The organism is Vibrio parahaemolyticus, assembly GCF_900460535.1.
In the GTDB taxonomy this organism is placed as follows: domain Bacteria; phylum Pseudomonadota; class Gammaproteobacteria; order Enterobacterales; family Vibrionaceae; genus Vibrio; species Vibrio parahaemolyticus.
In genome coordinates, this window is sequence record NZ_UHIL01000002.1 from 1,554,721 (window position 1) to 1,670,063 (window position 115,343).

The 115,343-nt window shown below is 43.5% G+C and carries 85 protein-coding genes and 3 pseudogenes (2 of these 88 only partly in view); 41 read left to right on the forward strand and 47 right to left on the reverse strand.

Going from position 1 to position 115,343, the window contains the following annotated elements; all coding sequences use genetic code 11:
• The 5 genes from DYB02_RS24160 to DYB02_RS24180 all read right to left on the reverse strand — a co-directional run.
• On the reverse strand, window positions 1-60 hold the beginning of the coding sequence (locus tag DYB02_RS24160) for a hypothetical protein (RefSeq protein WP_005498716.1). 333 nt of this gene lie to the left of the window's left edge; 60 of the gene's 393 nt are visible here — the first part of the coding sequence; it begins with the start codon at window positions 58-60; its stop codon lies off the left edge, out of view.
• Window positions 61-361: 301 nt separating this feature from the next.
• Window positions 362-2,122, reverse strand: coding sequence for an ABC transporter ATP-binding protein/permease (locus DYB02_RS24165; RefSeq protein ID WP_029805024.1), 1,761 nt, complete (start codon window positions 2,120-2,122; stop codon window positions 362-364).
• A gap of 117 nt (window positions 2,123-2,239) precedes the next feature.
• Window positions 2,240-2,767, reverse strand: a complete 528-nt coding sequence (locus tag DYB02_RS24170) for a DUF6795 domain-containing protein (RefSeq protein ID WP_017447611.1) — start codon at window positions 2,765-2,767, stop codon at window positions 2,240-2,242.
• Between the two features lie 249 nt (window positions 2,768-3,016).
• On the reverse strand, window positions 3,017-3,631 hold the full coding sequence (locus tag DYB02_RS24175; RefSeq protein WP_021821603.1) for a 3'-5' exonuclease: 615 nt from the start codon (window positions 3,629-3,631) through the stop codon (window positions 3,017-3,019).
• Between the two features lie 155 nt (window positions 3,632-3,786).
• Window positions 3,787-4,692, reverse strand: coding sequence for a LysR family transcriptional regulator (locus DYB02_RS24180; RefSeq protein ID WP_029805026.1), 906 nt, complete (start codon window positions 4,690-4,692; stop codon window positions 3,787-3,789).
• A gap of 109 nt (window positions 4,693-4,801) precedes the next feature.
• Between DYB02_RS24180 and accD the strand changes: the two genes are divergently transcribed.
• The 4 genes and pseudogenes from accD (at window position 4,802) to DYB02_RS24200 (ending at window position 7,954) form a co-directional block, all read left to right on the forward strand.
• Window positions 4,802-5,671, forward strand: coding sequence for an acetyl-CoA carboxylase, carboxyltransferase subunit beta (accD, locus tag DYB02_RS24185; protein ID WP_029805028.1), 870 nt, complete (start codon window positions 4,802-4,804; stop codon window positions 5,669-5,671).
• A 144-nt stretch (window positions 5,672-5,815) separates the two neighbouring features.
• A pseudogene (locus tag DYB02_RS24190) lies at window positions 5,816-6,893 on the forward strand (threonine aldolase family protein).
• Window positions 6,894-6,975: 82 nt separating this feature from the next.
• Window positions 6,976-7,236: a DUF5062 family protein gene (locus DYB02_RS24195; RefSeq protein WP_005376453.1), complete on the forward strand. Its 261-nt coding sequence runs from the start codon at window positions 6,976-6,978 to the stop codon at window positions 7,234-7,236.
• A 223-nt stretch (window positions 7,237-7,459) separates the two neighbouring features.
• Entirely contained in the window at window positions 7,460-7,954 is a 495-nt protein-coding gene (locus DYB02_RS24200) for a YcxB family protein (protein WP_029805030.1), read from the forward strand.
• Between the two features lie 1,235 nt (window positions 7,955-9,189).
• On the opposite strand, the gene DYB02_RS24210 is transcribed toward DYB02_RS24200, so the two are convergent.
• Window positions 9,190-10,386 carry a lipase family protein gene (locus DYB02_RS24210; RefSeq protein WP_021821610.1) on the reverse strand — a complete coding sequence of 399 codons (1,197 nt, stop codon included), beginning with the start codon at window positions 10,384-10,386 and terminating at the stop codon, window positions 9,190-9,192.
• Window positions 10,386-10,955: a DUF6795 domain-containing protein gene (locus DYB02_RS24215; RefSeq protein ID WP_029802381.1), complete on the reverse strand. Its 570-nt coding sequence runs from the start codon at window positions 10,953-10,955 to the stop codon at window positions 10,386-10,388. Before DYB02_RS24215 ends, DYB02_RS24210 begins: the two co-directional genes overlap by 1 nt.
• 835 nt (window positions 10,956-11,790) lie before the next feature.
• On the opposite strand from DYB02_RS24215, the gene DYB02_RS24220 reads away from it, so the two are divergent.
• The 6 genes and pseudogenes from DYB02_RS24220 to DYB02_RS24245 all read left to right on the forward strand — a co-directional run bounded on the left by DYB02_RS24220 (window position 11,791) and on the right by DYB02_RS24245 (window position 16,755).
• Window positions 11,791-12,138 (forward strand): transposase, encoded by a 348-nt coding sequence (locus DYB02_RS24220; protein ID WP_049874815.1) that lies wholly within the window; start codon window positions 11,791-11,793, stop codon window positions 12,136-12,138.
• 89 nt (window positions 12,139-12,227) lie between these two features.
• Complete coding sequence (locus DYB02_RS24225) at window positions 12,228-12,512, forward strand: ISL3 family transposase (protein ID WP_021821614.1); 285 nt, start codon at window positions 12,228-12,230, stop codon at window positions 12,510-12,512.
• Window positions 12,513-12,564: 52 nt separating this feature from the next.
• Window positions 12,565-12,717, forward strand: a pseudogene (locus DYB02_RS26170) (YcxB family protein); the annotation flags it as partial.
• 567 nt (window positions 12,718-13,284) lie between these two features.
• Entirely contained in the window at window positions 13,285-14,121 is an 837-nt protein-coding gene (locus DYB02_RS24235) for a YaaW family protein (protein ID WP_025639077.1), read from the forward strand.
• Complete coding sequence (locus DYB02_RS24240; RefSeq protein WP_029853225.1) at window positions 14,112-15,032, forward strand: hypothetical protein; 921 nt, start codon at window positions 14,112-14,114, stop codon at window positions 15,030-15,032. Before DYB02_RS24235 ends, DYB02_RS24240 begins: the two co-directional genes overlap by 10 nt.
• A 535-nt stretch (window positions 15,033-15,567) precedes the next feature.
• A complete protein-coding gene (locus tag DYB02_RS24245; protein ID WP_029807096.1) occupies window positions 15,568-16,755 on the forward strand; it encodes a phospholipase D-like domain-containing protein in 1,188 nt (395 codons plus the stop codon).
• A 114-nt stretch (window positions 16,756-16,869) separates the two neighbouring features.
• On the opposite strand, the pseudogene DYB02_RS24250 reads toward DYB02_RS24245, so the two are convergent.
• Together DYB02_RS24250 and DYB02_RS24255 are read right to left on the reverse strand one after the other, a co-directional pair.
• Window positions 16,870-17,988 (reverse strand): annotated as a pseudogene (locus DYB02_RS24250) (IS3 family transposase).
• A complete protein-coding gene (locus tag DYB02_RS24255; RefSeq protein WP_029847389.1) occupies window positions 17,985-19,169 on the reverse strand; it encodes an ISL3 family transposase in 1,185 nt (394 codons plus the stop codon). The pseudogene DYB02_RS24250 and the gene DYB02_RS24255 overlap by 4 nt, the downstream one beginning before the upstream one ends.
• A gap of 156 nt (window positions 19,170-19,325) precedes the next feature.
• Here DYB02_RS24255 and DYB02_RS24260 point away from each other — a divergent pair, with 156 nt between their 5' ends.
• The 6 genes from DYB02_RS24260 to DYB02_RS24280 all read left to right on the forward strand — a co-directional run bounded on the left by DYB02_RS24260 (window position 19,326) and on the right by DYB02_RS24280 (window position 31,048).
• The gene (locus DYB02_RS24260; RefSeq protein ID WP_225868830.1) at window positions 19,326-22,313 is read left to right on the forward strand and encodes a type I restriction endonuclease subunit R; all 2,988 of its coding nucleotides are present in this window, start codon (window positions 19,326-19,328) and stop codon (window positions 22,311-22,313) included.
• A 69-nt stretch (window positions 22,314-22,382) separates the two neighbouring features.
• The gene (locus DYB02_RS24265; protein WP_029803926.1) at window positions 22,383-26,252 is read left to right on the forward strand and encodes an RNA-directed DNA polymerase; all 3,870 of its coding nucleotides are present in this window, start codon (window positions 22,383-22,385) and stop codon (window positions 26,250-26,252) included.
• Window positions 26,253-26,506: 254 nt separating this feature from the next.
• Entirely contained in the window at window positions 26,507-26,656 is a 150-nt protein-coding gene (locus DYB02_RS25800; RefSeq protein ID WP_164493533.1) for a hypothetical protein, read from the forward strand.
• A 49-nt stretch (window positions 26,657-26,705) separates the two neighbouring features.
• Window positions 26,706-28,613 carry a hypothetical protein gene (locus DYB02_RS24270; protein ID WP_029803929.1) on the forward strand — a complete coding sequence of 636 codons (1,908 nt, stop codon included), beginning with the start codon at window positions 26,706-26,708 and terminating at the stop codon, window positions 28,611-28,613.
• A gap of 277 nt (window positions 28,614-28,890) precedes the next feature.
• Window positions 28,891-29,130 (forward strand): MbcA/ParS/Xre antitoxin family protein, encoded by a 240-nt coding sequence (locus DYB02_RS24275; RefSeq protein ID WP_021821624.1) that lies wholly within the window; start codon window positions 28,891-28,893, stop codon window positions 29,128-29,130.
• Between the two features lie 850 nt (window positions 29,131-29,980).
• A complete protein-coding gene (locus tag DYB02_RS24280; RefSeq protein WP_021821625.1) occupies window positions 29,981-31,048 on the forward strand; it encodes a DUF3800 domain-containing protein in 1,068 nt (355 codons plus the stop codon).
• A gap of 56 nt (window positions 31,049-31,104) precedes the next feature.
• On the opposite strand, the gene DYB02_RS24285 is transcribed toward DYB02_RS24280, so the two are convergent.
• The 11 genes from DYB02_RS24285 to DYB02_RS24335 all read right to left on the reverse strand — a co-directional run bounded on the left by DYB02_RS24285 (window position 31,105) and on the right by DYB02_RS24335 (window position 46,165).
• Complete coding sequence (locus DYB02_RS24285; protein WP_049874808.1) at window positions 31,105-32,814, reverse strand: hypothetical protein; 1,710 nt, start codon at window positions 32,812-32,814, stop codon at window positions 31,105-31,107.
• Between the two features lie 55 nt (window positions 32,815-32,869).
• Window positions 32,870-33,919, reverse strand: a complete 1,050-nt coding sequence (locus DYB02_RS24290; protein ID WP_029803933.1) for a reverse transcriptase family protein — start codon at window positions 33,917-33,919, stop codon at window positions 32,870-32,872.
• A gap of 186 nt (window positions 33,920-34,105) precedes the next feature.
• Window positions 34,106-36,214: a retron Eco8 family effector endonuclease gene (locus DYB02_RS24295; protein ID WP_049874807.1), complete on the reverse strand. Its 2,109-nt coding sequence runs from the start codon at window positions 36,212-36,214 to the stop codon at window positions 34,106-34,108.
• Between the two features lie 112 nt (window positions 36,215-36,326).
• Window positions 36,327-37,910, reverse strand: a complete 1,584-nt coding sequence (locus DYB02_RS24300) for a competence protein CoiA family protein (protein ID WP_029803937.1) — start codon at window positions 37,908-37,910, stop codon at window positions 36,327-36,329.
• A 207-nt stretch (window positions 37,911-38,117) separates the two neighbouring features.
• Entirely contained in the window at window positions 38,118-38,609 is a 492-nt protein-coding gene (locus tag DYB02_RS26015; RefSeq protein WP_225868829.1) for a hypothetical protein, read from the reverse strand.
• Window positions 38,606-39,244, reverse strand: a complete 639-nt coding sequence (locus DYB02_RS24310; protein WP_021821630.1) for a hypothetical protein — start codon at window positions 39,242-39,244, stop codon at window positions 38,606-38,608. The genes DYB02_RS26015 and DYB02_RS24310 overlap by 4 nt, the downstream gene beginning before the upstream one ends.
• Before the next feature lie 11 nt (window positions 39,245-39,255).
• Entirely contained in the window at window positions 39,256-40,839 is a 1,584-nt protein-coding gene (locus DYB02_RS24315) for a TnsD family Tn7-like transposition protein (protein WP_029803941.1), read from the reverse strand.
• A 4-nt stretch (window positions 40,840-40,843) separates the two neighbouring features.
• Window positions 40,844-41,758, reverse strand: a complete 915-nt coding sequence (locus tag DYB02_RS24320; RefSeq protein WP_029803942.1) for a TniQ family protein — start codon at window positions 41,756-41,758, stop codon at window positions 40,844-40,846.
• A complete protein-coding gene (locus DYB02_RS24325) occupies window positions 41,751-43,145 on the reverse strand; it encodes an ATP-binding protein (RefSeq protein ID WP_029803944.1) in 1,395 nt (464 codons plus the stop codon). Before DYB02_RS24325 ends, DYB02_RS24320 begins: the two co-directional genes overlap by 8 nt.
• The gene (locus tag DYB02_RS24330; RefSeq protein ID WP_029803946.1) at window positions 43,135-45,312 is read right to left on the reverse strand and encodes a TnsB C-terminal domain-containing protein; all 2,178 of its coding nucleotides are present in this window, start codon (window positions 45,310-45,312) and stop codon (window positions 43,135-43,137) included. The genes DYB02_RS24325 and DYB02_RS24330 overlap by 11 nt, the downstream gene beginning before the upstream one ends.
• Window positions 45,302-46,165, reverse strand: a complete 864-nt coding sequence (locus DYB02_RS24335) for a TnsA endonuclease N-terminal domain-containing protein (protein WP_029803948.1) — start codon at window positions 46,163-46,165, stop codon at window positions 45,302-45,304. The genes DYB02_RS24330 and DYB02_RS24335 overlap by 11 nt, the downstream gene beginning before the upstream one ends.
• A 1,027-nt stretch (window positions 46,166-47,192) precedes the next feature.
• Here DYB02_RS24335 and DYB02_RS24345 point away from each other — a divergent pair.
• Together DYB02_RS24345 and DYB02_RS24350 are read left to right on the forward strand one after the other, a co-directional pair.
• Window positions 47,193-49,211, forward strand: coding sequence for an ATP-binding protein (locus DYB02_RS24345; protein ID WP_029803950.1), 2,019 nt, complete (start codon window positions 47,193-47,195; stop codon window positions 49,209-49,211).
• 92 nt (window positions 49,212-49,303) lie between these two features.
• Window positions 49,304-50,815, forward strand: coding sequence for an SEC-C metal-binding domain-containing protein (locus tag DYB02_RS24350; RefSeq protein WP_021821637.1), 1,512 nt, complete (start codon window positions 49,304-49,306; stop codon window positions 50,813-50,815).
• Between the two features lie 319 nt (window positions 50,816-51,134).
• Here DYB02_RS24350 and gcvP read toward each other — a convergent pair whose 3' ends face one another.
• The 3 genes from gcvP to DYB02_RS24365 all read right to left on the reverse strand — a co-directional run bounded on the left by gcvP (window position 51,135) and on the right by DYB02_RS24365 (window position 55,855).
• A complete protein-coding gene (gene gcvP, locus DYB02_RS24355) occupies window positions 51,135-53,999 on the reverse strand; it encodes an aminomethyl-transferring glycine dehydrogenase (RefSeq protein ID WP_029806121.1) in 2,865 nt (954 codons plus the stop codon).
• Window positions 54,000-54,127: 128 nt separating this feature from the next.
• The gene (gene gcvH, locus DYB02_RS24360) at window positions 54,128-54,508 is read right to left on the reverse strand and encodes a glycine cleavage system protein GcvH (protein WP_005454126.1); all 381 of its coding nucleotides are present in this window, start codon (window positions 54,506-54,508) and stop codon (window positions 54,128-54,130) included.
• A 51-nt stretch (window positions 54,509-54,559) separates the two neighbouring features.
• A complete protein-coding gene (locus DYB02_RS24365) occupies window positions 54,560-55,855 on the reverse strand; it encodes a serine hydroxymethyltransferase (protein ID WP_005478453.1) in 1,296 nt (431 codons plus the stop codon).
• A 375-nt stretch (window positions 55,856-56,230) separates the two neighbouring features.
• On the opposite strand from DYB02_RS24365, the gene DYB02_RS24370 reads away from it, so the two are divergent.
• Both DYB02_RS24370 and gcvT read left to right on the forward strand, forming a co-directional pair.
• Window positions 56,231-56,854: a helix-turn-helix domain-containing protein gene (locus DYB02_RS24370; protein WP_005454180.1), complete on the forward strand. Its 624-nt coding sequence runs from the start codon at window positions 56,231-56,233 to the stop codon at window positions 56,852-56,854.
• A 260-nt stretch (window positions 56,855-57,114) separates the two neighbouring features.
• Window positions 57,115-58,233, forward strand: a complete 1,119-nt coding sequence (gene gcvT / locus DYB02_RS24375; RefSeq protein WP_029806123.1) for a glycine cleavage system aminomethyltransferase GcvT — start codon at window positions 57,115-57,117, stop codon at window positions 58,231-58,233.
• Window positions 58,234-58,304: 71 nt separating this feature from the next.
• Here the strand turns inward: gcvT and vdeR are convergent, their stop codons facing one another.
• On the reverse strand, window positions 58,305-59,030 hold the full coding sequence (vdeR, locus tag DYB02_RS24380) for an efflux transporter transcriptional repressor VdeR (protein ID WP_005478460.1): 726 nt from the start codon (window positions 59,028-59,030) through the stop codon (window positions 58,305-58,307).
• A 150-nt stretch (window positions 59,031-59,180) separates the two neighbouring features.
• Here vdeR and vmeT point away from each other — a divergent pair, with 150 nt between their 5' ends.
• Genes vmeT through vmeV form a run of 3 tightly spaced genes read left to right on the forward strand, consistent with a single transcriptional unit; the run spans window position 59,181 to window position 64,386 of the window.
• Entirely contained in the window at window positions 59,181-60,266 is a 1,086-nt protein-coding gene (gene vmeT, locus DYB02_RS24385; protein WP_075984579.1) for a multidrug efflux RND transporter periplasmic adaptor subunit VmeT, read from the forward strand.
• Window positions 60,266-61,327: a multidrug efflux RND transporter periplasmic adaptor subunit VmeU gene (vmeU, locus tag DYB02_RS24390; RefSeq protein WP_029806525.1), complete on the forward strand. Its 1,062-nt coding sequence runs from the start codon at window positions 60,266-60,268 to the stop codon at window positions 61,325-61,327. The genes vmeT and vmeU overlap by 1 nt, the downstream gene beginning before the upstream one ends.
• Window positions 61,327-64,386: a multidrug efflux RND transporter permease subunit VmeV gene (gene vmeV / locus DYB02_RS24395; protein ID WP_029806527.1), complete on the forward strand. Its 3,060-nt coding sequence runs from the start codon at window positions 61,327-61,329 to the stop codon at window positions 64,384-64,386. Before vmeU ends, vmeV begins: the two co-directional genes overlap by 1 nt.
• 68 nt (window positions 64,387-64,454) lie before the next feature.
• On the opposite strand, the gene DYB02_RS24400 is transcribed toward vmeV, so the two are convergent.
• From DYB02_RS24400 to fruB, 4 genes are all read right to left on the reverse strand, one after another.
• On the reverse strand, window positions 64,455-65,030 hold the full coding sequence (locus DYB02_RS24400) for a porin family protein (RefSeq protein ID WP_025589686.1): 576 nt from the start codon (window positions 65,028-65,030) through the stop codon (window positions 64,455-64,457).
• Window positions 65,031-65,338: 308 nt separating this feature from the next.
• Complete coding sequence (gene fruA / locus DYB02_RS24405) at window positions 65,339-67,072, reverse strand: PTS fructose transporter subunit IIBC (RefSeq protein WP_029806788.1); 1,734 nt, start codon at window positions 67,070-67,072, stop codon at window positions 65,339-65,341.
• A 19-nt stretch (window positions 67,073-67,091) separates the two neighbouring features.
• Window positions 67,092-68,066 carry a 1-phosphofructokinase gene (pfkB, locus tag DYB02_RS24410; protein ID WP_029845770.1) on the reverse strand — a complete coding sequence of 325 codons (975 nt, stop codon included), beginning with the start codon at window positions 68,064-68,066 and terminating at the stop codon, window positions 67,092-67,094.
• An 11-nt stretch (window positions 68,067-68,077) separates the two neighbouring features.
• Window positions 68,078-69,208 carry a fused PTS fructose transporter subunit IIA/HPr protein gene (gene fruB / locus DYB02_RS24415; protein ID WP_029806437.1) on the reverse strand — a complete coding sequence of 377 codons (1,131 nt, stop codon included), beginning with the start codon at window positions 69,206-69,208 and terminating at the stop codon, window positions 68,078-68,080.
• Between the two features lie 364 nt (window positions 69,209-69,572).
• On the opposite strand from fruB, the gene cra reads away from it, so the two are divergent.
• Entirely contained in the window at window positions 69,573-70,553 is a 981-nt protein-coding gene (gene cra, locus DYB02_RS24420; RefSeq protein WP_029806439.1) for a catabolite repressor/activator, read from the forward strand.
• A 9-nt stretch (window positions 70,554-70,562) separates the two neighbouring features.
• Here cra and DYB02_RS24425 read toward each other — a convergent pair whose 3' ends face one another.
• The gene (locus tag DYB02_RS24425; protein ID WP_029806441.1) at window positions 70,563-71,516 is read right to left on the reverse strand and encodes an endonuclease/exonuclease/phosphatase family protein; all 954 of its coding nucleotides are present in this window, start codon (window positions 71,514-71,516) and stop codon (window positions 70,563-70,565) included.
• A 226-nt stretch (window positions 71,517-71,742) separates the two neighbouring features.
• Between DYB02_RS24425 and DYB02_RS24435 the strand changes: the two genes are divergently transcribed.
• Window positions 71,743-72,282: an RNA-binding S4 domain-containing protein gene (locus DYB02_RS24435; protein WP_005454291.1), complete on the forward strand. Its 540-nt coding sequence runs from the start codon at window positions 71,743-71,745 to the stop codon at window positions 72,280-72,282.
• Window positions 72,283-72,408: 126 nt separating this feature from the next.
• Here DYB02_RS24435 and DYB02_RS24440 read toward each other — a convergent pair whose 3' ends face one another.
• From DYB02_RS24440 to DYB02_RS24470, 7 genes are all read right to left on the reverse strand, one after another.
• A complete protein-coding gene (locus DYB02_RS24440) occupies window positions 72,409-73,227 on the reverse strand; it encodes an EAL domain-containing protein (RefSeq protein ID WP_029806497.1) in 819 nt (272 codons plus the stop codon).
• A gap of 92 nt (window positions 73,228-73,319) precedes the next feature.
• Window positions 73,320-74,240: an amino acid ABC transporter permease gene (locus tag DYB02_RS24445; protein WP_029806498.1), complete on the reverse strand. Its 921-nt coding sequence runs from the start codon at window positions 74,238-74,240 to the stop codon at window positions 73,320-73,322.
• An 81-nt stretch (window positions 74,241-74,321) separates the two neighbouring features.
• Entirely contained in the window at window positions 74,322-75,140 is an 819-nt protein-coding gene (locus DYB02_RS24450) for a transporter substrate-binding domain-containing protein (protein WP_005498752.1), read from the reverse strand.
• A gap of 9 nt (window positions 75,141-75,149) precedes the next feature.
• Window positions 75,150-75,947 carry an amino acid ABC transporter permease gene (locus DYB02_RS24455; RefSeq protein WP_029806499.1) on the reverse strand — a complete coding sequence of 266 codons (798 nt, stop codon included), beginning with the start codon at window positions 75,945-75,947 and terminating at the stop codon, window positions 75,150-75,152.
• Window positions 75,947-76,681: an amino acid ABC transporter ATP-binding protein gene (locus DYB02_RS24460; protein WP_021454503.1), complete on the reverse strand. Its 735-nt coding sequence runs from the start codon at window positions 76,679-76,681 to the stop codon at window positions 75,947-75,949. The genes DYB02_RS24455 and DYB02_RS24460 overlap by 1 nt, the downstream gene beginning before the upstream one ends.
• 209 nt (window positions 76,682-76,890) lie before the next feature.
• A complete protein-coding gene (gene pyk, locus DYB02_RS24465; protein WP_005454220.1) occupies window positions 76,891-78,369 on the reverse strand; it encodes a pyruvate kinase in 1,479 nt (492 codons plus the stop codon).
• 136 nt (window positions 78,370-78,505) lie between these two features.
• On the reverse strand, window positions 78,506-79,885 hold the full coding sequence (locus DYB02_RS24470; protein ID WP_005397635.1) for an MFS transporter: 1,380 nt from the start codon (window positions 79,883-79,885) through the stop codon (window positions 78,506-78,508).
• Between the two features lie 287 nt (window positions 79,886-80,172).
• Between DYB02_RS24470 and DYB02_RS24475 the strand changes: the two genes are divergently transcribed.
• The 3 genes from DYB02_RS24475 to DYB02_RS24485 are packed head-to-tail and all read left to right on the forward strand — an operon-like array spanning window position 80,173 to window position 85,071.
• Window positions 80,173-81,459 (forward strand): ABC transporter substrate-binding protein, encoded by a 1,287-nt coding sequence (locus DYB02_RS24475; RefSeq protein ID WP_029802462.1) that lies wholly within the window; start codon window positions 80,173-80,175, stop codon window positions 81,457-81,459.
• Window positions 81,459-83,813 (forward strand): sensor histidine kinase, encoded by a 2,355-nt coding sequence (locus DYB02_RS24480; RefSeq protein ID WP_029805741.1) that lies wholly within the window; start codon window positions 81,459-81,461, stop codon window positions 83,811-83,813. Before DYB02_RS24475 ends, DYB02_RS24480 begins: the two co-directional genes overlap by 1 nt.
• A complete protein-coding gene (locus DYB02_RS24485) occupies window positions 83,803-85,071 on the forward strand; it encodes a sigma-54-dependent transcriptional regulator (RefSeq protein ID WP_029805739.1) in 1,269 nt (422 codons plus the stop codon). The genes DYB02_RS24480 and DYB02_RS24485 overlap by 11 nt, the downstream gene beginning before the upstream one ends.
• Before the next feature lie 90 nt (window positions 85,072-85,161).
• On the opposite strand, the gene DYB02_RS24490 is transcribed toward DYB02_RS24485, so the two are convergent.
• Together DYB02_RS24490 and DYB02_RS24495 are read right to left on the reverse strand one after the other, a co-directional pair.
• A complete protein-coding gene (locus DYB02_RS24490) occupies window positions 85,162-85,818 on the reverse strand; it encodes a lysoplasmalogenase (RefSeq protein ID WP_005454274.1) in 657 nt (218 codons plus the stop codon).
• A 299-nt stretch (window positions 85,819-86,117) separates the two neighbouring features.
• A complete protein-coding gene (locus DYB02_RS24495) occupies window positions 86,118-87,266 on the reverse strand; it encodes an iron-containing alcohol dehydrogenase (protein WP_005498772.1) in 1,149 nt (382 codons plus the stop codon).
• Between the two features lie 204 nt (window positions 87,267-87,470).
• On the opposite strand from DYB02_RS24495, the gene DYB02_RS24500 reads away from it, so the two are divergent.
• Both DYB02_RS24500 and DYB02_RS24510 read left to right on the forward strand, forming a co-directional pair.
• Window positions 87,471-88,352, forward strand: coding sequence for an AraC family transcriptional regulator (locus tag DYB02_RS24500; RefSeq protein WP_029804895.1), 882 nt, complete (start codon window positions 87,471-87,473; stop codon window positions 88,350-88,352).
• 277 nt (window positions 88,353-88,629) lie between these two features.
• Window positions 88,630-91,794 (forward strand): chitinase C-terminal domain-containing protein, encoded by a 3,165-nt coding sequence (locus DYB02_RS24510; protein WP_029804893.1) that lies wholly within the window; start codon window positions 88,630-88,632, stop codon window positions 91,792-91,794.
• Between the two features lie 108 nt (window positions 91,795-91,902).
• Here the strand turns inward: DYB02_RS24510 and glgC are convergent, their stop codons facing one another.
• The 4 genes from glgC to DYB02_RS24530 all read right to left on the reverse strand — a co-directional run bounded on the left by glgC (window position 91,903) and on the right by DYB02_RS24530 (window position 97,374).
• Complete coding sequence (gene glgC / locus DYB02_RS24515; protein WP_029804891.1) at window positions 91,903-93,117, reverse strand: glucose-1-phosphate adenylyltransferase; 1,215 nt, start codon at window positions 93,115-93,117, stop codon at window positions 91,903-91,905.
• A 356-nt stretch (window positions 93,118-93,473) separates the two neighbouring features.
• Complete coding sequence (locus tag DYB02_RS24520; protein ID WP_029804889.1) at window positions 93,474-95,222, reverse strand: formate--tetrahydrofolate ligase; 1,749 nt, start codon at window positions 95,220-95,222, stop codon at window positions 93,474-93,476.
• Between the two features lie 238 nt (window positions 95,223-95,460).
• Window positions 95,461-96,765, reverse strand: coding sequence for an inosine/guanosine kinase (locus tag DYB02_RS24525; RefSeq protein ID WP_017447582.1), 1,305 nt, complete (start codon window positions 96,763-96,765; stop codon window positions 95,461-95,463).
• 135 nt (window positions 96,766-96,900) lie between these two features.
• Window positions 96,901-97,374 carry a CreA family protein gene (locus DYB02_RS24530; protein ID WP_029804887.1) on the reverse strand — a complete coding sequence of 158 codons (474 nt, stop codon included), beginning with the start codon at window positions 97,372-97,374 and terminating at the stop codon, window positions 96,901-96,903.
• Between the two features lie 270 nt (window positions 97,375-97,644).
• On the opposite strand from DYB02_RS24530, the gene DYB02_RS24540 reads away from it, so the two are divergent.
• The 3 genes from DYB02_RS24540 (at window position 97,645) to DYB02_RS24555 (ending at window position 100,828) form a co-directional block, all read left to right on the forward strand.
• Window positions 97,645-98,154, forward strand: coding sequence for a hypothetical protein (locus DYB02_RS24540; protein ID WP_005454066.1), 510 nt, complete (start codon window positions 97,645-97,647; stop codon window positions 98,152-98,154).
• 70 nt (window positions 98,155-98,224) lie between these two features.
• A complete protein-coding gene (locus tag DYB02_RS24545; protein ID WP_029804885.1) occupies window positions 98,225-99,976 on the forward strand; it encodes an HD domain-containing phosphohydrolase in 1,752 nt (583 codons plus the stop codon).
• 183 nt (window positions 99,977-100,159) lie between these two features.
• Window positions 100,160-100,828 carry an HAD-IA family hydrolase gene (locus DYB02_RS24555; protein ID WP_020842100.1) on the forward strand — a complete coding sequence of 223 codons (669 nt, stop codon included), beginning with the start codon at window positions 100,160-100,162 and terminating at the stop codon, window positions 100,826-100,828.
• 552 nt (window positions 100,829-101,380) lie between these two features.
• On the opposite strand, the gene DYB02_RS24565 is transcribed toward DYB02_RS24555, so the two are convergent.
• On the reverse strand, window positions 101,381-102,811 hold the full coding sequence (locus DYB02_RS24565) for a methyl-accepting chemotaxis protein (protein WP_029845791.1): 1,431 nt from the start codon (window positions 102,809-102,811) through the stop codon (window positions 101,381-101,383).
• A 577-nt stretch (window positions 102,812-103,388) separates the two neighbouring features.
• Between DYB02_RS24565 and DYB02_RS24575 the strand changes: the two genes are divergently transcribed.
• Window positions 103,389-103,985: an acyl carrier protein phosphodiesterase gene (locus DYB02_RS24575; protein ID WP_029804834.1), complete on the forward strand. Its 597-nt coding sequence runs from the start codon at window positions 103,389-103,391 to the stop codon at window positions 103,983-103,985.
• Window positions 103,986-104,063: 78 nt separating this feature from the next.
• Window positions 104,064-105,317 (forward strand): DEAD/DEAH box helicase, encoded by a 1,254-nt coding sequence (locus DYB02_RS24580; RefSeq protein ID WP_029804836.1) that lies wholly within the window; start codon window positions 104,064-104,066, stop codon window positions 105,315-105,317.
• 39 nt (window positions 105,318-105,356) lie between these two features.
• On the opposite strand, the gene DYB02_RS24585 is transcribed toward DYB02_RS24580, so the two are convergent.
• Window positions 105,357-106,145, reverse strand: coding sequence for an EAL domain-containing protein (locus DYB02_RS24585; protein ID WP_005479139.1), 789 nt, complete (start codon window positions 106,143-106,145; stop codon window positions 105,357-105,359).
• A gap of 188 nt (window positions 106,146-106,333) precedes the next feature.
• Complete coding sequence (locus tag DYB02_RS24590; protein ID WP_005454376.1) at window positions 106,334-106,966, reverse strand: hypothetical protein; 633 nt, start codon at window positions 106,964-106,966, stop codon at window positions 106,334-106,336.
• Window positions 106,967-107,180: 214 nt separating this feature from the next.
• Here DYB02_RS24590 and DYB02_RS24595 point away from each other — a divergent pair, with 214 nt between their 5' ends.
• The 3 genes from DYB02_RS24595 to DYB02_RS24605 all read left to right on the forward strand — a co-directional run bounded on the left by DYB02_RS24595 (window position 107,181) and on the right by DYB02_RS24605 (window position 108,703).
• The gene (locus DYB02_RS24595) at window positions 107,181-107,423 is read left to right on the forward strand and encodes a DUF2164 domain-containing protein (protein WP_005489304.1); all 243 of its coding nucleotides are present in this window, start codon (window positions 107,181-107,183) and stop codon (window positions 107,421-107,423) included.
• 174 nt (window positions 107,424-107,597) lie between these two features.
• Window positions 107,598-108,137, forward strand: coding sequence for a cytochrome b (locus DYB02_RS24600; protein ID WP_025629001.1), 540 nt, complete (start codon window positions 107,598-107,600; stop codon window positions 108,135-108,137).
• On the forward strand, window positions 108,134-108,703 hold the full coding sequence (locus DYB02_RS24605; RefSeq protein ID WP_005477055.1) for a YceI family protein: 570 nt from the start codon (window positions 108,134-108,136) through the stop codon (window positions 108,701-108,703). The genes DYB02_RS24600 and DYB02_RS24605 overlap by 4 nt, the downstream gene beginning before the upstream one ends.
• Before the next feature lie 119 nt (window positions 108,704-108,822).
• Here DYB02_RS24605 and focA read toward each other — a convergent pair whose 3' ends face one another.
• Complete coding sequence (focA, locus tag DYB02_RS24610) at window positions 108,823-110,274, reverse strand: formate transporter FocA (RefSeq protein ID WP_029804838.1); 1,452 nt, start codon at window positions 110,272-110,274, stop codon at window positions 108,823-108,825.
• A gap of 264 nt (window positions 110,275-110,538) precedes the next feature.
• On the opposite strand from focA, the gene DYB02_RS24615 reads away from it, so the two are divergent.
• Both DYB02_RS24615 and DYB02_RS24620 read left to right on the forward strand, forming a co-directional pair.
• Window positions 110,539-111,444 (forward strand): LysR substrate-binding domain-containing protein, encoded by a 906-nt coding sequence (locus DYB02_RS24615; RefSeq protein WP_005498809.1) that lies wholly within the window; start codon window positions 110,539-110,541, stop codon window positions 111,442-111,444.
• Window positions 111,445-111,712: 268 nt separating this feature from the next.
• A complete protein-coding gene (locus DYB02_RS24620; protein WP_005483841.1) occupies window positions 111,713-112,195 on the forward strand; it encodes a DUF1097 domain-containing protein in 483 nt (160 codons plus the stop codon).
• Between the two features lie 191 nt (window positions 112,196-112,386).
• On the opposite strand, the gene DYB02_RS24625 is transcribed toward DYB02_RS24620, so the two are convergent.
• Window positions 112,387-114,021: an ATP-dependent endonuclease gene (locus DYB02_RS24625; protein ID WP_005498813.1), complete on the reverse strand. Its 1,635-nt coding sequence runs from the start codon at window positions 114,019-114,021 to the stop codon at window positions 112,387-112,389.
• 271 nt (window positions 114,022-114,292) lie between these two features.
• Here DYB02_RS24625 and DYB02_RS24630 point away from each other — a divergent pair, with 271 nt between their 5' ends.
• On the forward strand, window positions 114,293-115,343 hold the 5' portion of the coding sequence (locus DYB02_RS24630) for a bifunctional metallophosphatase/5'-nucleotidase (RefSeq protein ID WP_029804841.1). It continues 692 nt past the right edge of the window; the window shows 1,051 of its 1,743 coding nt (coding positions 1-1,051); the start codon lies at window positions 114,293-114,295; its stop codon lies off the right edge, out of view.

The following is a 115,343-nucleotide window of genomic DNA, read 5'->3' on the forward strand; positions in this document are numbered from 1 at the left end:
AGAGAGCGCATCGTATTGCTGACATAAATGATAAAAAAGTTGTTTCGCTTCGCTGTTCATATCGGTGCCACTTTCTTGTAATTTGGTTTGAAGGCATTGATTTCACAAATATTGTAACCATAGTCAGCAAGACAAAACGCGGTGAACTTTTACAGTGGTGATTTCCTATTTTGAAAACAGATTGGTTACGAGTGAAGTTGTTCGTCTTCTAAGTGGAGTGGTAGAGTAGTGAAATAGTGGAGTGAGGTTTTTGAGATGAGTGAAAGGATGTTTGGATTGCACAAAGTTCACGGAAGTGAATAAACAGAAAAAGGCGAACCGTTTGGTTCGCCTTTGCTTGTTTTAGGGGCTTAACTAGGCGCTACTCTAAGTGCTTAAATTGCAACGCCACAAGTCGCTGATACAACTCACAGCTTTGCATTAATGATTGGTGGTTACCAACATCGACTAACTCACCATTGTCCAGCACCGCTATTTTATCCGCATGTTGGATAGTTGAAAGACGATGAGCAATGATCAGCGTTGTGCGTCCTTTCATCAGTGCTTCAAGTGCTTGCTGAACGTGATGCTCACTTTCACTATCAAGGGCGCTGGTCGCTTCATCCAGCAGTAAGATTTTTGGATCTTTTAGAATCGCGCGAGCAATCGCAATGCGCTGTTTTTGACCGCCTGATAGCCTAACGCCGCGCTCACCTAAAAAGCTGTGATAGCCTTCGGGAAGCTTCTCAATAAACTCATGGGCATGGGCTTTTTTGGCGGCTTCGATGACTTGTTCATCTGTGGCTTCTGGATTACCGTAACGAATATTGTGAAACACATCATGGCTAAACAGCGCTGGTTGTTGAGGTACGAGTGCCATTTGGCGTCGAAGCTCGTTTGGATCGAACTGTCGAATGTCTTCGCCACCAAACAACACTTGCCCCTGTTGTGGGTCGTAAAAGCGTTGCAGCAGTTCGAATAGCGTTGTTTTACCTGCGCCAGAAGGGCCAACCAACGCCAATACTTTGCCTTGTTCAGCGGTTAAATTTAATCCTTTGACAGCAGGTTGATTTGGGCGAGAAGGGTAGTTGAAATTCAGCGACTTAAAGCTAACTTCAGCAGACATGTCTGAACGGACAGGCAAATGGTTGTTTGGTGCTTTAATATCGCTTTCTACTTGAAGGATCTCAATCAGTCGCTCGGTAGCGCCTGCGGCTCTTTGCAATTCGCCCATGACTTCGGAAATGGTTGCAGTCGATGAGGCAACCATAATGGCGTAAAACACAAACGCGGCTAGGTCACCCGCAGACATCTTTCCGTGAATCACATCGCTGCCGCCAACCCAAAGCATGCCCGCAATTGCGCTGAACACAATCACAATAACGCCAGAGATCAGGATCGCGCGTTGTTTTACTCTCTGTCTGCCCACTTCATACGCTTTTTCCACCTCGACAGCGAAAGCCGCTCGTTCGTACGGCTCTGAGCTAAAACTTTGCACGGTTTTAATATGTTCTATTGCTTCCCCAGCGTAGCTGCCGACATCGGCCATTGAGTCCTGACTTTGGCGAGAGAGCGCACGCACGCGTCGTCCATAAAACAAAATCGGAACCAGAACCAAAGGCACAGAAGCCAGCACAATCAGTGTGAGCTTAACGTTGGTGGCAAACAACATTATGATGGCCCCAAAGCACATCAAAGCGCTACGCATCGCCATCGAGAACGATGAACCAATAATGCTTTGCAGCAACGTGGTATCGGTAGTCAGGCGCGACATAATATCGCCGCTACTGTTGGTCTCAAAATAGCTCGGATGCAGCGTAATCACATGGTTGAACACCGCAAGGCGAATATCCGCACTGACGCGCTCACCCACCGAAGATACAAGGTAGAAGCGAAAGAAAGTCCCAATGGCAATACATAGTGTGACACCAACAATAAACTGAATCGCATTGGTAAGCTCTTGCAATGATTGCTGTGCAAACCCTTGGTCGATAAGAATACGTACTCCATAACCAACGGATAACGTTAAACTTGCTGTTGCGACAAGTGCAACCAAGGCCGCTGCAACCCGCCATTTATAAGGCGCAATAAAGGTGTTGAGTTTAAGAAGAATGCTGAGATTTTTGTTATTTTTTCGGCTCATGAGTGACTCACAAAGCGTTTTAGGTAACTGGCATAGTAAGCGAGTTTGGTTGGTGAGACCAGTGAACTGCCGCTTTCGGAGTAGGAAGTTGAGGAGTTTGATAGAGTAAACAATACTCTATCTGTTTACTCTTAAGTAATCACTTAAGTCACATTGACTACTTACGGAATCCCCATGGGATTGAAATTCAAACTTTCTGATGGGATTGGTCGCTTCGCAGTTTAAATTAGACATATTGACTCTTTCCTTCACACCGATAACGTGATGCCTGAAAATTCCTTTCCAAATAACAACCTTGTGATTAGCAACAGTAGTGGTCACTTCTACACTGCATATTGTTTGAAATAGACCATCAAAAATACTTAGAACTTTGTTCCTTTTTCTGAAAACAGGATCAAATTTGAATTCCCCATTTATGTTCGTGGTGAAGCTACGTTCGAAAGAACGATTTGCTGACCGAATATTAAGTACTACATTTGCATTCTTTATGGGAATGTCTTCTTTCGTAATACGTCCTTTTATCCTTGGTGTAAATTCACGAGCTTCTTTACCACAAAACAAAAAGCCAACAGCAAAAACAGAAATCAGTACGAGCATCAGTAAATCTGCAAACTGTTCTAAGAACAGAAACACATTGTCGATCATAAGTTATAACTCAGCAGTCAGTGAATACACCTCGAATTGTTGCGTATTGTCTTGAGCGGCTATAGCGAGTATCTAAATTGCTGAGACATAATTCACGATTTTTTAGAAGTTTTGGAGGATAGGATGAATAGCCAATATTTATTTTGAATAAGAAGCACTGCGGTATTCACAGGGCTATCCATATCGCATGTATATCGAAAATTGCTAAAATGCCTAAGAGACTAGAACCAGATTTTAGTTGGGAGGGAGTTAAGCTCGGCTTTTGGCGAGTAGCAGGTCGACCTTTCCTTTTGCTGTTTTACTAACTGTTTGCATCAACTGAAAACTTGGCTTAACGATACCTGAGTTTTCTAATCCTTCGACCATTAAGAGCCAAAGCTTGGCCGTCATTTGCGCATCGGCTAGTGCGCGGTGAAAAACACCGTCGTTGTCGATATTTTTATAGCGAACAAGTTCACCTAGCTTGTGTGACGGAGCATCTTGAATGAGCCGTCTTGCCACCAGTAAGGAGCAAGCAAACTCACCTGAATAACCACAGTTGATTCGCTCAAGCTCTGCATCTAAAAATCGTTTATCGAATGAAGCGTTATGAGCGATAAGGTTCTCGCCAGCAATGAACTCACTAAATGATGCCATGACCTCTTCGCAGCTTGGTGCTATTCGCAACATGTTATTGGTAATGCCGGTGTAGTTCTCAATGAAGGAGCTCACTCTGAAACCGGGATTCATGAGTTGCTGAAAACTATCAACAACCTCGCCATCGACTAACTTTACCGCACCAATTTCTATTGCACGGTCACCCAAAGTAGGAGAGAGACCAGTGGTTTCAAAGTCGAGTACGACCACAGAGTTTGCTTGAGGCATGAAGTTTTCCAGCTGAGTAATATTGCGCAAGAGTATTATTGAAAGCGACAGAAAAAGAAAGGCGAATTCAACGGTGCTCCTTTGTCTATTTGGATTCTACAAAGTCAGCCTTTCTGGTTCACAATGTATGGGCAGTAATAGGCAAGTCTATGGCTTTACCCGCTTGTTTCGTTATTCGCTTGGCGTTTTAAGTGCTCGATAAACGCCGGGATCTTCTTGGCTACGTGTTTTCTGGAAGCGTAAAAGGCATACAGCACCAAATCTTCGGGTTCATATTCCAGTTCGATCACTTCCAGATCTCCTGATTCGATTTCTTCATGGCAAAACTCGACAGGTAGAATCGCAAACCCGAATCCTGCTAACGCGCCGGCTTTAGCAAGTTGCCCACTGTTGACCTTAAATGCAGATTTTACTCGTTGAGTTATCTGTTCTCCTTCTGAGTTTTTGAAAACCCAAGGTGTACCTTTCAATGCAGTGAAGCTGCTAATACAAGGAACGTGCTTCAAATCGGTAATTTTGAAAGGCCTCTGACGTGTGTGCAGTAGCTTAGGTGACGCGATCACAACACTCGGCCAACGCTTGATCTCTTTTGCAATCCAATTGCTGTCTTCAAGCTTGCCGCGGTGAAAACTCAAGATAACGTCAAACCCATCGAGCAAGTCCTCTTTAGGGCTTAGGTTCGTCTCGCAATTCAATGAAATAGCAGAGTACTGAGCACAAAAAGAGACGACGGCTTTAGCTAGTTCTGGTGAATCTGGCATGACAACGTTGAGTTGCCCCATGACCTCACGAGAGTATTGCGTCACTTCTTCAAGCACATCATTCAGTTTGTCTAACAAAGGCTGTGTGCGTAAATAGAGCTGTTCTCCAGCGTCTGTTGCACAGATTCGTCGAGTCGTTCTGTCGAATAAACGCACATCAAGCTGTTCTTCAAGTAACGCAATGTGGCGACTGACATTTGATGTCGGCAGAGATAAAAACTCGGCGGCTCTTTTGAAGCTATTGTTCTCGTAGACACAATGGAAGCTTTTTAGCCATTGCTGATCAATTTTCTCAAGCATCTCCATTAATCCCATTTGGTTGGATTATAAAGCCAATAAGTTGCACTTTATTACTTAAAACAGGTTTATACAATGCGAGTTACCGTTGTTTGGGCATAAAGGTTTTCCAATGAGTTGGTTAGAAAAACTATTAGATAAAAAGAACATCATTAATACGCGTAAAGCGTCGATTCCGGAAGGCGTATGGACTAAGTGTCCGTCTTGTGACCAAGTGCTGTATCGCATCGCGCTCAAGGAAAACTTGGAAGTTTGCCCCAAGTGTCAACACCATTTGCGAATGTCTGCGCGACATCGTTTAGACAGCTTCTTGGACAAAGGTGAGCGTATAGAGCTTGCTAGCAAATATGAGCCGAAAGATCTGCTCAATTTTAAGGACAAGAAACGCTACAAAGAGCGTCTTGCTCTCTCTCAAAAAAGTACTGGCGAAAAAGATGCGTTGGTCGTAATGAAAGGCGAGCTGTTGGGCTTACCCATCGTGGCTTGCGCGTTCGAGTTCTCTTTCATGGCTGGCTCGATGGGGTCGGTTGTGGGTGCTCGTTTTGTTGATGCTGTGAATACGGCGATAGAGGAAAATTGCGGGTTAGTTTGCTTTTCTGCGTGTGGTGGCGCACGTATGCAAGAGTCGCTGATGGCTTTAATGCAAATGGCCAAAACCAGCGCTGCGTTGGAGCGTTTATCCAATGCGCGCTTGCCTTATATCTCGGTATTGACCGATCAAACCTTTGGCGGCGTCTCGGCAAGCTTGGCAATGCTGGGGGACATCAATATTGGTGAGCCTGAGGCTAGAATCGGGTTTGCAGGACGTCGCGTAATTGAGCAAACTGTACGAGAAAAGCTACCGGATGGTTTTCAACAAAGCGAGTTTCTGCTTGAGCATGGCGCTTTAGATATGATTGTGCAAAGGCACGATATGCGCGCGAGAATAGGTGGATTGATAGCAAAACTCACTAATACAAGCATCCGACTAGAAGTTAAGTAATTGCGGTTGGCTCATGCTTTATATGTTCTTTGAGATACTCACTGCTATGCGTTCGACCTTTCAGAAACCACGCCTCGAAAATGCAGTTTACGCCTCCGTTTTAACAAGTTACATTGCTGAAGATTTGATTCAAAGGACAGAACAATGAGTACCCACCTAAAACAGCTTTGTCATACCCACCTCCCAGGTAATAAAGAAGACTCTCCAGCCGAGCACTTTGCAAAAATGGCAAAGTGGTGTGAAGAGAACAAAGTGAATCACGATGTCTATGGCGAGGGAGAAACGATTCACGCGTTCGAGCAAAAGGTTGCCGATCTGCTGGGTTACGAGGCGGGCCTTTTTGTTGTCACTGGGACGATGACACAGCCAACGGTGCTAGAAATCGTCACAAGACAAAAGCGTAATCCTATTGTTGCGATGCATGCATCTAGCCATATACCTGAACATGAAAAGCAAGGCTATCAGCTTCAACATCGCTTTAGTGTTTTTGCCAGTAGGGAACGTTTACCAAACGTGGAAGCTTGAGGGTCTCACTGCGTGGCCGGATGAAATCTCAGCCGTTTTGTATGAACTCCCGATGCGAGAAATTGGCGGTCAGTTACCTTCATGGCAAGAACTGGAAGAAATCAAAGCTTACTGCGCCGAAAAAGACATTCATCTCCACATGGATGGTGCAAGGCTTTGGGAAACCGCAGCGTATTATCAGAAAGAATACCGCGAGATCGCCGCTGGTTTTGATACGACGTATGTACCACTCTATAAAGGCATTAACGGCATGGGCGGATCTATGCTGCTTGGTTCAAAGGCGTTCATTGAACTGGCCTCAATGAGGATGAAGCGACAAGGTGGCAACCTGTACCACAGAACACCTTATGTAGTGTCTGCGGCAATGCAGTTCGATGAAAGGTTGGCGCAGCTACCGGATCTGTTTGAGCGAACAAAACAAATCTACAAGATCATTGATGAGTTCCCATCTTTGGCGGTAAGACCAACCCAACCGCAAGCAAACATGTTGCACCTTATCCTGCCTTTCAGCTGTGAAAAGTTGAAAGAACTTCAACATACTTTCGCTACAGAAAAGGGCATTTGGTTTGGTAATCCGCAAGTCACGGCACATCCACATCAATCCATCGTTGAGTGGTATGTCGGTGACTACCTGCTCAACCTTGGTGACGAAGAATTAAGGTCATTTTTCAACCAGTTACTCGGTGGTAAGGCATAAACTTATCAATATGCGAGCTTACTAACACGCCATACGTGACACTTCATGTATTCTTAATTGAAGCGAAGAAGAGGATTTATCAATGTCAAAAAGCTCCAAGCTTCACAATGAAGACAAACTGGTTAAAAAGGCACTAGAGATTGGTGGGAAGATGGCGAAGCTACAAGGCTTTGATCTCCCACAGTCACCACAGCCTCTAAGAGTAAAAGCGATTTACCTATTCTTGGTCGATGCCAAACAGATCACGCCACTACCGGAAAGCAAGCTAGATGGCGCAAGCATCAAACACCGACTGGCAGTATGGATACACAGTGCGTTGCCAGACAACGACCCTCTAAAGTAAAAGCCTCAAGAAGTTACATAGGTCATTAATTCACAAGGCGAGCCAGATGGTTCGCCTTGTCTGATCTTGGCAAGTGCACCTAGGTCTTCTAATGTTTCGTTATCATTGATTTACAAATCAGCATCAAAAGGGCTAAAGATAAAGCCAGAGAAGCGCTACAATGCACGCGTTGCAAGAGTGCAACCAAGAATACTCATTTACAGAAGCCTTGAAGTAACCATACATGTCTAAAGATTTCGAATTCACTACAGAATACACACTCGACAAGCCATTTTTTGCTGAGTGTTATGATCAAACTAGCCAGCCAGTTAAGTTCCCGCAAGCGTATTTGAAAGGGATCCTCTTTCTAATTTTTGGTGTGGTTTTATTGGAGTTTGAACTGCTACCTAACGGTTATGTCGGTTGGTTCTTTATCGTATTGAGTGTGATTGAAGCGTGTAGCGTTTACTTCAAAAGAACCTGGTGGCTATGGCGTCAAACCATCAGTTCAAGCCGTGGCAACAAAGTGGTGTTTGAAGTGAATGTAGATGGCGTGCGCTATAAAAGCGGTAAAATCGATCGCAGCCTCGCTTGGAGTGAAATCGACCAACTCGAACAAACTGATTTGGGCTTTGTCCTTCACCTTGGTAAACAACGCCAATACATAAGCAAATCTTGTTTAAACGAAGAAGTCATCACGTTTATGGTAGAGCAGCACGCCGCATCAAAAGTGAGCTAACAAATCCCTATTAACAGAAGAGGCGAGCCAATGGGTTCGCCTTTTTTGATCTTAGGATTTGATGCCTATGGGGTAGCTCTGGTTCAGACTTAAAATATGAACCACTATACTCGGTGTTTTGAGTTGCGTCATTCCAGTATATGGACAACCTAGTTATTACAACTTGTTTAGCGAAAATAGATTAGATGCATGCGTGTATTCGGGTTTTAATGAGTAGTTAACTCGACCCTTGATGTATTAGCACCTTGATGCAATTTCGCGAGCGCGGAAACAATCCAAAGGATTCAAGGACTGTCTTGCCTGCTCTTCGCTATATCAAGATGTAAGTAACGTATTTGACTTACTACTCGTAAGTTAGAGGCGCATGATATTTACTGCCATAATGAAGCAACGCCCAAGCCGTTCTTGTGGTCTTATTTGCTAAATCAATGGCGATAGTAGTAGACTTTTTCATGTATGGACTCCTTAATTTAGGCTTTGAAACCATAAATTCTAGATCCCTCCTGGGGGAGGGAGTCCATACATCGCGAGCCTAGACGAGACTAGGAATCTCCCTAAGTATGCTGCGGCGTTAGTGTTTAAACTGAACCAAAAAAGTGACAAGGAGATAGTGTATTGTGATCCTGAAGTGATGACGCCAACTTCTAGCGCTCTTTTGCCCGATTATTAGGTTCGGCAAAGATTTGACATTCGTTAGTTTGCTGGATTTTCCCTAATAAAATTCATGTGACCAGTGTTGGGCTTATGCGTCTAAAGGTAATTTCTATGCGGAAGGAACTTATTCGATTTGAGGGGGCTATACATGGAATTTCGATTCGAGCCCCATGGGAAGCGTTCGAAGTTTTAGGGAAAGTAGCTTATAAGAATGGAGTGCACAGCGAGAATCGAACCTGCATCATCAGCTTGGAAGGAGACGAAGTACGGGTTTTGTATTTCCATTAAATCTATTTAATATCAATTATTTAAATTGATTTTTTCAACGGGAATCCAAAAATAGTTGAAACTGTAAACCTACATTTTGGCTCCTAATCACGAATTTGAAAATAGTGAAAAATTCATCATTTTCAAATTCGTATCGATAAATCCCGACCCGATTTGGTTAGAAAGTTTCATCTAAAAAGTGCTTAATAAAAATCCCATTTAGCGGCATTATGTCAATGTCACCAGTTAACTTATGAGGTGATGAGTTAACATCCACTAAGGAATCACTTTACTATGCCATTGCAATTGTTAGGTTAACTTAGCAACGATATCGCTTGTTTAGATACTCTGACTAGTCGTCCAATGGTTTTTTCGAAAACCCATCTAATGAATCGGGCGGATAAGTCTTCAACGATGGTCCCATAGTGACCGGCAAAAACAAGCATATGGCCTAATAAGCCTTTTAGTTGCTCTTCATTGCGCTTAGATGATTTTGCTACGGATTCTAGCTTTCTTGAAAGCCAATCATAAAAAGTCAAGCCAGCAATCACCCCTGCTTGAATCGTTACCGTTGACAAAAGAGCCACATCTTTCAAATAGGTGATAAGTGCGCCCTGTATTCTATCGGCCCAATATTCCGAAAAAGAAGCTTGATTTCGTTGCTCGTACTTTAGCCGGATAGGGGTAAATAAGTGGTCATTCGATTTCCTCTTCAACGCTCCCCAAGAATCCGAGGAAGCAGTGTTTAGGTAACCCGGATTTTTGTTTCTTGCCATCAAATGGGCTGATATGCTTAACCCAGTGCCAGAGTCTAAGCGGTACTCGCCTGTCGAGATTGGAGCATGAATAAATGGCCAAAGCGGTACTTTTGGTACAGGATCAGCACCATGCGTACATCGATAAACGCCATCGTTTAGCTTTTCCGATGAGCGTGCGTATGCTTCCAGACCAACTCTAGGAGCGCCAAAGGTGTATAAAGTGGTTCTGACCTTCATCTCACTACGCACCCAATCAGCGCAAAGTGATGCGAGTGCTCCACCTAAGCTGTGCCCAACGCAATGTATACGTTTTGGTTTGGGATATATCTGCATAATATACTGCTTCAACTTGGGGCTAATACTTTGAAAACAATTGTTGAAACCAGCATGAGCGGGCGAACCGTTTGGTGATCCTTTCACCCCTATATTCGCATTTGTGATCCAGTCATTAGCATTTTGTGTTCCTCGAATTGAAATGACAATTTCATTCTTAAATGTTGAACCTTTACCAGTGCCAACCACTGCAAACGCCTCTGAAGTTCTCATCAAGCCAGGGATAACTTTACGCAATACCGGTACATTGGATAAACCCGCTACACCGCCTGTAAAACCATCAAATACATCATTTTCAGAAAAAGAAAAGTGATTTGAAAAACTGTTTTCGCCTGGCATGATAAAACGGCCATTATTTTCATAAGCTTTGTAAGGAATATCCGCTATTTCTGAAGCCATTTTTGGTGTTAACTTTGCCATTACGTGTCCTTGTTTAGTAATATTTTTTTAGAAAATCCTTTCAAATCACACCTACTAATAATTTCAAGATCTAGGCCATTCTCAACAAATTTATTTTTGAAAAAGTAATGATATTCGCCCGAATTAATCTCACAACTTAAATCAAGAAGATTATCTGAAATAAATTCATAGGGTTTCACTTCAGAAAAGCGAGCCTCTAGTAAGTAGTATTTTTTGCCATCTACAAAAATGTAAATGCCAATGTAGCTAGAGGATTCATGAAGGGCAGGTTCTTTAAACGTTTGATAGTGGTATGTGGGTTCGAAATGAAAATCCCCCTTTTCTGACGTAATTGTCTCGGTGATATAACGGTGTTTAGAAAAAGCCGTGTGTAGATAAACCACCTCGCTAGTAAACGCTTTCCCGCCTAAGTATAGGCTACCAGTGATCTCTGAGCTAAGTATGTATTGAAACTTTTTTGATTTGAAGAAATTAAACATATCTGCGTTACAACCTGTTGAGAGCAATAATATTGTGGCACTCATAAGGAAAACCGGTATTTTAGTCATTTGTTTGCCAATATTGTACATAGGTCAACCCATATCCACGCGTGAGACGATACTATGTCCTAATGCTCTCAAGTGCCAGCCTAGGGCCGCTCAAATTCTCAAAATAAGTCATGTCAAATCTTATATCTAGGCATACTTTAAAAAATAATGTAAATGACATGTCTATTACTTTCATGGGTTCAACATAAGCACACTCCCTCTGGTAAAAAATAGCGAACTATTCGTTAAAGTGCTTATCCACGTCCACTTCGTAAGCTTGCGTACTCATTGTCTCATTCTGCATTCTTATCATTAAGACAAGTTAACAATCGCCAACGCACAAATGGTTGTTTTTATAACCAATAAAACAACGCGCAGTGTTATGAACTTCACGAATATGGATCATACGAATCTAGTACTAAAGTTTTGTGGTTCTTCGACGTTTGGTGTGGATTTGAGTTAAAATACTCACCTCTAAAGTAACAATTACTACAATACCCGACCCTCAACCCCTTCGAACTCTTCTGATACCCTTATGCTCGGCTTGGGGTTACAAGCTCCTTGGAAACTTATCGACCAACCCCTTAATACAGAACACTCTCCTTATGAGTTTCATCTACAACTCGGAGTGGAACGTGGTGCTCTTTATTCATGTTCAGAGTGTGGAATAGCTTGCTCTGCCCATGATTTCAAAGAGAAAACATGGCGCCATCTCATTTGTTCAGCACCATTGCTATATCACAGCGAAAATACCTCGAGTTCACTGTAAGGCTCATCGATGTGCCTGGGCAAGGCCTGGTAGTGGCTTTACTTTGTTATTTGAGAAGTGGCTTTAACTCTCATAAGAGGAGTGTCCGTTCACGCTGCCGCCAAGTTTATGGAAGTGATAGATGAGCGGCTTTGGCTAGTGGTCGAAGCAGCTTTATCGCGCCTTGACCTCTCATCTTTCCAAGCCTTTGGGTTTGATGAAACGCCTTCAAAGTGTGGACATAATTCCGTCACGGTTTTCATCGATATGGCTCGTAAAACCTTTCCTGTTGTACTTGCTACACTAGGGAAAGGAAAGCAAACAGTCACAGAGTTTAAAACCTTCATTGAGAATCATGGTGCAGGAAGTGAGCAAGTCCTTGAGGTGGTTTGCTATATGTCTCTTTCCTTTTTGATTGTTGTCAAAGATGAGTTTCCGAAAGCGAATGTTACTGTCGACTGGTTCCATGTTGTGTAGCTATATACACGAGCTGTTGATGACGTTCGGAAAAGAATGACATGCCAAAAGCTCTTAGCTGGGCGGTTTTAAAGAATGCTGAGAGTCCGATGACAGATAAGCAAGTACAAGCTTTAGTTGAAACAGAGCAGTATGAGCTGGAGACAGCGAAAGCTTGGCGAGTAAAAGAAAAGTTACGCTGGATAAGAGAAGCAAAAACGACTCAGGCCAATTGTTGGCGCGTTACTAATTTCATCAAGTTTACACTTAATGAAACAGGAAGTTCAAACGCTCTAGAGCCAGTAAGAAAAGTCCTAACAACCTTAGAAAAGCACTCAGAGAGAATACTTCAACGTTGGGGCTCGACCTATGCTAGTGCTGAGAATCTTGACTGACCGAGGCACTGAATACTGTGGCCGTGTTGAACAGCATGATTACCAACTCTAACTAGCTATCAATGATATCGACCAACTCGAACAAACTGATTCGGATTTTATCCTTCATCTTGGTAAACAACGCCAATACATCGGTAAATCCTGCTTAAATGAAGAAGTCATCACGTTTATGGTACAGCAGCACGCCGGATCAAAAGCGAGCTAACAAATCTCTATTAAAAGAAGAGGCGAGCCAATAGGTTCGCATCTTTTGAGCTTGGCTACATAGTTTTAAAAAGAATCGCTAGGAAGAAACCACTACGCTGGCTAACTCGTTTTAGCCCCGAAGTGAGTTTGAGATAACAAAAACTATCAATATCAGTTCGACAGTTTCCGTTAAATTTTCTTATGCGACGATGGAGTCAGCGAAGTAATCACTGACTCTAGGTTGAATTCAAAACTTGAAGAATAAATCAAGCGAAATAAGCGTCATAGTGTGGCTTATCATTCGTTTCAATAACAGTGCAGATTATGCCCCAAAATAGCAGCTAATTGAGGCTGTACGGCTTCAGGAAGTTGCGTACCACTACATAACTACAAAGGTCAGATTAACTTGGGACCTTAATACCGTATTAAGATCGCATCGATGCCTCATTGATAAGTCAGGAATCTAGACGTTACACGAATTTAGTTGTACTTTACGCGAGTAATTAACTTGATAGCAAAAAAACGATTGATCAATAGAGAGAAAGCCTGGCTATTCTCACCTTTTTGAAAATGTATAGAGACATCAATGGGGAAAAGTACCTCATCCGCTCTGGTAGATAAAAATTTACTTTTGCCAGCATTGCTTGAACGTGCCGATGAAAAAGAGCTTAGCGTATTAGCGGACCTGATCACTGATAAGGGGAAAGGAAGGCTGATGCTGGACAAGAACCTAAAAGATCTAATCATCTCCTTTCAAATGAAAAATAAGCTATGTGAACTCTCTGACACTCTAGCCAAAGAGATTTGCGCCTTTGGTAGCCACTCAGCCATGAACGTTTTCAGAAGTGGGGAGGGTGTGGAATACCGCGCCATTTTAAAAAATGTCGCCAAAATTCTGGGTGTTGAGTCCAAAGAAGCGACCGACGTTTATTCACTTGAGAGAGGCGTTCTCGCGGCTCTTATTCTCAAAGCCGTAAATGACAAAGTCGACGACGAGTTGTTTAAGGATCTGAAGTGTAAAGACAGAAAATCGAATGCTTTGATAGCGGAATCCATACATAAAACCTCAAAGGGCAAACGTGAGCATCTCGTCGAAACGATACTCGATGTGTTTGATGCTGAGTTGGTGAGAAAACTGGTTGAGCGAGTTCTAACGGAAAAATACATTCTTATGCTTTGTTCCGGTATCGGCGCCGTGACGAATGTGGGTGCCTCTGGTGCTGGAATCATGGCTATCGCAAACTTGGCGGCGAGGTTCAACCCGCTGGTGGCAGCAGTTTCGGGAGCTGCAAGCGCAGTCTCGCTAAGCGGTCCTGCTTTTCGAATCGCTATTCCGGCCGTCGTGCAAATCGCCCTTATCCGCTATCATCAAATCGCTCTAGAAACCCAACAATTCTGTGAGGAGTTAGAATCATGCCTGTAGTAGAACCCGCAGCGACACTTGCTCGTGAACTGCCAAATGTGCCTGGGCTTGAGGAAGGTATTATTTCAGGGAAATATAAAGTTTGGGGCGGCGTGGTTCGTTTAGCCAAAGGGCAAGAAGGCGCGGGACAAATTGTCGGGCATTTGGTGATCCCGAACAATGCAGCAGAGATGGCCGACAAACTTCAAGGGCAGTTAGGTGCATTGCAAAGCCTCCAAGCTGCGAACCTAGCGATGTCTGGGTTGAACCTTGCTGTGAGTGCGGCGGGCTTTGCCATTGTTTGCGACAAACTGAATAAAATTTCTGGTGTGCTCAGTCAGCATACTCAAAAACTGGATACGCTTATCGATCTCGCTCAGAAGCAAGATTTACGAAATACGTTTATCGATGCGGCTGGATTTAGTGGACTCATTAAATCAGCGAAGCAGTTCTCTGAAACCGGCGAGTTCGAACAATTAAAGTCATTGGTCCCACAAATCAATGAGCAGTATGAATTTACCAAATTCCTTCTTCTTGATGCTACGAGAGCTGCGGCGAACGATGGTTTTATCACTGCTATTGACGAAGTGGAGTGCTTATCAGACCGTTTGGTACATTTAGCACTGGTTAAAGCGCATATTAACCAAAAGGTAGGCCACACTCAATTTGCAGTAGAGGCAATGGATGACCTCCAAAAAGATTGGTTGGATGTGAACCAAAATATTGCGACGGCGTTAACCGCAAACAAAGCGTTTGTTTGTGAGCTAAGCCGCGATAATGCCACTAAGGTTAAATCGCTATTGGAATTCCGCCAGCGGCGTGTTCCTGCCATAGAGTATCAAACAAACATGCTCAGACTGTTAAAAGACAAGCCAGAAGCAGCTCAGTTGTTTGATGCAGCTAACGACGAAATTCTCTTTATAGCGGCATAGTTCACACACTTTCAGGGACAAATATGCGAATTACATCTCTCACAATTGGCGGCTTTAAAGGGATTAAAGCCGCCAATCCCAGGGGGGGAGTGGATAAGTGAAACTAGCCATCATTTTGGATATGATATCGATGTTTTCCATTAGTAGATGTTATCCCAAACGTCTCTGTCTTATTAAATTCGTAACAAGCTTTGTCCAGAAGTGAGTTAATACATCAGCAATAAAAACAAAAAGGCGAACCAAACGGTTCGCCTTTGTCTATTTAGATTCTACTGATCACAGATAACTAAGTTGGAAACTCTCTCCTCATAAAACTCTCTTTTTAGAGTAATTGATCAGTTCGTAAAACCCGAACCCTACTTTGCGAACCGCACTTTAGGAACCGCCGTTGGTTCCACTGTTTTCGCAATTACGCTCTCAATCTGTGCAACCTTTGTCAGTTCCTAGATTTGGTATCAATGATGCTGTTAGTGTTATGTTTTCGACCTGGTTGACGATATAATTATTCTGTAAATAGCTGATTGTAGGGAAATAAATGAAAGTTATTAGTGATAACAAAACTCTTGAAAAGACGTTGATTAGTTTGATTAGTAATCACGAACAAGTATCAATTGCGGTAGCATGGGCATCGGCCGAGACAAAAGTATTCAACGCCTTTTTAGCTAACAAAACTAAGATATGTACTTCAACGATTGGGACACATTTTTATCAGACTGATCCCCGTGTTTTGAAAGAGTTTATAGGTAGCAAGCAAGTACACTTCGTTACTCAAACCAGTGGCGTGTTCCATCCCAAGGTATACCTGTTCAGAACTGGCCTTAAGTGGGAAGCAATTATCGGTAGTTCTAATATGACTAACGGAGCGTTCACCTCGAACAACGAGATCAACGTTCATCTTAGTAGCAAAGATGATGAAGGCAATATTTCATTTGATGAACTCTTAGCACAACTTAGTAAGTACTTTGAAGTAGGGGTGTCTGTTGACGAAGAGTACGTGAATATATATAAAATTTATCATAAGAAACAGAAGCCTCGTTTAGATAAGTTGGCGGATCGTTATGGGAAAACAAAAGCATCTAAACCGTTACTTAATAGTGTTGTAATGCAAATGGAATGGCCCGCGTACTTAAACAAGGTTCAGCAAGATGTTAATCATACAATCTTGACTCGATTAGAACTTCTCGAAACTATCAGAAGTTATTTCAATACATACGATGACTATAAATCTATGCCTTTGGCTGCTCGTAAAACAATCGCAGGGCTACCCAATGATGTGCATAAGCATTGGGGATGGTTTGGTAGCATGAAAGGTGCTGGGGTTTATCACAGCAATATCAATAATAACAATGAGTACATTTCAGAGGCTCTTGAGCATATCCCGCTTTGTGGGGAGATTAGCATATCTCAGTATAATCAGTATGTTGAAACATTTAAGAAAGCATTCCCGAATGGTAGAGACGGTATCAGTATTGCCAGTCGTTTACTTGCTATGAAACGTCCAGATTTCTTTGTTTGCATTGACTCCAAAAACAATCGTGCAATGTGTGCTGACTTTGGTATTAAAGTGTCTGGTATGACCTATGAACGATACTGGGATGAATTGATAAGCCGAATCCACGAATCAGTATGGTTTGATAGTCAGGTGCCTAGTAAAAAGTTAGAAAAACGAGTTTGGAGAGGTAGAGTTGCATTGCTCGATTGTATCTTTTATGAAGAAGAGTAATGTGAATAGGTAAGTGCTCTCAATCAAAGTGAGTTCTCAACGGTATCCATAATGGGATGGCGTGAACCCCAATAGCTATAACTATGATCTGCTCCAGCCAGACTGGACACTTCATTAAGCGACATTTTTCTGTTCAAAGTTAACTGGGCTTAGATACCCAAGAGCACTGTGCCTTCTCGTCCGATTATAATCAACCTCAATGTACTCGAAGACTGTTTGGCGCATCTCATCTCTGGTCATGATCGGTTCGTACTGGATCGCTTCAACCTTCATCGAATGGAAGAAGCTCTCAACACACGCATTATCCCAGCAGTTTCCTTTTCTAGTCATACTTTGCTTTAGATTATAAGCAGTTATGAGGTCTCGATAATCTTTCGAGCAATACTGGCTACCTCTATCTCTATGAAGAATAACCTGCTCAGGGAACCCTCGACGGAACAAAGCCATTGATAATGCATCGCAGACCAGTGTTGCCATCATCTTCGTATCCATTGACCAACCAATTACTTGCCGTGAGTAAAGGTCAATGATCACAGCCAAATACAACCAACCTTCACTTGTGGCAAGATACGTGATATCGCCCGCCCATTTTTGATTCGGAGCCGTTGCAGTAAAGTCCTGAGCTAGCAAGTTCGAGCTACAGGCATCTTACGCTTGCTGTCCGTTGTACACTTAAACTTGCGTGCCGCTTTCGGCGTTAAATCCTGACGCTTCATGCTGGCTGCAATGGTTTTAACATTATGGCTATTACCGTTCTCAGCGAGTTCTTTCTGGATACGTCTTGAACCATCTCGACCTTTACTGTTGTCAAAAGCATCTTTGACCTTTGTATCAAGCTCTTGACGAATTGTCTCGCGCTGGATGGCCTTGTGACGATGCTTAATCCAATAATAAAACCCACTTCGAGAAACCCTGAACACCTTAGCCATACGGACAACACTGAAGCACAGCAGGTGTTCGAGCATAAATTCATAGCAATCTATTTTAGATTTTTCGCGAAGTAGGTGGCGGCCTTTTTTACGATATCTAGCTCTTCTGCTTGTTCTGCTAACTGCCTTTGAGCTTGGCTACTTCAGAGGCTAGCTCTTGCTCTCGCTGACTGGTCGTGGTGTCTTTCTTTACAGCCTTACGCCAACCGTAGATCTAAGATTCATGCAAGGAGAGCTGTCTTGCTGCCGCAACCACTCCCACTTTCTCTGCTAGCTTCAGGGCTTCGGCTTTAAATTGGTTCATCTCGGCTTTCCGGGGAAAGCCGCTTTTATCTTTAAGAAGAAGTAATCAGTGTCTCGATAGCCATATCCCATCCGCTTGATTAACTTTATCTTGTTATTTATCCCTTCAAGCGTACAGGTATTCAGCGGGTAACTTGCTGAAGCAGTAATCCCATGAAGATATGGACGGAGCTTTCGAGCGAACTCTTTAAGTGGCTTAATTCCACTCTCATTCACTTGCTCCCACCATACCTGCCATAAGTTTTTAGCCTGAAGTTCAGAGCCACAACGCCATAGTTCCTTTAATTGCGCACCCAGCAAGTAAGTTGTCATCAAGTCCTGATTCATATTCAATATTTCTGTGAGGTAGCTTTCCTGTTGTGCATTCAAATTATCCCTATTTTTCAATAACACCCAGCGCGAACGCTTGACCCATTGCCTTGCTTTTTTATCTTGTTTTAGCTTATTGGCTTGGTCGACTCTGACTTTATCCATCACTTCACGACCAAACTTAGCAACGACGTGGAACAAGTCGTAAACGATGCGAGCATTTGGGCAATGCTCTTGGACTTCAAGGTCAAAAGCCGTATTCATATCCATTGCTACAGCTTCGATATTTTTACCATGCTCACCTAGCTGTTCAAAGAACGGTCGAATATCCTTGCGGCTACGACCTAGTCCTATCCAGATAACCTGATGGCTTTTCGCGTCAGCAATGACCGTCGCATAGCGGTGCCCTTTAAAAATGGCGAACTCGTCCATGACGAGTTGCCTTAATTCACCCCATTTAACTTGCGGCACTACTTGTTGAAGCCGACGCTTATCTATCTCTTTGATTGTTTGCCAATGAACGCCTGTCACTTGGGCTATATGTTTAATTGGTAGCAGAGGTAACAACTGTTCTATATAGCTTCGTAGGCGGTTAGTGATACGAGCATAAGGTTCCAACCAAGATAGCCGCTCTGTTTTAATGCCGCAATTACTGCGTCGGGTTTGAATGGACAGTTCAACGGGAGCTCCTAACAGTGTAGCTTCCTTCACGTTACGCCACTGATACTCATGTATGGCTTGAGCTTTAAGCCCGCACGGACACTTAGCGATAGAATTAGGTTTGAGAGTGAGCTTTATTAATGATGCAGTCTGATGAGACTTTACTATATGAAAGCCTTCCCAGAATGAAGATAGGAAAGTATGATTCGACATGAAAACGGTAGTTTGTGTAGGTTTTGTTTGGCGATAAAACTCTATCACTTACTACCGTTTTTGTTTTTAGTTCCCGCTTATCCGCGATGAACCTTTAAATTCAGGAGAATGGATAATACGTTTCTTTTTGTTTGTCATGGTTCACCTCGTTAGTGATTGTACTCACTTAACTCGGTGTCCAAAACTGGTGGTGCGGATCAGATCGAGCAAGCAAAGCAGAGTGCGGAAAAAGTCACGGATACGCACAACTATAACGAGGAAGAAACTCGCACTTATCTTATTGATGTTCTTCTTCACGAGACCGGTTGGAAACTAGAACATAAGCGAGATCGTGAATACCCTGTATCAGGTATGCCTATTTCTAAAGTGAACCCTAAGGGCAACGGTAAAGTAGATTATGTGTTGTGGGGGGATGATGGTACAGCGTTAGCGGTTGTTGAGGCAAAACGCACTCATCGCCGAGCCGAAGATGGGCAACAACAAGCGAAGCTTTACGCTGATTGCTTAGAAAAACAGTGTGGCGTGCGCCCAGTTATTTTCTACACCAACGGCTATGAAACTCATCTATGGGATGATCATTTTTACCCGCCACGTCAGGTTCAAGGCTTTTACACCAAAGCCGAACTTGAGCTTATGGTGAAGCGCCGTACCGACCGCAAACCTTTCTTTGAAAATGGGCTGCCTAACAATAACTTGTTAATTAACAACGAGATCACCAACCGTCACTATCAAAAGTCAGCCATCACCAAGCTATTGCAAGACTTTGAACTAGACCATGAGCGCAAAGGGTTATTCGTTATGGCAACGGGTACGGGTAAAACTCGTACCGTGATCAGCCTTGTCGATTTGTTGGTGAAGAACGATTGGGTTAAGAACATCTTGTTCCTAGCCGACCGCAATGCACTGTTCACCCAAGCCAAGAAGAACTTCGTTAAGCTATTGCCTCGCGTAAGTTGTTCTATTTTGGATTCTGGTCAAAGTAAGAACAACATCGACAGTCGTTTGTATTTCTCGACATACCCGACCATGAAGAATCTACTGGATCGTGGCGCAGATGAGCGACCATTTGGAGTTGGTCATTTTGATTTAATTGTTGTCGATGAAGCGCACCGTTCTGTCTACTCGAAATACCGTCAAATCTTCGAGTATTTTGATGGCTTCTTAGTGGGGTTAACAGCCACACCAAAAGATGAAGTTGAAAAAGACACTTATGACATTTTTGACCTGCAAAAAGGGATGCCAACCTACGCTTATGAAAACGACAAAGCGTATGACCAAGGCTACCTTGTACCACCAACTAAGATTTCTGTAGCAACCAAGTTTCTACGTGAAGGAGTTAAGTACAAAGACTTATCACCTGAAGAGCAAGAAGAATGGGAAAGCAAGGCTGAGCTAGAAGATCGAGATGAAGTATTACCATCCGAGGTAAACAAGTTCTTATTCAACGAAGATACTGCCGAGAAGATGTTTGCTCAGTTAATGAGTAAAGACGACCGTGGCGGTATTCATGTCGAAGGTGGTGATGTTATTGGTAAAACCATCATCTTTGCAGCCAACAATGATCACGCGGTTTTCCTTGAGAAAATGTTCAATAAGAACTATCCCAAGTGGGCCGGTAAGTTGGCGCGAGTGATTACCTTTAAAGAAACTTATGCACAAAGCCTCATCGATGAGTTCAGCGGCGATGAAAACAAGATTGACGAATTCGACCTCAAGAACCCTACATGTCGGATTGCAATCTCCGTAGATATGCTCGATACCGGTATTGATGTACCAGAAGTAGTGAACCTAGTGTTCTTCAAAGTCGTTCGCTCAAAAGTGAAATTCACCCAGATGATTGGGCGTGGTACACGTTTGTGTAAAGACCTTTTTGATCCGAATGATGATAAGAAAACATTTAAGGTTTTCGACTACTGCCAAAACTTTGAGTATTTCGATTCTAACCCTGAAGGTATTGCGGTGGGAGTGGCGAAACCTGTGACTCAACAGGTATTCGAGAAGCGCGTTCTGCTCAGTACATTACTTAACAGCAGGATGAATAATGAAGAGTTCCGAGAGCAACACCCAGAAGACTGCGAGCGCTATTCTGAGCTAAATCGTTACCAACTGGATATGTTGCACCACATTGTCAGCGGGATGAATCTCGATAACTTTATTGTCAGACCGAAGCGTCGAGCGATTGAGCCGTTTTTAGACCGTGAGCATTGGGATAACATTGATGACGCTAAGTTTACTGAGCTAGAGAGCCAGATCTCTGTACTACCGACGGAAGCTGAGGCGTTTAACTCAGATGAGCAGCTTAATCATCTATCACACCGCTTTGACAGTCTGGTGCTGACTATGCAATTAGACCTTTTAGAAAAAGGTATGATTTCTGAGATGATCCGAGGTCGTGTGGTAGAGTTTGCAGAGCAGTTAGAAGCCAAGTCAACCATCCCAGCGGTACAAGCGCAACTACAACTGATTCAAGACATCCAGACCCAAGAGTTTTGGCAAGATATCCACTTAGTCACGCTGGAAGAGCTACGCCGTAAGTTACGCAATCTCATGTTTGCGTTGGACAAAGATAAAAAAGAGATGGTGTACACCAACTTTGAAGACGAAGTTCAAGGTGTACACAACGTGACCAACGTGTACAAGAACCCAAGCGTTGATTTAGCCCAGTACCGCAAGAAGGTTGAGCTCTATATTCAAGATCACCAAGACCAGTTAACAATCCAAAAGCTAAAGCGTAATAAAGCCATTACACAAGCAGACTTAGACGTTTTAGAGGGCTTGTTACTGGAAGCTAGTGGGATGAGCGATGTTGAGACATATCGAGAGAAAATCTTGCAAGAAAAGCCTTTAGGTACGTTTATTCGTCAGTTAGTTGGCTTAGATATGAACGCAGCAAAAGAAGCATTCAGTAGCTTCCTTGATGAAGAAGCTTATAACGCAGAGCAAATTCAATTCGTCGACCAAGTGATCGACTATCTCGTTAGCAACGGCATTCTCGATATGTCACAACTCTTCGAACCACCATTTACTGATAACCACGGCGAAAGCGCCTACGGCTTCTTTGGTGAAGGGACTGTGGTGGAGTTGTTCGGAGTTATTCGTAAGGTAAATGCGAACGCTGTGGTAGCAGAAAGCCAGAGCGCTTAGAGCTTGATTTTAAATTAAGATAAACTTAGTTATCAAGAGGATGAAATCCTTTTGAACCCAAGGGTATGTATGCCAGTTATAGATAAAAAATATGAAGAGTTATCACTTAAAGATGAGCATTTAGGTGATCCATTACTCCTAGCGTTGGCTTGGAAAAAAAGCCATCAATATATTCGGACGACTAACTGGTATGCCGATAATTTTGAATTAGATTTATCAGCTCTGAACTTGGTTGAACAGTGTAAAAAGTGCGCTGAAGACTTGGATGATAAGGTTGTATTCAAACCATTAGAGTTAGTGCCAGCTCCCAAGACCAGTACTTGGGAGTTTGTCCAAGATGATAGCGATGGACATCATAAAATCAAATGGCAACCTGAGCCTGTTGATTGCGAGAAAGATTCCGCTAAAAAGTCTAAAAAGACAACTTCCCCAGAGCGTCCAGAAAGCCCAATTAAACTGAGACCGCTTGCTCATGTTCCTATTCGTGAACAGTCAATATTGTCATTGCTGATGATGGGGTTGGCAAACAAAGTTGAAACTATACAAGGCAACCCTAGCACCGAGTTTACGCATGTGCATAAGCAAGGAGTTGTGAGTTATGGCAATCGACTTTACTGCACTTATGATGCTGATGAAAATGCACAACACAGTTATGGCTCAACCACTATCTATAGTAAGTACTTTGTTGATTATCGCCGTTTTCTAGATAGACCACATTACTTTGCACTTGAGCAGTTAGGCGAAATATCTCCTGATGAAAGGGTTTACATCGTTGAACTCGATTTAGAGAAGTTTTTTGATGGAGTCTGTCGCCAAAAGTTAATTGAACAAATTAACAAGATCATTAAACGAAAGTCCTCAGATAAAGACTACGACAAGCTCGCTCAATTACTTGCTGCATTTAATGATTGGGGATGGTCTAGTGAGGCTGAAGAACAATATAGCAACTTGTGTGCATCGGAGAAGATTCCCACTGCTCCGAAAGGCTTGCCTCAAGGGTTAGTGGCCTCAGGGTTTCTTTCAAACCTCTATATGTTGGATTTTGATCGTGAATTTAGTAGCAAAATTGGAACTGAGTTTGGCGAAAATCAACAATTTCGACTAGTTGATTACTGCCGTTACGTTGATGATTTTCGTTTAGTTATCGTAGGCCCTAAATCATTTGATGGTTTAGATCGTATTCAACAAGTAACAAAACATATAGTAGAGTTGGTTCGCGGGCTAGACTCATACAAAGTATTAGGATTATCCATCCAACCAGATAAAACTAATGTTGAAATTTTTCATGGGCTTAAAGTTGGTGTTTCCAAGAATTTGAATGAAATTCAAAGTAGGCTGAGTGGCCCTATTTCTTTGGAAGAAGCGGATAATCAGCTAGGACAACTAGAGTCATTGCTATCGTTACAAGCGCCACCTAAATCCATTGTAGCTGCAAGCAAGAACCTTTATGCAGTAAATGGATTAGCCTCAATTGAGGCAACTCGATTTGATGTTCGTGAGGATACGCTAAAACGATTTGCAGCGAATAAGCTATCTAAAGTACTGCGTGAAAAGCGACATTTTTCTTCACAAATACCAGATGAAAATGGGGTGTTGCAACCTGGAGAATGGGATTACTCACAAGAACGAATAGCTAGAGGATTTATAGCTTGCTGGAGTTATGATCCGTCTTTAGTACTTCTACTTAAGAAAGGGCTAGAACTGTTTCCGAGTACCAAGTTGTTAGAGCCTATACTCGTTCAGCTTGAGAAGTTGTTAGAGAGAGAAGATGATAAGCAAATAGCGGTAGCTAGTTATTGCTTGGCGGAAGTTTACCGACATTCAGCTACTGTTATTCACAAAAAGGATTCTATCGCATTTCCGGCACATGCTGATTTAGAGGCGTACTTTGAGATATTACAAAGCTCAGCGGCAGAACATAGCGTTCCTCGAGATAAATCTTTTAATTTGCTTTCTGAGCAAGCAAGGTTTTTGATGCTCGTCCGAGCAGATACTGTGTTAGCGCAGGAAGTGGGAGAGCCTCTGTTCGATGTAATTTCTAAGTTAACGCATGGATTTAGAGAGATTACATTGCCTGATGATTGGACCTCTCAAGATGTAGCAGTAGCTATTCTCATGGCTAACCAGATATTAGATATAAGCAAAGAGTGTATTAGAGCTTGTTCTTGCTTGCTTGAAAAGGTTTCTGTAGATACTGCAAAGTTGTTTGACACTCTTAAGCTTATTCTCGTTCAGGATAGAGCTTTGGGTGTTGCTCTGATCCGACATGGTAGAGGAGTTAGACACAGCTGGCCTACGTTAGATAGGATAAAGGATGAGTTGGCTGAACCGTTGAACCTTGAAGTGAGGCCACTAGCTAAACCTTTAAGTAAGATTAATACCAAAGTTAGCCTTCTTCGTCTCATCTTGCGTGATGACAATCCATTCGCCAATGAAATAATGGCTCTTAAACACTTGCAAGCTGTTTTAAGCCAGTCTGAGCTGCTCATGGAGAATCGAGAAAAAAGTATCGACCTTGCAACAACTAGAATCGAATTTGATTGTTTTAGTTCGCCGCTAGCGTTTGGTGCATTTGATAGAACCCTAAATCTAAGCCTTAAGTTTAACGAAAATAGTGACCTACTTTCCAGTTGGGGTGATTTCTGCTCGTCTGTATCGGATGATGTGCGAGTTTTGCGAAACTTAGGTGAATTTATTCGTGCAACATTAGTAGGTAGCCAAGACTGGACTTCATTCGGTGTGGGAGTAGTCCCCAAGCCTGGATATCGAGGTATTCGCTCTAGCTTCTATAAGCGTCAATTAGGACTGATGACAAGTCCAGAATCGATCGCAGGAGTAGGAGCTCAAGTTTCAGGTTGGCTGACAGGTTTATTATCCAAGTTACTGAAGTGGCCAGGTATTAGAGTTAATGACCATGGTTATGATTGGCCCATAAATTGGTCGATTGCAGTCGTTAAGCAGTTAGTTGACTCTCGATTACTTGAATTAAAAGCAGCTTATTGCACTCAGTCCGGCATCCCAAGTTTACTTGAGAGGCAACCCCTTGACTGGAGTGAGGATAAAGAATCTCTTTCAGTTGTAATGGTACAGTCCAAGCTACCTGCTAGAAAAGACTTTGGTGAAGCAGGTTTAATGCTTGATAAGCCAGAGTATCGAGCTAAGCATCGTAGGCATGTTGCAGGCGTTGCTGAACTAGTTCTGAAGCACCTTGAAGCACAGCGGGTTGAAATCGGTAGTAAGAAACCAAATGCCGATCTGATAATTTGGCCGGAGCTTGCTGTTCATAATGATGATCTCGATGTGCTTATTGCTCTTTCTCAGAAAACTAAAGCGATGATATTTTCAGGCTTTGGCTTTATCGAGCAAGATGGAGTTAAAGGACCGAATAACTGTGCTGTTTGGATTATTCCAACAAAACATAATACAAATCAGCGTGAGTTAGTCCGTTTGCAAGGAAAGCATAATATGACTGAACTTGAAAAAGGTAAAATTCAGCCATGGCGACCGTACCAGTTGATGCTAGAACTGGTTCATCCCGCTTTCAAAGATGAAAAAGGGTTTGTTATAACAGGGTCGATTTGTTATGACGCCACGGACATAGCGTTAAGTGCAGACCTTAGAAATAAGTCTAACTCATATGTGATTAGTGCTCTCAATCAAGATGTAAATACATTTAATTCTATGGTGGAGGCCTTGCATTACCATATGTACCAACACGTTACGTTGGTTAACTCGGGGGAATTTGGAGGTTCGTACGCAAAAGCCCCGTATAAAGATGCTCATAAACGCTTAATTGCCCATGTTCACGGTAATGATCAGGTTTCAATAAATACGTTTGAAATGAACATGTTTGACTTTAGACGAGATGGTGTGGGTGAGGGTATGAAATCAGCCTTGAAGAAGAAAACAGCCCCAGCTGTAGTAGAAACAAATCACTAGTTAAAAAATGATCAAACTTAAACTATCGGGGCTTGTTTCATCATGAAAAAGCCCTAGTTATGATCAAACTTTATTGTCATTGTCTTCCGACAAATGAGTTTACCTTATGAAAAGCCTACGTTTACGCTGACAGCTCCTAATCGCTTCATTAGTTTCCCTTCTCCAAATTTAGCTTTGGCGTTTCTCTTTAAAAAGCTTTTCTGTACTCAGTGCAATTCCATACTGTTAAAGCTTAGACGAAAAGGAGATTAAGCATGGCTAAAAAATCATCTACACGAACTAGTAACGATCAACGTTCTAATTCTATGAATCCGAACAATCAGGCGCATCAAGCGGGCAAAGATAATCGCTCTAGACAACTCAATCCAGAGCATCCAACCTATCATAAGAGCAGACGCAAGTAATAATATTGAAGGGGCACTTGTGGTGTGCCCCTTCATTGTAGGACGCAGTATGGCACGTAAAAAAGAAACCAATGGAATTCAAGATACCGTTGAAAGGTTGTTTGGCAATGATGAATACCGAACTAATTTATCCAAACTTGTAAGTGAGAACAGGGAGCTATTTAAACCATACTTACTGAATGACGCTAAAGTTCCTTATGTCTTCGAGCGCTCTACAGAGTGTGACAACTTGATTAAAAATGTATTGCTGCTTTGGGAGGCTTCCAATAGCTATGACTTTGCTATTAAGGTTGTTAAAGGGAAATTAGATCAGCGTGAGATCTCGAAAAGGCTAGACCAAGAAAGAGAAAAAATGGAAGTGAAATTTAAAGCCTACGGTTATTGGCTGCACAGGTTCAATTCACTTAAGGAAAATCTTTCAGACAGCTTTGATATGACTAAATCTTCTCTCGAAGATTGCCTTGAAACAGACAGTATTCAAGGTGTAATCCAATCTTCGTCTCCCTATGCTATACGTGCTGTGAGATTGTTGGAGAAAGTAGAAGAGGAAGGACGAGTAACTCAGCTGACTCTTGACCAATTAACAGAAAAAGCATGGGCTTTGTATCTGTTAGGTATAGAACAGCAAGCCATAGAGATTGCAGGACAAATTACAAAAGAAGATCCAACTAGATCTGATGCTTGGCTTTTATTAGCTATGGATACTTTAGCTAACCAGAACCGAGCTGCTAGGGAGTATTCTCGGTATGTTTTTGAAGCGGAGTATGCCGACGTTCTCTCTGCTCACGAACGTTGGGCAGAAGAAATGCAGGATGAAGCTGCCAACAAATACTTCACGGCTAAAACAAGAGAAAAGGACATCTTATTCAATGCATTGCTCCATTGGCCTAAAAGCGAATCTCAAACTACCTGGGGAGAACAATATAAAAATTCTAAAGCGAGAGAAAGAGTTAGAACTCTTTGTATAGATTGGCTCTTTTCACTAGTACAACCAGACAGTAGCTTCGGTAACCTTCGTGGTGCATATCAAATTAATGGGTTAGAGCCAGAATATGAACAGAGATATAGTTCATATCCTTATTTTAAAGATGACTTAAACTCTAAACCTTGCCATGGATTAAATAAGGTGGAAATGGCAGTAGCTAAGCTGATATGTGATGAATATGATCAAAAGCTTAACCCTAAGTATGATTTTATTTCGCCAGATAATCAGCTTTTAGAGCTAAAGCTACTCCATGTCCGTTTCGTTTTACAGTTAAACAGCTATGAAAGTGCAAGAAAATGGTATATCGAACAGGCTAGAAAGCTGCAAGGTGAACAAGTGGAACAGATTCTAAAAAATAGAAGTCTGTTAAACGCATTCACGACTCATTTGTCTTTATTTAACCTGCAAGACTTCCTTTTTACGATAGAGCAGATTAATACAAACTTAGAAAACGATAGACAAGCTTCTAGGTACTTTGTTGAATTGAATTTTTGTAGAAAAGCGTACGATCATGCGTTCGTGAGAGCGCAATATAAACATTGTATAAAAATCTCCCAGCAAGCTCAGTCTCTTTCTAAACAGATCTCAGGGTCGGCTCCAACGGATGTGTTTTGCACAGATAGCGAGACAAACAAGTTGACAACCAAATATTGGAAGTACCTAGAAATACTAGCAGCTTCGAAAGCATGCACTGAGCATAACTATGTACACCAATTGCACTCCTTTCTTTTGGAGTCATTGCTGTCTGTGTCTGAGCCAGAGACTTATTTTTCAAACGAATCTGAGTATATGCCAAGTCACTATGATTATGAGTATGACGATGAATGGTATTCTCCTTCTTATGGTAGTTCGATTATAGAAAGTGGTTTATGGCTATCAGCTATAGAGCGACTCGCTACTGAAAGTAAGTTGTCTGAACAAAAAAGGAAAATGTGTATTAGTTTGTCCAACAAGCTGCAAGATTTTAAGTAGGGACCCATGAATCTTCGGATGGGATTGTTGCAAAGACGCTTGGTTGTTAGATTGGTGTTTACTATAACCTTTGACACCTAGACATGCTTTATGGCAACCGCTGGGCGTCATCAAATCGTGTTTCACTAGTTGCCGGATCTCGACTGATTGATTTACGAACACGGTTGGGATACTAGTGAGGAAAAGAGTACAAAAAATACTTCGAGTGTTTGCTTCTCGGTCATTTTCAACAATGCTATTAGTTATCTAATAGCATTTTTAAATTGAGAGTTAGGGTATGAGTATCAAACAGTTGTCGGAAAAAGAGCTGATTGAAGTTAAATCAGTTCTTTCGAAATTCCCAACTTTACAGTCTGAAATCGAAGATGTTTTTCGTTCAGAGGAAATGGCAAACGAGTGGTTAACCTCATCTGTTCCTGCACTACAAGGCTTAACCCCAATTGAAGTTCTGCAACAAGGCGATGTAGAGTCAGTCTTAGATATAGTGAATAGACTCAAGTATGGGGATTTTTCATAAGTATACGATGATTTTTATCTGCACTGATATGAGTTAGTTACAGCCTGCAAGCTCTTTGCTCAAGTCACGACTAGCTAGGAAGCGGTAACGCCTGAGTATTTACCAAGAGTAAATCATTGCCATTCACGCGTGAGGATTTACCACCTTAAGTGATTATATACTCAATGTTTTACTAAGTAATTATCAGCTAACCTTGAATGGGAAAAGTGTTAAAGACAACAAAAAAATAGACAAACCGAAGTTTGTCTATTTTTTGAATCCACCGAGCTCGGATTTCATCTAAAAAGGGCAGTTTGTCTATTTTTTAGATACTTTGTCTAAAATTTAGATACTCTAGCACATACTGATCACAGATAACTAAGATGGAAACTCGCCAGCTTTCTAAATCAGCCATCTGGAATACTCCTCAAAAATAACCAAGTTGCAAACTCCACCGCTTAATGGCGAATGAAGCCAGCAGGTTTGGTTAACTAAGTTGAAAACTCTCTCTTCAATAGAATTCTCTCGTTTAGAGTGATTGTTCAGTTCGTAAAACCCGAACCGTACTTTGCGAACCAATTATACGAGCCTGTAGACTTAAACACTCTTATGCTGAGATTCACGCCTTACACATAGGTCAATGTACAAAGTTGAAGTTTTAAAGGCTAAGCGTGATTAATATTTAATTCATTTCATATATAGAATTTGAAAATGTTGATACTCTCTATTGTTAATTCAAATGAGCAATAGGGAGACTTATGAGTAAAAATAGCAAAGATAAAAGGGTAGCGAAAAAAGACGTCTAGCGGAAAAAGCAAGGGATCAAGCTGCGAAGATAGAATGCCAAAAGTTAATAGTCCCCTCTCTATACATGGACGAATCAGGAAATACGGGCTCTAATATTCTTGATGACAACCAAACGATTTTCACACTCGCAGCATGTAAGTTTGATGAAAATCAGGCTAAGAGACTGCTGAGCCTATTGAACTCGAAGTCACCAAAAGAAGCTCATTTCAAAGTTCTGAAACGTCGGAAAGCAGGACAGGACGGCATCGTTAGGTTGTTAAAACATTCATTAGTTAGTTGCGATACTGTCAGTATAGAATTAATGCATAAACGCTACATGGTTGTCACCAAAATAGTAGATTTGATTGTTGAGCCTGTGCTGTATACAGAAGGTATTGATCTTTATGAAAATGGAGGAAACATAGGGCTTTCAAACCTGCTATATATGTGTTTGCCACTATACTGTGATGGCGTTCATGTCGAGGGGTTTTATCGTTCTTTTGTATTTATGATAAGAGAACAGACACAAGAGTCTATTGATAGGTTTTACCAATCAATAGAACTTCTCATGGAAAGCTGTTCAGACGACGAGTTTAGGTTGGAGTTTTTATTTGTATTACTGTACCGAACTAAAGGCTATATTGATGAATCCTTAGCAGGGATAGATAAATCCGCGCTAGACCCTTCAATACCGTCACTCTTTTGCCAGTGTGTTACATGGGGAAAACTCCATCCTAAAGGTTTTCACATCGTTCATGACGATTCGCACGCTATCTCTCAAAAGGCTGACTTGTATGCGAAATTCATGGACTGGACACAAGATGATATAGAAATTGGCTATGATCGCCGTACGTTTAACTTACCATTAAAGGCTAGAAGCTTGCAGTTTGGTGACTCAACACAATATCCACAACTTCAAGTTGCAGATATTATTGCTAGCTCGGTAGCTTACTGGGCCGCAGGCATTGCTTCTGGTGAAACTGAAGACTATTTCTTTAAGGAGTTAGACGGTCTGAATTTAAGTCGTTTGTTAACACCTAATGTAATATGGCCTACGCAAAAGGTTACCCCAAAAGAGTTAGGCACGGTTCATAACGGGGGATTAAATACTGCCGATACTGTAGCTGAATTCTTGAAAGCTGCGGGAACTTAAGTTTGCACATATGAGCAGCACTTAATTACCTAGCAAAAAGCGCTGCTCATGTCTCATTATACGAGTTCCGCTTTTTCAGCGGGTTCTTCTTTTTGAGTAGTGATTTTGTCTAGCTCGGTTGAACAACCCACGCTGAGGTGCCCTGCATACTTAAAAATATCTTTAGGACTTCTTCCACCATCTGCTGACCACTGATCTAACACTGCTTTTTCTAACACCAGTGATATACCTATACAATCATCTTCAAGCTCTAATGGAATTGTTCGGAAGTTATCACTCCAAAGAGCTACTTCAGAACTTGGAGGAAAGTTCCCTCCCGTAGAGCGCTGTGTCATTCCATAAGGAGATATTGATAGTACACTTGAACCAGGATCTTCTGATAGGACGCTCGCATACTTCCCTGGCCATCTAGCGGAAATCTGAGGGCCATCCAATAATAATGCGACAACAAGACTAGGGCCTAGTGCTCTGACTACGGGAGCTATTGGGTCTTGTCGAGCTAAATCTTCACAAATTAAAGGGCAGATATGGATGTTATCATCAACGTATGACAGGATTTTTCTTGAATCTATCGTACAGTTCTCCCACCACTTTTTACTAGGGTTAAGAATGGTTCCGAGTTTGTAGTTTATTATTTGATTTCTATCTAATGCCCAACGATGGTGTTTAGGCTGATCTTTGTAGACATAATTACCAGAGAAATCGTCGACATAGGACAGCTCTAGGTAGTTTGCACCAAACTCGTCGGGCTGACTTGGCTTATATGCACCATATATTAGTACTGGTTTAGGTATTTCTAGTTGCGTTAAGAGTTCTTCCAATTGACTCTTAATCAATGACGAGTGTTCAGAGTCGATTGCACATTCAGGTATAACCACCAGGTCAGGGTATCCTGTTTCCTTTATGGCAGCTCTAATGCCATAGATAATCATTTCTGGAGTAATCTGGTTTTTGTTTTCATATGAAAAAAAACCAAATTTTGTATCATCCATTTTTAGTGGTGGGTGTTCATCGATTTTGAAGTTACTTCTTCTAATTTTTAGGGGCCAGGGAAGAATGAGCACATTATATATACCCTTATTCTGTGATTTTCTACCTTTTAGGGTGTAGCACTCAATTCCTGGTTTAACGTAAGCCAGTGAATGAGTGAGGCTATTCAAGGAAATGCCTGACTGAGGTGTCATTGTCTTATGATGCACCGTACCGCCGTTAATACTACCAGTAGAGAGTGTAGCAAGATCGCCTTGCTGTTTGAGTCTATTAACATATAGTTCAATAAGGTTATTGTTTTTGCGGCTAAGTTGTTTTTTTATGTGTTTTGAACAGTGATCACTGGCAAGTAACAGCTTTAGAGCACTTAACATGAACTCTTGCTCGTCCAGCAGGACGTTTAGTTCTAACTCAGGAGCGGGAATACGTCTTTGTTTAAAAACATTATAGAGGAGTTCGTGAATCTCACTAGGTAAAGGTTCCTTTCCCTTTGAGTTTAGATATTTAGCCCAACCTTCACCTAGACCCTTGGCTTCCCTGTGATCTGATTTATCCCAACACTTGTCGCCTAAGCTAGCCACTATGCGTTGATAGGAGTCGTTAGTATCAAGGATATTGCTAATGATGTGGAAGCTTGTCATCGGCCAGATGAGATCATGCAAGATATTTTCTGTAGAGCTGGAGGATGGAACAAACTCAGTGTTTGCATTGTGTTGCTTTACATAAGGGTCATCATAGCTTGGGAGTATAGATTTTACTAAGTCTTGGATTTTCATATGATTATCTTGATACAAATTTTCTGATAACTAATAGATGAACGCAATCAGGCGTTTACCCGTGCTGTAAGATTATTTTTTCTAAACGTTCGATTATTTTTTCATATTTTTTAACAGATTCGGCACTGATACTTGAAGTCGCAATTCCATGCTTTTTAACGCCAATTATGTGAGAGCGAAAGCCTCTAACTTTATCAAGAACTATCTTTCGACATTTTTTTTCAAAAAACGCGTTTGTATTCGCATTCTCGTAAGGGAGATTACGTATATTCATTCCAAAGAGAGATTCCGCGACGTGCCTTAAGCTAACTTTCTGAACTATGAGCATTTTTGTTAATTTGTTGATAGTTAAAAGTTTGGAGTTAGACAGCCTGATACATCCTCCATTAGAATCTATAACATACCCATTTAAAGAAATATGGCCTTCGGTATAGAGTGTTTTTTTCGTATTGATCAATAGTGAATTTTTATTCATCAGTCTTTTAATGAATGTTTCTACATCACCACTACCAATCGTTTGATTGTATTTCGAAGAAAACAGCATATCGTCTGCATAACGAGTATATATAACGTCATGCTCTAAACAGTAGGATTGAATCACTATATCTAAGGGGCGAAAAAACAAGTTCGATAAGGTAGGGGAGCACGGAAAGCCCATTGGTAGAATCGTTTCACCTAAAATTTTCTTGTTACTTGAGGTTTCGGGAACTTTGTAAGTTACTTTTTTTAGAATGGAATCCACACTCACAGCATGGCTCTCATTGTCGGCGTTATTATCGAAGTAAGGTTTTAGCTTGTTTGCGATTTGCTCTACTGGAATCGAATGAAAGAAGCTAGAAATGTCCATTCGTAAAAAAAAGCGAGAGGGGGTATGAGGTTTCAAAAAGTCAAGGTACGAGCAATCAGCACTAAACCCTTTACTAGCGCTATTTTTAGGGATTGCCTCACTTAGGATTTTAGCTAGTGTTTGGTGCTTGTCTAATACGGAGTCATCGACAGAATAAAAGTAATTACCTTTTATTTTTCGTTCTTTAACAGCAGTGTCTGAGTTTTCGTTAAGAAAAGCTCCCAGACTAGCTGGGAGCTTGATTTTGTTGGTTTTCATGTCTGATCCGATACAAAACAAAGATTCACATGTGACCTGTAATCCGCAGCTTACACGAGTAATATGTGAAGGTAATTTAGAGGCTGTTAACACATTCTACAGCTTTATGGGATATGAATGAAGTATCCCATAAAGAGAGGATGGCTATGAAGCGTTGCCGACTTTCACCGAAGTGACCTCAAGTAACTATCGAATTTCAACGGAAGTCAAAATATCATGTAGTTTAGGGAAATGTAAAGAAAATTCCCTACGTAACAAAGACTTGTCAACTAGCTTGGAATCTAGGTCTTCTATCGCATAATCCAAGAAAGATGTAACCCATCCACTAGTTTTGGTGGGCGGTTTTATTCCTGTTTGATTCTCTATGAATGTTTTGATCTTAGCTAGTTGATTGTTTTTGTTGATTTTTATCTGGCTATTGCATTTGACGTGATAGATTTGAGATACACACTGAAACAAACTATCTTCATTCAGTTTCGCGAGCGTTTTGTCCTGGTATAGGTTTTTGTTCTTAATTCGATACTCTAACTTAAAAACATCAACGTTCTTTTCTTCATATAGCCATTTGTAAAATAAGACTTTTGAAGCTTTGGATATGAGCAACCCTTCAACTGTGCTGTCAAGCAAAACTACATTTTTTGTCTTTAAGTATTCTTGGGTAATGCTACGCATTGTCTGATATGCGGAGAGTTCTTTGAATGTTGTCCTATTATGATCGAGTGTCAACTTCCTCTTTTGGAATGACAGTAGTTTTTCAACTTGTTCTCTGCGCTTCTTATGAGATTTACTGTAACCTAAGTTAAGTTGGTTTCTTTCTTCTTTTAGTGAGTTCTCACTCAGTCCAATTAAACTGATTGAATCTTTAAACTTAACTTCAAGCTCATTTGGGTTGTTAGTCGCTATAAACTCAAAAGCTTTGTCTACGTCATAGATAAAGAGATAAGGGATGGAAGCGTTTGTCTTACCAGGGTTAATTGCCTCAGACAGTACGTTGTCGCTTCCTCCTGCATAAACGTCAGAGTAAGTTAGATTTGGATAAAGGTTTGATAACTTGACGTTTGATAGAAGTTCCCTCTCGGTTGCGCCTTCAACAAACAATATGTGTTGGCTAAAAAACAGTCGAGCTTCGTTGTCGCTAAATTTGTTTAGGAATCTGATATCATCATACTTTGAGTTCAACTCGGTAATCTTAGTTCCTTCTCTCACACCAGACCCAAGCATAGCAACATGGTAAATGTTCTGCTTCTTATCAAATTTTCGTATTACTTCTTTTACAATATTTGGCGAGTGGGTTGTTATAAATATCTTGGGGAAAGGGGTGTTTACCTTTCGTCCTGATGCGGAAATCGAAGACTCATGGAAGTTATCATAGATTCTATTTACTAAGTACTCGCAACGTTTTGGATGTAAACCTACTTCAGGTTCGTCAATGAATATGATCGGGGAGATGTATTCTCTTCTGGTGATCCAGATAAGTAATGTTAACGCGCTATCAATAAAGTTGAATGAGTTAGTTCCATCGGATTGCTTCTCTGCAAACTCGCCTGAGCTGTAGAACTGATCTCCTGGAAGACTTGCTTTCACTAGACTGATAATCTTTTCTTTGTGACTGTAATCTATGATGTTGTTTTTAGTGTTTATTATATCGATCAGCGATAAAAACTCTCCTTGACCTGGAGATATTTGTTCATCAACGTATGAGCTTACATCTTCTGGAGTTATCTCACTGACTTTGAAGGATTTGATTCTTGCTATTAGATTCCATAAATCGTCCCATTCATGGAGGTTTATGTGTCTAGCATCGATAGCAAAGAATGGGAAAAGGTAAGAAATCAAGCTTCTAATCTGTGGATTTCCGTTCTTCCAAAATGAAGTTCCATCTTTATTTACAATCAGACCAAGCTTGAATTTTTCACCTAAATCTGCCTTGTCTTTTGGACGTTTTTTATTGAAAAGGAAGCCAAACATATCTGCTTCTTTATTGAACATCGTAGAATAGATGTGCTTGAAGAAAGGACTTTGCTGTGCGTTGCTACGAGAAGCTGTAACAATCTTTCTAATTCTAGAGAGATCAAACTCAATTTCAATCTCACCATAAGGGCTGTAGTTTGAGTTTAAAGTAGGAGAAAGAATTCTTTCCCCTTCGATTTGACTGTAGAAGTATTTGATTATCTTGAATAGGTTGGACTTTCCTGCGTTGTTTGTACCAACGAAACAGTTTATGTCATTTATGCTTTTTAGATCGAGCTCTTGAAATGAAAGTAGATTATTAATCTTGATCGATGATACGGACATAGGATGCTTATTAACAGGGCGTATAAGCAAGTGATTTTATTGAGTTTAGTTTGGTAGGTCAATTAGCTCTTTGACCAGAGACAGGAGTTTGTTTGTACAACACTTTTTAAAGCTATCGATTGACACTTATGTAAGAGTCCAAATCAATAGCTTCCATTAGTGATCCTATGCGCTTAAATCCACCTTCTAAGCGATAGATAACACCGACATTGGCATAGGGTCTAAGAGCTTCTTCGATTATCCCAGAGCGAATCACAAGTGACTTAGAATCAGCATCAACAGCATGTGGAGCAATGCGCCGCTCAATGTCATAAAAATCCTTGTGCAATCCTGTAAGTGTCACTAACTCATTGAACAGATTGTCATAAAAAATTTTGGCGTCTTTGGGCTTCCTGTCGACTATTTCAGCTAGTAGACTCAAGGTTAGAATGTGCCAAGTGTCAAACGCCCAGAGGCACGGATAGCTTCGTATATAATTAAGAGCATGAGGTAACTTCGGATGTTTCCTAGCAGGGCTAGGCAGAAATAACTGATTCAGTGTCATCCACTTCGACCATCTGGAGTAGTCTCTTTTGAACAAGTTATCTTTTGAAAGTAGATAAAGTTCGGAGTTGGTTTTAGCTTGTCTTACAGCGTCTTTTGTTGTTCTAGCCTTCTTAGCCTTATTGTTCGATTCCTTTAAAAAGTTTTGTTGAGACCTTTCAACTTTCGGCATTAATTTTGGGTACTTCAACCATTTCCAGGTAGCCCGATTGTTCTCAGATGTTGCTGGAGTGCGGATAACAACGCTTCCATTAAGATCAGCGATATCGGCAGGTAAACAATCCTCTAATAGAAACGCAATCCAGATGTGGTTGTCACCTCGTATCGCCTGAAGCAAAAGGTATTCCTCCGTCTGCTTTACTTGGCTAACGTTGTCTACATGCTGTTCAGAGCGAGAATAAATAGTGACCTCTTCACTATATGTGTGTCTGTCAATCTGGCATTTAAACTCTTGAGTTAAGCTAGGTAACAAAATGTAGTTACCTTTAATAAATTTTCTAGCCGAGTCTTTTGCACTACGAAGACGTTTTTTCTTGATACGTTCTGCTTCATGCTCCAGAAACTGCTCGTGCTTATCAATGAGTTGTTCTCGGCACCATTCGTAAAGCCATTTGTAAGGCACTTTTTTCGCTTTTAGATCTGAGAGTGCTTCATCAATGTTGCGATTAAGGTAGGCACTTAAATCAAACTCTATTGAAGGGATTTTATTCTGTTGATAGTAGGTTATTTTTTCAGCTTCATTTTCATGTGTGACGAATACTTCGATCACTATGTCACCGAGTTCGGTTTCGAGAAGTACATCTGCGATATAGCGGTCTAAGCGTACTTCTAGGTTTCCACCCCGAACATTTGTTGATACTTCGCATTGGCTCAGTGTTTGTCCTTTGTATTCAAAGGATGCTGGCGGAAGATAAAGGGGCTGCGATTCAAGAAAAAAGTGTTGTGCGACTAAGTGGAGTTGGGTCATTAAGCAGTTACTGTTTTCGTCTTTCGAATCATGTGCAAAATGATGTCTTGTACCACTAGTTCCATTGTTTTTAGCTACTAAGCGATCTCCACAACCAGAGCATACGCAATTGCACTTTAAGCCATTCTCGACCGAATCAACATGCCTTAAGGTATTTGAATCGCTATGTAACGCATATTCTAGCATCGCCACTCCTCTCAACTCGAAGGCGATGAGCCAACCAAAGCCCATTAAATCAATATGATAAGCTAAGTGAAAATAGAGCAAGTTACTAGTGTTGGCCTCAAGTTTTAGAGGTATTGAGCTTGGAAATCAGTTATGGTTGCAATGCATAAGTTCTGGGAAGATGTTCTTTGCTATCTCTAATGGATGGAGAACCAACTATTTGTTTGTCTATATCCTAAATGGAAATTGCACAATCTTAGTTCTGATTACTCTTTCGTCAGGCCTTAACCAGTCCTCAAGGAACAACTCAAACAAAGGGTCATCAATCAAGTCACAGGGTTTGGCGGTTAAGTATTTATGACTTCGCGCTTCTGCTGAGACCAATCTCTCGTAGCCCTCTAAGTCGCTGTTATCTAAGTACTTGGAAACTAATGCTGGTGGAGCCACTGCTCGCTCCACCAATACCGATTTCTCGGAGACCATCCAAAGTAGAATATCAGTGTCGTCTCGGCCTTCTCGCATGAGACTAAGATTGTTTCTGAGATTATTTATAAGATTAAAATGCTCATCGAACTGAAAGGACGGGTAGTACCTCCAGCCGTTCACATTGATACAAAGAGCGTCGTGCTGCTCTTCGGGTAATTCCTCATGAGAAATTAGTTCTAGATCGTTGAGAAGCGAGACAATAGCTTTTAATCGCTTAGTTTCGAGCTTATTCATAAGCGTTCCTCATATAGCTCATTGCCTTGGTCATCATACGATTCATTTTCGTCGTTTGAGTCTCGGCCATCTTCCAATTTGTTACATTCGGCGATAACTTCTTGGTGGCGTCTTCGCTTCTCTATGTTCGCTTCTGTTTGGGAATAAATATGACCGACTTCTATTAAGAATCCCCACATTTCAACAATTGTGAACTCCTTCGCCTCCAAGATGACATCATTTACAGTGAGCATGTATTCACAGAAGATATTGAATAACTTTCCGTCGTCATTTTTTCGGAGTAGTGCTTCAGGGCTAGCTGTGACAAAGCTCTGATCTTGCTCGAATTGATCTACAAATTTTAGGTCATACTTAAACCTATTCTTAATGTAATCTCTGTTGGCAGGGCCCACTTTGTAATCCCGAACTTTATAAGTTCTATCTGTAAAGAACCACTTAACTGCGTTTTCTTGTTTGATGATCTTAATCAGGTCAAGACGTGGTGCTAGGTACGGATGAATGTCTCCATTTTCATCAAACTGCTCTCTCGGATAGAGCCTTGTATTATTAAGAGTCACAAACATCGCGATGTCATGTAAGTGAGGTTTAACTTCGTGTGCCTCGAAAATTTGTTTGAATGTACCGAGAAATTTCATAGTAATTGTTCCTAATTTTTGGATTTTGTGACGATTTTTTCCGCTTGCCTAATCGAAAGGGGTAGGCGTTTTCTGTTTTTGATTAACGAGTGTTGTGTGTTCACTTGTCTTTCGACGTGTGACACCGAATTAGCCTTCTTTACGTATTGCTTAATTTGTTTAGCCAGCTTTTTATCTACCTGATTCCAATCAATAGATTTATGGAACTTAGCAGGCTCTCGTTTTGGTAAGTGCTGGTTTAGCCAATCTTTGTCATTTCGAAATAGCCACATGTAGCAACTGTTCGAATGTTTAATCTCTGTTCGAGTTAATGTTGGGTTTTGGGAAATGATTGACTTAAGGCTTTGGCGATATTGATTTCGTTTTTGGCAGAACCAGAGCCGTTTTCTCCAAGCGGCTAATCCTGACGTCGAATTAATTTTCTGTTCTACGGTACTAACGCTAACACCGCATAATTTGGCGATATCTCGTCTATGGATCCCTCGGAAAGCTAGTCTTAATATTTGGTCGATTGGTGCGTCGCTGAGTCTTTTAAATCGATGCTTGATTGAGATCCCATTGCGTTGCGCCATGGCTGCCAGAAAGCCAACCGAATATCCTGTCGCCTTGGCGATAGAACGAAGCGAGTTTCCTGAGGTCAGCTCGGATAGACAGACACGAGGTTTATAAGATTCCCGATTAAAATAATTCGATGCCTGCTCAGTTTGTTGAAGATAAAACTTGGCGTTTTTCGCAAAGAAAGCACCAACCAATGCATGCTGTATGTAATGGTTGTAGTGGTCGTTTAAGAGAAGGCATCTTAAGAAATTGAACTGATATAGCTTTGAAGGCAGTAGCTTTGCACCAGCAAATAGAGGAGCCCAAAAGTCTTGTAGACGATTGACTGCTTCTGATTGCCTGATCTGTCCTTTCGGAGTTAACAAATGGGCCTTACTCATCCAAGATGAGTGAGAGGGTGTAGCAATATGCTCGAATCGACGTTCGGATTCATAGGGATGCCAACTACTGATGAATTGCGACAACCTCAACGCTCGTTCTAAACAAAGATCAGAACCATGGAAACATCTATCGTAAGGTGTTGGTGGTAGTTCAATGCGTTTGTTAAGACCATCAGCATCTGTCGGTGCATATTGCAGCCAACATGCATGCTTTGGACAAACGAACATACCGTAATACTGATGTACGGTACGCCAAATACCATGCCCCCATTTCAATGTGTCGTCCTCAAGGCATTGCGGACAGAGTTTTAGTGCGCTGCTAAACCGTAACCGAGAAGAAGTGGTACGTGATAAAACAGCGATGTGACTGCCATCATTGCTCAACATGTGCCATCTAAGTCTTGCTTTGCTTTTGTTATCTTGAAGGCAAGCGCCGATAACAGGGAAACAAGTACCGTCAAACAACAACCTTTCCGCGTCTATTGAGGTCTGTTTGGCAACTTGTTTGAGCATGCAATGAAGCTGTGGATTAATGCGAACATCTGTGCGCCCTAGGAGATCTCGGTTTTTTTCGCGTAGCGAGCGTCTTGGTGAGGCTGCGTGGTGTCGCGCAACTAGGCTATAAAAAGCTTCTCCAGCTATTTCGTGCAGGTACATACGTCTATAACTGTCCTGTAGCAACCAGCATGAGAATGTAGATCAGTGGTGGACTAAATCTGTTTGTTGAAGTCGATAAAAATAAGCGTGTTGTCCTCATTGTAGGAGAAATTATGTGATCATTTACTTTCCTCGTGTTCGAGAAGTACTGCTCTAGAGCGCCTTTCCCTAGAGTCATGAAAATCTCTTTGTACCAATCGCCACAAGCTTTCTTAAAAGCCAACGTTTCAGTTTGCTCAAGCGTAAATCCCATGTGTGCCAACGTATTTTGTTGCACGGATTCAAGGCATAGGGTGAGCGTTTGATCGTTTAACGCCAACATAAGCTGTTCAACTTTTAGCATTGTTTCATCATAATACGCTCCCTGACTTGTCATGCTGGAACCACAGCTCGGACAGATTAATGTTGGGGTTTGCATTCGACTAAGGTTCTTTACAGTGTAACTGCATGAAGAACAGCTATTAATGAGCCTCGTTCCGTGTTTGTAGCAGTGAAAAACACCCTGTAGTTGGTGATGTTGGTGAAAATATGAAATACCAACAGTATCTAAGTCTTCAGCAATACAGTCTTTGCAGTAACGCCACAAACGATTATGTACCGTTTGGGATTGTGTAAAGTCGATGTCATATGGCTTTCCTTCCAAAAACAATGGTAGTTCGCGTTTCTCTCGCTCGTTGAGGAAAGACTTGATGACGTTGCCGTGCATATGCATTTGCCAAATCGAACGATTGTCATCATTAAGAATATTCATCAGTATGGCGTCTAGGTCAGACATGACTGTAACTGGCGACGCACTGAAATTTGCCAGCCCTACACGTTTTGCTGAAGTAGCAAAAGTGCCAAAAGGGGACATGGTATGAATTCGGCTAAGGAAGCTTCTTAGGTGTTCGTTCGGTAGTAGGTACAAGATGTTATTCATACTTTCTAGCCCGCGCTAGTAAGGCTTCAGGAGTTAAGCTCTCAAGCATTTCTTGGTCTTTCTCAGTTAGGTTTAAGGCAGAACGAGAGCTTCTAAGTGATTGCTTATAGACTTGGTTGCCGTCAATATTTGAGCCACTTTCTGAAAACAAATCCTGTTGAACCGAGTGCAATTGAGATAAAGGATTGCAATCCTCATATTTATAAAATTGACCACGCTTTAGTGCCGTTAATGCGCCTGAGACCAAGAGAAATTGCTCTTTGAATACATGGTCTAGAGCAGCCATGCTTAGGTCTTGATTGTTTGGTGTTAGATAAGTCAGATAAGACAATGTGGCCTTTATTAGGCTGCTCGCGATAGCAGGGATCCCTGCTGATAAGTAGTGAACATGGCGCGTTAGAGTATCAATGTCAGTTGTCTGATTCTTAAGTAATTGTGTCGGGCACATTTGCTTAATGAAGCGTTTCCAAAACGAACTTTCAACATCACATTGCTCTAAGATTAGCGACCCTGTCTTTCCAATTCGCCTAGCGGCAGTCATCTCTTTAGAAAACAGATTGAGTGTTGATAGTGTCCCGACGAGTAATAGTGGTACACCAACCTTGTTAAACAACTCTTCCACGAACTTTAGTGTGGCGTTCTCGTTGTTACCGACTTTCTCGTACTGTCGAGTTTCAGATAGGTTCTGGGCTTCATCTAGAACAATAATCCCAACACCATGGATGAGTAGCGCCTTACGAACTGCAATCATTAGCGCCGTAACTGAGCTTTTCTGATGTGACTCGTAATAATTCTCACCAGTTACCGAATCGATGGACTCAAGAATCCTCCAGAGTAGTGCACGCTGCCCGCGAGCTGTTGGGATATCGATCTTAAGCCAGACAATTTGTTCGTAGATGAACCTTTGTCCTTGGTACTCTTGATGTGAAATGACTTGAGGAATTGCTGACAAGATGCTTTCTACCATCGCTGACTTACCGCGACCTGATAGGCCCGCTACCAAAAAACTCTGCTGATTTGCTGTTTGCTTTAGAGTGCGCTCTTGCCCTTCAGGTATTTCAATAGAGTCGGCAAATTGCAATTGTTTAATATCGCCATACACCAAAGGATTGCGATAGATATAGCCTCGCTCAATCATGCGAAATACGGTGTCATAAAGGCGTGGGGCTTCATCCTGAACAACATAGCACTCAGATAGGTTATCAATGAATGTTCTGGTGTAGTAACCATGATGCTCAGTAGGGAGCGAACTGACATCAATCAACATGTCAGGAGATAGTGTTGTTGCCTGGATAAATTGTTTAGGTAGCAATGGCATTCCAAGCGCTTCAATCAGAGGATTTTTTGCCATCTGAGAGTTAGGGTGAGGTATATAATTAGCTATCATCTTGTTCATCATCAAAGTCAAAAAAATCAGGTGTTTCCAAGTGTTGGGTACTCTTTTTAGCAGTGGAGCTAGCGTTATCTTCGGAACTTAACGTTGCTGCTATTTGTTCAGATTGTTTGCTGCGTTCAATAGAAGAGACGATACTCTTTCGTTCTTTGATACCTGTCTGGATAGACTTTGCTGACGATGTTTTTAAGAATCGAGCGTCAGCTTTTGCTTGTTTATCGATTTCATCCAGTTTGTTTAAGAACTCAATTTTGTTAGCGAATGAATGTTCTTCATGAAGGCTTTGTTTTTGTTTGGTTAATTCGATTTCATGAAGGGTCGATTGCCAAATTTGATTACGATACGCTTCAGAGCGGTCAGTGAGTTCTAAAGTAATTAGTTCGTTAGATTCAGGGTCTTTACACCAAATAAAGTTCGTTGAATTTTGGTCGTATCGAACCTCCACTGTGTATCGGCCAAAATTACGAGCTTTGTCTAACCACTGTTTATGAATGATTTTGTTAGCGCTGTAATACAGCCCCTTAAAGTAAACGCCCTCCATTCTCACAGTCGCCTTATCAGCAGGTAGCAATGCGAAACGAAGTCGCTCTTCGGGTATCTGAGCTGGCGGTATCATCATTTCTTCTAGCCCGTAGAGATATAAGTCTCTAGGAGAGAAACCAACATCATCACGAGACATCTCGAAGTTATGGTTGTTCTTTCTAAGGCGGTTGTTATTGGTATAAATGATTGTCCTTATGAGCTTTTCCATGAATGCTTCGAAGGACATCGACGCTTTTCTAGAAGCGTGTTGCTCTTCCTTGCTGGGCACTTTCATGACTTGACCAGGCACAAATCGAACAGCATTTTGATGAAAGATATCAAACGCTTTCTCGACAGTTCCTTTACAATCCCCGCGATGATACGGAGCGAAACTGGCGATTGATAAGCCAATTTCGCCCTTAAGCATGCTTTCAATGTTACGGTCTGTATACTCGGAACCTCGATCCATGACTAACTGTGAGCAGACATGGTGGCACGGCCATTCGTTTTCAGTAATTTCAACGCCATAGCGTTTAGCAAACTGGACTTTGTTGGTAAAAGCATTGAAAAGGGCTTGTGATGCTCCAGTCCAATCTGGGCCGTGAAAACAAGCATGAGTGCCAACAAACATGCCAGACCACGTATCTACAACTAGATAGATCACAGGGCGTCCAGTGGCTAACTGATTGGTTTTGTCGTAGGGGTAGCGTATGTATTGATCAACGACTGTTGCATCTATTTCATAGCGGCTTGCGGGGCCACGAACACCCTGTCGAGCAAGGCCTGCACGGCCTCGGTGGTCTTTTTGAAAATTGGTCGTACCGACAGCCTTCCTTATCAATTCAAGTTGATCTACGTTTTGCTTAAAATGATATTTAAATGCATTTCGTGAAATGAGTTTGGCCCTTGGAACGGGTAAAGCTATCTCATGTGCTTCTTCAATCATTGGTTTAACACGTGCATACATGAACTTGCGTGTAAACTGATCGTATAAGTCACTCAGCCTAGCTTTGCCACCGTTTGGAATGGTTTTAGCAAATCGTCGAATATGTTTAATGTCTTGTTGAGTGACTCCACGATAAGGACTTCCATATCTGGTTTTCGGGCCACTTTTGCCTAACTCAGGGTCTTGGTCAAATGACGGTGCTTCAGGTAAAGACTGATTCGTTCCGCAATTTCTCCATAAAGGGAGTAGAGCATTGACGTGAGAACCGTAATACCAGTAACGATTTAAAATTTTTGCTACATAACTGCGGCTGCGACCTGATGTTTCTATCAATCGATGTAGGATTGAACTGCTATCGATAAAAAGATAGTTGTAACGTAGTGCGTCGTTATCGATTAACGGGGCAATAATGTTGAAGCTGTTATCTCTGCGTTGTAACCACTTTCTGCGCTTCTTATCCTTCAGTAACTCTTCGTCCGACATGTATAGGTAAGGGCTAAAGGAATGCTCTAGCACTTTCCATTTGCCCAGCTCTATTTGGCTCAACGTATCACTCAGCATAATCGTATGAGGCCTTTTAGGGCGTTCAACATTGAGCTGAGTGACAGCAATCAGGTCGAGGTCTTGGCAAATATCTACGATAAGATATTCAAGCCCTTTTTTGCCATCGACTAATTTTTGATTAATTCTCATCGTGTTGCGAAATCATCATTACAGGGCGAAAAACTTCGATGCGCTCATTCAGATCAACGTCTAGTTGACCTGAATACGCAAGATGTTGAAATATCTCCAACGCAGCAAGTTCGGTTACATCGTGTACTAATGATGCGTGATTCAAATGCTGCTTTAGAGTTTTCTCTGGGGCGTTTATAAGGCTTCTGGTTAGAGTGTTTAACATCCCTTCGCACAGTGGGCCTTCGATTCGACTCTCGCGTATATGATGGTAGGTTTCTCTATGCCATTGAAGGTTGTATGTTTTGTTGGGGTTTAAGTCTTCATCTGTTATTTGCGTTAGGTGATGGTTATAACGCCCCCAGTACATCTCTTCAATTTTGAACTTTTGTTGGGTTCGTGTGACTTTTTGGGGAGACTCAAATTCAGTGTTTAGTGCTGAGCTCGGTTTATAGTTATATGGCTGAATGCCAAGCTGGTCTCTCATCGCATCATATAAGGTGACAACGAAATCCGTGGTCATGGTTGCAGCAGGAATATCTTTACCATCCCTTTCTTTGTATTTAGCAGGGTGTCGATAATTCAGATATTTAGCCCACTTGAGAGTTTCATTTATCGGTAAGGGGTATTGTTCCTGTATATCCAAGACTTCAGGGTCGTGCTCAAGATGAAAAAATAGAGCAAGCTCACCTAAGCTGAATAAGTGATGGCAGCGTTTCGTCTTGTGACTGAAAACAATATGAGATAGACCGACACTATTTGAACGTCGAACTGTAATATATGGCTCGTACTCACCATTCTTAATCTTCTTTAAGTGTTTTTCTAATTTTCTGAGCTCATAGTTTGTTATGTATGGTTGCTTAACTATTTTCATATACCTAATCCTCACTTACTAATATATTGTTAGCAGCCTTTCTAGGGTTTGTCTAACTGGTGTCGCGCCTAAGTTGCTGTAAATAATAGATTTATTATAACTTATATAATTAACTTAGAGCTTAGGGAGCTGAATTAGAATAGCTTGTAATTCAATGTGATATTTGAAGGGATACATGGAATTTGCAGTTTTTCATTAGGCTTATTTATTATTCCTTATATAAATCGATATAGAATCTAATGTCTTTATATTTCATTGCTTTAAGAAAGGATTGTTCACGGATCGTACACTTGGAACTCTGACTCAAAAAAAACTGATAAAACATGCAAATTTATTGGTCAGGTTGCTTATTTTCGACAGAGTTAGATATCTTTTTTAAAGAGGCTAATATTACAAACGTGTGATGATTAGTTAGGCTTGGTTATGGTTAGCGCAGAAAGATTTATCAGTATGGCATGGGAACTAGAGCTCACCATCTGCTCATTGATAACTGAGCATACACCAGAGGGCTACTTGGATGTGTGTAGAGACCGAGCCAAGAGTAGAGGCATAGATGTCTTTAATCTGAACTTTAATGAGTATGAATCCCCACTAGTTGCTTTCGCAGCAGAAGAGAATCGAGAACTGGTTGCTACTTTGGAAGGTTGTAGACGCAAGACACTTGTCATTTTTGAAGGAGCTGACGCGCTGGCACCTTTGGAGTGTAATGAGACGTTTTGGTTAAGATCTTTAGTGAACAATAGCAATGTTATTGGGCTTGTTGTTGTCTTCTTGGTTACGAATGAGGGGAAGGTAAGGTTGTTTCAGGATAGTGAGGGAGCGTTCTATCGAGATTGTGTACGTTTAAACTAGATAACAACACAATATGACTTACTTTTAACCATTTAGTTTGAAGCCTTGGACATTTTTCACATAGCCAGAATTGCTAAGTGTAAATAAAGCTTATTGAAGTTTGATTACATGCAAATATTCATCAGAACTCATATGTTATCATGGAGAAATAACGACAAATTAGGTAGTTGGCAGAATGAGTTATAATGAGTTTGTTGGCACGGCTGAGATAACAGAGCAAGGCATACGTAAACATTTTACTAAATGGAAAAAAGTTCCTTTACAGTCGGTTATTGAATTAGTCGCAAACGGTTTTGATGCCAATGCTAAAACTGTCCATGTAGATATAGAATACAGTGAAATGGATGGCTTGGTGTCGGTATCGGTACTCGATGATGGCACTGGTATTGATATTGGCTCCTGTGATGAACACTTTTCTAGGTTTTACGAATCTTCTAAAAAAGATGATGATGATTTACAAGGAGCCCATGGTCGTGGACGTTTAGCGTTTCATCTTCTATGCAATGATGCTATTTGGTTTACCAAAAGAAGCGAGGGCAAGAACGCTAAGATCTCAATTCAAAACGGAACTTTAAGAGAATTTAGAGCAGCAGAGTTGACAGAAAGAGAGCAGATTGCGGCGTTACAAAACTCTGCACACGGGACTTATGTTCAACTCTCTAACTTCACGACCAATTTGCCTACAATAGATGTTATTACCGCTAAGCTTCAGTGTGAGTTTGGCTGGCGATTAGCCCTCAATAAGAACAGAAAGTTATATCTCAATGGTGAGGAAGTTGAAGTCCCTGATAATCAATTGGTTAAGAAAACATTCCAGATAGAGGATGAGTCTTTTGACGTTTCTTTTGTCCGCTGGTTTGATAAACCAGGTGTTGAGAAATCGTACAATTACCTAGTCAATTCTGATGGAAGAGTTGTATTTAGGCAGCTTAGCAGCTTTAACAAGAAAACTGATTTCTATTTAAGTACATACACATCCTCTAAATGGATTCGCACTTTTGATAAGTATTCTAGTAGTCTGAACTTTACCAATGAGCCTTTAGCTAACCCTAATAGCCCAATCTATAAGGAGCTTTTAAAAAGAATTTATCAGGTTAGTTCAGAGATCTATGAGCAGTTTCAGATAGAACAGGTTGAAATGCAGATAGCCCTATACGAAAACAAGGGCTTCTTTCCAGAGCATAGTAACCTCTCTGATGACGAACGAGCTTGGCGTCGAAAAAACATTAAAAGCGTTGTTCGAGAGATCTACGTAGCTGACCCAACTCTTTTTAGAAACTTAAAACCTAAACAAGCGAAAATCCTCATAGCTTTGTTAGATAAAGTTCTAGTTTCAAATGAAAATGATGATCTTCTGGATGTTTTAGAGTGTGTTCTAGGACTTGAGGGTGAAAAGCTAAGTACCTTGTCTAACCAGCTCTCGAAAACATCTTTGGAGAATGTGATTGCCACCATAGAAGTGCTTCAAAAACGTGATATGGCGGTTTATAAATTGAGAGAATTGATGGTTAGGCATTATAAGGAAGTGCTTGAAACACCTGATTTGCAGCAGATCATTGAAAAGAACACGTGGTTGTTCGGAAATCAATATTCATTAATTGGAGCCGAAGAGGCAGATTTTCAGAAAATAGCAGTAGAGTTGAGAAACCACGTTAAGGGAATTAATACTCTAGATGAGGAAGATTTCGAACACAAAGACCTTGAAGAAGGACTCAATGTTGAAGGTGTGAGGCGACAAGTAGACTTATTTCTTGCCCGTAAAATGATGGCATTCGACTCTTCCAATCGTCCTTATTTTAAATGCACGATCATTGAAATTAAAAAGCCTAGCGTAGCCCTCAATCGAAAGCATTTGAATCAGATAAAGGACTACGCAAGGATCATTGCTCAACATGTTGGCTTCTCAGACCAAAAGATGAAGTTTGAGTTGATTCTCGTGGGAAGAAAAGTATCAGATAGTGATTTCGAGATTCCTTCTGCACTTGAGACTGCTGAAGAGAAAAATGAACCAGGGTTAGTATTTAGCCAAGATAAGGGGCGGATTAAAGGGTTTGTCAAAACATGGGCAACTATTTTCGACGAGTTTGAATTATCGAACCACTACTTACTGGAAAAACTCAAGCTCAAAAGAGATTCTCTTGAAGGTGAAACGTCAGTCTCGTTAGTCTCAACTCTTCAAGAGGAAGAATCCTGAAAATGAGCATGTGAGTGTTGAATAGTATGTATAATTTTCGATATATGTTTGGCTTAAAGCTAATATTGTCAGTAACTTAATGTAGTCTAAAGATGTTAAAACCAATTGTAAAAGAAGATGGTGTAACCACCAGAGAACGATATTTAGCAAAGCTAACTTCATCCAAGTTCTTTGGGCTATGGTCTTATCCAAATGTTTATACAGATGAAGGGCTGTCTAAAAATGGGCAGGGTAAAGAGCTTTGTGACTTGTTAGTCGTCTCAGGCGATACTGCAATAATCTTTTCTGATAAAGACATTAAATTTAGTGTTGAGAAAGGGGAAGACGTTGCTTGGAAGCGTTGGTTTAAAAAAGCTGTGACCAAGTCTGCACAGCAGCTATATGGGGCGGAAAAGTGGCTATTGCAACATTCGACTAGGGTTTTCTTGGACAAACAGTGTACTAGCAAGTTCCCTTTAGAGCTAAGTTCTATAAAAAAAATACATTTAATTGCTGTTACGTGTAATACAGCTAGCTACATAAAGCGAAGTTTTAACAGTCGCAGTGGGTCTCTGATTCAACAGTATCATATGGATATTCATAAGTGCATGGAACAACCTTTTCATATAGGAGATTTATATCCTGATAAAAGATTTATTCATGTGTTAGATGAAGTAAGTCTTGATATTGTGCTGACTGAAATTGATACGATTACTGATTTCATACACTACTTAGATGAAAAAGTACGTGTAATCAGGAACAAGGAGCTATCTTGGGCAACTGGAGAAGAGGAAATAGTATGTGCGTACTTACGAAATCGTTATTCTTCGCAAGAAAACAATTTGGGGAAAATAGCACCACCAGTAGAGAGTGACAAAAAATTAGGAATGGCTTTATGTGATGGATTATGGGATGAGTTTAAGAGATCGGATATCTATTCCGTTACCAAAAGCTACTTTAAACAAGGCAGTACACTGGATACTTTGTTAGAGCGTTTTTCTTCGCATATTCTTGAGGGTAATGTCGGTATTGCAGCAGACAAGCCTTTTAGCACACATGAACAAGCTGTTAGAGAGCTAGCTATAGAACCTCGTATGTCTAGAGCAAAGTTATCACATGCTTTTTCAGATAAATTGATGGAAGTACCTCAGAACAAGAGAAGCTCTAGGCTAATTCGGTCAGATTATTTTGAAAAAAAATTATACGTTTTCCTGTTTTTGCCTAGAGATGATGAACAAAGTGATATTGAGTATAGAGATGAAAGGCAGCAGTTCAGTAACGCGTATGCTCTAGTAGCTAAACTAATACACCCTCACATCACAAAGGTTGTATTAATTGCTACTGATACATATGGCACAGTTAGAACATCTGAAGATATTTATTGTTTTAACTTCGATAGACCATTGGAAACGGAAGAAAAAATACTAGCTCGAAAGCTTCAAAAAGAAGAGGGGATTCTTAAAAAGGCAAAGACTGGATTCAACAGACCTAACTGGCTTAAGGCAATAAAGAAAAGCACACGCAAAGATAGCCCTAAGAACTACAAGAATGTAAAACCAAAGCGTAATGAACCTTGTGCATGTGGTTCAGGTAAGAAATACAAAAAGTGCTGTATGCCAGCTTGAAAAACATAAGGCGAATCAAGAACAAGAAAGTCGAACCATTTGGTTCGCCTTTTGTTATTCAAGTTAGTTTCCAACTTAGTTATCGGTTTTCAACTCGGTTATCACAGTTTCCAACTTAGTTATCTGTGATCATCTGGAGCGATGTTGCTCATCGCACTAGCTCTTCACAACAACTTTCCAATACCTGTGATTATTCGTAGTTTTCTAAATTAGAGAAGGCACTGACAAGGTTTTGTCCAGAAGTGAGTTAATACATCAGCAATAAAAACAAAAAGGCGAACCAATCGGTTCGCCTTTGTCTATTTAGCTTCTACAAAAATTAATCTTCGTAGTTATCGATGCTTGGGCACGAGCAGATTAGGTTACGGTCGCCGTAAACGTTATCTACGCGGTTTACTGTTGGCCAGTATTTCCAAGATTTGGTTGCTTTAGAAGGGAAGCAGCCAAGTTCGCGTGAGTATGGGCGATCCCATTCTTCAGCAGAAAGGTCAACTTGCGTGTGTGGCGCATTAACTAGCGGGTTGTTCTCTAGTGGCCATTCGCCGTTTTTCACTTTCGTCATTTCTTCACGAATAGAAATCATCGCATCACAGAAGCGGTTTAGCTCTGCTAGGTCTTCAGATTCCGTTGGCTCAACCATTAGCGTGCCAGCAACTGGGAACGACATGGTTGGCGCGTGGAAACCGTAGTCCATTAGACGTTTCGCGATATCTTCTTCGCTAATGCCTGTTTCTTCTTTCAGCGGACGGATGTCGATAATACATTCATGCGCTACGCGGCCATTTTTGCCACGGTAAAGAACAGGGTAGTGAGGGCGTAGACGCTCCATCACATAGTTAGCGTTTAGAATCGCGACCTTGGTTGCGTTGGATAAGCCTGCTTCACCCATCATTGCGATGTAAGCCCAAGAGATAGGTAGGATAGATGCGCTACCAAAATCTGCAGCTGATACTGCGAAGTCTTCGCCTTCTACACCGTTCTCGATGTGACCTGGTAGGAAAGGTGCTAGGTGGGATTTAACGCCGATAGGCCCCATACCTGGACCGCCGCCACCGTGAGGGATACAGAAGGTTTTGTGTAGGTTTAGGTGAGAAACGTCTGAGCCGATAAAGCCAGGGGACGTTAGACCTACCTGTGCGTTCATGTTCGCGCCGTCTAAGTATACTTGACCGCCTGCGGCATGAACCATTTCACACACTTCTTTCACTTTCTCTTCGTAAACGCCGTGCGTAGAAGGGTAAGTGATCATGATGCTTGATAGGTTGTCTTTGTGCTTCTCGATTTTCTCTGCTAGATCGTCGATGTCGATGTTGCCTTCGTCATCACACTTAACAACCACAACTTTCATTGACACCATAGATGCGGTTGCAGGGTTAGTACCGTGCGCAGAACTTGGGATCAAACATACGTTGCGGTGACCTTCGCCACGGCTTTCGTGGTAGCGTTGAATCGCGATAAGACCTGCATACTCACCTGATGCGCCAGAGTTTGGCTGTAGTGAGAATGCGTCATAGCCTGTGATTTCACAAAGCTTCTCTTTTAGATCTTTCGTTAGCGCTGCATAGCCCGCTGCTTGTTCTGCTGGTGCAAATGGGTGGATAGAACCAAACTCAGGCCAAGTGATTGGGATCATCTCTGCCGCTGCGTTTAGCTTCATCGTACAGCTGCCTAGTGGGATCATACCGTGCGTTAGCGAGAAGTCTTTGTTTTCAAGCTGTTTTAGGTAACGCATCATCTGCGTTTCGCTGTGGTAAGTGTTGAACACTGGGTGTGTTAGGTATTCTGAAGTGCGACGTAGCGCTTCTGGAATGGCGGCAAACTCGTTACCAGCAATTTCCGTTGATAGTGCGGCAACGTCTTCTTTTACGCCAAAGACGGCGAACAGTGCTTCGACATCTGCAACGGTTGTTGTTTCATCTAAGCTAATGCCTAGTTTGCCAGGTAGGACGCGTAGGTTGATGTCTGCTGCGAGTGCTTTTGTGTACAGATCTTGCGTTTTCTCACCAGTGTTGATGGTGATGGTGTCGAAGAAGCTGTTATGAGCAAGCTCAAAGCCGCCTTTCGTTAGGCCAGCAGCAAGAATTGCAGTCATGTGGTGCGTACGACGAGCAATGGTACGCAGACCTTGTGCGCCGTGGTAAACCGCGTAGAAAGACGCCATGTTTGCTAGTAACGCTTGAGCGGTACAGATGTTTGATGTCGCTTTTTCACGGCGGATGTGCTGCTCGCGAGTTTGCATAGCCATACGAAGTGCTTGGTTGCCTTTCGCATCGATAGAAACACCGATAACACGGCCTGGCATTGTACGTTTATGTTTGTCACGAGTTGCCATAAATGCCGCGTGTGGACCGCCGTAACCCATTGGTACGCCGAAACGCTGAGCTGAACCGATTGCGACGTCTGCGCCCATTTCTCCAGCAGGCTTCAATAGGGTAGAAGCAAGCAGGTCAGTCGCAACAGTAACAAGCGTTTTGTTTGCTTGTGCTTTCGCGATGATGTCCGTTAGATCACGAACTTCACCCGTTGTGCTTGGGTATTGAACCAGCGCGCCGAATACGTCTTGCTCTGGTAGAGATTCTAAAGAGCCAACTAGCACTTCAAAACCGATGAATTTAGCACGCGTTTTTACCACTTCGATGGTTTGTGGGTGCACGTCGTCAGCCACAAAGAATACGTTGCTCTTACTCTTACCAGCGCGCTTACAAAGTGTCATTGCTTCTGCCGCTGCCGTTGCTTCATCAAGCAAAGACGCGTTTGCGATTTCCATACCGGTTAGGTCGATAACCATTTGTTGGAAGTTCAGTAGTGATTCCAGACGGCCTTGAGAAATTTCTGGTTGGTATGGTGTGTACGCGGTGTACCAGCCTGGGTTTTCTAGTACGTTACGCAGAATGACATTTGGCGTGAACGTGTTGTAGTAACCCTGACCGATGAATGTACGTTTGACTTGGTTTTGTTTTGCGAATTGTTTCATCGCAGCCAACATGTCCGCTTCGCTTTTCGCTTCTGCCAACGTCATTGGCTGCTCAAGGCGGATGTTTGCTGGTACGGTTTCGCTGATCAGTGCGTCTAGGCTAACTGCGTTGATCGCTTCCAACATTTTTTGTTGGTCAGAAAGTTTTGGTCCGTTGTGGCGTCCAACGAACTCGTTTTGTGTGCTGAGGCTTTGAAGTAATTCAGTCATTGTCCTTTACCTACTCCTTGGCTCGGGTATCGGAAATGGTCTTAATTGACTCATTTAATTATACGTCCGAACCTAGAAAAAAAGCTGCTCTCTAAACAGGCTAGGGAACAGCTTTCGTAACATCCTAATTACTCTTCTTCGATAGAGCTTAGGTATTCTTCCGCATCTTTTAAGTCATCCAACTCAGATGGGTCAGAAAGTTTCACTTTCACGATCCAACCACCTTCGTATGGTTCTTCGTTGATTAGCTCTGGGCTGTCTTCAAGCTCTTCGTTGATTTCAACTACTTCACCAGTTACTGGTGAGTAGATGTCTGAAGCCGCTTTTACAGACTCAACCAAAGAGAAGCTTTCGCCAGCTTCTACTTCATCTTCCACGTCTGGTAGGTCAACGAATACTACGTCACCCAACATTTCTTGCGCATGCTCAGAAATACCGATTGTCACTGTGCCGTCACCGTTGTCACGTACCCACTCGTGGCTATCTGTAAACTTCAGTGTTTTGTCCATTGCTTAATCTCCAAATAACTTGTCAGGAATTATTCTGATTTAAAAAGTCGTTTACTGGTAAAGAGGGAAGCGACTGCAAAGCTCTTTTACTTCTTTGCGAACGCGTTTCTCAACGATTGCGTCACCTTCTGGGTTGTTCACCAAACCATCCAGTACGTCGCCAATCCAATTACCGATGAGTTTGAATTCTTCAGCGCCAAAGCCGCGGCTTGTACCCGCAGGCGTTCCTAAACGGATGCCCGATGTAATCATAGGCTTCTCTGTATCGAATGGGATGCCATTTTTGTTACATGTGATCCCAGCACGCTCTAGAGCTTCTTCTGCTTTGTTGCCTTTCAAGCCTTTAGGACGAAGGTCAACCAGCATTAAGTGCGTGTCTGTACCACCAGTTACGATGTCGCAACCGCGAGTTTGCAATACTTCCGCTAGGACTTTTGCGTTATTGATCACCGAATCAATATAAGTTTTAAATTCAGGGCCAAGTGCTTCACCAAATGCGACCGCTTTAGCGGCGATAACGTGCATTAATGGACCGCCTTGTAGGCCTGGGAATACCGCCGAATTGATCTTCTTAATGATGTCTTCGTGGTTAGTCAGAATCATGCCCCCGCGTGGACCACGCAGTGTTTTGTGCGTTGTCGTGGTCACAACGTGTGCGTGTGGCAATGGGCTAGGGTGTGCGCCTGTTGCGATAAGGCCTGCGATGTGCGCCATATCGACCATTAGGATTGCGTTCACTTCGTCGGCGATTTCACGGAACTTTGCGAAATCGATAGTACGTGGAATCGCGCTACCGCCTGCGATGATCATCTTTGGTTTGTGTTCTAGCGCCAGAGCGCGCACATCATCGTAGTTGATTTCTAGTGTTTCACGATCAACGCCGTATTGAACTGCATTAAACCACTTGCCAGATAGAGCAGGGCGTGCACCGTGTGTTAGGTGGCCACCTGCGTCCAAAGACATGCCAAGAATGGTGTCGCCAGGTTGAAGTAGTGCCAGTTTCACTGCGCCGTTTGCTTGAGCGCCTGAGTGAGGTTGAACGTTTGCGTATTCGCAATTAAAAAGTTTTTTCGCACGTTCGATAGCAATGGCTTCCACTGTATCTACGTGCTCACAACCACCATAGTAACGGCGACCTGGATAACCTTCAGCGTATTTGTTTGTTAGGCATGTGCCTTGAGCTTGCATTACCGCTTTAGACACGATGTTCTCAGAAGCAATAAGTTCGATTTGTTCGTTTTGGCGAGTGAATTCCGCCTGAATTCCGGCAAAGACAGCGTCATCTGTCGCAGAGAGGTTGGTAGAGAAAAAGTTTTCCAAGCTGTGGTTAGGGTAACTCTTATTCATGGTAGTTGACCTTCCAAATCTGAAAATGAACCCGCAGAAGATTGATTGACTTGCGATGTGGTTCATTTGTCCTCAAAACAGCTGAACTGCGTAGCAGAACAGAGTGAACATCCAGCCCTAAAAAGTGGGCGAAAACTCCGTCGGATTGCGCTTTTTCTTCTTCAATCTCTTACGGAAATTTGCATCTCTACATCTAACAAGTTGGTAACATAGCGCTTGAGGCGGGAACAATCAACCAAAAATTTCCTATAAGAAACAAGATTTCTAGTTTTGTTAACAAGAGCACGCTTTAATTAACGTGGTGCACTTTTATCCACTATAGGGTTCATGCACAATGCTAGTAGGAGAGAAATAAGGATATTTATAGAGGGATTTATGGCAGAAAGTATTTACGATGAATACCCGTCGATGACGTTGGCGAAAGAACAAAATGATCAAAATATCGAGCCGTTAAAGCTTGGTCAGCGCATTAAGGATATCCGTTCTAAGTTGGGCATTACGTTAGAAGAGGCGAGTCAGCGTACTGGCCTTGCGCGTTCTACGCTAAGTAAGATTGAAAACGAACAGATTTCTCCTACGTTCCAAGCCATGCAAAAATTGGCGCTTGGATTGCAGATTGACATGCCACAACTATTTGAACCGCCAAGAAAAAAAGTGGCAACAGGGCGTAGAGATATCACTAAGAAAAGTGAAGGAAAACCACACCCAACTCAGACCTATGAGCATGAACTGCTCGCGACACAACTTTCCAATAAGAAAATGATGCCGTTTAAGAGCCAGATCCGTGCTCGCAGTTTCGACGAATACAAAGATTGGGTTCGTCATGATGGCGAGGAGTTTTTGCTCATCTTATCAGGAGAGGTTATGTTCTATTCTGAGTTTTACGAGCCGGTGGTTTTGAGCGAAGGTGACAGTGTCTATTACGACGCGAACATGGGACACATGTTGACCAGCGTAAGTGAGGAAGATGCTCAAATTTTGTGGGTTACCGCCAAGTAGTGATAAATAGTTGTAAATTTCCTATAGTGAAGGCAAACGATTGCTAACAAGTGTAAATACGTTATGATGGCGCTCTGTTGATGATATATCGGTCAATTAAGCGCCTTTTTTATACGTTTTTTTGTGATTAAAATGTTAAGAGTCACACTTTTGAAAGCCGATCGCTGTCTTGTTCGTGCAAAATAGAATGAGCCATGTTTATTATTGGAAACACATCGAATGCCGATAGCATTCTCGGGTCTATCTAAATGGAGACGAAAATGACTCAAGAACTTCTGAAAACACCACTGCACGCACTTCATGTTGAAGTTGGCGCAAAAATGGTCCCGTTCGCGGGTTACGATATGCCGGTTCAATACCCTCTAGGCGTAAAGAAGGAGCACTTACACACTCGTGATGCAGCAGGTTTGTTTGATGTATCTCATATGGGTCAGCTTCGCTTAATTGGTGAAGGCGCGGCAGCATTTCTAGAAACATTAGTTCCTGTTGATATTGTGGATCTTGAGTCTGGCAAACAGCGTTATGCGTTCTTCACTAATGAAGAAGGCGGCATTATGGATGACCTAATGGTTGCAAACTTGGGCAATCATCTTTTTGTGGTTGTGAACGCAGCGTGTAAAGAACAAGATATCGCTCACCTAAAAGCGCATCTGCCATCGGGTGTTGAACTAGAAGTCATTGAAGATCGCGCTCTGCTTGCTATTCAAGGCCCTCAAGCGGCGAAGGTGTTAGCACGTTTTGCTCCAGAAGTGGCAGACATGCTGTTCATGGATATTCGTAAAGTGGAGATTCTGGGCGCCGAATGCATTGTTTCTCGTAGTGGCTACACTGGCGAAGATGGTTACGAGATCTCGGTTCCTGCTGAAAAGGCAGAAGAACTAGCACGTAAACTGACTGCGGAAGAAGAAGTTGAATGGATTGGCCTTGGTGCTCGTGATTCACTTCGTCTTGAGTGTGGTCTTTGCCTATACGGTCATGACTTAGACACAACAACTACGCCTGTAGAAGCGAGCTTGTTATGGGGCATCCAAAAAGTGCGTCGTGTTGGCGGTGAGCGTGAAGGTGGTTTCCCAGGTGCTGACGTCATTCTAAAGCAGATTGAAACCAAAGATGTTGCACGTAAGCGTGTTGGCCTTGTTGGTCAAACAAAAGCGCCAGTTCGTGAAGGTGTTGAGCTGTTTGATGCTGACGGTGCGAAAATTGGTATCGTAACCAGCGGTACAGCCGGTCCAAACGCAGGTAAGCCAGTATCAATGGGCTATGTGCGTGCCGATCTTGCTGCGATTGGTACAGAGCTGTTCGCAGAAGTGCGTGGAAAAATGCTACCGATGACGGTTGAAAAAATGCCTTTTGTACCGCAACGGTACTACCGCGGTTAAAACTGAATGAAACAAAAATGCCGAGCTGAATAGCTCGGCATTTTTATGTCTTCTTTTCGCTTATTGGCTTTTTAGTTTACCGCTTCATCGATGGTACAACACATGTCGATAACGATGTCTTCAAGCTTGCTAGGGTGGATCATATCTTCTTTCGCGATTCTGAATTGCGTCGCCATGATCGTATTAAACAATTCCCAGTGTTTGATCAGCAGTTGTTCACGATTGTCTGCGATATCTGGCCATGTTTCTTGCATCATTGGAGCAAGGCTGACTGCGCCGTGTGCAAAGATCAACATCTGCCATTTTGATTCCCACTGATCGAATTGTGCTTCTGGGAATTCACTGTTGTACTGAGCGAAAATGCTCGTGAAAATCTCGGCAAACTCGTCTTTTGACTTTAGGAAGTAGTCAAACAGCGCGTTATCATCTTGTCGGATTGAGTCCGCAATCATTTGTACTGGATGAGGGTTCACGAGTGCAAACGCCAACATGCGAACCATAAACAGGTAAATCTTGCGATTTGATGGGGTGTTCTCAGGCATTTCGTTGATTAGGCCTGCCATATAATTTTGCAGGAACTCATCCATCGCGTCACTCACTGCTTGCCAGATTTTCTCTTTGCTGCCGAAGTGATGACGAATCAAACTATGTGATACACCCGCCTTTTCGCTGATGTTTCTTAGCGAGACTCGCTCGTAACCCAGCTCACAAAACATATCTGCAGCGACCTTAAGGATCAGACACTTAGTTTGTTCTGCGGCTTCAGCGCTACGTCGGCCTTGCTTTCTTACATTCATAGTTCGATTTTTCCCGAATATTAATCAACGTGCCTACTTTTACCAGAAACTGAACGCTTTGACTAATTAATTTGCTATCCATGTGGAAAATATGTTGATCAATATTCAATTCTGCCTATACTGCACGACTGTGTAGTAAATTTTAAGTCTATGGAGAAGCCAGTGCGAAAACAAACTATAAAGCACACTTTGATTGGCGCTGTGGTGACGTTAAGTCTCTCTACGTTGCTGACAGGGTGTAATAAAGCCATATCAGAACCGGCAGAGCCTTTAATCAAACCCGTTAAATTACTTGCTGTTAAAGATCTTACGGTTGACGACTCTGACGCTTTCCTTGCGCGTATTGATGCAACGTATCGAGCGCAGTTGTCTTTTCAAGTTGGTGGGGAAGTTGAAAAGCTACTGGTAAGAATGGGACAAGGGGTAGAAAAGGGTGAAGTGCTCGCCACACTAGACCCGAAAGATCTGCAATTGGCTTTAGACGCGGCGCAAGCCCAATATGCACTGGCGAAAACTCAGTGGGAAAGAGCAAAAAGTCTGTACAGCAAAAAACTCATCAGTACCGATAGCTACGATCAAAAAGAAACGCAATACAAAGCAGCGTTGGCAAGTTTTGAACAAGCGAAAACCGATTTGAGCTACACCAAAATTCAAGCGCCATTTGACGGTGTGGTGTCGTACACCTACGTGAAGCCTTATCAAGTGGTAGGTGAAAAGCAAGAAATCCTCAATTTGATTGATAACACCACACTGGATGTTTCTTTCACTTTGCCCGTTAGTTACGCGGAGTCTGTCTCTCTGTCTGCACTAAAAAACGCAGAGATGTGGGTAACGATGGACAGCGAACCAAGCAAACGTATTCCGGGTAAGTTCAAAGAAATCTCAACGCAGCCAAACATCGATACCAACAGCTATGAAGCGATTGTGACGATCACTCGGCCAACCGATCGCAACTTGCTCACTGGGATGACAGGACAAGTACACATTGCTAAGCAAAACAAGTCTAACGCCATGACGTTGCCGACATCGGCTTGGGTAAACAAGCAAGAGAGCCAAGGTGAAGTTTGGGTGATGGATAGCTCAACGCAACAAGTGAATAAAGTGACATTGTCACTAAATGAAAGTGGCGCGATTGAGTCAGGTTTGGATAACAACGACTACGTGGTTATTGCTGGCGTAGAACGATTAGTCGAAGGGCAAGTGGTGAAAGCTTGGATTCGTGAGGAAGGCATTTAATGAAGCATTCTCTATTCGCAGTATCGGCTATCGCATTGGCCGTTCTTACTGGTTGTCAAAGTGATAGCCAAAACGTAGCCGAACAACCGTTGTATGTTTCGACCATTTCAGTTGACGCGCCAGTGAAAAGCCAATATCGCGCGTTTAAAGGGCTAGTCGTTCCTGCTGAACAAACACCAATGGCATTTCGTCGCGCCGGTGAAGTTCAACACGTACTAGTGAAAGCTGGTGACGTAGTGAAAGAAGGGCAAATGATCGCCAAGCTGGATGACAGTAAAGAAAAGCAAGCGGTAAATGATGCTGAAGCGCAATACACGCTTGCGATTCGCCAGCTTAAACGTGGTGAAGAACTGCACGGTCGCCAAATGATATCCAAAGCAGAACTGGATGAGCTGACCGCAAACAAGGAACTGGCAGAGGCAAACTTCTATAACGCCACCAACCAGTTGAACTATACGCGTTTATTTGCCCCGTTTGCAGGCAAAGTCTCAGACGTTTTCAAAGAGCGTTTTGAGCGCGTGGCGATTGGCGAACCAGTACTGAACTTGTATCAAAACGATGTGGTTTATGTGCGTATCGAATTGTCTGACAACGTGTTAGCGATGGTGAACCCAACCGCACAAAACATGAGTTATAAGCCGCGTGCGACGTTCTCTGGTATTCCAGCAACGTATGCGCTGGACTATTTAGAGCACACTAGCGAGCCAAACTCAGAAACACAGACTTATGAGATGTACTTGACCATGCCTCAACCAGAGCAAGAGATTCTTCCGGGCACCAGTGTGAGCGTGATGGTCGATATGATCAAAGCCGGTATCACTTCTATCGATGGTTACAACATCCCAATGACGGCGCTTCAAGCAGGCAACGATGATAATGAGTTCTTTGTTTGGAAAATGAACAATGACGCTGTCACTAAAGTGCCTGTGGCGATTTCACAAGTTAACGGTGAAGGGGCGATTGTCTCATCGGGAATCACTCAAGGTGATGTGTTGGTTAATTCAAACCTGCGTAAATTACGCGAAGGTAAGCATGTGGATGTTGTGGAGAAGGAACAATAATGAACATTGCTGAGTATTCCATTAAGAACAAAGTCATCAGCTGGTTGTTCATTGTTATTCTTGCTATCGGTGGGGTGACTTCATTCCTAGAGCTTGGTCGATTAGAAGACCCTGCGTTTACGATTAAGGACGCGATGATTGTCGCGACTTATCCTGGGGCGACCTCCAAAGAAGTGGAAGAAGAATTAACGTATCCGCTTGAGAAAGAGATTCGTAAACTGCCGTACATTGATCGAATCACGTCGACCTCTTCGAATGGTATGTCGCAGATCATGGTCAGTATGAAGATGGATTACGGCCCAGACGAACTGCCACAGATTTGGGACGAAATGCGCCGTAAAATCAATGATCTGCAACCAACTTTACCGCAAGGTGTTCAATCTCTGCAGATTATTGATGACTTCGGTGACGTGTACGGTGTGATGTTGATGCTGACGGGCGACGATTACGACTATGTCGAGCTCAAACGCTATGCCGACCACCTACGACGCGAAATCGAACTGGTTGATGGCGTGGGCAAAGTAGACATTGCAGGTGACCAGCAAGAGATGTTGTTCGTTGAAATCTCGCTTGACCGCCTTGCGTCTCTGAATCTCGACATGAACGTTGTTTCTGGCTTGCTTAACCAACAAAACAACGTGGTTTCGGCTGGCGAAGTTATGGTGAATGGTGAAAGCCTCGTCATTCGTCCTAGCGGTACGCTGAATACAGTTCAAGCGTTAGAAAACCTGATCATTCACGGTCGTGATACGGGTAATTTGATTCGCTTAAAAGACGTTGCGACGATCACCCGAAGTATTCAAGAAAAGCCGGGTAACATGATTTTGTTTAACGGCAAGAAAGCAATCAACATCGGTATTTCGTTTGCGTCTGGCGTTAACGTAGTGGAAGTAGGTGAGCGCCTTAACGCTGAGTTAAGCAGTTTAGAGTCCATCAAACCTGCGGGTTTGGACATGAGCTATTTCTACAACCAAGCGCAAGAAGTCGATGATTCTGTCAAAGCGTTTGTGATCAGCTTAGCTGAGGCGGTAGCCATCGTAATTATTGTGCTGTTGTTCACTATGGGCTTACGTAGTGGCGTGATCATTGGTGTGGTACTTCTGTTGACGGTGTTTGGTACGTTCATATTGATGAATTACAACAACATAGAACTTCATCGGATTTCGCTCGGTGCGTTGATCATCGCATTGGGTATGTTGGTGGACAACGCGATTGTTGTGGTTGAAGGTATTCTGGTTGGCCTGAAGAAAGGGCGCACAAAGGTTCAAGCTGCCGTTGATATTGTGAAACAAACACAGTGGCCTTTGCTTGGCGCGACAGTAATCGCAATTACCGCGTTTGCACCAATCGGCTTATCTCAGGACGCAACTGGCGAATTCATGGGCTCACTCTTCTGGGTGTTGTGTTTTTCATTGTTCTTGAGCTGGGTTACGGCAATTACACTCACGCCTTTCTTAGCAGACCTGCTTCTAAAAGAAGAAGAGAAAGACACGAACGGTGAAGACGAAGACCCTTACAAAGGCTGGTTGTTCGTTGTATTTGGCGCGTTGCTTAAATTCTCGTTACGTTTTCGTTGGATGACGGTCGCTGCGATGGTGGCGTTGTTAGTGGGTGCCGTTATTGCGTTTGGCAATGTGAAGCAGCAATTCTTCCCACCTTCGAATACGCCGATGTTCTACGTTGATATGTGGATGCCAGAAGGTACGGATATCCGTCAGACCATTAAGCAAGCGGAAAAAGTAGAAAGCTATATTCGTCAGCAAGATGACATCGATTTTGTCTCGGTTTCGATTGGCCAAGGTCTACAACGTTTTGCATTGACGTACCAACCGGAGAAAAGCTACGAGGCTTACGCTCAGTTCCAAGTGCGAACAACTGACCGTGACAATATGTTCAAGCTGCTTCACAAGCTGGATGACAATTTAGCTAAAACGTTCGATGAGCCTACATTCCAGTTCAAACTGATGGAATTTGGCCCGTCTCCAGCGTCTAAAATTGAAGCACGTATTACTGGCCCAGATCCGAAAGTGTTGCGAGAACTAGCGGTTCAGGTGGAAGACATTCTTCACACAGATCCAGGGGCGAGAAACATTCGCCACGATTGGCGTGAAAGAACGAAAGAACTTGTGCCCGTCTTCAACGAATCCAAAGCGCGTCGCCTTGGTATTTCGAAAGAAGATCTATCAAGTACGCTGCAAATGGCGTTTGGCGGCAGCACGTTTGGTGTTCTGCGTGACGGAACTCATACGTTACCTATTATGATGCGTCTACCTGAAGCGGAGCGTGTGGACTTTGAATCGCTACAAAACGTGAAGATTTGGAGCCCGTCATTACAAACGTACATTCCTGTCGATCAAATCATTGATGGTGTCGAACTAGATTGGAGTGAGCCTCTGATCCAACGCCGAGACAGAAAACGTACCTTAACGGTGTTGGCTGACCACGATGTATTGAGTGATGATACGGCGGCAAGTTTGTTTGCTCGTGTACAACCAAAAGTGATGGCTTTACACATCCCTGAAGGGTACGAAATTACTTGGGGTGGGGAATACGAATCATCGAAAGATGCGCAAGAAGGGCTATTTGGTTCTCTGCCAATGGGCTACTTGCTGATGTTCATCATCACCATTTTACTGTTTAACTCAATCAAAAAACCGTTGGTGATTTGGTTTACGGTTCCGCTTTCCATTATTGGTGTGGCGTTCGGTCTACTGACAACTAACATGCCATTCAGCTTCACTGCATTCCTTGGATTGCTGAGCTTGAGCGGGATGATTTTGAAAAACGGCATTGTGTTACTTGATCAAATTAACTTGGAATTAGAGTCTGGCAAAGATCCGTATCTTGCGATTGTAGATAGCGCGATCAGCCGTGTGCGTCCAGTAAGCATGGCGGCGCTGACAACGATTCTAGGGATGATTCCACTCGTGTTTGACGCCTTCTTTGGCTCAATGGCGATTACGATTATGGCAGGTCTTGGTTTTGCAACGGTACTAACATTGATTGTTGTACCAGTAATGTTTGCGATTCTATTTAGGATTAAACCGGCCACTGCATAAGGACTCCTGACTTATCTAAGTCAGCTTCCTGCCTAGCCCTGAGGGATTTCCTCAGGGCTTTTTTCGTTTTAGAACTTGTAAGAAACACCAGCGTAAAGCGAGCCGATCATGATGGTTAAGTCATCGTAAGTTTCGTCAATTACAAATGTGTCTACTTCATAAGCGATGCGGAAATTCAGATTCTCGATCGCTTTAGGTGAGTATTCGCCACCAACACCTGCACGGAATGACGTTTCTGCTTTTGACGAAGAGCCAAAATCAAGTTCGGTACGACCAAGGCCGACCGTCGCAAACGGACGCCAGCCACTGTCAAAGGTGTAACCTAGGTTCGCCATTAGAGCGATGTTTTCAGGTTTTACCATTGTGCGTGGTGCATCTTCAAACTTGTCAAAAATATCACCGTAGCGTGTGTATTGCGCTTCGATTGCGACGATACGGTTGAACTGGTAACCGCCAAACAGTTTGTATGTGGAGTCGTTAGAATCCAGATTAACCGCATACGGCCAAACACTGTCGTCATAGACAGTTGTAACCCCGATACCACCACCAAGGTAAAAGCCTGATACGTCTTTTTTCTCGACATCAGTTTGATTTGCTTGCGCGAATGCTGAAACAGCAGCTAACAAAAGGACAGCTTTTTTCATGTGTAATTAACTATATTATTTTGATTAAAACGAAGTGAAATATAAGAGGCTTTATCTGCATTTGGGATTTTTCATCGGCTACTTGAAAAAACACAAGTCACCGAAGCGTTAGTTAAGCAAATAAGTCGCACCTCTCATGCGTGCAGCATAACGAGTCAAAAAGTAAAGGTTAAGTATCGAAATGTATGGTTTTGTCAGAAGAGGGGAAATAAAAAACACCTCCCTTAACCGGAATTTAAGGGAGGTGCTGAATGCCAAATCGAGGGTGGCATTGTTAATTGCTTAAGTGTTAATTGCTTAAGTTTTGCTTATGCAGCAACTTCTTGTTTTGCATCCGCTTTGTTTTTTAGGAATGCATAGGTAAAGCCTGTTACCGCCGTACCTGCAGCAATTGCTACCAAGTACATCAAGACTGGAGAAATTGCGTTAGGGATAAGCAGTACAAATAGACCGCCGTGAGGTGCCATCAGTTTCGCGCCGAATAGCATAGATAGAGCACCTGTTAGAGCGCCACCAGCCATACAAGATGGGATTACACGCATTGGGTCTTTCGCTGCGAATGGGATTGCACCTTCAGAGATAAAGCACAGACCTAGCACGAATGATGCTTTGCCCGCTTCACGCTCGTTTGGTTCAAACTTGTTCTTCGCTAGGAAAGTGGCCAGACCCATACCTAGCGCCGGCACCATACCTGCCGCCATGATTGCAGCCATTGGTGCGTAAGTTTGAGAAGCCAATAGACCTACACCGAATGCGTAAGCCGCTTTGTTTACCGGGCCACCCAAGTCGAAGCACATCATTGCGCCAAGGATAATACCAAGTAGAACGGCGCTGTCTGAACCCATGTTGTTTAGGAAGTCAGTCAGACCATTCATGATGCCAGAAACCGGACCGCCAACGATGTAGATCATAACAAGGCCCGTAAATAGCGTCGCAACAAACGGGATGATCAGAATCGGTTTCAATGCTTCCATTGATTGAGGAAGTTTTACTTTATCTGCTAAGAGCTTCGCTGCGTAACCTGCGATGAAACCAGCCGCGATACCACCAAGGAAACCAGCGCCAGTAGAGCTTGCCAACATACCACCAACAAGACCCGGAGCCAGACCCGGACGGTCAGCAATTGAGAAGGCAATGTAACCAGCAAGCACAGGGATCATCAGCGCAAACGCGGATCCGCCGCCGATGGTCATTAGTGCGGCGGCCAATGTGCCTTCTTCTTTAAACGCTTCAATACCGAATACGAACGATAGGGCGATGATCAAACCACCTGCGACGACGACAGGAAGCATGTGCGAAACCCCCGTCATTAGGTGTTTGTATGCGCCTTTCTTCTCGTCTGTTGCCGAAGCAGAACTTGCAGCGCCTGAATGTTGGTAAATCGTGGCTTGTTCGAACGCTTTGTCCATCTCTTCAGCGGTTTTCTTCAGAGCTGGGCCAGTCTTTGTACGGTACATTTTTTTGCCGTTGAAGCGATCAAGTGGCACTTCGATGTCCGCGGCAATGATAACCAAGTCCGCATCTGCGATTTCTTGGTCAGTTAGTTGGTTCTTCGCGCCAACAGAGCCACGAGTTTCCACCTTAATTTGGTGACCACGGCGTTTGCCTTCTTCTTCTAAAGCTTCTGCTGCCATGAAGGTATGTGCAACACCAGTAGGGCATGCCGTAATAGCGACGATTTTCTTGGTTGCAGAAGCACTTTCGACAGGCGCTTCAACTGTGGTTGCTTGTTCAAGTGTTGCTGCACTTTCGACTGCGGTCGTTAAGAATGCGGTAGCATCTTTTGCCACCGCGCTGATTTCTGCTTGGTAGACTTTTTTACCTACGAAACGAGAAGTATCAACGGTGGTGTTCGCCGCGATTACGATCGCGTCAGCTTGCTCAATGTCAGCGTCTGTCAGCGGCGTTGGAGCAATAACACTGGATTGGCATTCAATCTTGGCGTTCCAACCTAGTTTAGCGGCCGCTTGTTCTAATAGACCCGCCGCAAGGATGCTATTAGCAACACCACTAGGGCAGGCAGTAATAATGGCAATATTCATACTGATAACCTTCTGTTCCTTAGTTTTTGTCTAAGTTCGTATTAGGGTAAAGCTCGCTGACTTGTGTTTGCAGCTTAATGTTTTCCAGTTCTTCTTGACTGGTTAGCCCCACGCCAACTTGGCTAACTGCTAAAGCAGAAAGCGCTGTCGCGAAGCGCAATAAATCGTGTTTCGGCATCACTTGCATGTGACCCCAGCATAAGCCTGCCACCAGTGTGTCGCCCGCACCTACGGTGCTCACCACATTCATGCGTGGCGGTTGTGCGCGTAGCCACTCGCCTTGGTTTAGCCACATCACACCGTCAGCGCCCATCGACACAACAATGTTCTCGATGCCTTTGTTGCTGAGGGTTTGTGCTGCCACTTTGCACTGTTCTGGCGTTTCTAGGTGCTCACCGACAAAGTCACTCAGCTCTTCGTCATTTGGTTTAATAAGCCATGGATGAGCATCAATACCTGCACGTAGAGCGGCTTTGCTGCTGTCGAACAATACTTTTTTGCCTTGTTGATGCAGTTTTTCAATCCATGCTGCGCATTGCTCAGCGGTTACACCGCCCGGTAAGCTGCCAGCTAGAACGAAGTAGTCGTGAGTGTCTGCAAGGCGGAACAGGGTCTCTTCAAAACGCGCAATTTCTTCTGCCGTTACTTGAACGCCAGGAAAGTTGATGTCACTCACTTGGCCGTTGGCTTCAACCAGTTTTACGTTGATGCGTGTTGCGCCTTCAACTTCAACAAACTCGTTTTTTACGCCAATTTCGGTGAAAAGTTGATGGAACAGCTCTGGGTTGTCTTTACCCAAAAAGCCGGTCACCGTAACGTCGGCGCCAAGGTCGCTCAGCACTTTTGCAACGTTAACGCCTTTGCCTGCCGCGTGAAGGCTACTTTGCTCAACAAGGCTGACTGAACCTACCTTTAGCGCGTCGAGCGAGCCTGTTAGATCAAGCGCAGGGTTCAGCGTGATGGTCACAACTTTGTTTGTTTTTAATGCTGTCATTTGCGTGCCCCTTAACCTTCACCTAGGCCAGAAGCAATCGCGTTGCCGATAGACTCCAGCGCTTGAGCCGCGTCTGGGCCTTCAGCAGAGAACTGCAATTGGTGACCGTGTTTCACACCAAGGGCAATCACTTTCATCAGGCTTTTCGCATTTACTGCTTTACCATCACCATCTAGGTTTGCCACGCGAATGTTTGATTCGAATTTCTTCGCTTCTGCAACCAGCATCGCACCCGGGCGAGCGTGAAGGCCATGTGCGTTTTTGATCTTAAAGACTGCTACGTTGCCATCTTCGGCTGGCGCTGCCACTTCTTCGCCTTTGAATAGCGCGAGAATCTGTTCTGCAGAGGCATCTAACAGCTTATTGTGTTCGTTGTTGAAAACGATTTTAGACAAGTTGTTCAGAATTGATTGGTGAGCGTTGTTACAAGCAGCAAACGCAACCAAAGCACGCACTTTTTGGCCTTCGTATTCGCAATCGTTGGCCGTCGAGACAAAAGACACACCGGTGCGAGAAACGTGCTTATCGCTACCAACTAGCCATAAACCGTTGCCAAGATGAGTCGGTGCTTTTGTCACGAGATCAGCAACAAATTCAGCGCCAGCACAGCCAGTGTTTTTCAAGAGGCCACCAGCCACAGCGCTCATCTGTACCATATCGCTTGCAGGGAAAAGCAATTGGATAAGAGACGCATCGAAGTCCGCTTCAAGCTGAACATCACCATTAAGTAGGGCAATGATGTCTTCTTCGCTTTTTGCATCGCGAAGACGCTCTTCCACGCCATCAGCACCTAGCACTTTGGTCAGTTGCTTCAGAATGCCTAAGTGCTCGTCTGATTTTGCCGCGATACCAATCGCAACGAAGACTCTGTTTCCGTCACCCCAATCCACACCTTCAGGAAAGTGGTGAACAGCGACGCCAGTGGTTTTTACCATCGAGCGAGTGTCGGTTGTGCCGTGAGGGATCGCGATGCCGTTACCCAAAAACGTTGAGTTTTGGTTTTCACGATTTAGCATGCCTTCCACATAACCTTGTTCAACAAGGCCTTTGTCTGTCAGGCTTTGCGCAATATTCTTGATTGCTGCAAACTTATCTGTCGCTGATTGCGAGAGGGTAATGTCGTTCTTGTTTAGCTTAAGCATGGTGCTTCTCCAGCCTTAAGGTATTCGTACCAATCAAATTAAAAATGTATTCAGTCTTGCTCTAGTTTTGTTGTGTCTTAGCTAAACCTTCTTTCGATACTGAATCGATTCAGCTAAGTGGCAAATTTTTTAAAAGACTTAGCAAAATGTTTTAAAAATCTGACGCTAAACACCCCTTGAGCTGTATTGCTTAAAGCCTAGACGAAGACTTTCTGCATTGCCGGATTTTGGTGATTTTCGTCAATTTTTAGATTTTGCTGAATCCTTTCAGCTTTTATACTGAATCGGTTCAGCTTATAATTCAACTTATCGTAAGATCGTTGATGTATTAATATGATCGCGCGCACAGAATAGGGTTGAGAATATGACACTGGATGAAATAGCCAAATTGGCAGGGGTTTCAAAGACAACTGCAAGCTATGTAATTAACGGAAAAGCGCAGAAATACCGCATCAGCGAAAAGACGCAAAAGAAAGTGATGGCGGTTGTTGACGAGTACAATTACAAGCCGGATCATGCCGCTTCTTCTTTGCGTGCCGGTAACTCGCGTTCGTTTGGACTTATCATCCCAGACTTGGAGAACACCAGTTACGCACGCCTTGCAAAACTGATTGAACAAAACTCGCGTAAGGCGGGTTATCAAATTCTAATTGGCTGCTCAGATGATGATCCGGAAACGGAGAAAAAGGTTGCTGAAGCGCTAATCAGCCGCCGAATTGACGCGCTATTTGTCGCAAGTGGTATGCCATCGGCTAATGAGTATTATCTCAAGTTACAAAACTCGGGCACTCCGGTTATAGCACTTGACCGTCCAATGGATGATGAGCATTTTTGTTGCGTTATCAGTGAAGATTTTGATGCTGCTTTTGAGCTTACAGAATCGGTACTGTCACCAGAGATCAAAACCATTGGTTTGATTGGTGCGTTGCAAGATCTGCAAGTGTCGAAAGAGCGCGAACTGGGTTTTCGGTCTGCCTGCCAAAAAGACGATACGGCAATGACCGTCGGTTACGGTTTGCACTTCTCTCGTGAGGAGGGAAAAAAGGTACTGGATAAATGGGTTCAAGCAGACAGTTTGCCTGATGCGATCGTGACGACTTCCTACACGTTGCTTGAAGGCGTCCTAGACGTGATGCTTGAAAAGCCAGAGCTCATGAGTCAAGTTCGTCTGGCGACATTTGGTGATAATCGACTGCTGGACTTCTTGCCAGTGAAAATCAACTCTCTGCCTCAGCAATTTGAGTTAATTGCTGATAGCGCGATGGAGTTGGCACTGAATGCCTCGGCCAAACGTTACAAACCGGGTGTGGAGCTTATTGCTCGCAAAATTGTCAAACGACAATAGTCTCGGCACTTACAATTTCACTTCGACCGTCAGCGAAACAAACGCGTGATCGCTGGCGTTTTTATCTTTCTCATAGGATGGGTTAATCAGGTGTTGTTCTAACACTTGATAATCAATCACTTCCGCTACCGATACATCCGAATGTGTATCAAACTCTTGAGAAAGCAGAATGTAATCCAGCACGTTCCCCGTAGAAAAGTGGTAGTGAGTCGCTGGGCGCACCTCAAGAGACGAGCCCGTTTGCAGATTCCAACCATCCTTTAGTTGTAATTCGGTGACGCTGTCACTAAAGGTTTCGGTAAGCACGTTATTAACGCTTTCTTTTGAGATGGGCTGGTTCATATCACCCATTAACACGGTCGGTATCGGATGTGCTCGATATTGTGCCTGCATCGCGTCTCGCAACATGGCCGCTTCCCAACCGCGTTGCTGTGTAGACAACCAACGAGCCATTACGCGACTTGATGGTTCTGGCGTTTCGGTATCCGCAGGGCGTTGAGATTTGAGGTGAGTGACATATATGGCAATGTGACCAAGGACTGGGTGAACGACTTGCGCATAAATCGGCTTGCGACTGAAATCGGGTGCTTCATTTACCCCAAATGGCGTGAGTGAGTTTGAATCGAACTCTACGCGTTTTACATCCTCAATAGGAAAGCGAGACGCAATCGCGACGACGGGGCGAGAGTAAATATACTCGTCTTCTATTTTTGGGGTATCGACCGTTGCGAAATACGGAAAGCCAAGTGACAAAAAGTACGCGCGGGTCTCTTCGACACTGAACACCTCTTGCAGACCGATAATGTCCGGTTCGAGCTTTTCTAATTGGTTTTGCGTCCAAGCAAGTTTGTCTCGCCACTGCTCTTGGGAATAAATATTCTCGAAGTCGTAGTAGGCGTTCGGCGGTGCGACAAAATTAAACAAGTTAGCCGTAACAAAGGTAATTCTGCTTGGTCGAGACAAAGTATTCGCTCTTTTTAACAATAACCTGGAGAGTATATACCTTCGGATTATGGAATTGCAGCCTCGTTTGAAGTTGGCATTGACGTAACAGCTTGCGAATGGTCAGTTAAATAGGTCAAGACGTGCTCAAAAGCCACAAAGAACCTGCGATAGAGCATTGGCTGAGGTTTCTATTTTGGGGCATTGCGTTTAAACTTCAGAGCATCAAATATGAAGAGTAAATAACATGACCCAAGATTACGACCACGAAGAGTATTTAGAAGGCGACGAGATTGAAATCGAAGCGATCGGCATTGATGTTGATGCGCATCCTATCGAACTGTATAAGCTTTTTAAAATCGCAAACTTGGTCAGTGGTGGTGGCGAAGCAAAACATATCATCGAAGAAGGTTATGTTGCGGTGAATGGCGAGCTAGAAACACGTAAACGACGCAAAATGTACGATGGTGACTTTTTTGAGTTTAACCAAGAATACTATGTGGTGGTTTGTGACGCGCCAGTGACAGAACCAGAAACGGCAGAACAAAAAGCGGAAAAGAAAGCGAAGAAAGAAGCGCAATCTACTCGTAAAGAGAAGTCTCGCCAAAGCAAGCCGCCTAAAGCGAAAGGCACAGGACCTAAATCAACGGGTCGTAAAGCGGCACATAAAGAGCGCAAAGCACAAAAAGAAGCGCTGTCTCAATCTGCTAAGAAAGGCAAGAAAGAAGACAAACCACAAGCAACGCGTGACCCGAAGAGTGGACGTAACTCTATCGACTTCTTCTAAGCGATAGAATCATATAAGCGATCGAATCCTAGCGTTCAAACCCATACATACAAAAAGCGCCGACATGTGTTCGGCGCTTTTTTGTTGGGATAGTTTGTGTGGCTTATGCGGCATGACGAGATAAGCTTAATGCACCGTGCATTGGTAGGTTGCGTATTCTGTCCAGTGATGAATTGCACTTGGTTTACCGAGATAAAACCCTTGATAATAATCGAGTTCCAGTTGACGCATGGCTTGCAGCTGGTTGTTCTCTTCAACCCCTTCGATAATCACTTTGGCCCCCATGTTTGCCGCTAGATCTACCGCACTTCGAATGGAAAAGGTATCACCAGCGCAATAATCGAGTAGATAAGAGCGATCAATTTTAATTATGTCAGGACAAAGCTGCTGAACGCGGGCAATGTCGGAATGTTGCGCGCCAAAATCATCGATGGCAAAGATAAAGCCATTCGCTCTCATTAACTGTACGGCTTTGATCAGTAAATCAGTATCACCGCAGGATTCTTCTACAACCTCAAACACCACATCAGACGGGGTCATACCCAAATCGGCAAGACGTTTGTAAAGCAAGCCGTTGTCTTTAAAGCCCATGTCTTTGGTGAGCGTGAGTAGGGTTTGAGGCATAACATTGAGAAAGAGCTTAATCGGCGTTCCGGCAAAGTGACGAGCGAAGTTTCTGATGTGCATGGCTCGGGATAAAAATTCAACACATAAGCGAAAGTAAGGGGCGATACTTGCGTTGGAGAGAAAAATGTCTGGGCGAATTTGAACGCCGTCTGCGCCATGAATGCGAAGGAGGGCTTCCATTCCAATAACGCGTTGGTGCTTATCAAAAATCGGCTGATAAACACTGTGAAAAGTGAATTGGTTGATGACTACGTAATATTCCCCAAGACCGTCCTGTCTTATGTACTGTTCGTAGTCAGACTGTTTCTTTAACTCCATGAAAAACGCCGAGAATTTAGCATTGAGTCAATGTAACAGGATGCAGTTCCAATTTGAAGAATCAAATGTGTCTAATTGCATGTGCTATTGAGTTAATTTGAAATAGATTCCGATTTTTTCTCAATATATCGAAAAATGAGTGACAGACCGAAACAAATCAAGAAGTAAGAAAAGCCAACAATCAGCCAAATTTCAAAGATATATCCTGATGAGTTTGCCATCTCTGTCCCAACGAAAGTCATTTCTTGTATAGAAATTAGCGAAACGATGGAGGTGTCTTTCACCAAAGAGATGGCTTGACCGGCAAGTGCAGGTGTTATTGCTTTAAGCACCTGTGGTGCGATAACGAATCGGTATTTCACCCACCGAGACAAGCCCAATGAATCCGCCGCTTCCCACTGACCTTGGTCGATGCTTTGTAACCCTGCTCGCACAACTTCTGCTATGTATGCAGAAGAGAGTAAGCCGACGCATAACACACCAGAGGCAAGATTTTCCCAAAGGTTAGAAGGTCCAAAAAGAAAGCTTTGTAGCGCGTTTGGTTCACCGTTGTAGTTTCGTAAAAGATCTTCTAAACCGAGTAACGGGATCAATTGGTTAGAAATGAAAAAGTAGAAAATAAAAACAAAAACCAACGGTGGGATGTTTCTTACCAACTGAATAAACGCGTTGGCAGGTGTACGCAACCAAACAGAGCGAGAGAAGCGGGCTAAGCCTAACAAAGTGCCAAGCACTAATGCGAAACTGATGCCCCAAATACTGAGCCTTAACGTCGAAATCAAACCTTGGAAGAAGTAGGGCAAACCACCGTCGGATCTTGGTGTGAAAAGTAGTTCAAACGCCTCTTTCCACTGCCACAAATAATGCACACCAACGTTGGAACGTTGGTACAGCCAAACACCACCAATACTACAGATAATAAGCAGTACCCAATCGAGCGTGTTTAACCGAACTAGAAAGGAACCTGTGTTGGCCTTTGTGGGTGCTGTGCGAGTGGTGGTTTGTTCGCCCAAAAATTTAACTCCGATAGATGATGGAAAAGTAAAATGGATGATTAAAAAGTATAGGCTCGCGAAGACCACGAGCCATTTAGATTACTGGCCTTGCGCGACTTGATCTTGCCAATCTAATGTCGAGAACCAGTATTCATAACGCTGTTTTAACCATCCATCTTGGGTTCTTTCTTCAATCCATTTATTGAAAAAGGCTTTTTTATCTTCCTCCCCTAAGCGAACCGCAAAGGCTTCGTTACCTTTTGATAGTCGTTCAGAAAATGGAAGGAATAGCTTGTCGCTGTGTTTCACTGTCTCATGTTCTGGTTTTGGGCTAGAAGCAATAACCGCATGGGCGTTACCATTCAGCACCTCTTGGAACGCTTGCGCGTCGTCATCAAATTGCAGAATCTTCGCTTTCGGGAAGGTTTCTCTGGCGACTTGAACGGTGAATGCACCGCGACGAGCCGCTATTTTTACGCGTCGTGAGTCAAAATCGGAGAATTCGCTAAAACCTGAAGCAAGCTCTTTGTTCGCTGCCACTTGAACTCCAGAGTGCGAGTAGGGCTCAGTAAACAACACGCTTTTGGAACGCTCAGGCGTGACCGACATGCCACCGATGATCACGTCGAACTTTTTCGCCAGTAGTGCGGGAATAATGCCATCCCATGCAGTCGGTACAAATTCCACTTTCAAACCTGAATCTTGTGCTAAGCGTTTGGCAACATCGATTTCAAAACCGATTAACTCACCTTGCTTGTTGCGCATTGCCCAAGGTACAAATGTTGACATACCAACGCGCAAAGTGCCTCGTTCTTTGATTTGATCTACATTGGGAGTGGGAACGTCTTCTTTCGCGATAGTAGGCATAGCGATGGCTAGCCCTAATAATGCAGTAATGGTCGCTTTGAATAACTTCATGTTATCTCCTTATAATTTGCGCCAACTGGCTCCGAGTTTGTGTTCTAGCCATGCAGACAAGCCAGAAAGTGATAGAGTGAGAGCAAGATAAATTGCTGCCACGGTAAACCAAATTTCGAACGGCATCGCCGTCTCAGAGACGATGTTGCGTGCCTGTGTTGTTAAATCAAAAATCGCCATCACGCTTACAATGGAAGAGTTTTTGATCAAAGAAACCACTTCATTGGTCAATGGCGGTAATGTGCGCTGTAAAACCTGAGGCAAAATCACGTCTTTGTATGTGTAAAACGGTGATAACCCGAGTGTTTGTGCTGCTTCGAATTGCCCTTTAGGAATACTGTTTAAACCTGCGCGGAATATTTCCGCAGTGTAGGCACCTTGGAAAAGGGACAATGCCAAAACGGCGGTGTTGAATCGGTCCAAACCAATCACGGGGCCAAACACGAAGTAGAGCAAATAGATTTGCACCAACAACGGCGTGTTACGTATTACCTCGACATAAGTGGTGCCAATAACATTGCCGACTTTCGAATCGCTAAGCCTTAGTAACGCGGTGAGCAACCCCAACACTAAGGTGAAGAATAGACTAATAGTCGAGATGTTAAGCGTGACCAATAACCCATCGATAAGTTCTGCTGGCCACCATTCGCCATCTTCATAAAAAGCGATGTAATTAGGTACGCGTTCCCATTGCCATTGATAGCCCATAGCATCGGCTCCAGAGTCCAACACCCACACAATCGCGATGAAGAGGAGCGTCATTTGCAGTAAAGCTTGAAACACAGGTTTGATTACGCGAACTATCATCAGTAACTTAAAATTTGGTTCAAAAATGCTTGGGTTCGTGGATGCTGTGGTGTTTCAAATAAGGCGATCGGTGAGTTCATTTCCACGATTTGGCCTTCATCCATAAATACCACGCGGTTCGCTACTTTTTTGGCAAATCCCATTTCGTGCGTGACGCAAATCATCGTCATTCCACTTTGAGCCAGTTCAACCATAACATCCAACACTTCGTTGATCATTTCCGGGTCAAGCGCCGAAGTCGGTTCGTCAAAAAGGAGTAAGTCCGGTTCCATACATAAGGAACGGGCAATCGCGACGCGCTGCTGCTGACCGCCGGAAAGCTGGATGGGGTATTTGCTCGCTTGTTCTTCAATATTGACGCGCTTGAGGTAATGTCGTGCGCGTTTTTCAGCTTCTTGTTTTGACAATTTGAGTGTGCGAATCGGCGCTAAGGTAAGGTTTTCCAGTACAGTCAAATGAGGAAAAAGGTGGAAGTGCTGGAACACCATGCCGATTTTACCGGGCTTGAGAGATTTTGCATGAGAAGGCTGGTCGAACACGTAAAGTTGGCCTTCTTGAATCGATTCAAGATGGTTGATGCAACGAATGAGTGTTGATTTCCCTGAACCTGAAGGGCCACACACAACGACGATCTCGCCAGAATGTACGGAGAAGTTGATATCTTTTAGAGCGTGGTAATCGCCATACCACTTGTTTACGTTGCTAAATTCGACGACGGGAGTGTTCTCTTTCAAAGGGGCACGCTTTTAGGGATAACAATCGCTCTACAATAACAAGTTGTGAATGCGATTTCATTAAGTTAACGCTCATATTCCAAGAGTCAGCGAATGGTTGGTTATATCGTGCGCAATAAAAAGGACCTGCCATTTGGCAGGTCAAGTCCCTGTGGAGCAAGTTATGGGGGAGACATTCAAGGTCGAGCTTGAATAAGGGGGAGGTAAACCTAAGCTGCGATTTCTTCCGCTGGCTTCATGTGAGAAGACACATTCAAGCTCAGCAAGCGACACGCGTTGATTTCACCCATGCCTTCGATGGAGTCGAGTTGGGTCATCAAAATGGAGGAAATATGTGCTTCGTTGGCCTTTTGACGTAAGCATTCCACTAACTGTGGCGCGAGATCGACGTGGCTTTCTGCTGCTTTGAAATACAAAGGTTCAACACCGCGTAGAATAGTCATTTGTGCAAGCAAGGCTGGGTTGTCGCTTAGGGCCCAAATCTTAGTTTTACTTTGGCAGCGAGACATCAACAGGGGTGTTTCACCATGTTGGGTTAAAATCGCAACGCCAAGGTCTTGATGAACGCGAGATGCTGAAATCATTGATGAAAGCGCGAAACTTTTGCCTGGGTTAGAACATAAGTGTTGCAGAGTATCCCAGCAGTCATGGTTGCATTCCAACTCGTGCTCTGCACCTTGTGCGATGCGAACCATGGCTTCGACCGCTTCGATTGGGTATTTGCCCGCCGCCGATTCCGCCGACAGCATTACGGCGTCTGTTCCGTCGATAATCGCGTTTGCCACGTCTAACACTTCAGCGCGAGTTGGGAGAGGATTCTCGATCATCGATTCCAACATCTGGGTCGCGGTAATGACCGGCTTACCCCAATGTTTAGAACGATTGATCAATGATTTTTGCACCATTGGCAGTCGTGCGTCGCCAATCTCTACGCCTAAATCGCCGCGAGCGACCATAATGATGTCAGATGCTTTAATGACATCATCCATCGCTTCTTTGGTTTCAACCACTTCTGCGCGTTCTACCTTCGCGACAATCTTGGCGTGACAACCTGCTTTTTGCGCCAAGCTGCGAGCGTATTCGATATCTTGTGCATTGCGCGGGAAAGAAATGGCAAGGAAGTCGGCTCGAAGTTTAGCTGCGGTGTCGATGTCTTGAATGTCTTTCGCGGTAAGAGCCGGAGCGGAAAGACCGCCACCTAACAAATTAATGCCTTTACGGTTAGACAATTTACCGCTGTTCAATACTGTGGTTTTAATCCACTGCTCGTCACGGTGTACTTGGCTTACTTTTAGCTGAATGCGGCCATCATCTAGCAGCAGAATATCGCCTTCGTTCACGTCTTGAATCAGCTCTGGGTAATCAAGCCCAACCATTTCTTGGGTTCCAGATTGTGCGTCAAGTGTGCCGCTCAGCGTGAATACGTCGCCTTGATTGAGTAGAACTGCGCCATTTTCGAAACAAGAAATACGAATCTTAGGACCTTGTAAATCGACTAACACACCAACATAAGTATCGAGTTCGGCCGCAATTTCACGAACTAAATTCGCGCGGGCAATGTGTTCTTGCGCCGTTCCGTGAGAAAAGTTGAGTCTGACTACGTTCGCGCCTGCTCGAATCAACTTAGTTAGTGTTTCGCGGCTTTCACTTGCTGGGCCTAGCGTAGCCACAATTTTGGTTTTACACATTTGTCACCTCAATCGACACTTAAAAAGGAAAATAGAAATAGGGGGGGGATTTTCTATCAATCTCGTAAGCACTCTTTGCAAAAGAACTTAAGACATTGGGGAAGTAAGCGGGAGTTGCCTCCCGCTTTAGTCAGGATTAGTGACTAGGGCGAGCTTCTAGCTCTTTTTCTTCAACTGGGTCGATATCAACCACTTTCTTCGCATTCCAAACTGTTAGAGCAAGAAGTAGAGAAATCACACCAGCAGCCAGCCAGAAATATTGCGCTTGAGAGAAGTCGTATTTAGTTACGCCATCAACCTCTGTGATTTTGATTAGAGAAGCTGACGCTAACTCTTGACCAGAAGCGGCGATGTAAGAGAACAGACCGATGAAGCCTTTCACTGCGCCAACTGCGTTCTTAGGCATCAAGTCACAAGCAGTTAGACCTGCAAGGAACACAACCAGACCACCGATAGCGAAACCGATCATACCTAGTGCTACTGCGTCAACGATGCGGTTATCTGGGCCGAAGAACATCAAGCACATGCCACCGATGTTCGCCAATCCGTAAAGTAGAGTCGGGATATGGCGGTTAGAGTTGAACACCTTGTCAGAGATGATGCCTGATAGGATTGCACCTGCTAGACCCGCGATAGGGTATGTAGACATTGCGAAGCCAGCGTCAATCAGTGAGTAACCTTTTGCTTCTTGTAGGTAAAGCACTGCCCAAGAAGACATCGCGTAGCGAGAGATGTACATCGCTGCACACGCTGCTGCAATTAGCCAAACGGTTGGTTGCTTCAGGATGAACATTTGAGCGCGACGAGTTGCTTGCGGATCGTTCTTTTTCTTGATCTCAGGTTCTTCGTCGAATGCTGTTGCTGAATCTGGCAAACCGTAAGTTTGTGGACGGTCCTTTAGGATGAAGAACATACAAATCGCTGCTGCAATCGCTGCAATACCCGCACCGATGAAACCTGCACGCCAACCGAAGTAGCTCACTAGAGACGCCGTTAGGATCCAAGTGATACCTTCACCGATGTTACGTGAGCCACCCCAGATAGAGTAACGGCTACCACGTTGCTTTGGTGAGAACCATTGGAACAGAGACACACAAGACGGTGCTGAACCAACAGATTGGAACCAGCCGTTTAGACCCCAAAGCAGAACAAAGAAGAATGCCGTGGTGTTCAAACCCATGAATACTGCGGTGATACCAGACAGTAGTAGAGAGAACGACATAAATCGGCCAATGTTGGCATAGTCAGAAAGGAAGCCGTTCGAGAACTTACCAAAAGCGTAAGTGAAGAAGAAAGCCGAACCCATGATACCGAGTTCTTCGATGGTTACGATGCCTGCATCCAGCATTGGTTTTTTAACAACACCTAAACTCATACGAACTACGTAGAAGACGGCGTAACCGAAAACCAAGCCTAAAAATACATGCCATTGGTAGCGTTTGAAACGCGCTTGCATTTCCTCTTTCGAGCCATCTGAAAGAGGGAGGTCAGGGCGTGTTTTAAAGAAATTAAACATCTTGCACTCCAAGTTTTAATCACAAATGTTTTGTTGCAGGGCTATCTTGAAGTGACAGATTGCACAGTACAAAGGCATGAATTTGAGACAGAATTGACCCATATTGATATTTAGGTTGAGTCAAAAACGGGAATTTAGAACGTTAGGCTGACACTTGTTACTGATAGAATATGCTTAGTTCTGGTTGAAGTGCGTCAATAGTGACTCAAACATACTCTGTAAGATTTTTTGACAATCTTTCATAGATTTGAGTTACCGCACACTATTTAGGGTTTTTGGTTAATTTGATGGCTGATTTCAAGCAATTTGGGCGTCGTTTACTTCTTGGTGCGGCGCTTTATGCACCACTCACAATGGCAGCAGAAAAAGAGTTGGTGATACTCACGACCTTCTCTCAAGCACCAATCACTGCTTTGGTGGATGACTTTACGCAGCACTACCCTGATGCTGAAGTCCGAGTGGTTCACCGACGCACTCAATCAAGTCTGCAATTGCTCAGCAAAAGCTACATGAAGGATATCGACTTGGTGTTGAGCTCGTCGCCGTTTCTGATGCAAGAGCTGTCTAATGAACATCGTTTGGCTGATATGTCGGCGCGTGTGCAAGTGCCGAAATGGTTGTCGCCTTATCTATTACCTAATAACGATCAAGTCGTGGCGTTTGGATACTCAGGTGCCGGGATTGTTTGGAACAAAGATTATTTGGCCGCGAACCATTTACCAGAACCGAAGCGTTTTCAAGATCTGACCAATCCGCTGTACTTTGGTCACGTCACTATGAGTACGCCAAGCCGATCCGGAACCACGCAATTGATGGTCGAGAGTGTGCTTAGTCAATATGGTTGGCAAGAGGGCTGGCGGATTTTACTCAATGTGGGAGCGAACCTCGCGACGATCTCTTCTCGCAGTTTTGGAGTGGCGGATTACATCGCCAAAGGTAAGTTTGGTATTGGGCCGACGATCGACAGCTACGCACTGATTGCGCAACGCAAGTTCGACTACGTTGGCTTTGCTTATGACCAAGACTTTACGCTGATGCCTACCTATATTGCACAAATCAATCGGGGTAAGAGTGATAAGTTGGCAGAGTCCTTTATTGCTCATTTGCTTTCGAAAGAAGTACAAGAGCAGATGGAAAGCAGCACCTTCTCCAAAACAGCGCTTGACGATACGGCTCGATACGGTGGAGAAAATCCCGTTCTCGACCTAGAACAGGTAATGCCACGTGAAGCGTTAATCAACTTGATTTTTGATACCGCGATCACCAAGCGTCTTCCGGAGCTTCAAGATGCTTGGCTCTCGCTCATTAAATTGAATCGACTCGCCGACGGAAAACCAGAGAAACAACGTTCGCTACAAGCCATTGAAAAACAACTGTTTGAATTGCCACTGAGCAAAGCGCAAGTAACCGAAATTGCGCAAAAGCTGTCGACCATGGATAAAGATTCCGAAGTTGGCATGACGCACTACCAAGCATTATTGGCAGAGTTTTCCCATGAATTGGGGCGTGCGATGTCGGAAAAATTGGACAACGTAAATCAGCAATTGGCTCAATGGCGAGGGAAAGAGAAGTAGTGTTATACCCGAAATACAAAACCATCGGTGCACGCTTAATTGCCGCTTTTGCTTGCAGCACGCTCTTGCTTACCGTGGTGTGTTTGGTCGCTTGGGCGACATGGAACAGCTTGGATAATCAGGTGCGCCTTTTGTTGGAAGATAGCGTACCTAAATATAACGCCAGCTATTTTCTCGAAAGTAAAACCAGTGAAATTAACCGCCGCGTAGAAGCGCTGCAAGCGGTAGACAACAAAGTACAGCTGACTGAACAAGCCATGCAGGTCAACGAGCAATTGGCTTCGATTTCGACAGTTCTGAAAAGCAATAAGATGAGCTCGGAGTTTTATCAATTGCTCGAATCGGAAGCTGGCCTTGCCTCGCTACTGGAAAAGTACGTGGATATGATTTCAACTCGCATCGATCAAACTCGCCGCGTCGACCAACTGATGGAGCAGATTAACTGGCTTCACCAAGATATTCGCTCTGAGCTCAAACCGGTTCGACAAGAAGTGCATTGGCAGATTGAGCGGGTAAACGACTCGAAAGAAATTCAAAACTTGCTGGTGCAATTGAGTACTTTGCAGCGGGTAATCGATATTGAATCGGCGGTGTACGACATGGCGATTGATGTTGCTGGCGCATCAATGCCGGAGCAGGTCGACAATGGGATGAAGGTGATTCACTTTCGCTTGATGGATCTGCAAGAAAGCAGCACAACCTTAATGAATCAGCCAACCTCAATCGCTTACAAACAGTTATTGCAAGAACTTGTGGTTGTGTTGAGTCCAGAAGGCGCGTTCGATAAACAATTGATGTCATTAGTGACGCTGAACGGCGACATTCAGAAAATACAAGAGCAAATCGCGCTCAGCATGGAAGCCATTCATCAACAAATCGGTGAACTGGTTTCCACTGCGGACCAAACGTTCAAACAGGTGAAGAGTGAAACCGCCGAGCGTGTGTCTTACGGCAACCACGTTTTGATCGTCTGCTTTAGTTTGTCGATCATGACGAGCATGTTCTTGACGTATTACTTCATCAACCGCCGCATTGTGGCACGTTTGATAGGGTTAGGTGACAGTATTGATGCCATCATCAAAAACGACCTGAGCCATCCGGTTGTGGTGGACGGCAATGATGAGATTGGACGATTGAGTGAAAAGCTCATCGAGTATGGTGAAAAGGTACAGGAAATTCAGCGGACTAACGCTTTGAGCCTAATCAACAACACTACGGCGAGTTTGATTACCAGTGACCTCAATGGCGTAGTGGAATCAGCAAACTTAAGCGCGCGTAAGTTGTTGAAACTTGGTGAGGTTAACGAAAGTTATCCGATTTGGGAGTACTTCCCAGAGAGCTGTCGAGATCAACTAAAAAAGGTATTCGATGGTTCTCATTTGTGGATTGAACTCGGCAAAATTCATGTGACATTGTCACTTGGAGACGAGAAGCCAAAGTATGTGCGTTTCGATATTCGTCCTTTCGCGCATGGTGCTGAATATAAATTGATCATGACCATTACGGATGTCACTCATCAAGAAATGACCACGCGTACCTTGGAAAGTCGGGTGTTAGAAAAAACGCAAGATTTGCTACTGAAAAACCAACAGTTAGAAAACGAAATCGAAGAGCGTATTCGCACCGAAGACAATCTTAAAAAGACGCAAGATGAGTTGATTCAAGCTGCAAAAATGGCGGTTGTAGGGCAAACCATGACCAGTTTGGCGCATGAGCTTAATCAGCCATTAAACGCAATGTCGACGTATTTATACAGCGCGAGAATGTTCCTTGAACAGGAATCTCCAGAAAAGGTTGGTGAATCCATTACCCACATCGAAGGTTTGGCAACTCGGATGAGTAAGATCATCAACAGTTTGCGCCAATTCGCTCGCAAGCCAGAAGGTGAAAGAGAAGTGAAGTCTGTAAGTGTTCATGAGGTGGCGGAGCAAGCATCCACCATTGTGAACACGCGAGCGAAGCGTCAACAGATCAGCATAGAAAACCAGTTACCTGATGATGTAAAAGTGCAAGGCGACATGTTGGCGCTAGAACAGGTCTTCATTAACGTCTTAGTAAACAGTTGTGATGCGTTGATGGAAAGCACAAGGGACGAACAAAAACGGATTCAAATGGCGCTGGTGGAACGCACCAATCAAACCACATTGATTGCGATTAGTGACAACGGCATTGGGTTTGGTGAAGAGATTGTGCAGCGGATTTTTCAGCCTTTTGTGTCGACAAAAGAAGTTGGCCTAGGGCTGGGGATGAATATTTGTAAGTCATTAATAGAAAAGCATAAAGGAAGTATCTACCTCGCTTCCTCATTAGAAAAAGGTGCGATGGTTGTGTTGGAGTTACCTAATGAGCAATAACCCATATTCAGTATTATTGGTCGATGATGATCAGGATGTTTTGGATTCTTATTCGTACTTGATGAACATATCATCAATCAAGTCAAAGGCCATTAACGACCCAACACAAGCGCTGCAATACGTTTCTCCAGAGTGGGCGGGCGTTGTTATTCTCGATATGTACATGCCGCAAATGCATGGATTAGAACTGCTTCGGATGATCAAAAACGTCGATGAGCGAATCCCTGTCATTGTGATCACTGGGCACGGCGATATTCCAATGGCGGTTGATGCAGTAAAGCAGGGCGCATGTGAGTTTTTAGAAAAACCGATCAATCCTGCGGAGCTTTTAACACTAGTAAAACAGCAGCTTGAAACTCGAAGCAGCCAGGTGGAATTGCAACTACAGGCGGAGAAATCTATTTCGTGCTCATTAATTGGTAAGTCTGCGCATATGGAGCAGATCCGCAAGCTTGTTGCCCAATACGCGTTACTGGACACGCACGTGGTGGTTTATGGTGAGTCGGGCACTGGGCGTCACAGCGTCGCGGGGTTAATTAAAGACATGATGTCTAAGAGTGAAGAAACGGAGTATGGCTCTTTTGCTCTCAGTGCAACCACAACAATGGATAGCATTGATGATGCCATCGACAAACAGCAGTCGTGTTTACTTGTGTTAGAGAACTTACCTGAACTACCTGAAGAGGGACAACGGCATCTGGCTCAATTATTACTGGCGCGAGAACGTTGTGGGAAAAAGAATCTGCGTGTTGTAACGATTTTTGACTCAGAACCGGAAGAGTACATCACCAAAAATCAATTGCTGCCGGAACTGTACTATCTACTCAACCAAGGCGTGGTTCACGTACCGCCATTGCGTCAGCGCCCTGACGACATCGTGACGATATTTCATTACTTCTTAAAACTGAGTTGTAAGAAATTAGGCAAAACATTGCCAAATGTCGACTCTAGCTATCTCGCGCTACTGAGAGGTTATCCGTGGCCGGGCAACATCCGTGAGCTAAGAAACATCGCTGAGTTATACGCAATCGGAATTGTTAAGTTAACGGGTAAAGAGCGCATCTACTCACAAAATGAGATTCAGCTTCCATTGGATGATTTGGTGGACGATTTTGAAAAGCAGCTCATAGAAGATGCGCTGTTTTTGCACTCCGGGCGAATTACGGATGCGGCAAACCATCTGCAAATACCACGTAAAAAGCTGTATTTGAGAATGAAAAAGCACGGAATTGAAAAGGGCAATTATAAGTCGCGATAACAACAAAGCGTTTGAGGTCTACATCAGTAAGCTCAAACGCTTTTTTCATCAAAATTCAGAGTGACGAACAACCATCTGCGGTATAGAAAATTAACTGATCACCGTGAGATACGGATAACGAATCACGATGGCAATTACGGACATCGCCATTAAAGTTTGCGCGGAATAGTACGTGACCATCACCACTTGCCGAGAAAATACCGAGTAACCACCAAAGCGCTCAAAAGCCAGCACCGTGCCGGAAATGATGAAGATAAAGCTTCCTAACACCGCAAACGAAGACGACTGCGTTTTCCCACTTAGATAATACTCAATGGCCATCCAACACATGGTCATCAAAACCCAAATGTAGATCGCGACAGGGATTCTTTCTTTGCCGAGGTCAGGTCGAAACAGCCAGTAAAAGCAAATGCCGAGCCCAAACAAAGCAATAGGAAGCCAAGGAGTGAAATGCCATGCCGACATTAAGCTAAAGCCATAACTGTAGGACAAATGAGCAGAGCAAAATAGGCTTAGACCAATGATGAACTTATCTCGCGGTAACATTAGTAGTAAATCACCGAGTAGTGACAACGATAAACCCACTAATATCCACTGAGTGTAAGGAAGTTGACTCGCGGGAGAATTAAGCAAAATGCCAATCATCACAAGTACAGGCAATGGCTTTGATACGTAAAATAGCCATTTCGGCCCTTTACGGACACTTATGATGTGTATGAATGCTAATACAACGACAACTAGCCACATATATAAAGAACTCTCGAACAGACAAACGTGAGTAGCGTAGTGCTACTCTAAACAAAAAGATCTAACAAATGCGTAAGTTAGACCTTTGATTTCAATTTTATTTTTTGTGTATGTAAAGCTAAACGGTCGCCACTTTACTGACCAACGCGAACACTTAATTTTGTGCATTAATTGTTGTTTTTAGAATGCCCAATATTTGAACGCGTTGAAGCTTACAAAATAGCATAAAAAAACGGTATTGTGACCGTTAAGTCACAATACCGTTAAACCCTAGAAAGGGCAGTGAACAGTTGTTGCTGTTATGAGACGGCTAATTCTAAAATTTCACGGCTGCGTTCAAGAGTAATCGCTTGGTTTTCACCCAGAACCGTCATTCCGTGTTTGTTGAGTTGGTCAATGATAGCGTCGATCGCTTGCTCGCGGCTTTCACCGTAGTTGTCTAGTTGAGTTGCTACACCAAGTTGGTGGTAGAACGCTTCGATGGCTTCGATAGTACGTTCTGCAAGATCATCACCAGACTCCAAACCAAATACATTACGACCCATTTGCTCAAGCTTTGCGCGCTTAAATTGCATCTGGTTACGCAGCAGTGATGGTTGGATGATGGCAAGAGAACGTGCGTGATCAACGCCCCAAAGAGCAGTCAGCTCGTGACCGATCATGTGCGTTGCCCAATCGTGAGGAACGCCGCTACCAATCAAACCATTCAATGCTTGGTTTGCAGACCACATGAGGTTTGCGCGCCATTGGTCGTCATCGCGCTCTGCGAACTGTTCGCCAAGCGTTTTTAGAGTTTTTAGCAAGGTTTCTGCGTAACCGTCTTGTACCATCGCTCCAGTAGGCAGTGTAATGTATTGCTCACAAACGTGTACCCAAGCATCCACAATTCCGTTAATAAGCTGACGTTCAGGCAGCGTTTTCATTACATCTGGATCTAACACTGCAAACTTAGGCTGTACAGCAGGAGACATGAACGGCAGTTTGTCTTGAGTTTCTGCTTTTGTAATCACTGCACCCATGTTGGATTCTGAACCAGTTGCAGGTAGCGTTAGGATAGCCGCAAGCGGTGTTGCTTCTGTAACTTGATGCTTACCGATCATAATGTCCCAGCCGTCACCATCGTACTTTGATGCTGCCGCAACGTATTTAGAACCGTCGATAACCGAACCACCACCAACAGCAAGAATAAAGTCGATGTTTTGATCTTTTACGATAGCGACCGCTTTATCCAATGTTTCTTTTGTTGGGTTTGGCTCTACACCAGAAAACTCAGACCATTCGTGGCCAGTGAGCGCTTCTGCTACTTGGTCGTATACGCCGTTCTTTTTGATTGAGCCACCACCGTAAATCACCAAGACCTTTTGATCCGCTGGGATCGCGTCTTTGATTGCTGCGATTTGTTGTTGGCCAAAGAAAATTTTGGTTGGGTTGACATAAGAAAAGTTCATTGCAGACCTCTTGTTTCCAGTTGAGGAGATTGAATACGTGCATATTAGTACGACTTTTTGTCGTGTTGTAGGTCGATTTCTGTAAATTACTTGCCTATTTCTACAAAGTTGTTGTTATAGCGCTGGAATCGGAAATAGAAGAGAAAGTATAGTGAGCAAAATGACAACAGAGCGTAGACCGATTGACGGTTTATGGAGCATTACATGAACACATTAGCCGAAACCATGCAGCGGTATGTTGAAAAGCATGATCTGCACAATTTAGAAGGCATCAAGCAAACTGCTATCGAAGGCGTTTGGTTTTATCGCAGTAGCAAAGGCAATAACCGTCAACCATTTGTGTATCAATCAGGGATCATTGTGCTTGGCCAAGGGCATAAATACATCCATATAGGGCAAACGCCAGTTCAGTATGGTCCGGATGACTATTTGGTGGTGGGTGTACCTATGCCTCTAGAGTGTGAAGCATTTGCCACCAACAATGAGCCTTTGCTCGGTATTTCTATCGACATCTCGCCAACGTTGCTGCACAAACTTGTGAAAAAGCTCGAAGCACAGAAATTCAGTAATATCTGCGAAGATTCTAAACGTTGTGGCCTCAAATCGGTTCGAATGAACGACGCCATGCTCGATGCTTGCAAGCGATTAATGAAGGCGCTTTGCAACGATTTGGATGTGGCGATATTGGGCGAGTCCTTACTAGAAGAAATTGTCTATCGAACGCTTGTAAGTAAAGAAGGGTACGTGTTGTTTGAATTGGCTCACCAAGAAGGCTCCTACGCGAGAGTTGCAAAAGCACTCAATCGAGTTCATGCCGAATATCATGAGCAATTGAATGTCCAAACATTGGCGGAAGAGGCCAACATGAGTATCTCGGCATTTCATCAGGCGTTTCGGAGCGTAACCTTAGAATCACCTTTGCAATACATCAAAAAAGTACGTCTCAATAAAGCGAGAGATTTGATTCAACTCGAAGGGAAACGGGTCAACGATGCTGCTCGACTTGTAGGCTACAGCAGCCCATCACAGTTTAGTCGCGAGTACAAGCGACATTTCAATGAAACACCAAGGTCAACAAAGGCATAGTGATCTTTATTTCAAAATGACGACTTTTTTCGCCTTTTTTATTAATTTGCGAGTCACTTATTTATTCGAATTATAAAATTAGTTGCTGGTGCCAAATAATAGGTATTTTGTTGCAACCATTTAGTGGATTCTTGAGAGGTGGTGTTGAAAACTCGCAAATACATAGTGTGAAATTTCCAACTTGTACTTAAGTTATTTTACGTCGAAATAAAAGTAAGAACGTGTTGTTTCAAACACGTTTAATATTGTTTTAACAATAACTTAAGGAAGAGCGATTATGCACCTTAAAAACGGGAAAGCAGTGAAAAGTGTCTTTACGCTAAGTACGCTGACTGCATCTTGTCTATTGGCCTTCAACAGCTACGCAGCGGTTGATTGTGCCCCTCTAGAAGTTTGGGATTCGTCAAAAGTTTATAATGGCGGCGACCAAGTTCAGCACGAAGGTAACGCATACAAAGCGCGTTACTGGACGCAAAACAATAACCCTGCACAAGCTGGCCAGTGGGGCGAGTGGGAATCTCTTGGTGCTTGTGATGGAACAGGTCCTGTTGATCCACCACAAAATGAAATCCCGACGGTGACTCTAACCGCTCCTTCTGCGTCGGCATCTATCACCGCTGGTGAAGTGGTTAACCTCGCCGCAGATGCGGCAGACACTGATGGCACAATTAGCAAAGTTGAATTCTTTGTTGATGGTGCTTTAGTTGGTCAGTCTACTTCGGCTCCTTTCACTGCATCTTGGACTGCAACTGAAGGCGTACACGAGTTTTCAACTAAATCTTATGATGACGCTGGTGCGGTAAGTACTGCAAGTTCAGTAACGCTTACGATTGCTTCAGCTCAACTAGGTAATGAAGCGCCTACAGTGGATGTTGCGCTTTCAGCTACTTCAATCGAGCTAGGCGGTACTGTTACGCTTACTGCTAACGCGGCAGACGCGGATGGTAGCGTTGCTAAAGTTGACTTCTACGTTGCTGGCGCATTAGCTGGCACAGCAACAGCTGCCCCTTACACACTAGACGTAACGCCTTCAAAAGCGGGCGCTCTAGCGGTATACGCGAAAGCGACAGATAACGCAGGTGCAAGCACAGACTCTGCAATTGCTACGTTAACTGTAAATGGTGGCGCAGTGGCGTCTAACTGTCGTCCTGACGGTCTTTACCAAACCACAGGCGTAGACGTACCTTACTGTTCAATCTACGACGAAGAAGGTCGTGAGAAAATGGGTGCGGATCACCCACGTCGTGTCATCGGCTACTTCACGAGCTGGCGCGCAGATGATGACCCACAATCGACTTACCTTGTTAAAGACATTCCTTGGGAACAGCTAACTCACATCAACTACGCGTTTGTGAGCATTGGTTCTGACGGTAAAGTGAACGTTGGCGATGTTAATGATCCAAACAACGCTGCAACTGGCAAAACATGGCCTGGTGTTGAAGTCGATCCTACGCTTGGTTTCAAAGGTCACTTTGGTGCACTAGCAACTTACAAGCAAAAACACGATGTTAAGACGCTAATCTCGATTGGTGGTTGGGCTGAAACTGGCGGTCACTTCGATGCAAATGGCGATCGTGTTGCTGATGGTGGCTTCTACACAATGACGACCAATGCTGATGGTTCTATCAACCATGCTGGTATTGAGAAGTTCGCAGCTTCTGCAGTTGAAATGATGCGTAAGTACAAGTTCGATGGTCTGGATATCGACTACGAATACCCAACATCAATGGCTGGTGCTGGTAACCCTTACGATAAAGACTTCATGGAACCACGTCGTCAGTACCTATGGGCTTCTTACCAAGAGCTGATGAAAGTACTTCGTGAAAAACTAGATGCAGCTTCTGCTCAAGATGGTACGCATTATATGCTGACTATCGCAGCGCCATCATCTGGTTACCTGCTACGCGGTATGGAAACCTTCGATGTAACTAAGTACTTAGACTACGTAAACATCATGTCTTACGACTTGCACGGTGCTTGGAACGATCACGTTGGCCACAACGCGGCATTATTCGATACAGGCAAAGACTCTGAGCTAGCACAGTGGAACGTATACGGCACAGCAGCTTATGGCGGTATTGGTTACTTGAATACTGACTGGGCTTACCATTACTTCCGTGGTTCTATGCCAGCAGGCCGTATCAACATCGGTGTTCCTTATTACACCCGTGGTTGGCAAGGCGTAACTGGTGGTGACAATGGTCTTTGGGGCCGAGCAGCGCTACCTAACCAAGCTGAGTGTCAACCAGGCACAGGTGAAGGTGAGAAGAACAACTGTGGTAACGGTGCTATCGGCATCGACAACATGTGGCACGATTTAGATCCACAAGGTCGTGAAATGGGTGCAGGCTCGAACCCAATGTGGCACGCGAAGAACCTAGAGAAAGGCATTTGGGGTTCTTACGCTCAAGCTTACGGTCTAGATCCAGTGAACGATCCTTCTGACAAATTGGTTGGTACGTACACTCGTAACTACGACAGTGTTGCTGTAGCTCCTTGGTTGTGGAACGCAGAGAAGGGCGTATTCCTATCTACAGAAGATAAAGCTTCTATCGAAGTGAAAGCGGACTACGTTATCGATAAAGAAATCGGCGGTATCATGTTCTGGGAACTAGCAGGTGACTACAACTGTTACGTACTAGATGCAAATGGCAACCGTACTGCTATCGATGCAACTGAGCAAGCGTGTGCTGCGGGTAATGGTGAATACCACATGGGTAACACTATGACCAAAGCTATCTACGACAAGTTTAAGTCTGCAACGCCTTACGGTAACAAAGTAGCGACTGGTCCAACACCAACTGAAGCTGTAGATATTACTGTTAGTGTTGGCGGCTTCAAAGTTGGCGACCAAAACTACCCAATTAACCCTAAGATCACATTTACGAACAACACAGGTCAAGCGATCCCTGGCGGTACTGAATTCCAATTCGATATCCCAGTATCTGCGCCGGACAACGCGAAAGACCAATCTGGTGGCGGTTTGAAAGTGATTGCTTCTGGACATACTCGTGCAAACAACATCGGTGGTTTGGATGGTGTAATGCACCGCGTATCGTTCTCTCTACCAGCATGGAAAGATCTGCCAGCAGGCGGTACTTACGAGCTTGATATGGTTTACTACCTACCAATCTCTGGTCCTGCGAACTACTCAGTGATTTCTGGTGGTAAAGAATTTGCGTTCAAGTTTGAGCAACCAGATCTACCAATCGGAGACCTAAACGCGGGTACTGGCGGCGGCGGTACAACTGAACCTGGTTCTTGTGATACTGCTGGTTTGGTAACATACCCAAATCTGCCACAAACTGACTGGGCAGGTAACCCAAGCCACGCAAACCAAGGCGACAAAGTCATCCACAATGGTGTGGTTTACCAAGCAAACTGGTGGACGGCTTCTGAACCAGGTAGCGATGGTAGCTGGGCTACAGTATGTAACATCTAATCATTATTGATTAACTGTTATTACCTAACTTTCATAGGTACTTAAACAAAAGCGCACGGTAATTATCGTGCGCTTTTTCGTTTATGTTGTCGTTTGAATTGAGGACTTTCAGAACTGGTAGCTCTCCGGTATAACAACAATGCCTTTTTCTGAGATTTTGAAGCGTTTGGCGTCTTCAACCTTATTGATGCCGATTTGTGTATTCGGTGGTATGCGAACGTGTTTATCGACGATGCAATTCACCAGTTGGCTGCCTTCACCGACTTCTACATCATCAAAAATGATGGAATCTACAACGGTCGCGCTGTCTTGAATGCGCACATTTGATGAAATGATCGAGTGCTGGACTGAGCCACCTGAGTTGATAACACCGGTAGCTATGATCGAGTTGATGAAAATACCTTCGTTTCCTGTTGCAGAGGAGACGGTTCTCGCTGGTGGAAATTGAGGTTCGTAAGTGCGGATCGCCCAGTTAGATTGATAAAGGTTCATCGGAGGTACTGGTTCCAGTAAATCCATATTAGCTTCATAGAAGGAGTCAATTGTCCCGACATCACGCCAGTAACAATCTTTATCGACACGACCTTTGCTGCCACAAAACTTGTAAGCGTAAACCGATTCGGTGTCGATCAATTTTGGAATAATGTCGTTGCCAAAGTCATGGCTAGACGTTTCCAGTTTCGCATCTTCGGTCAGCGCTTCTTTGAGCACATCCATATCAAAGATGTAGATCCCCATTGATGCAAGGCTCTTGGTTTTATCGTCTGGAAGAGTAGGTGGGTTTTCGGGCTTCTCGACAAAAGACTTAACCAGTCCGTTTTCAGCGATTCCCATAACTCCGAAAGCATAGGCGTCCTTTACTGGAACATCCATACAAGCGACGGTCAGCTTTGCCCCTTTCTCTTTATGCTCCTCAAGCATCGCTGCGTAATCCATACGATAGATATGGTCACCAGATAACACAACAACGTATTTTGCGTCGTTCCGCGATAGTAACCACAAGTTGTGGTAGATGGCGTCGGCGGTACCCTCATACCATGCACCACCTTTGCGCATTTGAGGCGGAACTGCCGTAATGTACTCACCAAGTTCGGGATTAAAAATCGACCAACCGTCACGAAGGTGCTTTTGTAGTGAGTGAGATTTGTATTGAGTAAGCACTAGAATTTTACGTAAACCTGAATTAAGACAATTGGTTAGCGTAAAATCGATGATTCTGTATTTACCGCCAAATGGTACCGCTGGTTTGGCCCGATCATCAGTGAGTGGGCTAAGTCGTGAGCCCATCCCGCCTGCTAAAATTACAGCGAGTGCGTCTTGCATAATATTCCCTTTCCCTTGTTCTACATGCGTCTAAACCGTGCTTAACCGGAGGAGGTGCTATACAACGCAACAATTTAGAATGACATGTGCTGGTTTGTTTGTTAGCTACTGCAAACTGTAGTACAAGAATCGCGCCATTGAATATTTCTTTAAAAATCAAACTGATGAATTTTTTGACCGAGAGTTGATGCACTATATTAGTGAATTAAAAAATAGACAGTGCATTATATTGGGGCGGTATAGAATCTGGGGATTTAAAGAGATTATTGATTTACAATGTAAAACCTATTTAAAACAGCAAGATAAAGGGAGCTGTCTAGCTCCCTTTGTGTTTGATTTCATTTAAATGATGCTCATTATGACAAACCGATGATATTACAATCTTCATCAAGGTCGAGATTCATAAACGCTGGCTTGTCAGGAAGACCGGGCATGGTCATAACGCTACCCGATAATGCGTATACGAAGCCAGCACCGGCACACAAACGCAGTTCACGAATTGGAACAGTAAAGCCAACTGGCGCGCCTTTTACTGAAGAATCGGTGGTGATAGAAAGTGGCGTTTTAGCAATACAAACAGCTAATTCGTTAAACCCTAGTTTTTCAAAATGAGCCAATTGCTGAGTTGCAAGTTCACTCATTTCAACATTTGTCGCACCATATCCAGCTTCACACACAGACATCAGCTTCTCCTGAAGGGATTGATGTTTCTGATATAGAGGTCGGAAATTCGTGGTTTTTTCGCAAGCATCAACGACATGCTGTGCTAGATCTCTCGTACCTTCACCACCTTGGGCAAAAGCAGTGCTGATAGCGACTTTAACATTTGGATCGAATGCGTGAATGAGATCTTGAAGCGCGATGAGTTCTTGTTCGCAATCTTGAGGGAACTGGTTAATCGCAACAACGGCTGGGATTCCATATTTATGGACGTTCTTGATGTGCCACTTTAAGTTTTCAAACCCGGCTACCAATGCCGCTTGGTCAGGCGAGAAAATCGAATCTGGAATTGCCATGCCAGGGCGCAAGTCGTAGTGGCCGGAGTTCGCTTTAAGGCCTCTTAACGTCGCAACAATCACCACACAGTCAGGCGCTTTGTTGGCAGCCGCTGCTTTAATATTACAGGCTTTCTCAAATCCCATGTCAGAGCCAAATCCTGCTTCAGTTACCGTGTAACGCGAAAGTTTTAACGCAATCTCATCAGCGATAATAGAAGAATTGCCATGCGCAATGTTAGCAAAAGGGCCTGCGTGGATCAGAGTAGGGACACCTTCAAGCGTTTGCATCAATGTTGGTGCAATGGCTTCTTTCAACGTTACGGCCATCGCACCCGCTACTTGTAAATCTTCTGTGGTGATAGGCTGACCGTCGAGATCATAAGCAACCACAATTTTGCCAATGCGCTGACGTAAGTCTTTAAGATTTTTTGCCAACGCAATAATGGCCATCAATTCGGATGCGGCTGAAATATCGAACCCTTCGTTACGCTCAAATCCGTTGATGGTTTTGCCTTGTTCGTTCAAACCAATTTTGACCATGCGAAGTGCACGGTCGTTGTGGTCCATCACGCGTTTCCAAGTAATGCTTTCAACGTCAATTCTTAATGCTTTTAAACCAGTTCGAGCTTCAAAGGCGTCGTATCCTTCGCGCTGCTCGTGGAATAAGCGCGCATCTAAAGCTGCAGACGCTAAGTTGTGTGCAGCCGTAACGGCGTGAATATCACCCGTCAAATGCAAATTGAGCTCTTCCATTGGCGCAACTTGGGAATATCCGCCACCTGCGGCACCACCTTTGATGCCAAAGACAGGGCCCATTGATGGCTGTCGAATACATGCCATCACGGATTGCTGTAGCTTCGCCAGCCCTTGCGCAAGGCCGATGGTTGTCACGGTTTTACCTTCACCTAGTGGAGTAGGGGTAATCGCGGTGACCAGAACCAATTTGCCGTTTTGGTTATCATTCAGGCGGGCTAAACACTTAGGGTGTACTTTGGCTTTGTATTTTCCGTGCGTATCAAATTCTTCAGGCAAAAGACCTGCTTTTTCAGCGATAACATCGATGGAAGATAACGGTGTGTTTCGGCAAATTTCAATATCAGACTGCATGGATACTCCCAAATATGGCTAACACGCGGCGTTCAACATCAAGCAATCTATGTAGACTGTATTGTTGTTGCGCAAACGTTTGCGCAAGAATAATACTGGTTAAAAATTAGGTGTAAAGAAGTTCGTGCGCCTTCGCGTGCTACATAGTAACAAAATCCACTAAATACTGCGCTAGATCAAAACAAAAAGGCCACCAAACGGTGACCTAAGTATATTTTTTGCTCTAAAGCTAACCTTCTTAGCGATCCCAGTAGGTCTCTTCTAAGCTGTCTTCGCGTTCTGGCAGAGCTCGCGATAGGCGAGGAGAGTGCTGAGTTAGCACTTCGTAGCTCACGCGGTTCGCGTATTTACAAATTTGAGAAAGTGATGAATACGTCAGACAGCGTACTTCGTGTTTCTCTGAAGTAGGCACTTCTTTCTGATGGAAAGAGTTTGCAGCCATGTCATGCAGCAGTGCAGATAGTGCAGCATCACCCGCGCCATTAGTGTTCTTAATTTCTAGAGGGCCACCAAGGTATGGACCGATGTGTGAATACACTTTCATTGGATTCACACAATCTTCTTTGCGCATTGCGCGGCTGAACTCAAACTTATTGAATTCCTCAATAGAGCTTTCAAGAATATCGTGTGTAGTTTCACGTTTCACTTTTTCGTCAGTGTAACCTGCCATATAAAGACCGTTTGGCCCGGCAGTACAAAGAACAAGATCTACCCACTCAAGTGCTTTATCCGCAGCAGCGAGTGGATCGCTTTCGCCTGTAAGCGCCGCGCCCTCTTCTTCATTCATAGCCACAACAGATACGTTTTCACGAATGTACTCTTGCCACCATTCCGCATTGCCTTCAATCACGTACTTTGTACCTAGAGTAAGAACAACAGGTACATCGTGCTTCTTGGCAAAATCAATCGCACGTTGTACTGCTTTAGGCATTGGGTCTTCTTCTTTACCGCGCATTAGGTACGAAGAAACAACAAGCGCAGAAGCTTTCTCAAATACTTCTTCAGGAATGCTTTCTGGAAGAAGTTGATTCATGTGACCTTCGTTGATCGCGAATGTACGTTCACCATCTTGAGAGATAAGGGTGTAGCAACGACCAATCGGACCATCTACCGTTTGTAGGTGGTTTAGGTTCATGCGTGAAGACGTACGGCAAAGGTAGCGGTAGGCGAAAGAACCCACTTGAATGTTCTTTGACATTACGCCAAGCAATACAGATTTGCTGTCTGCTAGAACAGAATAATTGTGCAGCGTGTTACCAATAGTATCGCCAGGGTACTGGTGTGTGATCAGCCCTTGCTCTACTAATTCTTCATACAATGCATCTGCTTTGCTCTCTTCAAGAACAAGAGAATGTCCTTTACTTAGGTTGTATTTTTCTAGAAACGCATCATCCACACGAGCTTCGATATCTACGATGGTTTGACCAACACCGACAATGGTTGGGCGGTATAGCTTAGGCGCTTGTCGAATTTGGTTGACTAATGGATCTCGAGCGTGAGTTGGGAAGTAGTGTTTAGATTTACGCTGACCAGGAAACTTCATGCTTGTTCTTGAGTGAGAAAAAAAGAGGCGGGATTGTATCACAAAAAAATGAAAATCGTGGTGTTTTATTGCAAAGAAATTTGCCCGCTGAAAAATGCAGCGGGCTGACGAATTCGTAAGCGAATTGAGCTTAATTTATCTTAGCTTAGCTTCAGTCGGTTGGATGTAAGCTTTCGTACCCCAAAGAGGTACAGTTGATAGACTGTGTTTGAAGCTGCCTGATGTCTCTTTAGTTGAGTAAGAAAGGTACATCAAGGTTTGATTTTCTGGATCATAAATACGGCGAATCTTCATCGACTTGAAGAAAACGCTCTTGGACTTTTTAAATACCACTTCACCTGATTTGCTCTTATCAATTTTAGTAATCATCTCCGGTGTAATTTCACCAGTTTGACGGCAAGAAATTGAACTGTCGCTTGGGTCCGCTAAACTGAAGTCCGCTTCGATGCTCGCTACATGACAAGTAACGCCTGGAACTTCAGGGTCTACGAGCGTATTCAGTTTTATGTCTTTCATAGTAAACATACCCAAAGACACATCACCAACCTCATCGTTGCCACAGCCAGCAAGAATGGTAACCAAACCTAAAGCAAGCAAACGTTTTTTCATTATTCCGTCCTTAATTAGAAAAATATATAGATTCAATCTATCAGACGTTGGCATCTAAAACAAAATTTGGCGCAACCTCAGGACTTTAGCTAGGTTTGTTAAGGGCTTCATGCTAATGTACCGCTTCAAAGCGAGTTCATGTTTAAGAGTTGAGTCAATGCGATATAGAAAACCCTGTTAGGTTTTCGGAATATTGGCGTGATGGCTCATATACAGCCCTCGTTTTTGACTCGCTACTACTCTGTAGCCTGAGATATTTAAGGTACTCAAATGAATGAACAGCAGTTAGCCAGCATCGAACGCAAAAATGCGTGGCTGCACGATCTCGTCGAAGTTGAATTTCCCACTCCTGAAAGCTTGAAAGGTCGCGAAACCTATTTCCAAGCAACAAATGCTCAAGAATACCAAATCGTCGCTAAAGACTCTTTGTTGGAAGGCGAAGCGAATTTGCAGGCTGATGACATTTTCCTCGTGGATTTTCATCGACTGACTATTATGTTTTCGATTCTTCAGTCTCAACGTTGGGAAGAACAGTATGACCAAGAGATGATAGTTGAATACCTTACCCAAATTATCTTAACGCCGGATTTTGAGTTGTACGTTGGTTTTAAAGATGGCAACCCGGTGGGTGCCGCCATTGCGAGTAGCTATGAAGGTAACACGCTGATTTCTGACGTGGCCGTTTCTCAATCTTTAGATAAACAACAGTTTTCAGCGGATATTGCGAAAAGACTTAATAGTGATCACAAATTATGTGACACAATTATAATAGAAAGTTGATCAATATCGGCTTCATTTAAAAATGAAGCGCTACTATATGCAGCATTGCATTGGTTCGGCTGGGTAAAAAATGGTTAAGCGTTTAGCGCGTTTTCTCACTCTTGTGTTATACATAGGCACGGTTGCCGTACAAGCAGAGGAAACAAATTGGGAGCTCAAACGAGTTCTCGTGCTTCACTCCTATGATCCGTCTTATCAATGGACTAATGACATTCAGGCGGGAATCGAAAAGGGATTCAAGCAAACTGACGGCGAAGTCAAACTATCCATTGAATATTTGGACGCGAAGCGTGTTCATTCCGAAGGCTATTTGCAACAAATGGCGAGTTATCTTCGGTTTAAATATCGAGCTTATGAATTTGATGGTGTAATTATCTCTGACGACGCAGCCATGCGTTTCGTCAGAAATTATTTTCAGAACCCCAAGCGCAATGTTCCTATGGTCGCGATTGGGATTAATGATAAAGGCTCTTCTCTCGATACAGTAAGTACAAATGGCAGTGTGATTTACGAAGAAGATCGCGTGGTCGAAAACATCGCGTTGATCAATCGTTTGCGTCCCCGTATCAAAAATTTGTATTACCTTGCCGATCGCAGTGTGACCTCTGAACTGATATATCAACGCGTAAAAGCAGAGATGAACAAGTTTCCACGTATCAATTTGATTGAAATCAGAGACGCGAGCCTACAAGAGGCGGCAAATCAGCTTTCTACAGTCAGTGCTAATGATGCGGTTTTGTTGACTCACTACAATACGGAAGGGGATTCAGGGAAATATCACACCTACAGAGAAGTGGCTCGAGCTATTGGTGCAAAAAGCCGTGCCCCCGTGTTTGTGATGTGGGAACTCTATTTAGGCGAGCCGGGAATACTGGGTGGCTTTGTGAACCGCTCTGAGCAATTTGGTTATGAAGCTGCGGAGATAATGGCGAGTAAAATGGGGATGTCTCTGACGTCAGCGGCGCATGCGCTGGCTATCACTGAAGCGGTCCTGGACTATAAGGCGCTTACAAAATATGAAATCAGCCATTATGACATCCCTAAAAACGCTGAAATTCTAAATGCGCCACCACCACTGTTTAAAGTAAACCTCAAAACACTGTTGTTCACGTGCGGCATTATTGTGCTGCTTTCTCTTGTTGTTGTGATTCAGTTTATGACTATTCGCCAACGCAAAGAGATTGATAAGAAAAATAGAAAAATTGTGTTGCTTCAAAAACGAACACTAAACGTCCAAAAAGAGATGATTCACGTATTGGGTGAGGCGATTGAAAGTCGCTCTGGAGAAACTGGCCAACATGTAAAACGTGTCGCTAAACTGTCTCGTCGTTTGGCTCAACTTTGCGGATTAACGCATCGTGAAGTGGAAATGATTGAAATCATTAGCCCTATGCACGATGTCGGTAAAATCTCCGTGCCAGAATCGATTCTCGATAAGCCTGGCGCATTGACAAGTTCAGAGCGTGAAATCATGAAGCAACATACCATTAAAGGTTATGAGTTGCTGAACATGAAAGAGGGCGACATCACCAAATTAGCAGCGGTGGTTGCCCACGAACACCATGAAAAATGGGACGGTACGGGTTATCCAAATAATCTAAAAGGTGAGGACATTCATCTCTTCGCACGCATTGTCGCAATTGCTGATGTATTTGACGCATTATTAACAGAGCGTTGCTACAAACGGGCTTGGACAATTAATGAAGTCGTCGATTGGTTTAAGTTGGAACAAGGCAAACACTTTGACCCAATATTATGCCAACTGTTGCTAGATAATTTAGATGACTTCATCGAAGTTCGATACATGTATCCTGATGCATAACAAACTGAGCAAGATTACATTCGGTGATCTTGCTTAGAAAAACAGGAATTGCTTTTCCCCATTTCTACGAAATGCCAAGTCTGTCGTTTAAACAAATCTAAACTCAAATATGATTAAGCCATACATTTGTATTAAAAAATAAGTTTGATCAGCGACATCGACAAATGCGTCTAGGGGAAGGCTATGGCAATTACCAATATTAAATGCGTGATTTTTGATTGTGATGGCACGTTGGTCGACAGTGAGCGTTTATGCTGCCAAGCACTAGTGAATGTATTTAATCAACACGGTGCAGAGTTAACGATGGAAGAATGTGTTTCTCACTTTAAAGGTGGAAAACTGGCCGATATTCTTCTTGATACCAAAGAGTTGATGAACATTAATGTTCCAATTGATGTTCTTGAACCCCAATACCGAACAGAAGTTCAAAAATTGTTTGTTCGTCATTTACAACCAATGGATGGCGCTAAAAGGCTGATCCAATTCCTCGACTCTCACAATATTGAATACTGCGTCGCGTCAAATGGTCCCAAAGATAAAATTGAATACGCACTTGAGTTAACCGGTCTACTTGATGCATTCAAAGGAAAAGTATTCTCTGCGTTTGAAGCAAATAGTTGGAAACCTGAACCTGATTTGATCATGTACAGCGCGATGAGCATGGGATTTTTACCTAGCGATTGTTTGTATATCGATGATACACCCAAGGGTGTAGAAGCAGGGTTGAATGCCGGAATTAAGACGGTTCAGCTATTTAATGGTGAGGCCATTAACCGAGTCGACGATGACCGAGTTATTCGCATTCAACATTTGGATGAATTAAAAGAGCAGCTCATGGGCTGCTCTGTTTAACCGTTTAATGACGAGAATGACTTAGGTTATGAATTTGTTTAATTTTCGACTGTAAATATGGCGCTTGGTAAAGGCATTGAATGGATGAGAAATTTTTCGTGTGGAATCCACAAGCAGCACACGTGAATTTTTCACCGTTTGATGAGATTAAGTATTCATCACATTGGCAAATAGGGCAGTTTAGGTTTTCGTTGTCTTTTGTATCGTTGTAATTATTCATATTGTTTTCCAGCAGCAAATTGGAATTGGCAGGTTAAGCATAGCGGAACGCCGTCCGCTTGAACATTATTTCATCAGGTACAAGGAGAACTTGAGATTCACTTCAAAATAAACCGTTTCCCAATCGGTATTTGATCAATGCTATTTTCCTTTCACTCCTCAAATAGACTTCAAATTATTCAATAAGTTCGGTTTTATTACACCAAAGAATGAGTACGAGACAAGTACGTAGAGAAAGTGAATGCGAGTTATATTCTCGAAACAAATAAGTGAATACAAATGTAGAAAATAAAGGCTCCCAATTAGGAGCCTTTATTTGTTATTACCTTGTTATCAAGCAGTGCGGTAACGCTCTAATACTTCACCGAGTGAAACCGACGCTTTGGTTAAGTTCGCGACACCAACAGTAGACTGCTCCGCCACCTTTCGAATTGTGCTGGACTGAGTACGGATATCAGCAAGCTCAGAGGCGATATCATTCGCAACCGCACTTTGTTCCTCCGCGGAAGTGGAGATTTGAATGCTCATGTCCATCAATGAACGAGCAGAGTCCGCAATCGCTGTGACATCTTGACCAATTTCATCGATCAACTGGCTGCTTGTTTGGGCTTGCTTGACCGTTCTGCCAGTAATCGAAGCGATGTTTTGGCTTTCCGATTGCAGCTTCTCAATCATGGCTTGGATCTCTACCGTGGCTTGTTGTGTACGACTTGCCAGCGTTCGGACTTCATCGGCTACAACGGCAAAACCGCGGCCTTGTTCGCCTGCGCGAGCCGCTTCGATAGCGGCATTGAGAGCTAACAGGTTGGTCTGCTCAGAAATTGCATTAATGGTCGTGATGACATCATTAATCTGCGTAGTGTTTTCATTTAAGTTGGTGACTGATGAAGAAGCTTGCTCGATGTAGCTCGACAAGGTTTCGATCTCAGCAATAACGTGCTGTACTCGGCTACGGCTCGTTTCTATTTTTTGTGCATCTTGATCCGATTGCATGGTCGCTTGTTGAGAGATGCTCGAAACCTCTTTGGCAGACGCCGTCATTTCTTCCATTGCGGTTGCGACAGAATCAAGTGTTTGGTACTGGTGCGTAATCTGTGTTTCGCTCAGTTTCATGTCTTGTTCAAATGCAGACGACGTTTCACTTAGCGTATTGGCGTTTTCTTTTACGCTATTGACCAGTTCGCTTAATGTATCCATCGACTTATCTAGTGCGCAGCCAATGGTGCCAAACTCGTCACGGCCAGGGTGAAAGCCCAATCGAGAAGTTAAGTCACCGTCACCAATTTTCTCTGTTGTGGTGTATAGCACCCACAAAGCGCCTCCGATGAATGTCGCTACCCAATAGCAAAATACTGCAAACGGCAAAACCCATAGAAAACTAAGAAGGAAAGAGGTAAAGGCGTCGGAGCGCAGGGCGTTGTATTGATTGCCAGCGTGCTCGGTCAATCGAACAAGCTCACCCGCAGAGGTTGTGCCATAAACCGTGGTAACACCATCTGCAAACAAGCTTTTTTGTTGATGGTTAGCTTTTGAGATACCAGTAATTTGATAGATATCTGTGGGATTAGCTTCGATGATGCCATCTAGTTTTGCTTGCACGTTGGCGATAGATTGTTGCTCGAACTGATGCAAATCATTTAGGTATCGGCTTCCTGCTACCGAAGTGAGTGCCACCAGAAATAGGAGGAAAATAACCCACATTTTGTCGTTGATAGACATCTTAATAAATAGTCGGTCTATCGTTCTAAACTCAACTTCTCTCATTGATTACTCCATTAGAGATAAAAGATATTGAACAAATCTATGGGTATATCGAAACAAAATATGCGATGCGAATCAGCAAAATATGTAACGAAGGGTGAGTTTATTTTACAAAATGAGATCTAGGGTCGCCTATAACAGTATGTTATGTCTTTTAATGATAGAAATGTCGATGTAATTCCAGCTATCTAAGTGAAGATGGCAGAGAAGAGTAACGACGCTGCAATCGTTTACTTATGATTATGCTCATAGGTTTTTAAATCTTTACTTTTCGCTGTCATGAATGTGTCATATAAAGTCTATAAAAAGGAGTTGCTGTCACCGAATGAAATAGGAATGGTGGCAGTAAGTTGAAACCGCAATGTTTCATAGTTTCATAAAGGAGGTCACAATGAGCGACCAATACCAAAACGACGAAAGCCTAGAGCTGCTAGATGCGCTTGAAATTGGCATTATTTTGTCGGAATACGTTGGCTCTGACAACGAAAACGAATAGTACCGTTTAGTACTCTCTTCACGTTCTTTTAGACGTTATACTAAGTTCATGAAACACCGAGCCAAGAAGGGCGAAAGACGGTAAATGAACTTTTTAGCCCACCTGCATATTGCAGATCACTGTAATAGCCATTTTATGGGAAACTTGCTTGGAGACTTCGTCAAAGGAGATCCAAGCAAGCTATACGATTCTGACATTACTAATGGCATCAAACTCCACCGCTTCGTTGACCGAATTACCGATCATCACCCTATTGTCGAAGAATGTAAGCCACATTTTAAAGGCGTAGCGAGACGCTTCGCGCCAATTGCGCTAGACATGTTTTGGGACCATTGTTTAGCCAAGCATTGGAATGATTTTCATCAAGAGTCGTTAGACGACTTTGTCGAGTTCGCATTTCAAAAAGTAGACAAAGATGTTCACGAACTGCTTCCTGCGCGTTTTATGTTATTGCATCAACGCATGTGGCGAGGCGGCTGGCTGCAATCTTATCAAGATCTCTCCAACATTGAGTTTGCACTGCATCGGATGTCTCAGCGAAGCCCGAGAATGGCAGACTTGACGACAACGTTTGAAGTGTTAGATGGTGAATACGCAGCGTTAGAGGCGAATTTCTCAGAGCTTTATCAAGACGTTCTGCGCCAATCACTTGAATTTCACCAACAACTAATCAGTTCATAACTCAATCCTTTGGCGTAGAGGTAGTATGGCTATGGCGGCTCTGGTAAACTCTGCGCTCCAAAAATTATGAGGTTTATCATGTCCGTTAATTTTGCTGATCTTGGCATTGAACAACAGTTAGTCGAAACGTTGAACAATATGAATATTGTGACGCCAACGCCAGTCCAAGAAAAATCGATTCCACACGTACTGGAAGGCAAAGATCTTCTTGCGGCTGCGCAAACGGGTACCGGTAAAACGGCGGCATTTGGTTTGCCGATTATTCAGGCGGTACAGCAAAGGAAACGTAATGGCACACCTCACGCTCTCATCCTAGTTCCAACTCGTGAATTGGCGCAGCAAGTGTTTGACAATTTAACGCAATACGCGGAACACACGGATCTACGTATTGTTTGTGTATACGGCGGTACAAGTATTGGCGTGCAAAAGAACAAGTTGGAAGAGGGCGCGGATATTCTTATTGCTACGCCGGGCCGATTGTTAGACCACTTGTTTAACGGCAACGTAAACATTTCTAAAACTGGCGTGTTGGTGCTTGATGAAGCTGACCGAATGTTGGACATGGGTTTTTGGCCTGATCTGCAACGCATTCTTCGTCGACTACCGAATGACAAACAAATCATGCTGTTTTCTGCGACGTTTGAAAAACGCATTAAAACCATCGCTTACAAACTGATGGATTCTCCTGTTGAGGTGGAAGTGTCTCCAGCGAATACAACGGCAGAAACGGTTAAGCAGATGGTGTATCCAGTTGATAAAAAGCGTAAGCGTGAATTGTTAGCGTATTTAATTGGTTCACGAAACTGGCAACAAGTACTTGTTTTCACTAAAACCAAACAAGGCAGCGATGAGCTTGCAAAGGAGCTCAAACTGGATGGTATCAAAGCGGTTTCGATTAATGGTGATAAATCGCAAGGTGCTCGCCAGCGTGCACTTGATGAATTCAAGCAAGGTAAAGTTCGAGCCCTGATTGCGACAGACGTGGCGGCTCGCGGTCTAGATATTCAAGAGCTTGAACAAGTGGTGAACTTTGATATGCCATTTAAAGCCGAAGACTACGTACATCGTATTGGTCGTACTGGCCGCGCGGGTAAATCCGGTTTGGCAGTTTCGTTAATGAGCCAAGATGAAGAATACCTGCTTCGTGCGATCGAAACGTTGTTAGACCAGCGTTTGCCTCAAGAATGGCTAGAAGGATTCGAACCAAGTCTAATCGAAGAGGTAGAACCTGAGCGTGATGGTGGCGGTCGTCGTAAGAGTCGTTCGTCAGAAAAGCGCAAACTAAAAGCAAAACTCGCGATTCATAAAAATCGTGGCAAGCACCGCAAGTAATCCAGGTATTCAAAGGCGGCGGTGCTTAACAAGACGATCTTAGGCCGTTTTGGCTTCCTCGTACATTTCTAGGGTTTGAGGCATCGCAAGCAAGTAGCCTTGGTACATATCGAAACCGAGTTTTTTCATTAAGTTAAGTTGATGCTCGGTTTCAATTCCCTCGATAACGGTTTTTGAACTCAGTTCTTTCGCGAGCGCTAACGCTTCTATTAACGCAGAAAAATCCCCGTCTTCGTATTTCAACAGCAATGAACGATCCATCTTGATGATGTCTGGTCGAACGCATTTCACTCGCTCGATGGTTGAGGCATTAATGCCGTAGTCGTCAATAGCAAGTTTAAAGCCTCCGTCACTCAGTTCTTTCGTCGCTTTGTACAGAAAGGACTCATCGCCTGCGCTTAATTCAACTAACTCCATCACGATTTGTTCGCGACACAAATCCGCCTCACAAATCACTTGCTTCAGTAAATGGCTGTATGAAAGGTCCTTCGCCAGCATTTCTGCAGCTCTGGGAAGCACATTAAGAAAGAGCTTTTTGTTGCGGTAACGAGATTGCCCAAAGTTTTTGATGTGAATAAGGCGACTAAGTCGCTCGACATTAAGTTGAACATGTTCAGAGATGGAAGGAGATTGGAAAAAGAGATCCGGACGTATCATAGAACCATCAGCAGTGCTGATTCGCACTAAGGCTTCCAAGCCGATGATGGAAAGATCCTTTTTATAAATGGGTTGGAAGACACTGCGAAGTGTCAACTCCTCATATTGCGCGATGTACTGCCCATCTACTTGTTTAGAAATGCAGCCAAGAAGCTGTGAGATGCTCATCATTATTACGACAACCTAGATCAATGGTTTTTGATTGGTGTTACATGGACACCAACTTTGATTTCAGTAGTCAGAATCTAATTGGGCTAGGCCATATGAGGCAAGAGGGTTAATACGAGATGATTAGATTTATCGAGCCGTATCAAACAAATGTATGAATAGACTGATAATCTACCTGTTGCAATTTGATACTACCACTGTAATACGGCGTACAACTGCAAGTACTTTCGAACCAGTTGTTGTTTGTTAGAACGACGCAAAGGGTGGCCAAATTTGATGTAACAAGGGCTGATACCAAAGCGTGTATCAAGGGATTGAGTGAGCTGAGATTCACTGGTGTAAAGAGTGATGCCTTGCTCTGTATATTCGTTGATTTGATCCGGCAATTCGCCCATCCACCAATGGAGCAGTTCTCGGCTGGTTTTACTGCGACTGATCCAATGATCGCAAACAAGGAAGAGTAGGTCGTTAGGTTGCAGCGCGTAGCCATACTCGCTTTGCCATTCGGTAATTGAAGACAACAAGTTTTCGCGACACGATTTACCAGCACTGACCATGTGATGGCTTAACACCCAAACCGTTCCAATCTCAGAAGAAATGCGATAGTGGTGAGGTAGGTCTGGAGCGTCGAGTACTTCAATCGGTTTTACGATGCTGTTGTAACCAAAATGACGGAAGGTGTGTTCCATTCGGCGAGAAAATGCAAGACCAAGATGGTGTTCACTCATACCTTGGTTATGTACGGCAGGATAATGCTTCTCACACAGTTTAAGACAATCGTCCTGAAAATCATTGACACTTTGGATCACTAGGTCGAGTAGCAAAGAATATCCCTTAATGGTTAACAAAACGAACCGCAAAAGGTTAGCATAGTCTTTTCAGAATAGACTAATTTAGATCGGCAACTTCTTGATCTAAACACCAAAATTAGAAGCAATACGAATTTGGGGTGATTAAAGGCTACACAATCGAGACGAAACTCGATTATTTCGTAACGGTTAGCGAAATCCCCATTAAGCCGCACTAAAAGGAACACGCATGATTAAGTTAGAAAGAGCCCAAAAAGAAACATTAGCGTCGGCAATTCAAGAGTATATGCAGGATGAACTCAGCATTGAGATTGGCCAGTTTGACAGCGAATTTCTGATAGATTTTATTACCGATAAACTAGGCGCAGTCTATTACAACAAAGGCGTTGAAGATGCGAAAGCCGTGATAGAACGTCGAATGCTTGAAATGTCTGATGAGCTTTACGAGATAGAGCAAGAAGTATCAATTTAAGCTTTTGCGCATTCAATACGCCAAAGTTCCTTCAAAATTTTCGAACAAGTTGATAGATACGGTGCGATTGGCTGGATGTAAAGGATGGTAAATAATCTGTTTCATATAAGGTAAATAGGTTAATGTTGTGTTTCTTGCTCAACATTAACTTAGGAATATATCTAGGAACGTGAGATGGAAACACTGGTAAAAAGCTATAACCTGCCTGCTCGAGTAATGCACTGGCTTTCTGCGCTTTGCATTATTGGTCTGTTTGCTGTGGGTTTGTGGATGGTCGACCTTAGCTATTACAGCGAATGGTATCGAACTGCGCCACATTATCATCGCTCTGTCGGTATTCTTCTGGCCATTCTTACTGTGGGTCGCATCGTGTGGAAGTATGTTACGGCGTCACCAAAAGTAGAAGGCAGTCGATTTGAAGTCGTCGCAGCTAAAGCGGCACATAGTGTGATGTATCTATTACTTCTCACAATCTTTGTTTCAGGTTACCTCATCTCTACATCTGATGGTCGCGGTATTGAAGTATTCAATTGGTTTACTGTACCCGGCGCAGGAGAATTATTTTCTGGTCAATCAGATATCGCAGGTGAAATTCACTTCTATGCAGCTTGGGCTGTGATCCTAATTGCAGGTTTACACGCTGTCGCTGCGCTCAAACATCACTTTATCGATAAAGACAACACATTAAGAAAAATGTTAGGAGCTTCAAAATGAAAAAGTCACTCTTCGCTACAGGACTAGCAATCGCTATGGCACTGCCTTTAGGTGCTCAGGCTGCAGACTACGTTATCGATACGAAAGGTGCTCACGCGTCTATCAACTTCAAAGTTAGCCACTTAGGTTACAGCTTCATCAAAGGTCGTTTTAATACTTTTTCTGGTGACTTTTCTTTTGATGAAAAAAACATTGCTGACTCAAAAGTAAACGTAGTAGTAGACACCACAAGCCTAGACTCAAACCACGCTGAGCGTGACAAACACATCCGCAGCGGCGATTTTATTGATGCTGGCAAATACAGCGAAGCGACTTTTAAGAGCACGAAAGTGGTTGATAAAGGTAATGGTAAGCTAGACGTAACGGGTGATCTAACGCTACACGGTGTGACTAAGCCTATTACTATCGAAGCTGAGTTTGTTGGCGCAGGTAACGACCCATGGGGTGGTGAGCGTGCTGGTTTTGTTGGCACAACTCGTCTAGAGCTTGCTGATTTCGATATCCCAGTAATGGGTTCATCAAGCTACGTTGATATGGAACTGCATATCGAAGGCGTGAAGAAGTAATTAAGCTTTGAATAAATGAAAGCGCTCTTGGTTTCAAGAGCGCTTTTTTATTGGTGCCATGTAACGCTGTTAGTTTCTAACAACTAGCGTTTTGTTATTGTTCGTTCTTTCTTTATTGTTTAAGCAGTTTCTAGTTCTTTATCTTCAACAAGGTTTAGTCGCTCACCGAATACTGGACGTAGGGCTTTAAGAACTTCTTGGCGAGTAACAACACCAACCATTTGACCATTTTCAAGAACCGGCAATACTTGCGGCTTGCTAACCTTCATGCTTTTCGCTCGTTCTTCTAGAGATAGAGAAGTTAGGCGAGTTGCAATCCCCATGCTGCTTGTTGGGTATAGTTGCTCTTTGTCGATGCATAGGAACTCGACCACATCCACCAAACGATCGCCAGCATCAATTGCAACGACATCACGGCTCATCAAATCAACCACTTTTTGATCTTTCACTGGGATGTAATCTTGACACCACAGTTCAACCATCACGTCGTGTGCAGAGAAGAAACCAACTAAACGATTGTGGAGATCCACCACTGGTGCGCTTGTTAGATTGTTGTCTAATAGAGTATCAAGAGCTGCGGCTACAGGCATTCCCACGCTGAGTGTAACCGGTTTTGGATTCATGATGTCCTTTACGAAAGATGCGTTTTTCATTGTGATTTCCTTAACTGACGATAACTGAGTTGTATTTGTGATAGATGAAACATTGGCTGCTTTTAACTCTGGGCGGCGGTAGATACACCAGTTAGCCAAACCAACGAGTACTGCGCCACCGACGATGTTGCCAAACGTCACTGGAATTAAGTTCGCACTAATAAAGTGTGCGACATTTAAATCCGCATATTGGGAAGCCGGTACACTAACAGATGCCCAAAATGATTCAGGGGCAAAATTGGCAATAACGATGCCTAGTGGGACCATAAACATGTTTGCCACACAGTGCTCAAAGCCACTGCTGACGAACATCGCAACTGGAAGAATGGTCATAAGCGCTTTCGTCATTGCGTTTGCAGAACTAAACGTCAACCAAATTGCAAGACAAACCAGTAGGTTACATAGAACGCCCAAAGCAAAGGCTTGAAGCAATGTATGGTGCAGTTTGTGTTGTGCGATATTAAGAGCATTCAAACCCCATTGGCCTGCATCCATTTGGTACAAACCTGCCGCAGTCACAAGAGCAAGCAAAAACATTGCGCCGATGAAGTTACCCACGTAAACCTTGCCCCAAATCGACAACATTTTGCCGAAAGAGATTTGTTTGTTTGCCCATGAGATGCTGGAAAGCACCGAACTGGTAAACAGCTCCCCACCGCAAATAACGATAAGGATTAACCCCATACTGAAGGCGATACCACCGGCTAAGCGGCTTAAACCCCAACCTGTATTCGCACTGCCAGTTGTCACTGTGATGTAAAACAAAAATGCCAAACCGATAAACGCACCAGCCATTATTGCTAGGCCAAGTGTCATGCTGCTGGTTTTGTTTGCTTTACTTAATGCGAATTTCTCCGCCTCAGCCATCATCTCTTTAGGAGAAAAGTCCTGGTGAGTTTGAGAACTGGTCACCGCCATAATGACTCCTTAGTTTGTGGTTCCATAAAAAGCTCCTTGATTTATTAGCTCAAAAATGAATTGTTGTTTTTGTTTTGCGGTGTTCCCGAACCGCATATCCAGAATAGGGCGGGCAGTGGTACAGGTAAAATTGATAATATTTAGAAATCTCATCAAATTATTTGATAAGTTTTTAGCGCGGAGTAAAATGAACCCTATTGCTTATTGGGGCATGTTTTTGAGGTTGTGAGAGTATGGGAATACTCGCCCATGATGGAGGACACTTTGCGCTACTCTCTTAAGCAATTAGCGGTTTTCGACGCAGTTGCAGATACCGGCAGTGTAAGCCAGGCCGCAGACAAACTGGCTCTGACACAATCGGCGACAAGTATGTCGCTCGCGCAGTTAGAAAAAATGCTTGGCAGGCCTTTATTTGAAAGGCAAGGAAAGCAAATGGCCCTAACACATTGGGGGATGTGGTTAAGGCCAAAAGCAAAGCGTTTATTGCAAGATGCCTTGCAGATAGAAATGGGATTCTATGAGCAACATTTGTTGAGCGGAGAGATCCGTCTTGGTGCGAGCCAAACACCAGCAGAACACTTGGTGCCTGACCTTATCAGTATCATTGATAACGATTTTCCTGAGATGCGAATCTCGCTAGGCGTACAAAGTACGAAAGGAGTTATCGATGGCGTATTAGATTACAAATACGATTTAGGCATTATTGAAGGACGTTGTGACGATAACCGTTTACACCAAGAAATCTGGTGTCGTGATCACCTTACTGTAGTCGCAGCTTCTCATCATCCTTTTGCTCGTAACCCTTCGGTCAGTTTAGCTCAATTAGAGCAGGCGAAATGGGTGTTACGTGAGCATGGCTCAGGTACTCGTAAAACCTTTGATAGCTCCATTCATCATTTGATTGAAGATTTAGATGTATGGCGTGAGTATGAACACGTTCCTGTGTTGCGCAGCTTGGTGGCTAACGGACAATACTTAACTTGTTTGCCATATTTGGATGTTGAACGTTACATTGAGGCAGGACGTTTAGTCGCGCTAAACGTACCAGATCTGAAAATGGAGCGCACATTGTCCTTTATTTGGCGTGCGGATATGGCCGAAAACCCGTTGGTCGATTGCATCAAGCGTGAAGGTTTGCGCATGATGAAGGGCAAGCCATCCGTCTTATAGGTACTATCAATTTTAATGGGCTCTGCATTGCAGGGCCTTTTTTGTCTCTTTTATTCGTCCATCTCTGTTTTTTGTTATTTTCTAAATCTGTTGATTTATCGGTTGCGTCAAATAATTTGTGTAAAACATGAAACGAAAGGTAGTATTGTTGTGATCATTATCACCGATAAACTGGCACGATGTGCCTAGTATTGGTTCTTGATTTCAATGTATGAAGGCAGTTATCAAACCAAAAGGGTGCGATAGTCGCCGAGCAGGTACGAATACCATGACAACACTTTTAGCTATCTCTATTACTACTGGGATTCTGTCCGGCGTTTGGGGTTGGATTGCCATTTCTCTTGGCCTTTTATCTTGGGCAGGCTTTTTAGGCTGTACAAGCTACTTCGCCGCTCCAACGAGTGGATTAAAAGGTTTAGCGACAAGCTTAATTACTAACTTGACCGGTGTATTCTGGGCAATGGTAATTATTTATGGCTCCACTTACGCAGGTTTAGAGATCTTGGGTTATGTGATCACAGCTGTTGTAGCGTTTTTCATGTGTATTCAAGCGAAACAGGCTTGGCTAGCGTACATTCCTGGTACTTTCATTGGTTCTTGCGCGACATTCGCAGCAGATGGCAATTGGCAACTTGTTGTTCCATCGCTTGTATTAGGTGGCGTATTTGGTTACTTAATGAAAGCAACAGGACTTTGGTTACATGCGAAATCAACCGCTACTTCTTCTTCGCTCGCTGAGCAAGCACAGTAGTGAACCCCCGATCTAATTTGTATCCGCTGTGTATTGAGCTTTATCCCTCTCAATACAGTTAATCAAAATTAATGATATTTGATACAAGCACACTAAATTGGTGTGCTTTTTTTTGCCTAAATTTTAAGGGGATAGCGCAGTGCTATCCCCAAAGACTATTTAAGTGGAAAACGAGTAAATAGATATAAGGCTTAAGTATTCCCGCTCGCCATAGTAACGATGCGTTTTAACGTCCAACGCAACAACACAGGGATACATTCCATGCCTTTCTCTTCGCAGTGAGACACAATGGCTAGAGCCAAATCTGGCTTCGCATGTTTTTTCAAAACGCGGTTAACCACTTTCTTCGCCGGAATTGGATGGTCATGAGGGACTTTGATCATGTCCTTAAAGAAAAGCTCGAAACCATGATTATAAAGAAAATGCTCGATGTCCCGATCGGGCAGTTCAGTGAGCCTATGGCGCTCTTGATCATGCCCAAGCTGCGCTCTTACTGTGTGGGCGTATTTTTTACCCGCAGGGTCACCATCGGTAACCACATGCCAATCGATACCGAACTCTTTGGCTACTTTTATTAATGAACGTAAGCCAGATTGTGCAAATTCGACAATCTGAACCCCTTCAGCGGCGAGATCGTATCCACATTGTCTTGCCAATTCATTAAACAACCAAACCTCAGTTTCGCCTTCCACTAATAGCCAGCAACGCGCAAACAAAGCGCCAGCGCGATGAAAACGAATGTGGAAACCAATTCGTCTTAGCTCGTCACCACCAAACTTAGACGTGTTTAGACTCTTCGCGATAGTTTTGTCGGACAGACGGATAAGCCTACGGATGGAGTAGAGCGGCACGGAACCAAGCAAACTACCACTGTTCGTGGTTAAGATTTTTTGCATTGGCAAAAGTTGAAGCAACGACCAAGCTCGAGCTAAATGCGTTGGGTGTAAACGACCTTCTGGATCTTCGATGATCAAAATAGGCCGCGCGCAACGTCTTAAATCCGTCGGCCCTTTGGCTTGGAGATATGCATTAAGCAACCCCATTAAGAGCAAGCGACTTTGCTTATCGTTGGTCTCTTTCAGGTATTGGCTCAATCCTTTATCAGAAGATGGGCTAGTGTAGAATAATCCGTCTCTCGGTTTTCTAGGATTGCCTTTACTGATGCTACGAAACGCAAAATAGTGCTCGACCAACGTTTTCATGGCATCGAGACTGCTTCGTATTTCCCCTTTGTTTACATGACCCGGCATCGCCAATAAACGTCGACAGGTGTTGTTGATGCGTTTTTCGATACGCGCGTTTTTGCTGTCACCATTAATGTGTGTCGGACGAGGAAAGCGACGAGAATCCCTTAGTCGAATGACAGGGTGCAACGTCATCAACTCAACCGCTAATTTTTCTGAATGGTGAATCTGTTTCGGTTTGCCATCACGGTCAAGAAACGCGTATTTGGTTGTGATGTCATGATCAACGCGAGAGGCACTGATTCGATAATAAATGACATGTTCACCATCTTCTGTTGTGCACCAAGCGGGTTTGATGCGGCGATAACGACCAGCGTTTGCTTCATGTTTATCTTGTGCTTTGAAGCAAACAATAATTTGGATGTGTTGAGACTGAGGGTGAGAAATGGAGTAGTCGACGTGGAAATCTTTCAGTTCGAACTCATATAGACTTCCGTTGGCTGGTAACGCGATAGATAGGGCGTCGAGCAATGAAGATTTGCCCCACGTATTCTCACCAATGAGGGTAGTGAGTTCATCAAAAGAGAGTGAAAGGCGTTTGATGCCTCTAAACCCGGAGATTTCGATGCGTTCTAGTCTCATCTCAATCCTCCTTGCAATTATTTGAATTATAGAGAGTTATTTTGCTACTCCTAAGCATATATGAATTCGAAATTTTTGAGTTAAGCTCAGTTCACAAAATTACGAGAGCCTCCTATTGAATAGAGACCGCGACAGGCGTAAGTTGCTTTCAATTGAACGACAGATAGCATCGTGATCACGTAAACGTGAAATCAAAAATTCACAGTTTCATAAAATTCATGATTCTGTCATGATTCACTTCTTATTATTATAAGGAATGAAAAGAGAGAAGATGAAAATGAATAAAAATCATAAGCCAGTAAGAATCAAACTGGCACACATCAATGACACTCATTCCTACTTTGAGCCAACGTCATTACAGCTAAAACTCAAAATCAACAAAGACCTCATATTAGAACCTTATGTTAGTGCGGGCGGATTCTCACGAATCGCGACTCGAGTTGAACAGCTACGTGATGATGCACAGCGTCAAGGGCAGGGAATGTTGTTCCTTCATGCTGGCGACTGCTTCCAAGGCACGCTCTATTTCTCCTTATTTAAAGGCAAAGCGAACGCCGATTTGTTGAACGCCTTGAATATTGATGCCATGGCATTGGGAAACCACGAGCTCGACATGGGGAACGAACCGGTTGCACTATTTTGTCAGCGCACCAATTTTCCGCTGCTCGCAGGCAACTGGGATCTGTCCAAAGAGTCAAAAAACAAAGCGCACCGACTAAGCGACTGTAACAACGTACTGAGCTATCAACCGGATTCACGCAGTGCGCAATACCTTGTGAAAGAGTTTAACGGTGTAAAAGTCGCTATTTTTGGTTTGTCCATCGATAAAATGAGCGATATAGCAAACCCTGACGCCGATACGCCATTTATGACTGCAATTGAAACCGCGAAAGCGACGGTCGCACAAATTCACAATGATGGAATCAAAAACATTATTTTACTGAGTCACCTAGGTTACGAGGGCGACTTAGAACTTGCAGAGCAAGTAGAAGGCATCGGTATCATCGTGGGTGGTCATAGCCACCGTTTGCAAGGTGACTTTACTGCGATTGGTTTGGGTGAAGATGATCCTTATGGTATCAAAGTAAATGGGACCTACGTTGTGCAAGCCGGTTTTCATGCTCTGACCATGGGCCATTGTGTGCTTGAGTTTGACGAAAATGGCCAAGCAACCATGTTGAATGGTCAAAATGAATTACTGTTAGGACGCCGTATTTTCTGGGATTCAACATTGAATCAACAATTGGACCAAGGCGTATTTGAAACCGCTTGTGATTTTATTCACGGCCAACCAAATGTTGTGGTCTGTAAGAAACACCCAG

Excerpts from the sequence above, each read along its gene's own strand:
- DYB02_RS24165 (WP_029805024.1), bottom strand. The coding sequence starts at position 2,122 with ATGAGCCGAAAAAATAACAAAAATCTCAGCATTCTTCTTAAACTCAAC.
- DYB02_RS24170 (WP_017447611.1), bottom strand. The coding sequence starts at position 2,767 with ATGATCGACAATGTGTTTCTGTTCTTAGAACAGTTTGCAGATTTACTG.
- DYB02_RS24175 (WP_021821603.1), bottom strand. The coding sequence starts at position 3,631 with ATGCCTCAAGCAAACTCTGTGGTCGTACTCGACTTTGAAACCACTGGT.
- DYB02_RS24180 (WP_029805026.1), bottom strand. The coding sequence starts at position 4,692 with ATGCTTGAGAAAATTGATCAGCAATGGCTAAAAAGCTTCCATTGTGTC.
- accD (WP_029805028.1), top strand. The coding sequence starts at position 4,802 with ATGAGTTGGTTAGAAAAACTATTAGATAAAAAGAACATCATTAATACG.
- DYB02_RS24195 (WP_005376453.1), top strand. The coding sequence starts at position 6,976 with ATGTCAAAAAGCTCCAAGCTTCACAATGAAGACAAACTGGTTAAAAAG.
- DYB02_RS24200 (WP_029805030.1), top strand. The coding sequence starts at position 7,460 with ATGTCTAAAGATTTCGAATTCACTACAGAATACACACTCGACAAGCCA.
- DYB02_RS24210 (WP_021821610.1), bottom strand. The coding sequence starts at position 10,386 with ATGGCAAAGTTAACACCAAAAATGGCTTCAGAAATAGCGGATATTCCT.
- DYB02_RS24215 (WP_029802381.1), bottom strand. The coding sequence starts at position 10,955 with ATGTACAATATTGGCAAACAAATGACTAAAATACCGGTTTTCCTTATG.
- DYB02_RS24220 (WP_049874815.1), top strand. The coding sequence starts at position 11,791 with ATGGAAGTGATAGATGAGCGGCTTTGGCTAGTGGTCGAAGCAGCTTTA.
- DYB02_RS24225 (WP_021821614.1), top strand. The coding sequence starts at position 12,228 with ATGACAGATAAGCAAGTACAAGCTTTAGTTGAAACAGAGCAGTATGAG.
- DYB02_RS24235 (WP_025639077.1), top strand. The coding sequence starts at position 13,285 with ATGGGGAAAAGTACCTCATCCGCTCTGGTAGATAAAAATTTACTTTTG.
- DYB02_RS24240 (WP_029853225.1), top strand. The coding sequence starts at position 14,112 with ATGCCTGTAGTAGAACCCGCAGCGACACTTGCTCGTGAACTGCCAAAT.
- DYB02_RS24245 (WP_029807096.1), top strand. The coding sequence starts at position 15,568 with ATGAAAGTTATTAGTGATAACAAAACTCTTGAAAAGACGTTGATTAGT.
- DYB02_RS24255 (WP_029847389.1), bottom strand. The coding sequence starts at position 19,169 with ATGTCGAATCATACTTTCCTATCTTCATTCTGGGAAGGCTTTCATATA.
- DYB02_RS24265 (WP_029803926.1), top strand. The coding sequence starts at position 22,383 with ATGCCAGTTATAGATAAAAAATATGAAGAGTTATCACTTAAAGATGAG.
- DYB02_RS25800 (WP_164493533.1), top strand. The coding sequence starts at position 26,507 with ATGGCTAAAAAATCATCTACACGAACTAGTAACGATCAACGTTCTAAT.
- DYB02_RS24270 (WP_029803929.1), top strand. The coding sequence starts at position 26,706 with ATGGCACGTAAAAAAGAAACCAATGGAATTCAAGATACCGTTGAAAGG.
- DYB02_RS24275 (WP_021821624.1), top strand. The coding sequence starts at position 28,891 with ATGAGTATCAAACAGTTGTCGGAAAAAGAGCTGATTGAAGTTAAATCA.
- DYB02_RS24280 (WP_021821625.1), top strand. The coding sequence starts at position 29,981 with ATGGACGAATCAGGAAATACGGGCTCTAATATTCTTGATGACAACCAA.
- DYB02_RS24285 (WP_049874808.1), bottom strand. The coding sequence starts at position 32,814 with ATGAAAATCCAAGACTTAGTAAAATCTATACTCCCAAGCTATGATGAC.
- DYB02_RS24290 (WP_029803933.1), bottom strand. The coding sequence starts at position 33,919 with ATGAAAACCAACAAAATCAAGCTCCCAGCTAGTCTGGGAGCTTTTCTT.
- DYB02_RS24295 (WP_049874807.1), bottom strand. The coding sequence starts at position 36,214 with ATGTCCGTATCATCGATCAAGATTAATAATCTACTTTCATTTCAAGAG.
- DYB02_RS24300 (WP_029803937.1), bottom strand. The coding sequence starts at position 37,910 with ATGCTAGAATATGCGTTACATAGCGATTCAAATACCTTAAGGCATGTT.
- DYB02_RS26015 (WP_225868829.1), bottom strand. The coding sequence starts at position 38,609 with ATGAATAAGCTCGAAACTAAGCGATTAAAAGCTATTGTCTCGCTTCTC.
- DYB02_RS24310 (WP_021821630.1), bottom strand. The coding sequence starts at position 39,244 with ATGAAATTTCTCGGTACATTCAAACAAATTTTCGAGGCACACGAAGTT.
- DYB02_RS24315 (WP_029803941.1), bottom strand. The coding sequence starts at position 40,839 with ATGTACCTGCACGAAATAGCTGGAGAAGCTTTTTATAGCCTAGTTGCG.
- DYB02_RS24320 (WP_029803942.1), bottom strand. The coding sequence starts at position 41,758 with ATGAATAACATCTTGTACCTACTACCGAACGAACACCTAAGAAGCTTC.
- DYB02_RS24325 (WP_029803944.1), bottom strand. The coding sequence starts at position 43,145 with ATGATAGCTAATTATATACCTCACCCTAACTCTCAGATGGCAAAAAAT.
- DYB02_RS24330 (WP_029803946.1), bottom strand. The coding sequence starts at position 45,312 with ATGAGAATTAATCAAAAATTAGTCGATGGCAAAAAAGGGCTTGAATAT.
- DYB02_RS24335 (WP_029803948.1), bottom strand. The coding sequence starts at position 46,165 with ATGAAAATAGTTAAGCAACCATACATAACAAACTATGAGCTCAGAAAA.
- DYB02_RS24345 (WP_029803950.1), top strand. The coding sequence starts at position 47,193 with ATGAGTTATAATGAGTTTGTTGGCACGGCTGAGATAACAGAGCAAGGC.
- DYB02_RS24350 (WP_021821637.1), top strand. The coding sequence starts at position 49,304 with ATGTTAAAACCAATTGTAAAAGAAGATGGTGTAACCACCAGAGAACGA.
- gcvP (WP_029806121.1), bottom strand. The coding sequence starts at position 53,999 with ATGACTGAATTACTTCAAAGCCTCAGCACACAAAACGAGTTCGTTGGA.
- gcvH (WP_005454126.1), bottom strand. The coding sequence starts at position 54,508 with ATGGACAAAACACTGAAGTTTACAGATAGCCACGAGTGGGTACGTGAC.
- DYB02_RS24365 (WP_005478453.1), bottom strand. The coding sequence starts at position 55,855 with ATGAATAAGAGTTACCCTAACCACAGCTTGGAAAACTTTTTCTCTACC.
- DYB02_RS24370 (WP_005454180.1), top strand. The coding sequence starts at position 56,231 with ATGGCAGAAAGTATTTACGATGAATACCCGTCGATGACGTTGGCGAAA.
- gcvT (WP_029806123.1), top strand. The coding sequence starts at position 57,115 with ATGACTCAAGAACTTCTGAAAACACCACTGCACGCACTTCATGTTGAA.
- vdeR (WP_005478460.1), bottom strand. The coding sequence starts at position 59,030 with ATGAATGTAAGAAAGCAAGGCCGACGTAGCGCTGAAGCCGCAGAACAA.
- vmeT (WP_075984579.1), top strand. The coding sequence starts at position 59,181 with ATGGAGAAGCCAGTGCGAAAACAAACTATAAAGCACACTTTGATTGGC.
- vmeU (WP_029806525.1), top strand. The coding sequence starts at position 60,266 with ATGAAGCATTCTCTATTCGCAGTATCGGCTATCGCATTGGCCGTTCTT.
- vmeV (WP_029806527.1), top strand. The coding sequence starts at position 61,327 with ATGAACATTGCTGAGTATTCCATTAAGAACAAAGTCATCAGCTGGTTG.
- DYB02_RS24400 (WP_025589686.1), bottom strand. The coding sequence starts at position 65,030 with ATGAAAAAAGCTGTCCTTTTGTTAGCTGCTGTTTCAGCATTCGCGCAA.
- fruA (WP_029806788.1), bottom strand. The coding sequence starts at position 67,072 with ATGAATATTGCCATTATTACTGCCTGCCCTAGTGGTGTTGCTAATAGC.
- pfkB (WP_029845770.1), bottom strand. The coding sequence starts at position 68,066 with ATGACAGCATTAAAAACAAACAAAGTTGTGACCATCACGCTGAACCCT.
- fruB (WP_029806437.1), bottom strand. The coding sequence starts at position 69,208 with ATGCTTAAGCTAAACAAGAACGACATTACCCTCTCGCAATCAGCGACA.
- cra (WP_029806439.1), top strand. The coding sequence starts at position 69,573 with ATGACACTGGATGAAATAGCCAAATTGGCAGGGGTTTCAAAGACAACT.
- DYB02_RS24435 (WP_005454291.1), top strand. The coding sequence starts at position 71,743 with ATGACCCAAGATTACGACCACGAAGAGTATTTAGAAGGCGACGAGATT.
- DYB02_RS24440 (WP_029806497.1), bottom strand. The coding sequence starts at position 73,227 with ATGGAGTTAAAGAAACAGTCTGACTACGAACAGTACATAAGACAGGAC.
- DYB02_RS24450 (WP_005498752.1), bottom strand. The coding sequence starts at position 75,140 with ATGAAGTTATTCAAAGCGACCATTACTGCATTATTAGGGCTAGCCATC.
- DYB02_RS24455 (WP_029806499.1), bottom strand. The coding sequence starts at position 75,947 with ATGATAGTTCGCGTAATCAAACCTGTGTTTCAAGCTTTACTGCAAATG.
- pyk (WP_005454220.1), bottom strand. The coding sequence starts at position 78,369 with ATGTGTAAAACCAAAATTGTGGCTACGCTAGGCCCAGCAAGTGAAAGC.
- DYB02_RS24470 (WP_005397635.1), bottom strand. The coding sequence starts at position 79,885 with ATGTTTAATTTCTTTAAAACACGCCCTGACCTCCCTCTTTCAGATGGC.
- DYB02_RS24475 (WP_029802462.1), top strand. The coding sequence starts at position 80,173 with ATGGCTGATTTCAAGCAATTTGGGCGTCGTTTACTTCTTGGTGCGGCG.
- DYB02_RS24485 (WP_029805739.1), top strand. The coding sequence starts at position 83,803 with ATGAGCAATAACCCATATTCAGTATTATTGGTCGATGATGATCAGGAT.
- DYB02_RS24490 (WP_005454274.1), bottom strand. The coding sequence starts at position 85,818 with ATGTGGCTAGTTGTCGTTGTATTAGCATTCATACACATCATAAGTGTC.
- DYB02_RS24495 (WP_005498772.1), bottom strand. The coding sequence starts at position 87,266 with ATGAACTTTTCTTATGTCAACCCAACCAAAATTTTCTTTGGCCAACAA.
- DYB02_RS24500 (WP_029804895.1), top strand. The coding sequence starts at position 87,471 with ATGAACACATTAGCCGAAACCATGCAGCGGTATGTTGAAAAGCATGAT.
- DYB02_RS24510 (WP_029804893.1), top strand. The coding sequence starts at position 88,630 with ATGCACCTTAAAAACGGGAAAGCAGTGAAAAGTGTCTTTACGCTAAGT.
- glgC (WP_029804891.1), bottom strand. The coding sequence starts at position 93,117 with ATGCAAGACGCACTCGCTGTAATTTTAGCAGGCGGGATGGGCTCACGA.
- DYB02_RS24520 (WP_029804889.1), bottom strand. The coding sequence starts at position 95,222 with ATGCAGTCTGATATTGAAATTTGCCGAAACACACCGTTATCTTCCATC.
- DYB02_RS24525 (WP_017447582.1), bottom strand. The coding sequence starts at position 96,765 with ATGAAGTTTCCTGGTCAGCGTAAATCTAAACACTACTTCCCAACTCAC.
- DYB02_RS24530 (WP_029804887.1), bottom strand. The coding sequence starts at position 97,374 with ATGAAAAAACGTTTGCTTGCTTTAGGTTTGGTTACCATTCTTGCTGGC.
- DYB02_RS24540 (WP_005454066.1), top strand. The coding sequence starts at position 97,645 with ATGAATGAACAGCAGTTAGCCAGCATCGAACGCAAAAATGCGTGGCTG.
- DYB02_RS24545 (WP_029804885.1), top strand. The coding sequence starts at position 98,225 with ATGGTTAAGCGTTTAGCGCGTTTTCTCACTCTTGTGTTATACATAGGC.
- DYB02_RS24555 (WP_020842100.1), top strand. The coding sequence starts at position 100,160 with ATGGCAATTACCAATATTAAATGCGTGATTTTTGATTGTGATGGCACG.
- DYB02_RS24565 (WP_029845791.1), bottom strand. The coding sequence starts at position 102,811 with ATGAGAGAAGTTGAGTTTAGAACGATAGACCGACTATTTATTAAGATG.
- DYB02_RS24575 (WP_029804834.1), top strand. The coding sequence starts at position 103,389 with ATGAACTTTTTAGCCCACCTGCATATTGCAGATCACTGTAATAGCCAT.
- DYB02_RS24580 (WP_029804836.1), top strand. The coding sequence starts at position 104,064 with ATGTCCGTTAATTTTGCTGATCTTGGCATTGAACAACAGTTAGTCGAA.
- DYB02_RS24585 (WP_005479139.1), bottom strand. The coding sequence starts at position 106,145 with ATGATGAGCATCTCACAGCTTCTTGGCTGCATTTCTAAACAAGTAGAT.
- DYB02_RS24595 (WP_005489304.1), top strand. The coding sequence starts at position 107,181 with ATGATTAAGTTAGAAAGAGCCCAAAAAGAAACATTAGCGTCGGCAATT.
- DYB02_RS24600 (WP_025629001.1), top strand. The coding sequence starts at position 107,598 with ATGGAAACACTGGTAAAAAGCTATAACCTGCCTGCTCGAGTAATGCAC.
- DYB02_RS24605 (WP_005477055.1), top strand. The coding sequence starts at position 108,134 with ATGAAAAAGTCACTCTTCGCTACAGGACTAGCAATCGCTATGGCACTG.
- focA (WP_029804838.1), bottom strand. The coding sequence starts at position 110,274 with ATGGCGGTGACCAGTTCTCAAACTCACCAGGACTTTTCTCCTAAAGAG.
- DYB02_RS24620 (WP_005483841.1), top strand. The coding sequence starts at position 111,713 with ATGACAACACTTTTAGCTATCTCTATTACTACTGGGATTCTGTCCGGC.
- DYB02_RS24625 (WP_005498813.1), bottom strand. The coding sequence starts at position 114,021 with ATGAGACTAGAACGCATCGAAATCTCCGGGTTTAGAGGCATCAAACGC.